Annotated in this window: 80 protein-coding genes, 1 tRNA gene and 2 riboswitches (1 of these 83 cut by a window edge); of the genes, 56 read left to right on the forward strand and 25 right to left on the reverse strand. The window is 74.0% G+C overall.

What is annotated here, in order from left to right; genetic code table 11:
• The 3 genes from BMY40_RS18320 to BMY40_RS18330 all read left to right on the forward strand — a co-directional run.
• Positions 1-1,358 carry the 3' portion of a serine/threonine-protein kinase gene (locus BMY40_RS18320; protein WP_093661071.1) on the forward strand. Its footprint begins 10 nt before the window's first position, so only the last 1,358 of its 1,368 coding nucleotides appear in the window; its start codon lies off the left edge, out of view; its stop codon occupies positions 1,356-1,358.
• Positions 1,359-1,597: 239 nt separating this feature from the next.
• On the forward strand, positions 1,598-2,581 hold the full coding sequence (locus BMY40_RS18325; RefSeq protein ID WP_093660910.1) for a glycosyltransferase family 2 protein: 984 nt from the start codon (positions 1,598-1,600) through the stop codon (positions 2,579-2,581).
• A 1-nt stretch (position 2,582) separates the two neighbouring features.
• A complete protein-coding gene (locus BMY40_RS18330; protein ID WP_245770159.1) occupies positions 2,583-4,058 on the forward strand; it encodes an alpha-2,8-polysialyltransferase family protein in 1,476 nt (491 codons plus the stop codon).
• A 214-nt stretch (positions 4,059-4,272) separates the two neighbouring features.
• On the opposite strand, the gene BMY40_RS18335 is transcribed toward BMY40_RS18330, so the two are convergent.
• Positions 4,273-5,478 carry an acyltransferase gene (locus BMY40_RS18335; RefSeq protein ID WP_245770160.1) on the reverse strand — a complete coding sequence of 402 codons (1,206 nt, stop codon included), beginning with the start codon at positions 5,476-5,478 and terminating at the stop codon, positions 4,273-4,275.
• 272 nt (positions 5,479-5,750) lie between these two features.
• Between BMY40_RS18335 and BMY40_RS18340 the strand changes: the two genes are divergently transcribed.
• From BMY40_RS18340 to BMY40_RS18365, 6 genes are all read left to right on the forward strand, one after another.
• Entirely contained in the window at positions 5,751-6,401 is a 651-nt protein-coding gene (locus BMY40_RS18340) for a SurA N-terminal domain-containing protein (protein ID WP_093660914.1), read from the forward strand.
• Between the two features lie 136 nt (positions 6,402-6,537).
• Complete coding sequence (locus BMY40_RS18345) at positions 6,538-7,953, forward strand: hypothetical protein (protein ID WP_245770161.1); 1,416 nt, start codon at positions 6,538-6,540, stop codon at positions 7,951-7,953.
• Positions 7,950-10,247, forward strand: a complete 2,298-nt coding sequence (locus BMY40_RS18350; RefSeq protein ID WP_093660916.1) for a polysaccharide pyruvyl transferase family protein — start codon at positions 7,950-7,952, stop codon at positions 10,245-10,247. Before BMY40_RS18345 ends, BMY40_RS18350 begins: the two co-directional genes overlap by 4 nt.
• A 27-nt stretch (positions 10,248-10,274) precedes the next feature.
• Positions 10,275-11,330 (forward strand): nucleoside triphosphate pyrophosphohydrolase, encoded by a 1,056-nt coding sequence (locus BMY40_RS18355; RefSeq protein ID WP_093660918.1) that lies wholly within the window; start codon positions 10,275-10,277, stop codon positions 11,328-11,330.
• A gap of 42 nt (positions 11,331-11,372) precedes the next feature.
• Positions 11,373-11,735, forward strand: a complete 363-nt coding sequence (locus tag BMY40_RS18360) for a DUF6479 family protein (protein ID WP_093660920.1) — start codon at positions 11,373-11,375, stop codon at positions 11,733-11,735.
• A gap of 81 nt (positions 11,736-11,816) precedes the next feature.
• Positions 11,817-12,545, forward strand: a complete 729-nt coding sequence (locus BMY40_RS18365; protein WP_093660922.1) for a lysoplasmalogenase — start codon at positions 11,817-11,819, stop codon at positions 12,543-12,545.
• Between the two features lie 166 nt (positions 12,546-12,711).
• Here the strand turns inward: BMY40_RS18365 and BMY40_RS18370 are convergent, their stop codons facing one another.
• Entirely contained in the window at positions 12,712-13,119 is a 408-nt protein-coding gene (locus tag BMY40_RS18370) for a DUF4190 domain-containing protein (RefSeq protein WP_093660924.1), read from the reverse strand.
• Between the two features lie 494 nt (positions 13,120-13,613).
• On the opposite strand from BMY40_RS18370, the gene BMY40_RS18375 reads away from it, so the two are divergent.
• From BMY40_RS18375 to BMY40_RS18415, 9 genes are all read left to right on the forward strand, one after another.
• A complete protein-coding gene (locus BMY40_RS18375) occupies positions 13,614-15,620 on the forward strand; it encodes a M48 family metalloprotease (RefSeq protein WP_093660926.1) in 2,007 nt (668 codons plus the stop codon).
• A gap of 116 nt (positions 15,621-15,736) precedes the next feature.
• Positions 15,737-17,185 carry an MFS transporter gene (locus BMY40_RS18380; protein WP_425443138.1) on the forward strand — a complete coding sequence of 483 codons (1,449 nt, stop codon included), beginning with the start codon at positions 15,737-15,739 and terminating at the stop codon, positions 17,183-17,185.
• Between the two features lie 99 nt (positions 17,186-17,284).
• Entirely contained in the window at positions 17,285-18,586 is a 1,302-nt protein-coding gene (locus tag BMY40_RS18385; RefSeq protein WP_093661079.1) for a cytochrome P450 family protein, read from the forward strand.
• A gap of 195 nt (positions 18,587-18,781) precedes the next feature.
• A complete protein-coding gene (locus BMY40_RS28975; RefSeq protein WP_281250793.1) occupies positions 18,782-19,726 on the forward strand; it encodes a transglycosylase family protein in 945 nt (314 codons plus the stop codon).
• Positions 19,727-19,961: 235 nt separating this feature from the next.
• Positions 19,962-20,132, forward strand: a riboswitch (cyclic di-AMP (ydaO/yuaA leader).
• 6 nt (positions 20,133-20,138) lie between these two features.
• Positions 20,139-20,864: a LysM peptidoglycan-binding domain-containing protein gene (locus tag BMY40_RS18395; protein ID WP_093660930.1), complete on the forward strand. Its 726-nt coding sequence runs from the start codon at positions 20,139-20,141 to the stop codon at positions 20,862-20,864.
• A gap of 263 nt (positions 20,865-21,127) precedes the next feature.
• Positions 21,128-22,417 (forward strand): phosphopyruvate hydratase, encoded by a 1,290-nt coding sequence (gene eno, locus BMY40_RS18400; RefSeq protein ID WP_093660932.1) that lies wholly within the window; start codon positions 21,128-21,130, stop codon positions 22,415-22,417.
• Between the two features lie 199 nt (positions 22,418-22,616).
• The gene (locus BMY40_RS18405; protein WP_177214053.1) at positions 22,617-23,135 is read left to right on the forward strand and encodes an FtsB family cell division protein; all 519 of its coding nucleotides are present in this window, start codon (positions 22,617-22,619) and stop codon (positions 23,133-23,135) included.
• Between the two features lie 82 nt (positions 23,136-23,217).
• Entirely contained in the window at positions 23,218-23,766 is a 549-nt protein-coding gene (locus BMY40_RS18410; protein ID WP_093660934.1) for a DUF501 domain-containing protein, read from the forward strand.
• Positions 23,763-24,752, forward strand: a complete 990-nt coding sequence (locus BMY40_RS18415) for a Ppx/GppA phosphatase family protein (protein ID WP_093660936.1) — start codon at positions 23,763-23,765, stop codon at positions 24,750-24,752. The genes BMY40_RS18410 and BMY40_RS18415 overlap by 4 nt, the downstream gene beginning before the upstream one ends.
• A 77-nt stretch (positions 24,753-24,829) precedes the next feature.
• Here BMY40_RS18415 and BMY40_RS18420 read toward each other — a convergent pair whose 3' ends face one another.
• Both BMY40_RS18420 and BMY40_RS18425 read right to left on the reverse strand, forming a co-directional pair.
• Positions 24,830-25,099 (reverse strand): type II toxin-antitoxin system RelE family toxin, encoded by a 270-nt coding sequence (locus tag BMY40_RS18420; RefSeq protein ID WP_093660938.1) that lies wholly within the window; start codon positions 25,097-25,099, stop codon positions 24,830-24,832.
• Positions 25,096-25,368, reverse strand: a complete 273-nt coding sequence (locus tag BMY40_RS18425) for a type II toxin-antitoxin system Phd/YefM family antitoxin (protein WP_093661082.1) — start codon at positions 25,366-25,368, stop codon at positions 25,096-25,098. Before BMY40_RS18425 ends, BMY40_RS18420 begins: the two co-directional genes overlap by 4 nt.
• 680 nt (positions 25,369-26,048) lie before the next feature.
• Between BMY40_RS18425 and BMY40_RS18430 the strand changes: the two genes are divergently transcribed.
• A complete protein-coding gene (locus BMY40_RS18430; protein WP_093660940.1) occupies positions 26,049-27,431 on the forward strand; it encodes an NAD(P)/FAD-dependent oxidoreductase in 1,383 nt (460 codons plus the stop codon).
• Between the two features lie 313 nt (positions 27,432-27,744).
• Here BMY40_RS18430 and BMY40_RS18435 read toward each other — a convergent pair whose 3' ends face one another.
• Both BMY40_RS18435 and BMY40_RS18440 read right to left on the reverse strand, forming a co-directional pair.
• Positions 27,745-30,279 (reverse strand): ABC transporter permease, encoded by a 2,535-nt coding sequence (locus BMY40_RS18435; protein WP_093660942.1) that lies wholly within the window; start codon positions 30,277-30,279, stop codon positions 27,745-27,747.
• Positions 30,280-30,349: 70 nt separating this feature from the next.
• Positions 30,350-31,141 (reverse strand): ABC transporter ATP-binding protein, encoded by a 792-nt coding sequence (locus BMY40_RS18440; protein WP_093660944.1) that lies wholly within the window; start codon positions 31,139-31,141, stop codon positions 30,350-30,352.
• Positions 31,142-31,516: 375 nt separating this feature from the next.
• Here BMY40_RS18440 and BMY40_RS18445 point away from each other — a divergent pair.
• From BMY40_RS18445 to BMY40_RS18460, 4 genes are all read left to right on the forward strand, one after another.
• Positions 31,517-31,598 (forward strand) — tRNA-Leu (locus BMY40_RS18445).
• 442 nt (positions 31,599-32,040) lie between these two features.
• Positions 32,041-32,847 (forward strand): ABC transporter substrate-binding protein, encoded by an 807-nt coding sequence (locus BMY40_RS18450; RefSeq protein ID WP_093660946.1) that lies wholly within the window; start codon positions 32,041-32,043, stop codon positions 32,845-32,847.
• A 260-nt stretch (positions 32,848-33,107) separates the two neighbouring features.
• The gene (locus BMY40_RS18455; protein ID WP_093660948.1) at positions 33,108-33,974 is read left to right on the forward strand and encodes a Bax inhibitor-1/YccA family protein; all 867 of its coding nucleotides are present in this window, start codon (positions 33,108-33,110) and stop codon (positions 33,972-33,974) included.
• Between the two features lie 190 nt (positions 33,975-34,164).
• A complete protein-coding gene (locus BMY40_RS18460) occupies positions 34,165-34,509 on the forward strand; it encodes a hypothetical protein (protein ID WP_177214054.1) in 345 nt (114 codons plus the stop codon).
• Here the strand turns inward: BMY40_RS18460 and BMY40_RS18465 are convergent.
• The 3 genes from BMY40_RS18465 to BMY40_RS18475 form a co-directional block, all read right to left on the reverse strand.
• Complete coding sequence (locus BMY40_RS18465; RefSeq protein WP_093660950.1) at positions 34,493-35,524, reverse strand: hypothetical protein; 1,032 nt, start codon at positions 35,522-35,524, stop codon at positions 34,493-34,495. The genes BMY40_RS18460 and BMY40_RS18465 overlap by 17 nt on opposite strands.
• A 309-nt stretch (positions 35,525-35,833) precedes the next feature.
• A complete protein-coding gene (locus BMY40_RS18470; protein ID WP_093660952.1) occupies positions 35,834-37,054 on the reverse strand; it encodes an acetyl-CoA C-acetyltransferase in 1,221 nt (406 codons plus the stop codon).
• Between the two features lie 273 nt (positions 37,055-37,327).
• Positions 37,328-38,473: an SGNH/GDSL hydrolase family protein gene (locus tag BMY40_RS18475; protein ID WP_093660954.1), complete on the reverse strand. Its 1,146-nt coding sequence runs from the start codon at positions 38,471-38,473 to the stop codon at positions 37,328-37,330.
• A 215-nt stretch (positions 38,474-38,688) separates the two neighbouring features.
• Here BMY40_RS18475 and BMY40_RS18480 point away from each other — a divergent pair, with 215 nt between their 5' ends.
• The 3 genes from BMY40_RS18480 to BMY40_RS18490 all read left to right on the forward strand — a co-directional run bounded on the left by BMY40_RS18480 (position 38,689) and on the right by BMY40_RS18490 (position 42,270).
• Positions 38,689-40,098, forward strand: a complete 1,410-nt coding sequence (locus BMY40_RS18480; RefSeq protein WP_093660956.1) for a cystathionine beta-synthase — start codon at positions 38,689-38,691, stop codon at positions 40,096-40,098.
• Between the two features lie 426 nt (positions 40,099-40,524).
• Positions 40,525-41,451, forward strand: coding sequence for a MurR/RpiR family transcriptional regulator (locus BMY40_RS18485; protein WP_093660958.1), 927 nt, complete (start codon positions 40,525-40,527; stop codon positions 41,449-41,451).
• A gap of 192 nt (positions 41,452-41,643) precedes the next feature.
• The gene (locus tag BMY40_RS18490; RefSeq protein ID WP_093660960.1) at positions 41,644-42,270 is read left to right on the forward strand and encodes a hypothetical protein; all 627 of its coding nucleotides are present in this window, start codon (positions 41,644-41,646) and stop codon (positions 42,268-42,270) included.
• Here the strand turns inward: BMY40_RS18490 and BMY40_RS18495 are convergent.
• Positions 42,251-43,750: a type III PLP-dependent enzyme domain-containing protein gene (locus tag BMY40_RS18495; RefSeq protein ID WP_093660962.1), complete on the reverse strand. Its 1,500-nt coding sequence runs from the start codon at positions 43,748-43,750 to the stop codon at positions 42,251-42,253. The two genes, BMY40_RS18490 and BMY40_RS18495, sit on opposite strands and share 20 nt — an antisense overlap.
• 111 nt (positions 43,751-43,861) lie before the next feature.
• On the opposite strand from BMY40_RS18495, the gene hutU reads away from it, so the two are divergent.
• From hutU to hutI, 4 genes are read left to right on the forward strand one after another with little or no spacing between them, the layout of a single operon-like run.
• The gene (gene hutU, locus BMY40_RS18500) at positions 43,862-45,589 is read left to right on the forward strand and encodes a urocanate hydratase (protein WP_093660964.1); all 1,728 of its coding nucleotides are present in this window, start codon (positions 43,862-43,864) and stop codon (positions 45,587-45,589) included.
• Positions 45,590-45,612: 23 nt separating this feature from the next.
• Positions 45,613-46,857: an allantoate amidohydrolase gene (locus tag BMY40_RS18505; protein ID WP_093661087.1), complete on the forward strand. Its 1,245-nt coding sequence runs from the start codon at positions 45,613-45,615 to the stop codon at positions 46,855-46,857.
• Positions 46,858-46,904: 47 nt separating this feature from the next.
• A complete protein-coding gene (locus BMY40_RS18510; RefSeq protein ID WP_093661088.1) occupies positions 46,905-48,275 on the forward strand; it encodes a formimidoylglutamate deiminase in 1,371 nt (456 codons plus the stop codon).
• On the forward strand, positions 48,275-49,486 hold the full coding sequence (hutI, locus tag BMY40_RS18515; RefSeq protein ID WP_093660966.1) for an imidazolonepropionase: 1,212 nt from the start codon (positions 48,275-48,277) through the stop codon (positions 49,484-49,486). The genes BMY40_RS18510 and hutI overlap by 1 nt, the downstream gene beginning before the upstream one ends.
• A 179-nt stretch (positions 49,487-49,665) precedes the next feature.
• Here hutI and BMY40_RS18520 read toward each other — a convergent pair whose 3' ends face one another.
• The gene (locus tag BMY40_RS18520) at positions 49,666-50,580 is read right to left on the reverse strand and encodes an RNA polymerase sigma factor SigF (RefSeq protein WP_093660968.1); all 915 of its coding nucleotides are present in this window, start codon (positions 50,578-50,580) and stop codon (positions 49,666-49,668) included.
• A 256-nt stretch (positions 50,581-50,836) separates the two neighbouring features.
• Between BMY40_RS18520 and BMY40_RS18525 the strand changes: the two genes are divergently transcribed.
• The 3 genes from BMY40_RS18525 to BMY40_RS18535 all read left to right on the forward strand — a co-directional run bounded on the left by BMY40_RS18525 (position 50,837) and on the right by BMY40_RS18535 (position 52,898).
• Positions 50,837-51,220, forward strand: a complete 384-nt coding sequence (locus BMY40_RS18525) for an STAS domain-containing protein (protein WP_093661090.1) — start codon at positions 50,837-50,839, stop codon at positions 51,218-51,220.
• Between the two features lie 242 nt (positions 51,221-51,462).
• Positions 51,463-51,978, forward strand: coding sequence for an ATP-binding protein (locus tag BMY40_RS18530; protein ID WP_093660970.1), 516 nt, complete (start codon positions 51,463-51,465; stop codon positions 51,976-51,978).
• A 134-nt stretch (positions 51,979-52,112) separates the two neighbouring features.
• Positions 52,113-52,898 (forward strand): hypothetical protein, encoded by a 786-nt coding sequence (locus BMY40_RS18535; protein ID WP_093660972.1) that lies wholly within the window; start codon positions 52,113-52,115, stop codon positions 52,896-52,898.
• 106 nt (positions 52,899-53,004) lie between these two features.
• Here the strand turns inward: BMY40_RS18535 and BMY40_RS18540 are convergent, their stop codons facing one another.
• Positions 53,005-54,504, reverse strand: coding sequence for a peptide MFS transporter (locus tag BMY40_RS18540; protein ID WP_093660974.1), 1,500 nt, complete (start codon positions 54,502-54,504; stop codon positions 53,005-53,007).
• A 415-nt stretch (positions 54,505-54,919) separates the two neighbouring features.
• Between BMY40_RS18540 and BMY40_RS18545 the strand changes: the two genes are divergently transcribed.
• Together BMY40_RS18545 and BMY40_RS18550 are read left to right on the forward strand one after the other, a co-directional pair.
• Positions 54,920-55,597, forward strand: coding sequence for a response regulator transcription factor (locus BMY40_RS18545; protein ID WP_093660976.1), 678 nt, complete (start codon positions 54,920-54,922; stop codon positions 55,595-55,597).
• A gap of 144 nt (positions 55,598-55,741) precedes the next feature.
• Complete coding sequence (locus BMY40_RS18550; RefSeq protein WP_093660978.1) at positions 55,742-57,124, forward strand: ATP-binding protein; 1,383 nt, start codon at positions 55,742-55,744, stop codon at positions 57,122-57,124.
• Here BMY40_RS18550 and BMY40_RS18555 read toward each other — a convergent pair.
• Positions 57,050-57,592 carry a GtrA family protein gene (locus BMY40_RS18555; protein ID WP_093660980.1) on the reverse strand — a complete coding sequence of 181 codons (543 nt, stop codon included), beginning with the start codon at positions 57,590-57,592 and terminating at the stop codon, positions 57,050-57,052. The two genes, BMY40_RS18550 and BMY40_RS18555, sit on opposite strands and share 75 nt — an antisense overlap.
• Before the next feature lie 132 nt (positions 57,593-57,724).
• On the opposite strand from BMY40_RS18555, the gene BMY40_RS18560 reads away from it, so the two are divergent.
• From BMY40_RS18560 to BMY40_RS18575, 4 genes are all read left to right on the forward strand, one after another.
• Positions 57,725-58,891 (forward strand): 5-(carboxyamino)imidazole ribonucleotide synthase, encoded by a 1,167-nt coding sequence (locus BMY40_RS18560; RefSeq protein WP_093660982.1) that lies wholly within the window; start codon positions 57,725-57,727, stop codon positions 58,889-58,891.
• Positions 58,888-59,439, forward strand: a complete 552-nt coding sequence (purE, locus tag BMY40_RS18565) for a 5-(carboxyamino)imidazole ribonucleotide mutase (protein WP_093660984.1) — start codon at positions 58,888-58,890, stop codon at positions 59,437-59,439. Before BMY40_RS18560 ends, purE begins: the two co-directional genes overlap by 4 nt.
• A gap of 1 nt (position 59,440) precedes the next feature.
• Positions 59,441-60,637 carry a dipeptidase gene (locus BMY40_RS18570; protein WP_093660986.1) on the forward strand — a complete coding sequence of 399 codons (1,197 nt, stop codon included), beginning with the start codon at positions 59,441-59,443 and terminating at the stop codon, positions 60,635-60,637.
• A gap of 319 nt (positions 60,638-60,956) precedes the next feature.
• Positions 60,957-61,131: riboswitch (cyclic di-AMP (ydaO/yuaA leader) on the forward strand.
• 4 nt (positions 61,132-61,135) lie between these two features.
• The gene (locus BMY40_RS18575) at positions 61,136-62,440 is read left to right on the forward strand and encodes a transglycosylase family protein (RefSeq protein WP_093660988.1); all 1,305 of its coding nucleotides are present in this window, start codon (positions 61,136-61,138) and stop codon (positions 62,438-62,440) included.
• Positions 62,441-62,591: 151 nt separating this feature from the next.
• Here BMY40_RS18575 and BMY40_RS18580 read toward each other — a convergent pair whose 3' ends face one another.
• Entirely contained in the window at positions 62,592-62,972 is a 381-nt protein-coding gene (locus tag BMY40_RS18580) for a VOC family protein (RefSeq protein WP_093660990.1), read from the reverse strand.
• Between the two features lie 135 nt (positions 62,973-63,107).
• Here BMY40_RS18580 and BMY40_RS18585 point away from each other — a divergent pair, with 135 nt between their 5' ends.
• Positions 63,108-63,671 carry a CGNR zinc finger domain-containing protein gene (locus BMY40_RS18585; RefSeq protein ID WP_245770162.1) on the forward strand — a complete coding sequence of 188 codons (564 nt, stop codon included), beginning with the start codon at positions 63,108-63,110 and terminating at the stop codon, positions 63,669-63,671.
• Between the two features lie 52 nt (positions 63,672-63,723).
• On the opposite strand, the gene BMY40_RS18590 is transcribed toward BMY40_RS18585, so the two are convergent.
• The gene (locus BMY40_RS18590; protein WP_093660994.1) at positions 63,724-65,064 is read right to left on the reverse strand and encodes a UDP-glucose dehydrogenase family protein; all 1,341 of its coding nucleotides are present in this window, start codon (positions 65,062-65,064) and stop codon (positions 63,724-63,726) included.
• A gap of 189 nt (positions 65,065-65,253) precedes the next feature.
• On the opposite strand from BMY40_RS18590, the gene BMY40_RS18595 reads away from it, so the two are divergent.
• A complete protein-coding gene (locus tag BMY40_RS18595; RefSeq protein ID WP_093660996.1) occupies positions 65,254-66,432 on the forward strand; it encodes an acyl-CoA dehydrogenase in 1,179 nt (392 codons plus the stop codon).
• Between the two features lie 255 nt (positions 66,433-66,687).
• Here BMY40_RS18595 and BMY40_RS18600 read toward each other — a convergent pair whose 3' ends face one another.
• Positions 66,688-67,887: an LCP family protein gene (locus tag BMY40_RS18600; protein WP_245770163.1), complete on the reverse strand. Its 1,200-nt coding sequence runs from the start codon at positions 67,885-67,887 to the stop codon at positions 66,688-66,690.
• 171 nt (positions 67,888-68,058) lie between these two features.
• On the opposite strand from BMY40_RS18600, the gene BMY40_RS18605 reads away from it, so the two are divergent.
• Positions 68,059-68,610 carry an acyl-CoA thioesterase gene (locus BMY40_RS18605; RefSeq protein WP_093661000.1) on the forward strand — a complete coding sequence of 184 codons (552 nt, stop codon included), beginning with the start codon at positions 68,059-68,061 and terminating at the stop codon, positions 68,608-68,610.
• A 64-nt stretch (positions 68,611-68,674) separates the two neighbouring features.
• On the opposite strand, the gene BMY40_RS18610 is transcribed toward BMY40_RS18605, so the two are convergent.
• Positions 68,675-70,267, reverse strand: a complete 1,593-nt coding sequence (locus tag BMY40_RS18610) for an LCP family protein (RefSeq protein ID WP_093661002.1) — start codon at positions 70,265-70,267, stop codon at positions 68,675-68,677.
• Between the two features lie 147 nt (positions 70,268-70,414).
• Here BMY40_RS18610 and BMY40_RS18615 point away from each other — a divergent pair, with 147 nt between their 5' ends.
• Entirely contained in the window at positions 70,415-71,458 is a 1,044-nt protein-coding gene (locus BMY40_RS18615) for a glycosyltransferase family 2 protein (protein WP_281250794.1), read from the forward strand.
• A gap of 103 nt (positions 71,459-71,561) precedes the next feature.
• Here BMY40_RS18615 and BMY40_RS18620 read toward each other — a convergent pair whose 3' ends face one another.
• The 4 genes from BMY40_RS18620 to BMY40_RS18635 form a co-directional block, all read right to left on the reverse strand.
• Entirely contained in the window at positions 71,562-73,277 is a 1,716-nt protein-coding gene (locus BMY40_RS18620; protein ID WP_425443139.1) for an LCP family protein, read from the reverse strand.
• Between the two features lie 50 nt (positions 73,278-73,327).
• Positions 73,328-75,172 (reverse strand): LCP family protein, encoded by a 1,845-nt coding sequence (locus BMY40_RS18625; protein WP_093661006.1) that lies wholly within the window; start codon positions 75,170-75,172, stop codon positions 73,328-73,330.
• Between the two features lie 242 nt (positions 75,173-75,414).
• A complete protein-coding gene (locus tag BMY40_RS18630; protein WP_245770164.1) occupies positions 75,415-76,647 on the reverse strand; it encodes an LCP family protein in 1,233 nt (410 codons plus the stop codon).
• 193 nt (positions 76,648-76,840) lie between these two features.
• Entirely contained in the window at positions 76,841-77,623 is a 783-nt protein-coding gene (locus tag BMY40_RS18635; protein ID WP_093661010.1) for a TIGR03089 family protein, read from the reverse strand.
• A gap of 136 nt (positions 77,624-77,759) precedes the next feature.
• Here BMY40_RS18635 and BMY40_RS18640 point away from each other — a divergent pair, with 136 nt between their 5' ends.
• From BMY40_RS18640 to BMY40_RS18650, 3 genes are all read left to right on the forward strand, one after another.
• Complete coding sequence (locus BMY40_RS18640) at positions 77,760-79,172, forward strand: peptidoglycan recognition protein family protein (protein ID WP_093661012.1); 1,413 nt, start codon at positions 77,760-77,762, stop codon at positions 79,170-79,172.
• A gap of 134 nt (positions 79,173-79,306) precedes the next feature.
• The gene (gene manB / locus BMY40_RS18645; protein ID WP_093661014.1) at positions 79,307-80,389 is read left to right on the forward strand and encodes a mannose-1-phosphate guanylyltransferase; all 1,083 of its coding nucleotides are present in this window, start codon (positions 79,307-79,309) and stop codon (positions 80,387-80,389) included.
• Between the two features lie 16 nt (positions 80,390-80,405).
• Complete coding sequence (locus BMY40_RS18650) at positions 80,406-81,371, forward strand: DNA-3-methyladenine glycosylase family protein (protein WP_093661016.1); 966 nt, start codon at positions 80,406-80,408, stop codon at positions 81,369-81,371.
• Positions 81,372-81,393: 22 nt separating this feature from the next.
• Here BMY40_RS18650 and BMY40_RS18655 read toward each other — a convergent pair whose 3' ends face one another.
• Genes BMY40_RS18655 through BMY40_RS18665 form a run of 3 tightly spaced genes read right to left on the reverse strand, consistent with a single transcriptional unit; the run spans position 81,394 to position 84,295 of the window.
• Positions 81,394-82,770, reverse strand: a complete 1,377-nt coding sequence (locus BMY40_RS18655; protein WP_093661018.1) for a coenzyme F420-0:L-glutamate ligase — start codon at positions 82,768-82,770, stop codon at positions 81,394-81,396.
• On the reverse strand, positions 82,767-83,729 hold the full coding sequence (gene cofD, locus BMY40_RS18660) for a 2-phospho-L-lactate transferase (RefSeq protein WP_093661020.1): 963 nt from the start codon (positions 83,727-83,729) through the stop codon (positions 82,767-82,769). The genes BMY40_RS18655 and cofD overlap by 4 nt, the downstream gene beginning before the upstream one ends.
• A gap of 44 nt (positions 83,730-83,773) precedes the next feature.
• Positions 83,774-84,295 (reverse strand): cysteine dioxygenase, encoded by a 522-nt coding sequence (locus tag BMY40_RS18665; protein WP_093661022.1) that lies wholly within the window; start codon positions 84,293-84,295, stop codon positions 83,774-83,776.
• Between the two features lie 790 nt (positions 84,296-85,085).
• Here BMY40_RS18665 and BMY40_RS18675 point away from each other — a divergent pair.
• From BMY40_RS18675 to BMY40_RS18685, 3 genes are all read left to right on the forward strand, one after another.
• Complete coding sequence (locus BMY40_RS18675; protein ID WP_003950432.1) at positions 85,086-85,349, forward strand: WhiB family transcriptional regulator; 264 nt, start codon at positions 85,086-85,088, stop codon at positions 85,347-85,349.
• A 347-nt stretch (positions 85,350-85,696) separates the two neighbouring features.
• Complete coding sequence (locus BMY40_RS18680; protein ID WP_093661024.1) at positions 85,697-89,380, forward strand: glycosyltransferase; 3,684 nt, start codon at positions 85,697-85,699, stop codon at positions 89,378-89,380.
• Complete coding sequence (locus BMY40_RS18685) at positions 89,377-90,915, forward strand: DUF5719 family protein (protein ID WP_093661026.1); 1,539 nt, start codon at positions 89,377-89,379, stop codon at positions 90,913-90,915. Before BMY40_RS18680 ends, BMY40_RS18685 begins: the two co-directional genes overlap by 4 nt.
• Positions 90,916-90,978: 63 nt before the next feature.
• Here the strand turns inward: BMY40_RS18685 and BMY40_RS18690 are convergent, their stop codons facing one another.
• Positions 90,979-91,443 carry a metallopeptidase family protein gene (locus tag BMY40_RS18690; protein WP_093661028.1) on the reverse strand — a complete coding sequence of 155 codons (465 nt, stop codon included), beginning with the start codon at positions 91,441-91,443 and terminating at the stop codon, positions 90,979-90,981.
• Positions 91,444-91,886: 443 nt separating this feature from the next.
• Between BMY40_RS18690 and BMY40_RS18695 the strand changes: the two genes are divergently transcribed.
• From BMY40_RS18695 to BMY40_RS18725, 7 genes are all read left to right on the forward strand, one after another.
• Positions 91,887-92,282 (forward strand): DUF3499 domain-containing protein, encoded by a 396-nt coding sequence (locus BMY40_RS18695; RefSeq protein ID WP_237880924.1) that lies wholly within the window; start codon positions 91,887-91,889, stop codon positions 92,280-92,282.
• Positions 92,283-92,332: 50 nt separating this feature from the next.
• On the forward strand, positions 92,333-93,691 hold the full coding sequence (locus BMY40_RS18700) for a phosphomannomutase/phosphoglucomutase (protein ID WP_093661031.1): 1,359 nt from the start codon (positions 92,333-92,335) through the stop codon (positions 93,689-93,691).
• Positions 93,692-93,875: 184 nt separating this feature from the next.
• Positions 93,876-94,046, forward strand: a complete 171-nt coding sequence (locus BMY40_RS18705; protein ID WP_093661033.1) for a Trm112 family protein — start codon at positions 93,876-93,878, stop codon at positions 94,044-94,046.
• A gap of 34 nt (positions 94,047-94,080) precedes the next feature.
• Positions 94,081-95,253, forward strand: coding sequence for an SIS domain-containing protein (locus BMY40_RS18710; RefSeq protein WP_093661035.1), 1,173 nt, complete (start codon positions 94,081-94,083; stop codon positions 95,251-95,253).
• Positions 95,254-95,423: 170 nt separating this feature from the next.
• The gene (manA, locus tag BMY40_RS18715; RefSeq protein ID WP_093661037.1) at positions 95,424-96,635 is read left to right on the forward strand and encodes a mannose-6-phosphate isomerase, class I; all 1,212 of its coding nucleotides are present in this window, start codon (positions 95,424-95,426) and stop codon (positions 96,633-96,635) included.
• A 156-nt stretch (positions 96,636-96,791) separates the two neighbouring features.
• Positions 96,792-97,736: a cation diffusion facilitator family transporter gene (locus tag BMY40_RS18720; RefSeq protein ID WP_093661039.1), complete on the forward strand. Its 945-nt coding sequence runs from the start codon at positions 96,792-96,794 to the stop codon at positions 97,734-97,736.
• Positions 97,737-98,141: 405 nt separating this feature from the next.
• Positions 98,142-98,933: adenosylhomocysteinase (locus BMY40_RS18725; RefSeq protein ID WP_093661041.1), on the forward strand; the 792-nt coding region annotated here is incomplete at its 3' end.

Genomic DNA, 98,933 nt, shown 5'->3' on the forward strand with positions numbered 1-98,933 from the left:
GCCTGATCTCCGGCCGTTACGAGCTGACCGAGCCGCTGGGCCGGGGTGCCATGGGTCAGGTCTGGGGCGGCCACGACCTCGGCCTCGGCGGCCGCCGGATCGCCGTGAAGCTGATGCACTCCGGGCAGGTCGCCTCCCTGTCCGGCGGTACGGACCCCGAGGAGCTTCGCGAGCGCTTCGAGCGCGAGTGCCGCGTCACCGCCCAGATCGACCACCCCGGCCTGGTCTCCGTCCACGACGCGGGCCGGGACGGCGACGAGCTGTACCTGGTGATGCAGCGGCTGGAGGGCAGCGACCTGCGCGACCACCTCGCCGAGCGGGAGCCCTACCCGCCGCAGTGGGCCGTGGCCGTCGTCGCCCAGATGTGCTCGGCCCTGGCGGTGGTGCACGCCGTCGGCATCGTCCACCGCGACCTCAAGCCCGGCAACGTCATCGTGCGGCCCGACGGCCGGGTGGTCATCCTCGACCTCGGCATCGCGGCCGTGCGGTCCGCCGGGGACACCACCCGGCTGACCCGCACCGGCTCCCTCATCGGCACCCCCGTCTACATGGCGCCCGAGCAGGCCATGGGCGGCAGCCCCGTCGGCCCCCGCGCCGACCTGTACGCGCTGGGCGTGCTGCTGTACGAACTCCTCACCGGCCAGGTCCCCTTCGACGCCCCGGAGCCGACCGGGCTGCTGTACAAGAAGCTCCACCACACGCCCCCGCGGGTGCGCGAGCTGCGCCCGGAGGCGCCAGCCGAGCTGGACGCGCTGGTGTGGCGGCTGCTGGACAAGGAGCCCGCGGGGCGCCCCGAGGACGCCCACGAGGTGTACGCCGCCCTCGCGCCGCTGCTGCCCCGGCCCGGACAGGGCGGCCCCGCCCTGCCGCTGGACCCCACCCGCCCGTTCCGCGAGCCCATGGCCCCCTGGCCGCCGCGCGGTCGGGCGCCGGGTCCGGCCACGGACCCGGGTCCGGGCCCGGCGCCCACGGTGGTCGTACGGCCCGCCGCGTTCCCGCCCGGCCCCGGTGCCGGGTCCCCGCCCGGCTTCGGGCCGCCCCCGCCGCCGGCCGATCTGAGCACCACCCTGGAGGAGGTCCGCACCCTGCTCTCCTCCGGCCACTACACGCGCGTCGCGGACCTCCTAGGCCACGCCCTCCCGGCCGCCGTCGCCGAGCACGGGGCGCACTCGCCCGTCGTCCGCACCCTGCGCAAGCAGTACGCGGCGGTGCTGCTGGACACCGGCCAGTACGCGCGGGCGCTGCCGGAGATCAGCCGGCTCGCCCAGGAGTACACCGCCGAACGCGGCCCGCACGACCCGGTGGTGGTCCAGCTTCGCCAGGACGAGGCGCTGTGCCTGGAGCGGCTCGGCCGCTGACCGGCCGCTGACCGGGCACCTGCCGGGGGCCTGCCGGAACCGTCCCGGCGGCCTTCCCGACGGCCCTTCGGACGGCCCTTCGGAAGGTCATCCACCGATCGTACGTTCAGAGTTCACCCGGGTGTCCCCTCGACGGCATCCGGCGTGACCGGCGTGTGGCTAGCCTCGCCCTGCGGGGCCGGCAGCCGTGGACGGTGGGGGTCCGGCCCGCCGCCCTGTCCGCAGCGTCTGGAAACCACGTGCCGAAGCTCTCAGTGATCGTCCCCTTCCACAACGTCCAGGAGTACGCGCAGGACACCCTGCGCAGCCTCGCGGCCAACGCGCGGCCGGGGACGGAGTTCATCCTGGTCGACGACTGCTCCACGGACGCCACCGCGGAGATCCTCGACCGGGCCGTGACCGGTCTGCCGCGCGCCCGGCTGTTGCGGCACGAGGAGAACCGGGGGATCGCCCAGGCCCGCAACACCGGCATCGAGGCCGCCGAGGGCGAGTACCTGACCTTCCTCGACGGCGACGACTGGTACGCGCCCGGATACCTGCGCGACCTGCTCCACGCCGTCGAGGAGCTGGACTGCGACTTCGTGCGCACCGACCACGTGCAGTCCACCGGCCGCGACCGGGTCGTCAAGCGGGCCCCGGCGCGGCGGCGGGACGCGGTGCTGAGCACGCGGGACGCCATCGCGCCGGCCGAGATGGAGACGATGGTGGACTACCCCTTCGTCTGGGCCGGGATCTACCGCCGCCGCCTGTTCGAGACCGGCGGTGACGGCCTGGGCATGCGGTTCACCACCCACCTGCGAACCGCCGAGGACCGCGTCTTCATGTGGCAGCTCCATCTGCGGGCGAAGACGTTCGCGACGGTCGGCCTGCTCGGCGTCTTCTACCGGCGCGGGGTCACCACCTCGCTGACCCAGATCCGCGACGCCCGGCAACTGGACTTCATACCGGCCCACGACCTGATCCTGGCCGAGGTCGCCGCCGACCGCGAGGCCGAGCGCTTCCTGCCCAAGATCGTGCGGACCTACTGCGCCATGCTCGCCTTCCACGCGGCGAACGCCCACCGCTACGAGCCCGCGGCCGCGCGGCGGCTGAAGCACGAGTCGGCGGCGGCGCTGCGCCGGATGCCGGGCGAGGTGCTGGAGCGGACCCTGACGTCGATGGACCACGAGCGCGCCAGGACGCTGCGGCGGCTGCTGGGCGGCACGGCACGGAAGGCGGCCTGACATGGCTGACACCACGGGCAACACGGGAGCCAGGGGACCCATCGGCATCGGGGACACCTCCGGGAGCGGCGCGGGCGCGCGCACCCGCGTCCAGGTCTTCGAGGTCTCCACCCTCTACGGCGCCGCCACGCTCGCCGCCGCCCTGGACGCGGGCCTGTTCGGGCCGTGGCACCGGACGCTGCGCGTCCTGCTGGTCTCCAACAACGCCGAGGTGCCCGAGACCGCCTCCCGGCTGGACGGCATGCGCGGCTGGCACCGGCTGACCGCCCGCTTCGACCGGGTGGTCGACTGGAACGACGCCATCCGCCCCCACCACCCCAGCACCTGGAGCCCGGCGGGCAACGACTGCCCGCTGTGGGAGCGGATGTTCCGCGCGAGCTGGGACCTGGGCGACGGGCCGATGGACCTCGTCGTGGAGTCCGTGCACGTCAGCCCGGCGAAGGCGCTGGCCGCGATCTTCGCGAGCGCCTCCGTCCACGTCTACGCCGACGGCCTGATGAGCTACGGCCCCACCCGCGAGAAACTGCCGCAAACCCTGGCCTGCCGCATCCAGCGGCTGCTCCACCTCGATCTGGTGCCCGGCCTGACACCCCTGCTGCTGACCGAGTACGGGGTGCCGTCCGAGCTGGTGCCGAACGAGGTCTTCCGCTCCGTCCTGGACGAGCTCGACGACGCCGCCGGGGACGACGGCCTGGACGCTGAACTCGACCCGGACGGCGAGGGCCTGCCCACCGCCGTACTGCTGGGCCAGTACCTGGCGGCGCTGGGCATCCTCACCGTGGACGAGGAGGAGGCGCTGCACGAGCGGATGCTGCGCGGCGCGGCCGCGGCCGGGCACCGCGCGGTCCTCTTCAAGCCCCACCCCACCGCGCCCGCCCGCTACTCCAGGGTGCTGGACAAGGCCGCCGCGGACACCGGCGTACGGCTGGTGGTGCCCGAGCGGCCGATGCTGGCCGAGACCGTCTTCCGGCGGTGCCACCCGAAGCTGGTCGTGGGCTGCTTCTCCACCGCGCTGCTCACCGCCTCCGCCCTGTACGGCGTGCCCGTCGCCCGGGTGGGCACCGGGCCGCTGCTGGACCGGCTGACGCCGTACCAGAACAGCAACCGCGTCCCGCTGACCCTCGTAGACGCCCTCGTGCCCGATCTGGAGGCCCCGGGCGCGGGAGAGGGGGCGCGCGGCGAGGTGGTCACCGAGTCCGGGGAGGCGGTGCGGCGGGCCGAGCCGCTGGTGCGGGCCGTCGGGTACTGCATGCAGGCCGAGCGCTACCCCGCCCTGCGCGCCGAGGCCGAGGCGTGGCTGACCGCCCACCTGGACGACACCACGGCCCGCTACTTCAAGCGGCGCCGTCTGACCGCGCTCGGCCTGCCCGGCGGGCTCACGCCCGGCCTGGTGCGCCGTCTGCCGGGCAGCGACCACGCGCTGCGCGCCGCGCGCCGGGTCAAGCGGGCGGCGACCGCCCGCGCCCGCGGGAAGTGAGCGGGCCCGGCACCCGGAGCACATGAGCCGGGCCGGGGCCGTGGTCCGGCACCGGCCCGGCCCCGTGCTGCCGTGAGCCTCGCCCGAAGCGCGCCCGGACCGCACCCGAACAGGACCGCGAACCACGCGCTGCGAGCCGGCACGGGGCCGGGCCGGAACCCGCCGGGGCTCCGGCCCGGCCCCGTGGACCCGTGCCCACGTGGACCCGTGCCGGCTAGCCCAGATACCTGCGGAGCCCCAGCCGCCCCCACAGCAGGCTCGCGCCGAACGACACCGCGACCGTGGCGGCCAGCAGCGCCACGAACAGCGGCCCCGCCACCGCACCCGGCACATCCGCGGAGACCAGCGGCTCCACGATCGCCGAGATCACCATCACATGCACCATGTAGGCGCCCAGCGAGGCTCCCGCCAGCTTCGACAGCAGCGGGACCCAGCGCTCCGGCACCCGCACCCGGGTCACCATGAGCAGCACGCAGCCGGTCATCACGGCGACCAGGAGGTGTGCGTTGGGGATCACGTAGTGGACGCGGGTGTGGTACCAGAGCACCCCGGCCGCCGTCAGCGCCATCGGCACCGCCCACACCCACCGGCGTCCCGCCAGGCGGCCCAGGGCCCCGGCCGGCAGGGCGAACAGCATCGCGCCGCCCAGCGCGTACGCCACCTGGTAGACACCGAAGCCCCAGCCGAAGCGCGGCAGGTCCCAGCCGGTCCACCGCTCCAGGTCCCCCATGAGGGAGGGCGCCGACGCGAGCACCAGCAGCACCGCGCCCAGGCCCCACGGCCGCTTCCCGGCCCGTACGAGCACCACGAAGGCCAGGGCGGCGATCAGCGGGATGTAGGCGTACATGAACCACAGGTGGTACGCGGGCCGCACCGACCCGAACACGGCCTCCAGCGCGAGCCGCGACACCGGCCCGTCGTTGGTGCCCCACGCCCGGCCCCACAGCAGGTAGAGGGCCGTCCAGACGAACAGCGGCACCGAGTTGCGCACGATCCGTTGCCACATGCGGCGGCTGTCGCGCGGCGGTGCGCCGACCAGCACCGCCCACCCGGCGATGGCGAAGTACATCGGCACCGCGAACGGGTTGAGCGCCTCAACGATGTGCCCGGTCCAGTAGGCGCCGGGCCCGTTCGCCTCCTGCCGCTCGACCGCGGCGATGAACACGCCGCCGATGTGGCCCAGTATCACCGCGACCGAGCAGACCAGCCGCATCAGGTCGATGTCGTGCCGGTGCTCGCGGGGCGCGGACGCGGACGCGGGCGCCGGCGCGGAGACGGGGGCGGGAGCGGAGGAGGACGGGTGGGCGGCGGGCGCCGGGACTCCGTGGAGGGGCGCGTTCCGCGCGAGGTCGCTCTGCCCGGAGCCCGCACCGGCGTCGGGGCCGCGCTCCGGGGTCTGCACGGCTGTTTCGTTGGACACGGAGGCCACTCTCGGGCACCCGGGTGTACGGAATGGTAACGACGGGCGAACACTGCCGGAGCCGCCCCCGCCCCGCCCCGGGCCGCCGCCCGTCCCGGAGCCGGGCGGGCGGCGCATCCCCGCGGCCGTCGGCTCGTTTGCCGAAACAGTGCCGAAACGGTGGTGGGAGTCACGCCGACTGCCTAGCATCGATCATCGCCGGGACGGCATTGCACAGGTGTTCCCCAGCACCGTCCACACCACCCGTTCCACAGCCGCACTCAGGAGGCTCAATGTTCCGCCGCAGGACCTCGCTCTCCCTCTCAGCCGCGGTGGCGGTGCTCGTCGCGGCGCCGCTGCTGACCGCGTGCGGCAGCGAAGCCCACCCGGGCGCGGCGGCCGTCGTCGGCGGTGAGCGGATCACGATGGGGCAGGTGCAGTCGCAGGTGCGGGCCGTACGGGCCGCGCAGAACGAGTCGGACCGCAGCGCCGAACTGATCAGGAACACCGAGCAGCTCACCCGCGGCACGGTCAGCTCCCTGGTCTTCGAGCGGGTGCTGGAGCGGGCCGCCGAGGACGCCGGGGTGACGGTCAACCGCGGTGAGATCCAGCGGGCGCGCGAGGAGGCCGAGCGCAACGTGGGCGGCCCCGAGGAACTGGAGGCGATGATGCTCCAGCAGCGGGCCGTGGCACCCGACGAGATCGACCGGGCGGTGCGCTCCCAGCTGCTGGTCCAGAAGCTGGCGGAGAAGCTGGGCGCCAACCTCCAGACCCCGCAGGGCCAGCAGGAGATCACACAGGCGCTGGCGGAGGCCTCCGAGGAGCTGGACGTGACCGTCAACCCGCGCTTCGGCGCCTGGGACGACAAGCAGATCACCCTGGCCGACACCAAGGAGCCGTGGATCAGGAACGTCTCCAACCCGGACCCGCAGCAGCCCGCCTGACGGCCGGTCCCCGGCCCGGCCCGCCGGTCCTCGCCGACGGTTCCGCCACTGTTCACCCGGAAGCCGACGCGGCGTCACACACGCCGCGCGGCGGTCGGGCACTGTTCGGCCTCCCGCCGCCGAACAGTGGAGAGACATGAGGACGAAGAGGCCCGGTGCCGCGCCGCGGGCGTGGCCGGGGATCCCGCTCCTGCGGCCGGGCGCCGCGCGCGAGGCCGAGGCGCGCGCCGCGCTCACCGGATGCGTCCGCGCCTGCGCGGACCGGCTCGCCGAACTCACCGGGCCGTCCACCGGGCCGGGCGGGCGGCCGGACGCGGGGCGCACCCGCCTGGTCGCCGCGCTCGGCGCCCTGATCGCCGCGCACACCGTCCGCGGCGCGGCCGCCGGGCGCTCCTCCGGCCCGGTCGTGGACAAGGAGTCCTTCGACGCCCTGCTGCGCGCCGGTGACGCGGCCCTCGACGCGGCGGGGTGCCCGGCGGGGGAGACGGCCGGGCACCCCGCGGCGGACGCCCGCGACCTCCGGCTCGCCCTCCTCCTGGCCGACGCCGCCCTGACCGTCCGCCGCAACTCCAGGGCCGCCTGGCTGCTGCGCGCCCGCGCCCTGGAGGGAATGGGACGCGGCGCCGAGGCCGCCGAGGCGTACGAGCGCCACCTGGCCCTGTCCGAGCCCGGCCCGGGCACCCGTGCCGCCGCCGCCCGCCTGGCCGCGCTCACCGAGCGGCGGGAGTGCCTGGCCGGCGCCCTGCGGCTGTTCCCCGCCGACGACTGCCCCGAGGCCCGCGCCTTCGCCGAGGCGGCCGGAGGCGGCCTGCCGGCGTCCGAGGTCCGCGCCGCCTTCACCGCCTACATGGACCACCGCCTGCGCGAGCGCGGCGCGGCCGACCCCGCCGTAAGGGACCTCGCCGCGCTGTACGCCGCGTACTGCCGGCTGGCCGAGCGGGACCGGATGCCCGACCCCCTCCTCGGCGGCGGGAGCGGCAGGGGCGAGGGCGGGGGCGACGGGGAGCCGCTCGCGGTCGGCGACCTGCGCAACGCCGTGGCGGGCCGGACGGTGTGCCTGGTGGCGAACACCCCGCGGCTCGCCGACCACGTGCCGGACGCCGGGATCGACGCCTACGACCTCGTCGTCCGCTGCGACGCCTTCCCCCTGGACGTTCCCGGCGCGGGGGAGCGCACCGACATCCACGCCCTCTCCCACCGCACCACCGCGCGCCTGGACCACCGGGTCGGCATCCGGCTGGTGTTCGGCGATCCGGCCGAGGAGTGGCTGCGCGCGGTACGGCGGCTGGTCCCCGGTGCGCAGCGCCGCGTCGGCGACGCCTCGCTCCGCCACCCGGTGACCGATCCGGCGCTGATCGGCGAGAGCGCCGCGGACCCCGGCCCGACCACCGCCTTCACGATGCTGCGGCTGCTGGACTTCCTGGGCGTCTGCCAGGCCGTGGACCTGATCGGCTTCGACCTGCCGGGCCCCGGCCGGCTGCGCCCCGCCGAACGCGCCTGGGCCGAGGCCCGGGCCGAGGACAGCACCACGACGAGGATCTCCCTGCGATGACCGCCGCCCCCGCGCCCCCGCCCGCCGCCGGTACCGAAGCAGGCACCGCCGCCGCTGCCGACGCCACCGACACCGCCGCCCTGACCGGCAGGCGCCGTATCGCCTTCGCCTGCCACGCCGACGAGGACACCCTCCCCGGCCTGCTGACCCTGCTGCGCAGCCTGGCGCTGACCAACCCCCGCGTCTGCGAGGACTTCCTCCTCCTCCACCCCGGGCTGCCCGACTCCGCCCTGGACGCCGCCCGGCGCCTGCACCCCCGGATCACCGCACGCGAGACGCGGCACGGGCGCTGGGAGGTACTGCGGGCGCACGGGTACGACACCGTGATCGTGCTGGGCCCGGACATGGTGGTGCTGGGCGACATCGGCCCCCTCCTGCGGCTGCGCCACGGCGTGGGCGCGGTCCCGCAGCTGCCCATGCCCTCCGGCGAGCCCCGCGTGCAGGCGGACGAGGGCCTGCTGGTCCTCCAGCGGGAGTGGCTCGCCGACTCCACCCGCGCCCGGCTGGCCGGCGACGGCGTACCCGGGTGCGTCGTGCCCCTCGACGGCCGCCACGACTTCCCCGTCCGGCGCCTGCACGGCGGCCTGCCCGTCCCCGAGGGAACGGTGATCCTGCGGTTCGGCGGCGCGGAAGGCACCGGCACCGGACACGGGGAGGGGCACGGCCCCGCCGAGCGCGCCCGCGCCCGCTACGAGATGGCCGACGACGACTTCCGCACCGCCTACTGCTCCCTCCCCGGCCCCAAACACCCCGCCCTCCTCACCCATCTCGCCCGCCCCCTGCTGGAGCGCGGCGCCACCGTCGACCTGGCCCGCGCGCTCGCCCTCGTCCACACCGAGGAGGGCCGCTACCGCGAGGCCGTCGAGGTGCTGCTGTCGGTCACCCCCAGGGCCGACCAGCCGCGCTTCCACGAGACGCTGGGCAGCGCGCTGATGGCCGAGTCCCGCCATGCCGAGGCCGAGACCCATCTGCTGCTGGCCACCGCCTCGCCCGCGGTCGCGCCGAAGGCGTTCAGCCGGCTGGCGCGGCTGGCGTGGCTGCGCGGCGACGACGACGCGGCCCGCGCGTACGCCCGCGAGGGGCTCGACGCCGAGCCCGTCAACCGCACCTGCCGCGACCTGGCCCTGCTGCCGGGCGAGCCCGCCCCCGACGTCCCCGGCGACGGGCAGCTCGCGCACGTGGCGCTGTTCGCCTCCGGCCAGGAGAACGCGGGCGACAAGGTGCTCCCCGAGGCCGTACGGCTGTGCTTCGGCGCCGACACCGGACCGCGCCGCTGGCTGCCGGTGCCGGTACACCGCCTCTTCGACGAGGTGGCCCTGGAGCGCGTGAACGCCCGCCGCGCCCTGGTCGTCGGCGGCGGCGGACTCTTCCTCCCCGACACCTGGCCCAACGGCAACAGCGCCTGGCAGTGGAACGTCCCCGACGCGATGCTGGAGCGGATCACCGTGCCGCTGGCGGTCCTCGCGGTCGGCTACAACGTCTTCGACGGCCAGGCGTACCGCCGCACCCGGTTCACCGAGAGCCTGCGGACCCTGGTGGAGAAGTCGGCGTTCTTCGGCCTGCGCAACCACGGCTCGGTCGAACGCGTCCGGGCGCTGCTGCCCCCCTCCCTGCGCGAGAAGGTGCGCTACCAGCCGTGCCCCACCACCGTGCTGCGCAGGCTCTCGCCCGGCTGGACCGACCCCGTGCGGCGCGACGACACCGTGCTGCTCAACTGCGCGTACGACCGCGCGGGCCTGCGATTCGGCCACGACTACGGCCACTTCCTGGCCGAGACGGCCGCCGCGGTGCGCGAACTGGGCAAGCGCGCGGAGGTGCGGTACGCGCCCCACACGCCCGCCGACGAGCGCTTCGTGCACGACCTGCGCCGGGAGCACGGCATCGCGCTGCCCGTCGAACCGCTCTACGACCTGCCTAACGCCGAGATCTACGAGCGCTTCCGCCGCACCCGCCTGGTCATCGGGATGCGCGGGCACGCCGGGATGATCCCCTTCGGCTGCGGCACCCCGGTCCTCAGCCTGATCTCGCACCCCAAGCTGGCGTACTTCCTGGCCGACATCGACCGCCCCGAGTGGGGGCTGTCCGTGCACGACCGGGACCTGGGCGCGAAGCTGGCCGAGCGGGCCGCGGCGCTGCTGGACGACCACGACGCGGCGGTGGCCGACGTCCTGGGGCGGCAGCGGCTGCTGTGGGAGACCACCCGCGCCAACCTCGCCGAGCTGGAGCGGTGCCTGGGCGTCCCCGTGGAGGCCGCCGGCCTCGCCGACCCCGGCCCGCCGGCCCCCGCACGGTGACCGGCGCCGATCGGTTACGTTCGGGGCGTGAACCCCTCCAGCGCCGCACCCGCCCCGGCCACCGGCCGCATCGTCCTGCTCACCACCAGCCACCGCGTCGCGCCCGGACTGCTGTCCTGGCCCGCCTGGCAGGCGCTGCGCACGGCCGACCGCGTCCTGTGCCCGGACCCCGGCCACCCGCAGCTGCCGTACGTCCGGGAGGCGGGCGTCGAGGTGGAGATCGCCCGGCCCACCGCCCGTGAGCTGGTGGACGCCTGCACGGGCGCGGACGGAGCCGGCGGCGCCCGGGAGGCGGGCGGCGGGCGGACGGTGGTGGTCCTCGCCGGCGCCGAGGGCGAACCGCGCCTGACCGACGGCCTGGCCCGCCTGGCCGGCTCCGGCCGCGAGGCGATGCCCGAACTGGAGCTGCTGCCCGGCTCCTACGACCTGCCCGGCGCCCGCCTGCTGGACCTGGTGCAGGTCATGGACCGCATCCGCGCCGAGTGCCCCTGGAGCGGCACCCGCACCAGCGAGGACCTGGTGAAGTACGGCATCGAGGAGGCGTACGAGCTGGTCGAGGCCATCGAGGAGGGCGACCGCGAGGCCCTGCGCGAGGAGCTGGGCGACGTGCTGCTCCAGGTGGTCTTCCACGCCCGCATCGCCCAGGACGACCCCGACGAGCCGTTCTCCGTCGACGACGTGGCGGCCGCGATCGTGGAGAAGCTGGTGCACCGCCACCCCCACGTCTTCGGCGACGAGACCGCGAGCACGCCGGAGGAGGTCAAGGCCCACTGGCTGCGCACCAAGGCGGTCGAGAAGCGGCGCGAGTCGGTCACCGAGGGCATCCCGCTGGGCCAGCCCGCCCTCGCCCTGGCGGCGAAGCTGGCGGGCCGGGCCCGCACCGCGGGCGTCGACGCCCTCCCGGCGGGCGAGGGCGTCGGCTACGAGCTGCTGGCCCTGGCCGCCCGGGCCGAGGCCGAGGGCACCGACCCCGAGACGGCCCTGCGGGCGGCGGCCCGCACCTACCGGGACGCCATACGGGCGGCCGAGAGCGCCCTCAGGGCGGGCACAGCGGCCCCGGGAGCCGGAGACCGGCAGGAGTGACCCGGGCCGAGTGACCGGGCCGCACGGGGGTACGCGAAGGCCATGAACGGCATCTACGCAGCGGATCACATCCCACTGGCCGCTTCCGATCTGACGATCGGCATCGGCCCCCTCATCGCGGGAATCGTGGTGGCGACCCTGCTGGTCCTGGCCGTGGTGTACGGGCTGCGCCTGCTCAAGCGCGGCGACGAGGGGGTCTCCACCCCGACCGAGTGCCCGGACGAGCCGATCGTCTACGAGGACGGCGTCCGCGACGACGAGGCGCTGCCCCGCGACGGCAGGCGCCGGCTCCCGCACGAGCTCCAGGAGCACGAGGACACCCACCCCGCCGACCCGAACAAGCGCCCCACCTGGAGCCCCGGCAGCAGCGGCGGCTTCGGCTCCGGCGGTCCCGGCCACACCTGATCCGGCCGCACCCGGTCCGGTCGGCGCCCGGCCCGGCCGGACCGTTGATGCGTGCCGGGAGGGCCGACAGACTGTGCCCTCATGACCACCCCTGTGACGATCCTCGCGACGGCCCTGGAGCGCGGCGCGTGCCGCACCCGCCGTGCGGCGGCCCGGCTCGCCCGCCCCGACGGGCACGGCCGGGGCGCGCTGGCCGCCTTCGGCGCGCTCGCGGCGGCCGACCTGCTGGCCACCGCCCGGCGCCCGCGCGGCGCCGCCCGCGCGGGCAAGCCGCTGCTGATGCCGTCGCTGGCCGCCCACGTGCTGCGCCGCCGCGAGACGGCGGACGCCCCCGTACCGGGGACCCTGCTGGCCGGGCTGGCCTGCGCCACGGCCGGTGACACCGCGCTGCTCGCGGACGAGTACGAGCCCGCCTTCCTCCTGGGCATGGCCGCGTTCCTGGGCACCCAGGTCAGCTACACGGCCGGCTACCTGCGCCGGGGCGCGCTGACGGGACTGCGCCGCCGCCCCTGGATCGCGGCCGCCGGCCTGGCCGGCTGGGCCGCGGCCAACGCCGCCGTCGCCCCGGGGCTGGACAAGAGGCTGCGCGCGCCGGTGGCGGGCTACAGCCTCGCCCTGACGGCCATGGCCGTCACCGCCCTGGGCACCGGCGCCCGCGCGGGCACGGGAGCACTGGCCTTCCTCGGCTCGGACCTGCTGATCGGCCTCCGGGCCGCCGGGCACGTCTTCCCCGGCCAGGAGGTGGCGATCATGGCGGGCTACCTCTTCGGCCAGTACCTGATCACCACCGGCTGGCCCGTCACGCCGTGATCCGGGTGCTTGCGCCGTCGGCGGGTGCGCTCCCGCCCGGTCGTCGTTCGCCACGGCGGTCCGGGCGGGCCGCCGCAGCCGTCCCTGAGACGTACGCGGTCCCTGCCGCCTCCCCGGGAGGCGGCAGGGACCACGCCGTGCCTCGCGTGCCGTGCGCGCGCCCGGCTCAGCGCTGCTCGAGCTCCTCGCGGAAGTCCACCGCGCACTGCTCGCGCTCGGAGACGCTGTCGGCGTTCCGTACGCACTCCTCGTAGCTGCCGAACTCGTCGGAGTTCAGGAAGGAGACCCCGGCGGCGATGACGGCGACGGACGCCACCAGTGCGATGGCGCCCGCGATGGCGCCGATCAGGGCCATCGCGCCGTTGGTCGCCTCGCCCTTCTTGACGCGGCGGTAGCCGATGACGCCCAGCACGATGGCCGTGATGCCCAGCAGCACACCGCCGATGAGGGTCCAGAACAGCAGCAGGCCGATCACGCCGACCACGAGGGCGGCGATGCCCAGCCCGTTGCGGGGCGGCCGCCCGGCCGGTCCCGGAGTGCCGGGGTAGTCCTGCGGTGAGGAGTACGAAGCCACTGCGGCGTCCTTTCGGTCGGATGGGCGGGAGACGGGCGGGCCCTGTCCCACCGCCGGTTTCCCACTGCTGTGCCCGTGCCCGGACGGGGTGCCGGCACGGAGACCCGCTTTTCCCGTACGGACAAGGGCGCGCCAACGCCCTTTTGCGTAGAGGGTGCTGGTTCGGTAGCCCGGCTTCCCGCCCCTGTGCGCCGCAAACAGCCGGCCCGCCATCGGTGGGGGAGAGCCCGCACGGGCGGTGCGCGGGGGGCTGTTTCAGGACGATTCCGCGCGACGGTGGCACGCCGTCGGCGGGAGCGGGCCGGACACCGGGCGCGCAGGTGGCCGGAGCCCCGCCCGGGAACCACGGCTCCGGCGGCCCGCGCCGCCGATGGCGCGCTTCCGGCTTCCGCCGCGCCGCCGGTGGGGACGATGACAGCGAGGGCCGTGCGACGGCGGGCCGTACGGGAGGACCGTGCGGGGGCGGCCGTGCGGGGAAGGGGGGACGGACGGGGATGCGGGCGACGCTGGGGGCCTGGGCGCGGACCGCGCTGGCACTCGTTCTGCTGGGGGGCTTCTACGCGGTGTCGTGGGCACTGGTGCTGGGCTACGCCGCGCTGTCGGCCGGTGTGCTGTGGGTGCTGCTGGTCGACGGCACCCGCATGACCTCGCCGGCACCGCTGTACGCCGTCGCCTTCGGTCTGCCGGCCGTGCTGGCGGTGCTGCGCGGACTGTTCTCCGGCGGGCGGGCCCCGGCCGCCGGCGAGGGCCGGGCGGTCACCCGGCGGCAGGCCCCGGAGCTGTGGGAGACGGTCACCGGCCTGGCGCGTGCGGCCGGCGCGCCCGAGCCGACCGAGATCCGGCTGACGCTGGAGGCCAACGCCTCCGTCAGCGAGGACACCCGTTTCGGCGCCGGGGTGACCGCCCGGCGCATGGAGATCGGCGTACCGCTGCTGGCGGGGCTGAGCGGGGACGAGCTGCGGGCGGTCCTCTGCCACGAGCTGGGCCACTACGCGCGCCGGGACACCCGGTTCGCGGCCACCGCCTACCGGGGCTCGGCCGCCCTGCACACGGCGCGCACCGGCATCGCCGAGGCGGCTGGGGGCAACGCCCTGGTGGCGGGCTACTCGGGTCTCCAGGGCTGGGTCCTGGGGGTGTACGCATGGCTGTTCGACGCCGTCACCTTCGGCGTGCGGCGGCGCCAGGAGTTCCGGGCGGACGCGGCCGCGGCGGCCGTCGTGGGACGGGAGGCCACGGCGTCGGCCCTGACCGCCGTCCACGCCGTCGGCGCGGCCTGGGCCGACTACCGGGCCCGGCTGCTGGACCCCATGGTCGGGCGCGGGCTGACGCCCGACGACCCGCTGCGCCCCTTCGCCGAGATGCTGGCCGATCCCGGTTACGCCCGGGCGCTCGGGGAGTGGCGGAGCAGGATGCCGGAGCCGCCCCGTTCCCGGCTGGACTCCCACCCGCCGCTGAGCCGCCGCCTGGCCGCCCTCGCCCACGACCGGGGCTCCCTCGCCCATGAACAGCCCGCCCCGTCCGCTCCGGAGGCAGGACGGGTGGCGGAGGCGTACGCCCGGCTCCCCGACGGGGTGTGGGGCTCCCTGCTGCGCCCGCTCCTGCCGCCGTCGGGGCCCCGCAGGCTCGGGCAGCCGTGGCAGGAGTGGCTGGACGACGCGGCCGAGGCGCAGATGGTGCAGGCCGTCGAGGACCTGCGCGGTCCCCTCGACCTGCTCTCCCGGCCGGACGCCCCGCCGGAGCCCACCGTGGACGCCGTCCTGGGGCTGCTGGAGTCCGGGCGCGGCGCCGAGCTGGCCGAGGCGATGCACGACACGGGCTGGGGCACGGACCAGTGGGGCCTGCCCGGATCGCCGGAGCAGGCGCTCGAGACCCTGGTGGGCCAGGGGCTCACGGGCGCCGGACGGGCGGGGTGGAGCCTGCGCTGGACGGCGCCCAGCGCCCTGGTCGTCTACGACGACGAGGCCCGGGAGGCGGTGGAGCTGGCGCGGTCGGCGGCGGCCGACCCCGGCACCGCCTCCCTGCTGCGCACCCGTCTCGTCCTGTGCGGCGTCAACACCGCGGCGCCGCTGGACCGCACCGGCCCGATGGCCCGCCCGCCCGGCGGGGCCGCCCCCGCCGCCGGAACCGGCGCCGACGAGCCCGGCAGGCGGAACGGCAGGCGGAACGGCAGTGTGGCGGGGCTGGCTGCCGCGGTGGCGGTCACGGCGGTGTTCACCTGGAACCTGGTCACCGGCGACGACGTGACGGAGCGGCCCTCCAGACCCGGCACACCGGTCAATCCCCTCTCCACGCCCCCCTCCCCGTACCGGCCGCACCCGCGGCCGCCGCTCCCGACCGGTGTGCCGCCGGTCCCCGTGCCCCTTCCGTCGGTGACGGCGGTGGAGTGCGGGCCGGGGGAGATCCGCCTGGCGGGCGACTGCGTGCCGATCGGCGACCTCGTCGCCACCCCGGACCCCGTCGTCACACCGGACCCCGGCGCCGCGCTCCGGTCGCCGCGGTGAGCGGGCCGCCGGGCTCGCACGGAAGGAGCCGGGACCGGGGCCGGAACCGAGGCCGGGACCGAGGCCGGAACCGGAGTCGCCCGGTCCGGCCGGGCGGCCGGTGGCGGATCCCTAGCATGGGTGCCATGGTCAAGCGTCCGGCCGAGGCCGGGGAAACCCAGGGGACACCCGTGCCGGCTCCGGCCCGGGCGCCGTGGCTGGTCGTGCTCGCCGCGTGCGCGGGGCAGTTCCTCGTCGTGCTCGACGTCTCGGTCGTCAACGTGGCGCTGCCGTCCATGCGCAACGGGCTGCGGATGGACGCCGAGCAGCTCCAGTGGGTGGTCAACACCTACACGCTGACCTTCGCCGGGTTCATGCTGCTCGGCGGGCGGGCCGGCGACCTCTTCGGGCGCAAGCGCGTGTTCCTGGCCGGGCTCGGCCTGTTCACCGCCGCCAGCCTCGCCGGGGGTCTCGCGCAGGAGTCCTGGCAACTGCTGGCCGCGCGAGCCGTGCAGGGGACGGGGGCCGCCGTCCTCGCCCCGTCCACCCTGACCCTGCTCACCACCTCCGTCCCGGAGGGGCCGGCCCGCGCCCGGGCCATCGGCACCTGGACGGCGGTGGGCGCCGGGGGCGGCGCGGCGGGCGGGTTCGTCGGCGGTGTGCTCACCGAGGCGCTGTCCTGGCGCTGGGTGCTGCTGGTCAACGTGCCCATCGGCGTGCTCGTGCTGCTCGCGGTGGCGCTCCGGCTGTCGGCGGACCATCCGGCCGGAGGCGCCCGCCGCCTCGACGTGCCCGGCGCGGTGCTGGTCACCGGCGGTCTCGGCGCGGTGGCCTACGGCATCGTGCAGACGGAGGCGGCCGGCTGGGCGGAGCCGGCCACGCTCGTGCCCCTGCTGGGCGGCCTGGCGCTGCTGGGGGTGTTCGTCGCGGTCGAGTCCAGGGCCGGGGCGCCGCTGATGCCGCTGCGCCTGTTCCGGCTGCCGTCGGTGTCGGCCGCCAACGCCGCGATGTTCGTGTGCGGCGCGGCGCTGGTCTCCTCCTGGTACTTCATGTCGCTGTACATGCAGAACGTGCTGCTCTACACGCCCCTCCAGGCGGGCCTGGGGTTCCTGCCGCACTCGCTCAGCGTCGTCGCCGGTTCCAAGCTCGCGCCCCGGCTGATGCACCGGATCGGGGCCCGTAACACCGCGCTGACGGGCGTGGCCCTGGCGGCGTGCGGCTTCCTGTGGTTCAGCTCGGTCATGGCCGCCGGCGGCGGCTACGCGGCCACGGTGATGGGGCCGGGGATAACCACGATGCTCGGCACCGGACTCCTGGCCACCCCGCTGGCCTCCCTGGCCACCTCCGGCGCCCCGCACCGGGACGCGGGCGTGGTCTCGGCGATGGTGAACACCTCCCGCACCATGGGCGGCTCCCTGGGGCTGGCGGTGCTCTCCACCGTCGCGGCCTCCCGGATCACCGGCGAAGCCCCGGACGCCCTCGCCCCCGGTTACGCCCTGGCCTTCCGCACCGGTGCGGTGGTCCTGGGGTGCTGTCTGCTGCTGGTCGCGCTGACGCTGCCGGGGGAGGGCCGCCGCGTCCGGTGAGGCGGCGGGCGGCCGGGCCCCCTCCGCCGGGCGTACGGGGGCCGCGTTAGCGTCGGAGGCGTGGACCACGAGAACGCCGGCGCCGACCGCACCCCGCCCATGCCCGCCGTACCGCCCGCTTCTCACCCACCCGCTCCTGCCGCTCCTCACCCACCCGCTCCTGCCGCTCCTCACCCACCCGCCCTGTTCTCGCACGAGTTCGCCACCGACCCCTATCCCGCGTACGCCTGGCTGCGCGAGCACGCGCCCGTGCACCGCACCGTGCTGCCCAGCGGGGTGGAGGCGTGGCTGGTGACGCGGTACGCGGACGCGCGCGAGACGCTGGCCGACCCGCGGCTGAGCAAGAACCCCGTCCACCACAGCGAGGCCGCGCACGGCAAGGGGAAGGTGGGGATCCCGGGCGAGCGCAGCGCCAACCTGATGACGCACCTGCTCAACATCGACCCGCCCGACCACACCCGGCTGCGGCGGCTGGTGTCCAAGGCGTTCACCCCGCGCCGGGTGGCGGCCTTCGAACCGCGCGTACGGGAGCTGGCCGACCGGCTCATCGACGGCTTCGCGGCGCGCGGCAGCGCCGACCTCATCCACGAGTTCGCGTTCCCACTGCCGATCTACGCCATCTGCGACATGCTCGGCGTCCCGGCCGAGGACCAGGACGACTTCCGCGACTGGGCGGGCATGATGCTGCGTCACGGCGGCGGCCCGCGCGGCGGGGTGGGCCGGGCGGTGAAGCGGATGCGCGCGTACCTGGCCGACCTGATCCACCGCAAGCGCGGCGACCTGGGCGACGACCTGATCTCCGGCCTGATCCGGGCGAGCGACCACGGCGAGCACCTGACGGAGAACGAGGCCGCGGCGATGGCGTTCATCCTGCTGTTCGCCGGTTTCGAGACCACCGTCAACCTCATCGGCAACGGCACCTACGCGCTGCTGCGCCACCCAGGGCAGCGGCGGATGTTCCAGGAGGCGTCGGCGGCGGGCGACACCGGGCTGCTGCAGACGGCGGTGGAGGAACTGCTGCGCTACGACGGGCCGGTGGAGCTGGCGACCTGGCGGTTCGCCACCGAGCCGATGGAGATCGGCGGACAGCGGATCGCCACCGGCGACCCGGTGCTGGTGGTGCTGGCCGCCGCCGACCGCGACCCGTCGAGGTTCGCCGATCCGGACACCCTGGACCTCACGCGCGGTGACAATCCTCACCTCGGATACGGCCACGGCATCCACTACTGCCTGGGGGCGCCGCTGGCGCGGCTGGAGGGGCGGATCGCTCTCACGGCCCTGCTGGGACGCCTCCCCGACCTGCGGCTCGCGGCGGAACCTGCCGATTTGCGCTGGCGGGGCGGCCTCATCATGCGAGGGCTGCGCGAACTGCCGGTGGAGTTCGAGCCGGTGCGCGGGTGACGCACAGTCATGTACGTGATCTGTGCGTGATCTGCGAGACACTGACTTGTGATGATCGGCCCGGTGACGCTACGTTCAGCCGTCAACCGCTCGACCTTGTCGTCTGTCCACGCACGAGAGGCTCCACACATGCTTTCCGGGAACGGTAGACACCGCCGCCCCCGCCAGGCTCCCGCCATCTTCGTCACGGCAGGAGTGACCGGCGCGGGATTCGCCATCCCCCTGCTCGGGGCGGCGGGCGCGCAGGCGGCAGACCTCGACACCTGGGACCGGGTCGCGCAGTGCGAGAGCGGCGGCCTGTGGAGCGCCGACACCGGCAACGGCTACTACGGCGGCCTCCAGCTCACCCAGGAGATCTGGGAGCAGTACGGCGGTACGTCGTACGCCAAGCGCCCCGACCTCGCCAGCCGCAGCCAGCAGATCGCGGTGGCCGAGAAGATCCTCGCCGACCAGGGGCCGGAGGCCTGGCCCTCGTGCGGCGTCAACGCCGGGCTGCGCCACGACACCACCGGCGAGGCCCCGGCCATCGACCCGGGCAACCTCCTGCCGGAGGAGGACGCGCGGGACGGCGGGAGCGGCGGGGGCCTCCTGGACGGCGTCCTGCCGGGCGGTGACGCGGCGGAGGAGGAATCCCCGGCCGCCGGTGAGGGCGAGGACGGCTCCGGCCGCGCGAAGGACGGCGCCGAGGACGAGCGGAAGGCCCCGAAGGACGGCGGTACGGAGGACGGCGCCCGGGACGAGGGCGCGAAGGGCGGCGGCACGGAGGACGGCGCCGAGGGTGACGGTGCGAAGGACGGCGCCCGCGCCGAGGCGGGGGAGGGCGCCGGAAAGCACCGCGGCGAGCGCGACCCGCGCGAACTGGAGCTGGAACGCGGGGCGGAGAGCCGGGCGCCGGAGGGCCGGGAGGCCGCCGAGCGCTCCGCCCGCGCCGAGCGCCCCGCGCTGGCGGGCACCGTGAGCGGTCTGGGCGCCCGCGGGACGGACGAGGGCTATCTCGTGCGCCCCGGGGACTCGCTCGTGACGATCGCCCAGGAGCACGGCGTGCCGGGCGGCTGGAGCGGGCTGTACGAGAGCAACAAGGACGTCGTGGGCGAGGATCCGGACCTGATCCTGCCGGGACAGGAGCTCACTCTCGGATGAGTGCGGACGGCCCTGCGGGATGACCCTCCCGGGCGACTGCGGCGTGTCGTTCCTGTCCGGCCTAATGCTCCTCACCTGACCTGCGGGTTCCATCCGTGCGGGCGTCAGAAAGGGTGAATCGCCGGTTTCTGACATGCTTTGAGGCGTATGCCCCGGTGTGCTTACCGTCGTGTCGCTCGCACCGCGAGTGCCACCGACCGCAGCGCCGAATCCTGCCGGCGGCCGGTGGGCAGTCGTCGCGTCAGCGCCGATGGCAGGAGCGGGGGAACCAGGTAGGCGCCGCCCAGGACCGCACGGTCCGAAGCGGCTTGGGGTGAAGTCGCCCGGGGCTCCGCGCCCCGGACGGCCGGGCTTGCTCACTGCCCGAACCCGACAGCTCACCTCGCAGGCGTCGGTGAGATAAGGGACGTCCATGCTGTTCACCGGCAAGGGGCACGACAGCCGCACCGCCAGAGCCGTCCGCGCGGCCGCGCTGACGGGCGCCGCGGGCGCCGCCATCGCCGTTCCGGTGGCGGGCGCGCCGGGCGCCTCGGCCGCCTCCGTCGACACCTGGGAGCGGGTGGCCCAGTGCGAGTCCGGCGGCGACTGGTCCATCAACACCGGCAACGGCTACTACGGCGGACTGCAGTTCTCCCAGTCCAGCTGGGAGGCCGCCGGCGGCACCCGGTACGCGCCGCGCGCCGACCTGGCCACCAGGGAGCAGCAGATCGCCGTGGCCGAGCGGCTGCTGGCCATGCAGGGGCCGCGGGCCTGGGCCTGCGCCGAGAAGGGCGGCCTCACCGCCGACGGGCCCGCGGCCGAGGTGGACCCGGGCGGCGGCCGTTCCGTCGGCCCCGGCACCGGGCGGACGTACTCCGAGTCGCAGAACCGCTCCCGCCCGCAGTCGCAGAACCAGTCGCAGAAGCAGTCCCAGGAGCAGTCGCAGGAGCAGTCCCGTTCGCTGTCGCAGGGCGCCTCCGAGCGGGCGGACGGCCACCGGGACGGCGCCGAGTCCGGCTACACGGTCAAGTCCGGCGACACGCTGCGCGCCATCGCCGCCGCCCACGGCACCACCTGGCAGCAGATCCACCAGGACAACGCCGACGTCATCGGTGACGACCCCAACCTGATCTTCCCCGGCCAGCAGCTCCGGGTCTGATCCCCTGCTGTGCCCGCCCCGGCGCCGCTCCCGTCACCCGGCGGCGCCACCCCGGTGCGGTGTGTCACCTCCCTTGGCGGAGGGCGCGCCGCACCGGGTTTATTCAATTTGGAAACAAAATGCTCTCGCCCTCTCTGAGCTGCGATTTCACCCTCCGTTCCGCCGTATGGCACGGGCTGTCGGCGAGGTGGCGTGCGCGGGCCGGATAGGCTCAGGGCACTGAGACCCGACACACACGCCCGACACACACGAAGGAGACCCTCGTGCCGTCCATCGACGTCGTAGTGGCCCGCGAGATCCTCGACTCGCGAGGCAACCCCACGGTCGAGGTCGAGGTCGGCCTCGACGACGGCAGCACCGGCCGTGCAGCCGTTCCGTCCGGCGCCTCCACGGGCGCCTTCGAGGCCCTTGAGCTGCGTGACGGAGACAAGAGCCGCTACGGCGGCAAGGGCGTCGAGAAGGCCGTCCTCGCCGTCATCGAGCAGATCGGCCCGGAGCTGGTGGGATACGACGCCACCGAGCAGCGCCTGATCGACCAGGCGATGTTCGACCTGGACGCCACCCCGGACAAGTCCTCCCTCGGCGCCAACGCCATCCTCGGCGTCTCGCTGGCCGTCGCCCACGCCGCCTCCGAGGCGTCCGACCTGCCGCTGTTCCGCTACCTCGGCGGTCCGAACGCGCACCTGCTGCCGGTGCCGATGATGAACATCCTCAACGGCGGATCGCACGCCGACTCCAACGTGGACATCCAGGAGTTCATGATCGCGCCGATCGGCGCCGAGTCCTTCTCCGAGGCCCTGCGCTGGGGCACCGAGGTCTACCACACCCTCAAGAAGGTGCTGAAGGAGCGCAACCTCTCCACCGGGCTGGGCGACGAGGGCGGCTTCGCCCCCAACCTCGGCTCCAACCGCGAGGCGCTCGACCTCATCCTGGAGGCGATCAAGCAGGCCGGCTACACCCCCGGCCAGGACGTCGCCCTCGCCCTGGACGTCGCCGCCTCCGAGTTCCACAAGGACGGCCGTTACGTCTTCGAGGGCCAGGAGCGCACCGCCGCCCAGATGACCGACTACTACGCCGAGCTGGCCGAGGCGTACCCGCTGGTCTCCATCGAGGACCCGCTGTTCGAGGACGACTGGGACGGCTGGAAGACCATCACCGAGCGCCTGGGCGACAAGGTCCAGCTCGTCGGTGACGACCTGTTCGTCACCAACCCCGAGCGCCTGGCCCGCGGCATCGAGGAGGGCGCCGCCAACGCCCTGCTGGTCAAGGTCAACCAGATCGGCTCCCTGACCGAGACGCTGGACGCCGTCGAGCTGGCCCAGCGCAACGGCTTCAAGTGCATGATGTCCCACCGCTCCGGCGAGACCGAGGACGTCACCATCGCCGACCTGGCCGTCGCCACCAACTGCGGCCAGATCAAGACCGGCGCCCCGGCCCGCTCCGAGCGCGTCGCCAAGTACAACCAGCTGCTGCGCATCGAGGAGATCCTCGACGACGCCGCGGTGTACGCCGGACGCTCGGCGTTCCCGCGGTTCCGCTCCGCGGACCGGTGAGCACAGCCGCTCCGCGGACCGGTGAGCACGGCCGGTCCGCGGACCGGTGAGCACGGCCGCCGGAAGCGGCCCCGCCGTCACCGCGTCCCCGCCGCCGTCCCGTACGGTGGCGGGGACGCGGCGGCATGCGGCGGTACACGGTGACACGCGGCGGCACACCGCGACGGCACGGCGACGACAGGGCAGCAGGGGAGGCGAGGTGGCCGCGGAACGGGACAGGTTCTCCACCGCGACCAGGCTCAGGGCGCTGGGCACACAGGCGGCCGAGCGCGTCTACCGCGCCCAGAACCGCCGGATGCGCGCCCCCCGCCGCAGTCGGCTGACCGGCCGCGCCGCACTGCTCGTCCTGGTCCTGTGCTCGCTCGTGGTCGCCCTGGCCTACCCCATGCGGCAGTACGTCTCGCAGCGCGCGGAGATCGAGGAGCAGCGGCGCCTGGTCGAGGAACTGCGCGGCCGGGTCGAGGAGAAGCGCGATCTGAAGGCCCGCTGGAAGGACCCGGCCTACGTGGAGCGGATGATCCGCGAGCACCTGCTCTACGTGCGCCCCGGCGAGACCGGCTACATCCTCCCGCGCGGCACGGCCGGCCGTACCGGCGAGGGCGCCTCCCGCTCCCGCCGCACCGCCGAGCCCGGCCCCGCCGAACAGGCCTGGTACCGGCACCTGTGGGACGGGGTGGACGCGGCGGACGCCTCCGGCGCCGCCGGGCAGCGCCCCTGAGCGGTCCGGAAGCGGCCCGGACCCCGACCGCCCCGCCGGGCCCCCGCGCCCGGCCCCGACACCCCTGAGGCATCCTGGCCACATGGAAACGCCCCCGCCCCGTACCGAGCCCACCGCGCCGACCGAAGCCGACGTCGAGGCATTCCAGCAGCAGCTCGGCCGCCCGCCGCGCGGTCTGCGCGCCATCGCGCACCGCTGCCCCTGCGGGCAGCCCGACGTGGTGGAGACCGCGCCGCGGCTGGAGGACGGCACGCCCTTCCCGACCACGTACTACCTCACCTGCCCGCGCGCGGCCTCCGCGATCGGCACCCTGGAGGCCGAGGGCGTGATGAAGGAGATGACCGAGCGGCTGCGCACCGACCCGGAGCTGGCCGCCGCGTACCGCCGGGCGCACGAGGACTACATCGCGCGCCGCGACGCCATCGAGGTGCTGGAGGGCTTCCCCAGCGCGGGCGGGATGCCCGACCGCGTCAAGTGCCTGCACGTCCTGGTCGCCCACTCGCTGGTCGCGGGCCCGGGCGTCAACCCGCTGGGCGACGAGGCGATCGCCATGCTCCCGGAGTGGTGGCGCAAGGGGCCGTGCGTGAGCGCGGCCGGGGACGGCGAGGACAGCGGGGAGGGTGCGCGGTGACGGAGACGGCGAACAGTACGACGGCCGGCGCGACGGTCAGGGTCGCGGCCATCGACTGCGGCACGAACTCCATCCGCCTGCTCGTCGCCGACATCGACCCGGCCACCGGCGAACTGACCGACCTCGACCGCCGGATGACCATCGTCCGCCTCGGCCAGGGCGTGGACCGCACCGGGCGGCTGGCCCCCGAGGCGCTGGAGCGCACCTTCGCGGCCTGCCGTGAGTACGCCGAGGTGATCCGCGGACACGGCGTCACCCCCGGGCGCACCCGCTTCATCGCCACCTCCGCCTCGCGCGACGCCGGGAACCGGGACGACTTCGTGCGCGGCGTCGTGAACATCCTGGGCGTCGAGCCCGAGGTGATCACCGGCGACCAGGAGGCCGCGTTCTCCTTCACCGGCGCCACCAGGGAGCTGGCGGGCGCCGAGCACCTGCCGGGGCCGTACCTGGTGGTGGACATCGGCGGCGGCTCCACGGAGTTCGTGGTCGGCGAGGACGGGGTGCGGGCCGCCCGCAGCGTGGACGTCGGCTGCGTCCGGCTGACCGAGCGCCATCTGCTGCGCGACGGCACGATCACCGACCCTCCCTCGAAGGCGCAGATCGCCGCGATGAGGGCGGACGCCGAGGCCGCTCTGGACCTGGTGGAGGAGACCGTCCCGCTGGCCGGGGCGCGGACGCTGGTGGGGCTGGCCGGCTCGGTCACCACCGTCGCCGCCGTCGCGCTGGGACTGTCCGAGTACGACCCGTCGGCCATCCACCACTCCCGGATCGGCGCGGAGGAGGTCGCGGAGGTCACCGCGCGCCTGCTGGCCGCCACCCACGACGAGCGCGCCGCCATCCCCGTGATGCACCCGGGCCGGGTGGACGTGATCGGCGCGGGCGCCCTGGTCCTCCAGACGGTCATGGAGCGCACCGGGGCCGAGGAGGTCGTGGTCAGCGAGCACGACATCCTCGACGGCATCGCCCACTCCTGCGCCACGCGCTGACCCGGGGCCCGGGGCCCGGGCCCCGGTGACGCGGCCGGGGCCTTCGGGGCCGCGACGGTCCCGAGGAGCCCCGGCTCTCACGGATTCCGGTAGACGTCGCGCCGGTTGCCCACCTTCACGACGAGAACGACGAGTTCACCTTCGTCAACCTGGTAGGCGATCCGGTAGCTGCCGACCCGGAGCCGGTAGAGCCCGGACGGGCCGGCGAGTTTCTTGACGTCGGCGTCCTCGCGGTACGGGTCGTCGCCGAGCGCGGTCAGCGCGGTCAGAATGCGCATGGCGTCGGGCCGGCTGATGGCCCGGAGCTGCCGCTGTGCCGCCGTAGTGAACCGGAACGCGTACTTCACGCCGCATCTTCACCGTGCTCGGTGAAGAGGTCCGCCAGCAGTTCGGCCATCGTCACAGTAGGGCCGCCCTCGGCCAGGACCGCTTCTGCCTCTCGGGCCAGCATCACGTCGGCCGCCTCCTCCAGTGCCTCGAAGTCGGAGATCGGCACCACGGCCGCCACTGGAGTGCCGTTGCGCGTGATCACCGTCGGAGTGCCCTGCTCGGCCCGGTCGATGTGGTCCGCGAGATGAGCGCGGGCGTCCCGTACGGTCACGGTGTTTTCGGTCATGAGAAAAGTGTACACGCTTATGTGTACACCTGGGTGGTTCGGTGGCGGACTCGCGCGCCCACGGCCCGCGCGGGGGCGGTCGGTTCCGGGCCAGACCTTCGTCCGGCGCGGCCTGGAGGGCCGCCGGCCCACCCGGACCCCGGACTCGGCGCCGACGAGGGTGCACGCCCGGCTCTCGCCGGGCAGGGCGCACCCCGCGGCCAGCAGGATCGGCAGCAGTGCGAGACGGCGCGCCAGGTCCCCTCCCCGTCGGTGGAAACACCATGTCAGACGCGCGGGGCCGGTGGCGCCGGCCGCTCCCGCGCATCCCCGCGAAGGCGCGATCGGGGCGTCGCGGAAGACCCCGCCGGGAAAGTTCGTGAACTTCTTCACAAGGAAAAGCGCGCGAGCAGGCGATGTTACCTGTCGGTAGTGGCGAATCCGGGTCTCCGTGACCCGGAAGGGACGGTTCCGGGGGTGTCGGAACATCGGGTCCCTCCGGGGCGGCGGCGGTTCCGCCCGGTCCCACCGGAGAGCGATTGCGCAGCTCACAGGGGGTGTTAAACGTGCCGTGAGATGCGCCGGTTCCCGGTTCCGGGTGTGGTTCCGGTCACGGGTCGGCGGAGTGTAGCAGAAGAGGGTGAGGTGCTTGTGAAGACCCTCACGAGGGTCCCCCCTGACGGCAGTGGATACTCGAAGGCATGAGCACCACGGAGCGTCCGCGAATCCTCGTAGTGGGTGGCGGGTACGTCGGTCTGTACGCAGCGCGCCGCATCCTGAAGAAGATGCGGTACGGCGAGGCGACCGTCACCGTCGTCGACCCGCGCTCGTACATGACGTACCAGCCCTTCCTGCCGGAGGCAGCCGCCGGGTCCATCTCCCCGCGCCACGTCGTCGTCCCGCTGCGGCGCGTGCTCCCCAAGGCGGAGGTCCTCACCGGCCGCGTCACCAACATCGACCAGGACCGCAAGGTCGCCGTGATCTCGCCGCTGGTCGGCGAGTCCTACGAGCTGCCCTTCGACTACCTGGTGGTCGCGCTCGGCGCGGTCTCCCGCACCTTCCCGATCCCCGGCCTGGCCGAGAACGGCATCGGCATGAAGGGCATCGAGGAGGCCATCGGCCTGCGCAACCACGTCCTGGAGCAGCTCGACAAGGCCGACTCCACGAACGACGAGGCCGTCCGCCGCCGGGCGCTGACCTTCGTCTTCGTCGGCGGTGGCTTCGCCGGAGCCGAGACCATCGGCGAGGTCGAGGACATGGCGCGCGACGCGGCCAAGTACTACACGAACGTCCGCCGCGAGGACATGCGCTTCATCCTCGTCGACGCCGCGGACAAGATCCTCCCCGAGGTCGGTCCCGAACTCGGCAAGTGGGGTCTGGAGCACCTCCAGAAGCGCGGCGTGGAGGTCTACCTGTCCACGTCCATGGAGTCCTGCGTCGACGGCCACGTGGTGCTCAAGAACGGCCTCGAGGTGGACTCCGACACCATCGTGTGGACCGCCGGCGTCAAGCCGAACCCGGCGCTGGCCCGCTTCGGCCTGCCGCTGGGCCCGCGCGGCCACGTGGACACCGAGGCGACGCTCCAGGTCAAGGGCTCCGACTACATCTGGGCCGCGGGCGACAACGCCCAGGTCCCGGACCTCGTCGGCCGCGACGCGGGCAACGAGAACGCCTGGTGCCCGCCGAACGCCCAGCACGCGCTGCGCCAGGCCAAGGTGCTCGGCGACAACGTGGTGTCGGGCATGCGGGGCTTCCCGCAGACCGAGTACCGCCACGCCAACAAGGGCGCGGTGGCCGGTCTCGGCCTCCACAAGGGCGTCGCGATGATCGCCCTGGGCAAGCGGGTCAAGCTGAAGCTCAAGGGCCGGCTCGCCTGGTACATGCACCGCGGCTACCACGGCCTGGCGGTGCCGACCTGGAACCGCAAGATCCGGGTCTTCGCCGACTGGACGCTCGCGATGTTCCTCAAGCGCGAGGTCGTCTCCCTCGGCGCCGTGGAGAACCCGCGCGAGGAGTTCTACGAGGCCGCCGCCCCGGTCTCGGCCGCCGCTCGGGAGTCCCGGCCCAAGGCCAAGGCCTCCTGACCGGACGCCGGACGCCTGGCACCGGCGCACGCGGCACACCGCAGGGGCGCCCGCCCCCTCCCGCACACGGAGGGGCCGGGCGCCCCTCGGCTTTCCCGCCCCCGCGCGGGTGTCCGTACGGGGGGCGCGGCGGCCCCCGTACGGCGCGTGCTCCGTACGGCTACCCGACCACCCGGACCACCGGGCCCGGGGAACCGTCGCATCCGCGGGCCGGCCCGGGGACCGGTCCCGCGCATGCGGAAAGGGCCCGGACCGCCGAGCGGTCCGGGCCCCGGGGTCCCGCGCGGTGCGCCGCCGCGCGGCGGCGCACCTGTCACTCGGTCTTGATGGACTCCAGCATGTCCATCCGCGCGGCCCGCCGCGCCGGCCACAGCGCGGCCAGCACGCCCACCAGCGCCGCCAGCGCCAGGAAGACGCCCATCCGCTCCCAGGGCAGCACCAGTTCGTAGGTGGGCAGCGACGCCGAGATCAGCTCCCCGGCCGCCCATCCGAAGAAGACGCCCAGGCCGACGCCGAGCACCCCGCCGAACAGCGAGATCACCAGCGACTCCAGCCGGACCATCCGCTTGGTGCCGCGCCTGTCCAGGCCGATCGCCCGCAGCATCCCGATCTCCTGCGACCGCTCGAAGACCGACATGGCCAGGGTGTTTACCACCCCGAGCACCGCGACCACCACGGCCATGGCCAGCAGCCCGTAGAGCATGTTCAGCATCAGCGTGATCATCTGGGCGACGGACTCCGAGACGTCCTCCTCGTCCTGGACGAGAACGGCCGGGTTGTTGCCGAGGGCGTCCTCCAGGGCGGACTTCGCCGACTCGCTCGCGCCGCCCTCGGTGGCCACCAGCACCTGCATGCTGGTGACCTTCTCCAGATGCGGGTCCAGGACGGCGGTGTCGAGCATGATGCCGGTCATCATCTCGTTGTCCCGGTACACGCCCCCGACGGTCAGCTCGCCGCGCTCGCCGTCCTCGTAGACCACCTCGAAGGTCGAGCCGGTCTTCCAGCCGTGCCCCCGCGCGGTGTCGGCGTCCACGATGACGCTCTCGCCGCCCAGGCCCGCGAACGAGCCCTCGGTGAAGTCGAGTTCGGCCAGCTTGCCGAAGCCCTCGCCGTTGACGCCGGTGAGGAACTCGTACTCGTCGCCGATGCGGGAGAGGGAGTTGCGCATCGGGCTGAGGGCCGTGACCTCGTCCTGCTCGGCCAGCGTCCGCTCGATCTCCGGCGACAGCGGCCTGTAGTTGGCCATCGAGACCACGTAGTCGGCCTTGAGCGCCTCCGTGGCCATCTTGTCGACGCCCTTCTGGACGCTGCTCGCTATCACGGTCAGGCCCGTGATCAGCGTGAGGCCGATCATCAGCGCCGCGGCGGTGGCGGCGGTGCGGCGCGGGTTGCGCACGGCGTTGAGACGCGCCAGCTTCCCCGACACACCGGCCACGCGCATCACGGGCGAGGCCAGGGCTATCACCGGGCGCGACAGCAGCGGCGTCAGCACGAACACGCCGATCACCAGCAGGCCGGCGCCCGCGCCCATCGGCACCTTGCCGTCGTCCATGCCGGTGGCGGCCAGCACCAGCACGGCCCCGGCGCCGGCCAGGACCGCGCCGATGGTGTTGCGCACGACCAGGCCGCGGACGGTGGCGGGTGCGTGCACGCTGTTCATCGCGGCGACCGGCGGCACCTTCGCGGCGCGGCGGGCGGGCAGCCAGGCCGCGGCCACGGTGACCGCGATGCCGACGACCAGCGAGGCGACGACCGCGGCCGGGGTGACCACCAGCGGGCCGTCCGGCACGGTGGCGCCGAGCGAGCCCATCAGCGAGCGCAGTCCGGCGCCGATCCCGATGCCCGCCAGCAGGCCGATCCCCGCGGCGACCGCGCCGACGACCACGGCCTCAACCAGCACCGAGCGGGTCACCTGGCGGCGGCTCGCGCCGACCGCGCGCAGCAGCGCCAGTTCCTTCGTGCGCTGGGCGACCAGCATGGTGAAGGTGTTGGCGATGATGAAGACGCCGACGAAGAGCGAGATCCCGGCGAACACCAGCAGCCCGGTGCGCATGCCCTCCATCTCCGCCTCGATCATCCTCGCCTGGTCGTCGGCGAGCGTCTGCCCGGTGACCGCCTCGGCCTGCTCGGGCAGGATCTTCTCGACGCTCTTCCTCAACTCCCCCTGGCCCACGCCCTCGGAGGCAGTCAGGACGATCTCGCTGTACATGCCGGGCTGTGAGAACAGCTCCTGGGCGGTGGCGGTGTCGAACAGCACCAGGGTGCCGCCGGCGGCGACGTTGCCGTCGTCGGTGTCGAAGACGCCGGTGACCTTCTCCTCGCGGACCGGGCCGCTGACGGACAGCCGTACGGTGTCGCCGACCCCGTAGCCGGTGCGCCCGGCGGTCGCGGAGTCCAGCGCGATCTCGCCGGCGCGCTGCGGGGCGCGGCCCTCGCGCAGGTCGTAGCGCGGGTCCTCGCCCGACCCGTCCGGGCCGGTGTCGTAGTTGCCGCCCTGGGTCGACCAGCCCTCGCCGACCAGCCTGCCGTCCTTGCCGGCGAGGGCGGCGAAGCCGGAGACGGCTCCGGTGGCGTGCTCGACGCCCGGCAGCTCCCGCGTCCGCTCCAGCAGTTCGCGGGGGAGGTCGGAGGGGCCGCCGGGGTCGGTCTCGTCGCTGGAGAAGTCGGGGCGGACGGCGACGTCGACGGCCTCGAAGCCCTTGGCGGAGCTCCTCGCGAAGGCCTCGGAGAGGGTGGCGGTGAAGACCAGGGTGCCGGCGACGAACGCCACGCCGAGCATGACGGCGAGCGTGGTCATCAGCAGTCTGGCCTTGTGCGCGAGCACGTTGCGCAGGGCGGTACGGAACATGGGGTCTCGTGATCCTGGGATAGGTGTGGCGGCGCTGCGGGCGGGGGCGTTCCGGGCGGGGACCGGCCGGTCAGCTGGTGCGGCCCCGGGCGTCGAACGCCTTCATGCGGTCGAGGACGCTCTCGGCGGTGGGGTCGGCCATGTCGTCGACGATCCGGCCGTCGGCGAGGAAGACGACCCGGTCCGCGTACGAGGCGGCCACCGGGTCGTGGGTCACCATGACCACGGTCTGGCCCAGCTCCCGCACCGAGTTGCGCAGGAAGCCCAGCACCTCCGCACCCGCACGCGAGTCGAGGTTGCCGGTCGGCTCGTCACCGAAGATGATCTCCGGCCGGGCGGCCAGGGCGCGGGCGACGGCCACGCGCTGCTGCTGGCCGCCGGAGAGCTGGTTGGGACGGTGCCCCAGCCGGCCCGACAGGCCGACCGTCTCCACCACGCGGTCCAGCCACTCCCGTTCGGGCTTGCGGCCCGCGATGTCCATCGGCAGCGTGATGTTCTCCAGCGCCGTCAGGGTGGGCAGCAGGTTGAACGCCTGGAAGATGAAACCGATCTTGTCCCGGCGCAGTCGGGTCAGCTTCTTCTCCTTCAGGGAGGACAGCTCGGTCTCACCTATCCAGGCCGAGCCGGAGGAGAAGGAGTCCAGACCGGCCATGCAGTGCATCAGCGTGGACTTGCCCGAGCCCGACGGGCCCATGATCGCGGTGAACGCCCCCCGCCGGAAGTCCACGGTGACGGAGTCCAGGGCCACCACCTTCGTCTCGCCCTGGCCGTAGACCTTGGTCAGGTCCACGGCGCGGGCGGCCGCGGCGCCGGCGGGGGCGGAGGGCTCGGAGCGGGTGTCGGGCGGGGTGCTGGTGGTCACGGGAAGGGGCTCCTGTCACAGCGGCTTGACGGGGACCCCTCCATCGTCCGTGCGAAACCGGCCACCGGCGTCCACCCCCGAACCGGTCTCGGAGGGAGTCTTCGGGGGGACCGGAGCGGTCCGGGTCATCCCTGAGGAGGAGAGGGCACCCTGATGCCTTCCCGTGGCTGGGCAGCGACTTTCCGTCATTCCTGGCGGCGGTGCGGGGGCGCGTGATCCTCTTTGAAGAGGGGCGTGCGCCGCTGATGCTGCATCAGTTGCCAATAAAATCAGACAACCTGGGGCCGGAAGCCCGTTGTCCGTACGAGCGCCGCCGATAGGCTCGTTGAGCGTCCAGGGGAGGGCCGTAGCCAGCCGTGCGGTCCATGAGCCGGTGCCCGGATGGTGGAATGCAGACACGACGAGCTTAAACCTCGTTGGCCTACAGGCCGTGCCGGTTCGAATCCGGCTCCGGGCACACCGGACTCCTTGCGGCCCCCCTCGCAGGGGCGCCGCCGGCACCATTCGCTGTCCCGGCCCAGGGGCGATCCGCTGCCGACGCCTACCGGCGGGCAGCGCGCTTCGACGCGTTGCCGGTGACAGTGCGGGCGAGCCTGATGCGGTGAAGGCGCCTCGCCCGGGTTTCGGGAGCGGGGCGCCCTCGTCGTGGCCCGGGCGAATCGGTTACGGGTGAACTGCCGGGAGCGGGTCCGCTCTTCGAGGCCGGCCGCAGCGGTGACGCCGCGGGCGGACCGCACACCGCCGAGAAGGCCCGGGGGCCGGCCCCCGGGCGTCACAGGCCGCCTCCACGTGCCCCTGCCCGGCTCCCGTGCCGCCGGGAGAGTGACGGCCAGTGCCCGCCCCGGTCTTCCCGCCGTTGTCAGGGAGTACGCGCGCAGTCCAGCACGGAGGACACGGAGATGCGGGAGCCGAGTGGAGGGCAGGCCCTGACGGTGGGCGTGGTGGCGGCACGTTCCGGGCGGCTGGCGAACCCGGGGGACCCGCTGGCGTTCGCCGTGTCCCTGCTGGAGCCGGAGCTGACCCGGATCCGCAACGGCTCGCGGGAGTACCCGGTGCGCCTGGTGGGCCGGGACAGCCGTTCCACCGCCGACGGCGCGCGGCAGGCGGTGCGCGAGCCGGTGCGGGACGAGGGGGCGCGGATCGTCCTCACGCTCGCCGGCACGGAGGTGCTGCCGGCCGCCGCCGACGCCTGCGAGGAGGCGGGTGTGCCCTGCGTGTCGAGCACCTTTCCGTGGCAGGTCTACTACTACGGGCGCGGCGCGCGGGAGAGCACGCCGTTCCGCTGGACGTACCACTTCTGCTGGGGGCTGGACGACATCGCCGAGGTCTTCGCGGATCTGTGGGAGCAGGCCGGCGGTTCCGGGCGGCCCGTGGGGTGCCTGTGGAACGACGGTCCGCAGGGGACGTGGTCGCGGCACGCGGAGCGGGGTTTCGCCCCGGCCGCCCGCGCACGCGGGCACCGGCTGGTGGACCCGGCCGGCTACACCGAACCGGCGGCGGTCGCCGCGGCGGTCGGCCGGACCCGCCTGGAGACCGTCGCCGGGCCGCTGGACTGGACGGCCGGGCCCGTGCCGAACGTCGCCACCGTGCGGCTGGCGGGCGGGCAGTGGCAGCAGGGCGCCCGCCACGACTACGAGTTGGCGGCCGTGTCCAACCGGCATGTCGAGGGATTGCCCGTCGACGCCGATCTGGTGCCTCTGCGGTGATCAGCCGGGGCGCCGTGCCGTCGCCCCCGGGCGGTCGTGGGCGGCCCGGTTCCGCCGCCCGTGCGAGGCCCGGACGCAGGAGGTCGGACAGGGGCCGGGACAGGCGTACGGCGCCTCCTGGCGGGGCATCACAGGCGCGACGGCGGGTACCGGAACAATCACGACTCCTTCCGTCGTTCTTGCAAGTGCACTACCGTGCGGTCTTTGCTAAAGCATTACCCTTGAGGAAGGGCCGCGCGGTGCGGCCATGGAGGAGTGAGATGAGGAGCAGTAACCCGGTCTTCTCGCGACGGGGATTCAGCCGAGACAACGGCTACGCCGGTTTCAACGCCACGCAGCAGCCGCAGGCCGGGAACCCGTACGCCGCCAACCCGTACGCGACCGGCCCCCAGCCCACCAACCCCTACGCCCAGCAGCCCCAGACGGCCGGCCAGCAGGGCTTCCCGCCGGCCGCCCCGCCGCAGGCCGGCCGGATGACGATGGACGACGTCGTCGCCCGTACGTCGATGACGGTGGGCCTGGTCGTCGCCATGGCGGCTGTGGCGTGGATCACGGACCTGTCGCTCGGCCTGGCCCTGGGCGCGATGCTGATCGCGCTGGTCCTGGGTCTGGTGCAGTCCTTCAAGCGCAAGGCGTCGCCCCCGCTGATCCTGGCCTACGCCGCCTTCGAGGGCCTGTTCCTCGGGGCCATCAGCAACTACGTCGACAGCTACATCGCTAACGGGGCGGCGATGCAGGCGGTGCTGGGCACCATGGCGGTCTTCGCCGCCGTGCTGTTCATGTACAAGGCCCGCATCATCCGCGTCACGCAGCGCTTCTACCGCTTCGTGATGGCCGCGGCCATCGGCTTCATCCTGCTGATGGGCATCAACCTGCTGTTCGCCGTCTTCGGCGGCGGTGACGGCCTCGGCTTCCGCAGCGGCGGCCTGGGCATCCTGTTCGGCGTCATCGGCATCGTGCTCGGTGCCGCCTTCCTCGCCCTGGACTTCAAGCAGGTCGAGGACGGCGTCGCCTACGGCGCCCCCCGCGAGGAGTCCTGGCTGGCCGCCTTCGGTCTGACCCTGACCCTGGTCTGGATCTACCTGGAGTTCCTGCGGCTGATCGCCATCCTGCAGAGCAGCGACTGATCCGGCTGTCCGGACCCCGGCCCCGGGCCGGGGTCCGGACAGGGATCCTTGAGGAGCCCCGGGGCGCGAACGCGCCCCGGGGCTCCTCACGTCCGTCCCGCGTCCGTCCCCCGTCCGCCCTGTCCGTCCTGTGCGTCCTGCGCGCTCCGCCCGTTGGCGGCGGGGCGCACAGGACGCATAGGGTTGCGCCGTGCTCGACGTGACCCCCCTGCTGACCGCCGTGGACCGCTTCGCCGACCGGCTGCGGGCCATGCCGCAGAGCGCCCTGGCCCGGGGGGCGGCGGCCGAGGGGCTCGGACTGGCCAGGGAGTTGGCCGACCGCGCCCAGCGCCTGGAGTCCCCCGGCCGCGCCCCGCACGAGCTGCCCGACGCGGGCCTCTTCGCCGTCGGGGACCAACTCGCGGTGGCCGGGCACGATCTGGCGGAGGCGCTGCGGGAGGCCGGCGAGCGGGCCGGGGCCGGGCCCCGGGAGCTGGCCGAGGCCGTGGCGCTGGTGGAGGCCGCCGAGTCCGCGGCGCTCAGAGCGAGACGATGACCCGGTCGGCCAGGACGTAGACGCTCTCCCCGCCGCACGCGAAGGTGAGGGCGTACGAGCCGGAGACGCCCGAGCCGCCCAGCAGCACCGGCTCGACGCCCTCGCGCACCGCGGCGGCGAGCCGCTCGGCGGTCTCGCGGTGCCCCGGCGTCATGCAGACGGTGGTGCCGTCGGCGAAGACGTAGACGTCCAGCGTGCCCAGCGGGCCGGGCCGTACGTCGGCCAGCGGCGTGCGGCGCTCGGCCAGTTCCGCCAGCCGCAGGCGGGTGGACTCGTGGTCGCTGGCGGTCCCGGTGGCGCCGTCGGACTCCTCGGTGCCGTCGGAGCCCCCGGACTCCTCCAGGTCGTCGGGACCGGTCGCGGGCCCGGGGACGACGGGATCGCCGTTCAGGTCGTAGCCGGGGTGCGAGGGGTGGCGGCGGCGGGCCGCGGCCAGCTCCGCGGAGTCGGCGCCGGGTCCCTTCCCCCCGGCTGTGTGCCCGGAGTGCCCGGAGTTCCCGGGGTTGCCGGACTCCCCGGCGTCCTCGGAACCGGGCGCGGCGGGCCGCCGGACGTTCGCCCCGGACCCGGCCCCCTCCCGGTCCGTCTGGCGCGGTACGAAGGCCTCGCCCTCGTGCGTACCGCCGTCCAGGGCGCGTTCCAGCAGGGCGTCGAGCAGGGCCGGATCGAGGTCGGCGCCCTCGTACTCCGCGCCGCGCCCCTCCGGCAGGAGGCCCTCGGCCCGGTTGTCGCGGGCCTCCTGGGCGGCCCAGAAGGCGCGGGCCTCGGCCAGCTCGCGCTCGCGCTCCTCGGCGAGGGCGGCGGCGACGGCGGACCGGATCTCCTCGGCGTCCGGGGACGTACGCGCCGGGGGAACGGAGGCGCGCGCCAGGGTCCCGCGCGCCTCGGCCGCGGCGAGCTGCACCCGCAGCTCGGTGAGCCGGCGGCGCAGGCCCAGGGCGGTGTGCAGGGCGGCGCCGCCCAGCGCCACGGCGACGGCGGCGGCCAGCAGCAGGATGAGGGATATGGCGCTCACTGACGTACTCCCGGTTGGAACTCCGATCCCTGAATTCCTATCGCAGCCGGAGGGGAATCTCCTGTCGAGCGGTGCGCCGGGCACCGCCAAAAGGGCGTGCGCGGACCTCCGTGCGGACCAATGGAACCCCTGTGAGCAGGGAAGACGGCGAGCCCCCAGGACATAGATCACATCCTGGGGGCTCTTCGGTCTCACCGGTGCATCGACGGCGCGCCGACGGTGGTTCAGATCACATCGTGCGCCGGTCCGGTGTGACACGGACCACGCGGCGGCGGGGCCGCGACCGGGGCCCGTACGTCCGGGGCCGGTTCAGCTCAGGCGCTCGATGACCATGGCCATGCCCTGGCCGCCGCCGACGCACATCGTCTCCAGACCGAACTGCTTGTCGTGCCACTGGAGGGAGTTGATCAGCGTGGTGGTGATGCGGGCGCCGGTCATGCCGAAGGGGTGGCCGACGGCGATGGCGCCGCCGTTGACGTTGAGCTTGTCCACGTCGATGCCGAGGTCCCGGTAGGAGGGGATCACCTGGGCGGCGAACGCCTCGTTGATCTCCACCAGGTCGATGTCGTCGATGGTCATGCCGGCCAGCTTCAGCGCCCTCCTCGACGCCTCGACCGGACCCAGGCCCATGATCTCGGGGGACAGGCCGGAGACGCCGGTGGAGACGATCCGGGCCAGCGGGGTGATGCCCAGCTCGCGCGCCTTGGTGTCGGACATGATCACCAGCGCGGCGGCGCCGTCGTTGAGCGGGCAGCAGTTGCCCGCGGTGACCAGGCCGTCGGGGCGGAAGACGGGCTTGAGGCCCTGCACGCCCTCCAGGGTCACGCCCGCGCGCGGGCCGTCGTCCTTGGAGACGACCGTGCCGTCGGGCAGCGTGACCGGGGTGATCTCGCGCTCCCAGAAGCCGGCGGCGATGGCCTTCTCGGCGAGGTTCTGCGAGCGCACGCCGAACTCGTCCATGTCCTGCCGGGTGACGCCCTTGAGGCGGGCGAGGTTCTCGGCGGTCTGGCCCATGGCGATGTAGACGTCGGGCAGCTCGCCGTCCTCGCGCGGGTCGTGCCAGCCCTCGCCGCCGTTCTCGGCGCGGGCCGCGGTGCGCGCCTCGGCGTCGGCGAAGACCGGGTTGTGGGTGCCGGGCATGCCGTCGGAGGTGCCGTTGACCGAGCGGGAGACCGTCTCGACGCCGGCCGAGACGAACACGTCGCCCTCGCCCGCCTTGATGGCGTGCATGGCCATGCGGGTGGTCTGCAGCGAGGACGAGCAGTAGCGGGTGACGGTGCAGCCCGGCAGGTGGTCCATCCCCATCTGGACGGCGACGACGCGGCCGAGGTTGTGGCCCTGCTCGCCGCCGGGCAGGCCGCAGCCCAGCATCAGGTCGTCGATCTCGGTCGGGTCCAGCTGCGGCACCTTGTCCAGCGCGGCCTTGACGATGCCGGCGGTCAGGTCGTCCGGGCGGACGTCTTTGAGCGAGCCCTTGAAGGCGCGTCCGATCGGCGAACGGGCTGCTGAGACGATCACGGCTTCGGGCATCACGGCTCCAGGGAACGAGGGCGGAGGGCTGTGGATGCTTGGAAACTACCGTTCCGTAAGGCGGCGGTCACGACTCGCCACGTGTGATCCGGGCCTCTTTTCTAAGCGCTTGCTCAGCTCCGCCCGTTCGCCGTGCCACCTCGGACCGCCCGGGGCCGTCCCGGACCGCGTCCTGTGCCGCTCGGGGCCGCATGGGCCGTACGGCAGGGCGCGTGGGCGGGATCCGCCGGGCGCGGACCGTACGGCCCGCGCCCGGCGGATCCCACCTGGTCCTCAGCGGAGCGGCGTCCGGACGTCCCCGCCTCCGGCGCCCGCGGGCTCGGGCGTCCCGGGCCGTTCGGCCACCGCGATCACACCGGCCGCCGGCAGCCGCCTGCGGCGGCGGCGCCTCAGCAGCGCCAGGGGGCCGCGCGTCCCCGAGACCTCCGTACCGCCCTCCCCGGCCGCCGCGGCCGCCGCGGCCTCGACGGGGAGGGCCTCCTCGGCGGGAAGGATCCCCGCGCGGCACGCGGCGCCGGGGTCATCGGCGTAACCGGGGGCGCCGGGACGCTCGTCTTCCTCGGGCCACAGGCCCAGTGCGGCGCAGAGCGTGGGCAGGAAGGCCATGGCGGCGGTCGCGTAGCCCTCCGCCGAAGGGTGGTAGTTGTCGGGGCCGAACAGTTCGCGCGGGTTCGCCTCGAACTCCGGGCCGAGCAGATCGCCCAGCGAGACGGTCCGGCCGCCCCGCTCCACCACCGCGACCGTCTGGGCCGCCGCGAGCCGGCGGCTCATCCGGCGGGCCAGCCAGCGCAGCGGCTGGGCGACCGGCTCGACCGTGCCCAGGTCCGGGCAGGTGCCCACCACCACCTCGGACCCGGCCGCCCGCAGCCGCGCCACCGCGTCCGAGAGCAGCCGCACCGAGACGGCGGGCGGTACGCGGTGGGTGACGTCGTTCGCGCCGATCATGACGACGCACACGTCGGGAGCGCCGTCGCCGTCGATGCCGCCGTTCTCCAGCAGCCGCGACACCTGGCGGTCCAGGTCGTCCGAGCACGCCCCCGACAGCGCCACGTTGCGCAGCCGCACCGGACGCTCCGCCACCGCGGCCAGACCCGCGGCAAGCAGCGCGCCCGGGGTCTGCCTCGGCCGGTGGACGCCCTGCCCGGCGGCGGTGGAGTCGCCGAGCAGCGCCAGCCGCAGCGGTGTGGCCTGCGCGCCCGGCCCGAGGGCGGCGACGGCCGTGCCGTACACCCCGTCCGCCACCGGCGGCACGTCGTCCGAGCCGCCCACCCGGCGCCGCGCCAGCCGCACCTCGGCCATCAGCAGGCCGACGGCCGCCCCGCCGAGCAGCCCGGCCCCTCCGCCGCCGTACGCCGCGGCGGTCGCGATCCTGCGCGCCACTCTCGCCCCGGACACCGGTCCGGGCACAGCCCTCGCCATCGGGCCCTCCGTTCCGCCGCGCCCCCGCAGCCTCCTCGCGCCCCGTGCGCGCGCCCCGTAGGCTCGGCGCGCGGTCCGTGCGGCACCCGCACGTCACTATGGGTGTCATGCCCAGTACAGGGCGCTGCGCAACGCGCGTCAACGGGACTCCGGCGTCCCCCTAGGCTGGCTGTACGGGCAGGCGACGGCGACTGCCCCCGAGTGCGGAGAACCAGGTGCAGTATCACGATTCGATGATCGAGCTTGTCGGCAACACCCCGCTGGTCAAGCTGAACAACGTGGCGGCGGGGATCCGGGCCACCGTTCTGGCCAAGGTCGAGTACTTCAACCCGGGCGGCTCGGTGAAGGACCGGATCGCGGTCCGGATGATCGAGGCCGCCGAACGCTCCGGCGAGCTGAAGCCGGGCGGCGTCATCGTCGAGCCCACCTCCGGCAACACCGGGGTGGGGCTGGCGATCGTGGCCCAGCAGAAGGGCTACCGCTGCATCTTCGTCTGCCCGGACAAGGTGTCCACGGACAAGATCAACACACTGCGAGCGTACGGCGCCGAGGTCGTGGTCTGCCCCACCGCGGTCGACCCCGAGCACCCCGACTCCTACTACAACGTCTCCGACCGGCTGGTGCGCGAGACGCCGGGCGCGTGGAAGCCGGACCAGTACAGCAATCCGAACAACCCGCTCTCCCACTACGAGACCACCGGTCCCGAGCTGTGGGAGCAGACGGACGGCAGGATCACCCACTTCGTGGCCGGCATCGGCACCGGCGGCACCATCAGCGGCATCGGCCGCTACCTCAAGGAGGTCTCCGGCGGGAAGGTGCGGATCGTCGGCGCCGACCCGGAGGGCTCGGTGTACTCCGGCGGCTCGGGGCGCCCCTATCTGGTGGAGGGCGTCGGCGAGGACTTCTGGCCCAGCGCCTACGACCCCGAGGTGACGGACGAGATCGTCGCCGTCTCCGACAAGGACTCCTTCCGGATGACGCGGCGGCTGGCCCGCGAGGAGGGCCTGCTGGTCGGCGGCTCCTGCGGCATGGCCGTGGTCGCGGCGCTGCGCGTGGCCGAGCGCCTCGGGGAGGACGACACGGTCGTCGTCCTGCTGCCGGACGGCGGGCGCGGCTACCTCTCGAAGATCTTCAACGACGAGTGGATGGCGGACTACGGCTTCCTGGAGGAGGGCGAGCCCACCCAGGCCCGCGTCGGCGACGTACTGCGCCGCAAGGAGGGCGGGCTGCCCTCGCTGGTCCACATGCACCCCGAGGAGACGGTCGGCGAGGCCGTCGAGGTGCTGCGCGAGTACGGCGTCTCGCAGATGCCCGTGGTCAAGCCCGGCGCCGGGCACCCGGACGTGATGGCGGCCGAGGTCGTCGGCTCGATCGTCGAACGCGACCTGCTGGACGCGCTGTTCACCGGACGCGCGAAGCTGGAGGACCCGCTGGAGGCCCACATGAGCGCACCGCTGCCGCAGGTCGGCTCGGGCGAGCCGGTCGCCGACCTGATGGCGGTGCTGGAGGGGGCCGACGCGGCGATCGTGCTGGTGGAGGGCAAGCCGACCGGGGTGGTCAGCCGCCAGGACCTGCTGGCCTTCCTCACCCGGAGCAGCGCGGCCGGAAGCGGCGGGACGGAGTAGGTACCAGGCCGTCACGGCCCGGAAAAACGCGCTTAACACCCGTCGGGCACTGTGGTGTCCAACGGCGCGGAGGACCACGGAGCGGCTCCCGGACTCCTCCCGGCGCCCGGGACGCGGGCCCGACCCGGCCACGCGTCCTCGCGGGGACCGCCGTCGTCCCGCCCCTGGTGTCCGCACCGGGGTGCGGCGGTCCCCGCGCGACTCCTCCGCGCGACTCCTCCGCGCGACTCCTCCGCGCGACTCCTCCGCGCGGGCCCCGCGCGCAGGGCACGCGAGCCCTCGGCGCAGCCCTCTCGCGCGGCGGGCGTGCGCGCCCGTCTCGCGGGCCGGTCCGGTCCCGCCCCACCGTCCCCGGCCCGGCCCGGGCTCTCCGCATGTGCGCGTCCCGGCGGGCCGGGCCGATACTGGCCGATACTGAATAGGCTTATGCGGAGCAGGAAGGTCCTGAAGAGGGCCGGCGGGGCGGAGGGGCAGGTGGGCACGGTGAGCGGTGCGGGCGCGCGGCTGCTGAGGATGTTCGAGGGGCACCGGCTGACCCCCACCCAGCGGCGGATCGCCCACTGCATGGTGCGGCGCGCGGACGACGCACCGTTCCTGTCCAGCGTGGAGCTGGCGGAGCTGGCCGGTGTCAGCCAGCCGTCGGTGACCCGCTTCGCCGTGGCACTGGGCTTCGACGGCTATCCGGCGCTGCGCAGACATCTGCGCGAAGCCCTACCCGTGCCCTCGGAGGGCGGTGCTTCCGGTGCGGGAGCGGGCGGGGCGGACGGCGGCGGCATGGCGGGCAACGCGTACCAGCAGGCCGTGCACGCCGAGATCGAGAACCTGCGGCAGCTGGCCGCGCAACTGGCCGACCCCGCCCCCGTCGCCGAGGCCGGGAGCCTGCTGGCCGCCTCCCGCCCGCTGCCCGTCCTGGGGCTGCGGGCCGCCGCCGCGCAGGCCCGCGGCTTCGCGTACTTCGCCGCCAAGGTGCACCCGGACGTACGGTTGCTGGACGAGGGCGGCTCGATGCTGGACGACCGCCTCGACGCCGCGGTGCGGGCCGGGGCGAGCGCGCTGCTGTGCTTCGCGCTGCCGCGCCACCCGCGCGAGACGGTGGCGGCGCTGGAGCGCGCCCGGGAGGCCGGGCTGCGGATCGTCACCGTCGCCGACAGCGTCTTCGCGCCCGTCGCCCGCCCGGGCGACCTGCTGCTGCCCGCCGCCGTCGGGACCGCGCTGTCCTTCGACACCGCCTGCTCGCCCATGATGCTGGGACGGGTGCTGCTGGAGGCGATGTGCGACGAACTGCCCGACGCGCAGGCCCGGCTGGAGGACTTCGACGCGCGCGCCGCCCGACGGGGGCTGTTCGCAGACTGACCGGCGCGGCCGGGCGCCGTACGCCGGATGCCGGACGGGATCCGGGCGGGCGCCGGGCGGGATCAGCCGTTCTCTCAGGCGAATCTCATCATCCCTCAGTACGCTTTCGCACCGAGCGAGCCGTCACGCGGTGACACGGTGGCGGCACACGGCCGAACGGAGACCGTACCGAAGGGAACGAGGAGGGCTGCCGTGGGACGGGGAGCGTACGCGCTGGCGAGGGTCGCGGTGTACACGCGGACGGCGGGCACCGCACTGTGGTGGACCGGAGTGGCGGCCGCGGGCGCCGGCCTGGCCGTACCGGGACTGACCGGGCGGCGCATCGGGATCCTGGGCGGGGCCGCGCTCCTCCTCGTGGCGGCCGTGGCGGCCTTCCTGGCGCGCCGCCGCCGCTGCGCCGGACTGATCAAGGCGTCGACCGCGGCGGGCAAGTGGGTGGTGCTCCACGACCGCGCGGTGACCGTGCGCGCCTGGCTGCGCAGGCGCCGCTGGTGGCTGGCCGCCGCCTTCCTGTCCGCCGTGGCCTCGTCCCTGGCCGCCCCGGCCGCCGGCGGCATGCTGCTGGCCGGGGCCGGCGCGGGCCTGTGGGCCAAGGCGGTGTGGCTGGGCCGCTGGGAGCGGCGCAACGAGAAGCTGCTGTGGGTGCGCCCGGAGTGGGCGGACGGGCGCAGCCCGTCCCGCAAGGACGTGCGCGGCTGGATGACCACCGGCCCGCTGGCCGGGGACGCCGCGCCGGGCGGCGCCCGCCGCCGGTCCCCGGCGCCGGGCGCGGCCCGGGAGCGCCGCCCCCGGGCGCGGGTCACGGCCGCGGCGCGGTGAGCGCGTCGCGCTGAGCCCCGCCGGACGCGGCGACGAGCTCGTCGAGCGTCTGGGGCGGACGTACGGTCGCGAAGCACACGCCGTCGCTGCCGCCGCCGTCCGCCCCGTCCGCCGCGGCGCTCGCGGCGTCCCCGAGGGTGAAGCCGTACACGCCCGGCCTGGGCAGGCTGTTGTAGTCGAACGGGGTGGAGAAGTAGTACGCCCCCGTGTCCAGCAGCGCCACCAGGTCGCCGGACGCCAGTTCCGGCAGTTCCCGGCCGCGCGCCACGAGGTCGCCGGCGAAGCAGCAGGGCCCGGCGATGTCCTGCACCACGGGCGCGCCCCGCTTGGGCCGGCCCAGCCCGTCGTAGGCGGCGACCCGCAGCGGCCACGCCTCGGGTGCGAAGACCGTCCGCACGGCGACCTGGGCGCCCGCGTGGGTGACCGCTATCGCGCGGCCCCCGGAGCTCTTGGCGTACTCCACCCGGGCCAGCACCAGCCCGGACTTGGCCAGCACCGACCGTCCGAACTCGGTGACCAGCCCGTAGCGCCCGTCGAACAGACCGGGGACGGTGTCGCGCAGCAGCCGGGCGTACTCGGCGAAGGTCGGGGAGACCTCCTCGGAGTCGAAGTTGACCGGGAGGCCGCCGCCGATGTCGAGCGTGTCGATCCGCCGTTCCCCGGCGGCCCGGTTGATCTCCTCGGCCAGTTCGTAGGTGGCGGCCACGCCCGCGGCCATCTTCTCCAGCGGCATGCCCTGGGAGCCGACGTGGCAGTGCAGCCGGGTGATCCAGGGGCGCTCCGCGCAGGCGCGTACGACGAACTCGCGCGCCCCCTCGTCCTGGAGGGCGAACCCGAACTTCGAGGTGGCCGTCGCGGTGCTCATCGCGCCGATGCTGCCGCCGCCGAGCTGCGGGTTGACGCGCAGGCCGACAGGCGAGGCGGACCGGCCGCCGGGGAGGGAGGGCAGGGCGCCGGGGGCCATCAGGGCGTCCAGGCGCTCCAGCTCCTGGCGGTTGTCCGCGTTGAGCGCGACGCCCAGCTCCAGGGCCTCGCGCAGTTCGCCGGCGGTCTTGGCGGGGGAGTCCAGGACGATGCGCTCCGGTCCGACCCCGGCTGCCCGGGCCAGGGCCAGCTCGCCGGGGCTGGCGACCTCGCAGCCCAGCCCGCAGTCGGCGAGCAGCCGCAGCACGGGGACCAGGGAGGAGGCCTTCACCGCGAAGGAGTGCAGCACGGGCTGTCCGGGGGCGGTCACCTCGTCGAAGGCGGCGTGCAGGGCCGCGGCCGTCTCCCGTACGGACGCCACGTCCAGCAGGGCCGCGACCGGGTGCTCGTCGGAGAGCAGCCCGCGGGCGACGGCCGCCCGTACGGCGGCGTCGCGGCGGGCCACGGCCGCGGCGGCCCGCGGGCTCGCGGAGGTCCCGGAGGCGCCTGGGACTTCGGGGGACTCCGAGGCCCTGGGGGACTCCGGCGGAACGGCGGCATGGTGCGTGTAAGCCATGCACACAAGACAAACACGGCCGGAGCAGGCGGACGACACCACCCGTTGACTAGTTCTATTCAGCGAATAGAGTTGATGTAGTAACCAATTCAATTCCGGAGGCAGGGGACCATGGCAGACCTCTCAGAGCCCTCAGGGCCGCGAACCGTACGGGCCCCGCGCGGCTCCGGGCTGACCGCCCGGGGCTGGCAGCAGGAGGCCGCCCTGCGGATGCTGCGGAACAACCTCGACCCCGAGGTCGCCGAGCATCCCGAGAAGCTCGTCGTCTACGGCGGCACCGGCAAGGCCGCCCGCGACTGGCGCTCCTTCGACGCCATGGTCCGCACCCTCACCACCCTGGGACCGGACGAGACGATGCTCGTCCAGTCGGGCCGCCCGGTCGGCGTGCTGACCACCCACGAGTGGGCGCCGCGCGTGCTGATCGCCAACTCCAACCTGGTGGGCGACTGGGCCAACTGGGAGGAGTTCCGCCGCCTGGAGGCGCTCGGGCTCACCATGTACGGCCAGATGACGGCCGGCTCGTGGATCTACATCGGCACCCAGGGCATCCTCCAGGGCACCTACGAGACCTTCGCCGCCGTCGCCGCCAAGCGCTTCGGCGGCTCGCTGGCCGGGACGATCACCCTCACCGCCGGACTCGGCGGCATGGGCGGCGCCCAGCCGCTGGCGGTCACCATGAACGGCGGCGTCGTCATCTGCGTCGACTGCGACCCGCGGGCCATCGAGCGCCGCATCGGGCACCGCTACCTCGACGTGCGCGCCGAATCCCTCGACCACGCCCTGCGGCTCGCCACCGAGGCCCGCGACGCCCGGCGCCCGCTGTCGATCGGGGTGCTGGGCAACGCCGCCGACGCGGTGCCGCGCCTGCTGGCCATGGGCGCGCCGGTCGACATCGTCACCGACCAGACCTCCGCCCACGATCCGCTGGCCTACCTGCCGCTGGGTGTCGACTTCGCGGACATGGCCTCCTACGCCGCCGAGAAGCCCGCCGACTTCACCGCGCGGGCACGGGAGTCGATGGCCCGCCACGTGGAGGCGATGGTCGGCTTCCAGGACGCCGGCGCCGAGGTCTTCGACTACGGCAACTCCATCCGCGGAGAAGCGCAACTTGCCGGATACGACAGGGCGTTCGCCTTCCCCGGCTTCGTACCCGCCTACATCCGGCCGCTGTTCTGCGAGGGCAGGGGCCCCTTCCGCTGGGCCGCGCTCTCGGGCGACCCCGCGGACATCGCCGCCACCGACCGCGCCGTACTCGACCTCTTCCCCGAGAACGAGTCCCTGGCCCGCTGGATCCGGATGGCCGGGGAGCGGGTGCACTTCCAGGGCCTGCCCGCCCGCATCTGCTGGCTCGGCTACGGGGAGCGCGACCGGGCCGGGGAGCGCTTCAACGACATGGTGGCCTCCGGCGAGATCTCCGCCCCCCTGGCCATCGGCCGCGACCACCTGGACTGCGGCTCGGTGGCCTCGCCGTACCGCGAGACCGAGGCCATGCTCGACGGCTCCGACGCCATCGCCGACTGGCCGCTGCTCAACGCCATGGTCAACGTGGCGTCCGGCGCCTCCTGGGTCTCCATCCACCACGGCGGCGGCGTCGGGATGGGGCGCTCGATCCACGCCGGGCAGGTCACCGTCGCCGACGGCACGCCGCTGGCCGGGGAGAAGATCCGCCGGGTGCTCACCAACGACCCGGGCACGGGCGTCATCCGCCATGTGGACGCCGGGTACGAGCGCGCGGAGGAGGTCGCCGCGGAGCGCGGGGTGCGCGTCCCGATGCGCGAGGGCGGCGAGGACGGCGCGGGCGGCGGCGAACCCGGCGGCGGATCCGGGAGCGCCCGGTGAGGCCGGGCGCCTCCTTCCACGAGATGTGGCGGGAGCTGCTGCCCGTCGGACGGTCGGCGGCCACCGGCGGCTACCGGCGCCACGCCTGGACCGGCGCGGACGCCGAGTGCCGGGCGTGGTTCCGCGAGCAGGCCGAGGCACGCGGACTGGCGTACGAGACGGACCGCAACGGCAACCAGTGGGCCTGGCTGGAAGGCTCCGACGGGACTGCCAGGGCTGCCGGGGACGCCGTGGTGACCGGCTCGCACCTGGACTCCGTGCCCGACGGCGGCGCCTTCGACGGGCCGCTGGGCGTGGTGTCGGCCTTCGCCGCCCTCGACGAGCTGCACGGCAGGGGTGTACGCCCGGCCCGGCCGCTGGCGGTGGTCAACTTCGCCGACGAGGAGGGCGCCCGCTTCGGCCTCGCCTGCGTCGGCTCCCGGCTGGCCGCCGGACAGCTCACCGCCGAGCAGGCCCGGGAGCTGCGCGACGACTCCGGCGTCTCGCTGCCGCAGGCCATGGAGCGCGCCGGGCACGACCCCGACGCCATCGGGCCCGACCCCGAACGGCTCGCCCGTATCGGCGCGTTCGTCGAGCTCCACATCGAGCAGGGCCGCAACCTCGCCGCGGAGGGGGCCCTCGCCGCGGACGGCGCGGACGGCGCGCCCGCCGGCGGGCGCGCGGTGGGCGTCGCCTCCGCGATCTGGCCGCACGGCCGCTGGCGGTTCGACTTCCACGGCGAGGCCAACCACGCCGGGACCACCCGTCTGGAGGACCGCCGCGACCCGATGCTCACCTACGCCAACACCGTTCTGGCCGCCCGGAAGAAGGCCCGGCTGGCCGGGGCGCTGGCCACCTTCGGCAAGGTCGCCGTCGAGCCGAACGGCGTCAACGCCATCGCCTCCCTGGTGCGTGGCTGGCTGGACTCCCGCGCGCCCGACGAGGAGACCCTGGCCGCCGTCGTCGCCGAGATCGAGCGCTCGGCCGCCGAGCGCGGCGTGCGCGACGGGGTGCGGGTGGCCGTCACCCGGGAGTCCGCCACGCCCGTGGTGGAGTTCGCCCACGGACTGCGCGACCGCATCGCGGCCCGGCTCGGCGGCGCGCCGGTGCTGCCCACCGGCGCGGGGCACGACGCGGGCATCCTCTCCGCCGAGATCCCCACTGCCATGCTCTTCGTGCGCAACCCCACCGGCGTATCGCACTCGCCCGCGGAGTCGGCCGAGGAGGACGACTGCGTCGCCGGGGTGCGGGCACTGGCCGACGTGCTGGAGGACCTGGCGTGCCCGTGACCCCCCGCTCCCCGGCCCCCGGCCCGTCGGCCCCCGAGCCACCGGCCATCTGTTCACCGTCCCCCGGGTCCGCGTACTGGGCCGAGTACGCCTGGATCGGCGGCACCGTCGAGCCCGGCACGGTGATCGAGACGGCCGGCGGCCGGATCACCGCCGTACGCACCGGGGTGCCCGCCCCGCCGCCCGGCACCGAGCCGCTGCGCGGCCTGACCGTCCCCGGCCTGGCCAACGCGCACTCCCACGCCTTCCACCGAGCCCTGCGCGGCACCGTGCAGATCGGCTCCGGCACGTTCTGGACGTGGCGGCAGGTGATGTACTCCGTCGCCGACCGCCTCACCCCCGAGAGCTACTTCGCCCTGGCCCGGGCCGTCTACGCCGAGATGGCGCTGGCCGGCATCACGGCCGTCGGCGAGTTCCACTACCTGCACCACGCCCCCGGCGGCACCCCCTACGAGGACCCCAACGCCATGGGGCACGCCCTGATGGCGGCCGCCGGCGAAGCCGGCGTCCGCATCACCCTCCTCGACACCTGCTACCTGGCCTCCGGCCTCCTCTCCGCCCGCCGGGGCGGCGCCCCGGACCGCCACCAGCTCCGCTTCGGCGACGGCAGCGCCGCCGCCTGGGCCGAGCGGGCCGCGGCCCTGCGGCCGCCGGGCGACCACGCCCGCGTGGGCGCCGCGATCCACTCGGTGCGCGCCGTGCCCGCCGCCGAACTGGGCGCCGTCGCCGACTGGGCCCGGGAACGGGACGCTCCCCTGCACGTCCACCTCTCCGAGCAGCCCGCCGAGAACGACGCCTGCCTGGCCGTCCACGGCCGCACCCCCACCCGGCTGCTGGCCGACCACGGCGTGCTCGGCCCCCGCACCACCGCCGTCCACGCCACCCACCTCACCGACGCCGACATCGCCCTCCTGGGCGACTCCGGCACCCGGGTGTGCATGTGCCCCACCACCGAACGCGATCTCGCCGACGGCATCGGCCCGGCCGCCGCCCTGATGCGGGCGGGCTCGCCGCTGTGCCTGGGCAGCGACAGCCACGCCGTGATCGACCTGCTGGAGGAGGCCCGCGCCATGGAACTGGACGAGCGGCTGCGCACCCGCGCCCGCGGCCACTGGACGGCGTCCCAACTGCTGCGCTCCGCAACGGAGTTCGGTCAGGCGGCGATCGGCTGGCCGGAGGCGGGACGGCTGGAGGCAGGCCGGCTCGCCGACTTCGCCACCGTAGCCCTGGACACGGTGCGCACCGCCGGGCCGCCGCCCCGGCTGGGGGCGGAGACGGCCGTGTTCGCCGCCACCGCGGCGGACGTACGCCACACGGTCGTCGGTGGTCGCCATGTGGTGCGCGACGGGGTACACCGGAGCGTGCCGGACGTCCCCGCGGCCCTGGCGGAAGCCATCCAGCAAGGAGCAGCCCGCTGATGAGCACCCCGACCACCCCCCTCGACACCACCACCAGCACCCTCGTCACCCGCATCGCCGCCCTGGTCACCAACGACCACCACTCCTCCGAAGCCGCCGAGGACACCCCGCTCGGCCTTATCCGGGACGCGGCCGTCGTCATCGAGGGCGACCGCATCGCCTGGGTCGGTGCGGAAAGTGAGGCACCCGCCACCGACAGTCGCGTCGACGCGGGCGGCCGGGCGATGATCCCCGGCTTCGTCGACTCCCACTCCCATCTGCTCTTCGGCGGCGACCGCACCGAGGAGTTCGGCGCGCGCATGTCCGGCCGCCCCTACTCCGCCGGCGGCATCCGCACCACCGTCGAGGCCACCCGCCGGACCACCGACGAGCAGCTCGCCGCGAACCTGGCCCGCCACGTCCGGGAGGCGCTGCGGCAGGGCACCACCACCCTGGAGACCAAGTCCGGCTACGGCCTCACCACCGAGGACGAGGCGCGCGCCCTGCGCATCGCCGACGACCACGTGGACGAGGTCACCTACCTCGGCGCCCATGTGGTGCCCCCGGAGTACGCCGGTGACCCGGACGGCTACGTGGACCTCGTCACCGGCCCCATGCTGGCCGCCTGCGCCCGCTACGCCCGCTGGGTGGACGTCTTCTGCGAGCGGGGTGCCTTCGACGGCGACCAGGCCCGCGCCGTCCTCACCGCCGGGATCGCCCACGGCCTGGTCCCGCGCGTCCACGCGGGCCAGCTCGGACCCGGGCCCGGCGTGCGGCTCGCCGTGGAGCTGGACGCCGCCTCCGCCGACCACTGCACCCACCTCACGGACGCCGATGTGGACGCCCTCGCCGGCAGCCGCACGGTCGCCACGCTGCTGCCCGGCTGCGAGTTCTCCACCCGCTCGCCCTACCCCGACGCCCGGCGCCTGCTGGACGCCGGCGTCACCGTCGCGCTGTCCACCGACTGCAACCCGGGATCGTCGTACACCAGCTCCATGCCCTTCTGCGTCGCGGTCGCCGTCCGTGAGATGGGCATGACGCCCGACGAGGCGGTCTGGTCCGCGACCGCGGGCGGCGCCGCGGCCCTGCGCCGCATCGACATCGGCCGGATCACCCCCGGCGCCCGCGCCGATCTGGTGCTCCTGGACGCGCCCTCGCACGTCCACCTGGCCTACCGGCCCGGCGTACCGCTGGTCGCGGCGGTCTGGCAGCGCGGTACGCGCGTGCTGTGAGCGGGCGGTCCGCGCCGTCGGCGGGCCCGCACGCCGAGGGGCCCGTACGGGGATGTGATCCCCGTACGGGGCCCCGGAGGTCCCTCGAAGGTCAAGGGCGGGTCAAAGACCGAAAGAGTGATTCCTGTCGCCCATAAGGGTGATGGAACGGGGCACCCGTCAGGTCGGACGGGAGTGGCTCACTCCTCGACCAGCAGCCCCTTGCGGAGCCTGCCCAGCGTCCGCGAGAGCAGCCGGGACACGTGCATCTGGGAGATGCCCAGTTCCTCGCCGATCTCGGACTGGGTCATGTTCGCCACGAAGCGGAGGGAGAGGATTCTGCGATCACGCGGCGAGAGTTCGGCGATCAGCGGCTTGAGGGACTCCACGTACTCGATTCCCTCCAGCCCGTGGTCCTCGTAGCCGATGCGGTCGGCGAGCGCGCCCTCGGTCTCGTCCTCGTCGGGCTGGGCGTCGAGGGAGCTGGCGGTGTACGCGTTGCTCGCGGCCATGCCCTCGACCACCTCCTCCCGGCTCAGACCCAGACGGTCGGCCAGTTCGCCGACGGTCGGGGAGCGGTCGAGCTGCTGGGCGAGCTCGTCACCGGCCTTGGCCAGGTCCAGACGGAGTTCCTGGAGACGCCTGGGAACGCGGACGGACCAGGACGTGTCGCGGAAGAAGCGCTTGATCTCGCCCACGATCGTCGGCATGGCGAAGGTCGGGAACTCGACTCCGCGGCCGATCTCGAACCGGTCGATCGCCTTGATCAGGCCGATGGTGCCGACCTGGACGATGTCCTCCATCGGCTCGCTGCGGGAACGGAACCGGGCGGCGGCGAACTTCACCAGCGCGAGGTTCAGCTCGACCAGGGTGTTGCGGACGTACGCGTACTCGTGCGTGCCCTCCCGCAGCGTCTCCAGACGCTCGAAGAGGGTCTTGGAAAGGGCTCGCGCGTCCAGCGGCCCCACCTCGTCGTACGGCGGGATGTCGGGCAGGCCGAGCAGACCGGACAGGCTCTCCGCCTGCTCCGGGCCGACCTCCGGGAACCCGCTCCCGAACTGCTCGGGCGGGACGACCGACGACGTGATGGGCGATCCGTCGAGCCGGGGTGACATGGTGCCTCCATCGTTATCGGCATATGGCTGCCGAAGCCGTTCCTGCACTACGGGGTGCGGCGCCTCCAAGCCGACGTGTTTTAGTGGTCCCTCCTACGCCTACCTGCTCCCGAGGGAGGATGGCAAGTGCTGGTTGCCCGAATATGCCCCAATGTGCTGGTTGCGCGGCTACCGGTTGCGGCTGTAAGGGCGTAGGGTTCGAACGTCCATCTCCGGACGGCAGTGATCGGTTACTGGGAATGTTGAAGGGGTGTACATGGACCGCGGGGTGCCCGGCAGCACCAGCCACCGGGGTCGACTGACGGTCGACGTACAGCGCCACGGCGCGAGCCTGGTGGTGACGCCTGACGGCGAACTCGACCACCACACCGCCGATCTGCTGCGAGAACCGCTGGAGCGCTCGCTGGAGGACGGCGAGAAGCTGCTCGTCGTGGACTGCTCGAAGCTGGAGTTCTGCGACTCCACCGGGCTCAACGTCCTCCTGGGCGCCAGGCTGAAGGCCGAGGCGGCCGGAGGCGGGATCCATCTGGCCGGAATGCGCCCGGTCGTCGCGAGGGTGTTCGAGATCACAGGGGCCGACGGCGTGTTCGCCCTGCACGAGAGCCTGGCCGACGCACTGAAGGAGACCGCGCAGTCCTGATGGCGCGGCTCCGGCGGTTCGGTCCCGGTGGCGCGGTCCCCGGCGTGTGGGCGGGCCGACCGTGCCGACCGCCCGCGTACCGGCCCGTGACCAGAGTGTTACGCCGGAGCGCGATTCCGTCCCGACAGATGGGTGTTCTCCCGCCCCCGCAGGGCAGGAGACTCCCTGAAATCCCTCCGAAACAGTTGTTCGCAGACCAGGCGAAGACCGACGAACTGGTCAACCGGTGAGGTGAAGCACTGATGAGCACCACCCGGCCGCAACCGGCGGGCGACCGCGGCCCGGAGCCGGAGGGCACCGCCGCGACCGCAGCCGCACCGGTCGGTCAGGTGCGCGAGATGCGCCAGGTACGACGGCTGCGGCTCATGGGGGCGAGCGGTGCGGTCCCCCGTGCTCGTGACTTCACCCGTCAGGCGCTTCACGACTGGGGTTGGCTGCCCGCGGCCGGCCCCGAGCAGCGCGCCGCCGCCGAAGACGCCCTGCTCGTGGTCTCCGAGCTGGTGACGAACGCCTGCCTGCACGCCGACGGGCCCGAAGAGGTGCGCATAGGCTGCGGCCCCAAACTGCTGAGGATCGAGGTGGCCGACCGCGGCGCCGGCCTCCCCTCGCCCCGTACCCCGCACCGCCCCGGGCGGCCCGGCGGGCACGGCATGTTCATCGTCCAGCGGCTCTGCCTGGACTGGGGCGTGGTGCGCCATCCGGACGGTACGGCCGGGAAGACGGTCTGGGCCGAACTGGCCGGGCCGGACGCGGACTGAGGGTCCGGCCGTCCCCACCCGCCGGCCTCTCCGGAAGTACGATCCCCACCGCCGGGTCCCGCTCGGGACTCGGCGCACTCGTGTCCGGGCACGCCCGGCGGAGTGCGGACCGCGAACGACCAGGGGTGGGGCACATGGACGGGACGGCGGCTGCCGTACGGAGACGGATCGGCCTGCCGGCCGCGGCGCTCGCGCTGGTGCTGGCGGCGACGGCCTGCGGCGGTGACGGCGGTGGCGGGGGCGGCTCCCGGGAAGCCGGCGGAGCAGGACCCTCCCCGTCCTCCGCGGCGGAGGAGGCGGACGGGTCCGCCGCGAGTGAGGCAGGGCGCGAACGCCTGGAGGCCGCCGCCTTCGAGGCGGGCGGCACGGCGGCCTCCTACCAGGTCTCCCCGGACACGGAGGAGCCGTTGTGGGACCTGATGGAGTACCGCGCCGACCGTGCCGAGTGCCAGCCGCTGGTCAGCCTGGCCGCGGGGGCCGTCGACGACGATCCCGTGGCCGAGGTGCACCGGGATGTGGAGCTGGACGACCTCGGCGAGGGCCCCACGGGCCGGAGCGTCGCGGTGCAGCTGCGCTCCTACGGGCCGGGCGGGGCGGCCAGGGTGCTCTCGGCGCTGCGGAGGGCGGGCACCGAGTGCGCCGGCGGCTTCACGGAGGAGCGGGTGCTGGCGAAGGCCGTCTACCGCTCCGTCGAGCCGGTCGGTGCGCCCGAGGTGGGCGACGAGGCCGTGGCGTACCGGCTGCGGATCGGCGATGTGAAGGACGAGGAGCTGGTCCTGACCGAGTATCTGACGGTGGTCCGCTCGGGCTCGACCACGCTCTCCTTCCGTCTGGAGGCGCTCTCCCTCGACGACCCGGGCCCGGTGCCGGACGACCTGGTGCTGGCCCAGTGGAAGGCGTTCGAGGAGGCCGGGGCCTGACCCCGCCCCGGCCCGATCCGCGCGCAGAGCCGGCGAGCCGGGTCCCGGTCCTGCCACAGGACCGGGACCCGGCTCGCTCCGTACGGTGCGCCGGGCTCCGGGAGCGTTACCTCACGCCGCCCATCAGTGCCCGGATCCGCTTGCCCGCCGTCATGAAGGCGAAGCCCGCGGCCACGGCGACCAGACCCCACATGGTGTAGTACGCCGCGTCGCCCATCGGCTCGTTGAGCTGGGTCGCCCAGCCGTTGAGGGCGTTGCCGGTGGCGGTGGCGAGGAACCACAGGCCCATGATCTGGCCGACGAACTGCTTCGGGGCCAGCTTCGTCGACAGCGACAGGCCCACCGGGGACAGGCACAGCTCGCCGAGGGTCTGCAGCAGGTAGACGCTCAGCAGCCAGAAGACGGTGACCTTGCCGGTCTCGCTGTTCGCCGCGGCGGCGCCCGCCAGGCCCATCAGGCCGAAGGAACCGCCGATGAGGAGCATCGCCAGGGCGAACTTCATCGGGGCGCTGGGCTCGCTGTCGCGCTTGGCCAGCCACACCCACAGGGTCGCGAAGGCCGGCGCCAGGATGATGATCATGACCGGGTTGACCGACTGGAACCAGGAGGCCGGGAACTCCCAGCCGCCGATCATGCGGTCGGTGTCGTTGTTCGCGAAGATCGTCAGCAGCGAACCGGACTGGTCGTAGATCATCCAGAACAGCACGGCGGTGACGAAGAACCACACGAACGCCTTGACGCGCGGGCGGTCCTGCTCGGTCAGCTCCGGGTTCCGGTACATCGAGGCGAAGTACAGGACGGGGACGACGACGCCGAGGACGGCCAGGAAGTTGACGATGTGCTCGATGTCGTACGTGCCCAGCGCCAGGTCCACCAGCAGCGCCGCGACGGCCAGACCGGTCCACAGCGCGACCTTGCGCAGCACCGAGCGCTTCTCCTCGGGAGTGGCCGGGGTGCCGGGGTGGCGGCCCACGTCGCCGAGGTGGCGGCCGCCCAGGACGTACTGGACCACGGCCAGCGTCATGCCGACGCCGGCGACGGCGAAGCCCAGGTGCCAGTCGACGTTCTCGCCGAGGTAGCCGACCACCAGCGGCGCGAACATGGCGCCGATGTTGATCGACATGTAGAAGATCGTGAATCCGGCGTCGCGGCGGGCGCTGGACTGGCCCTCGTAGAGGCCGCCGACCATCGCGGAGATGTTCGGCTTGAGCAGGCCGGTGCCGACCGCGATCAGGCCGAGTCCGACGAAGAACGCCACGTCGGACGGGATCGCCAGCGTGTAGTGGCCCAGCGCGATGACGATGCCGCCGACCAGGACCGCCTTGCGGGCGCCCCACAGGCGGTCGGCGACCCAGCCGCCGGGCATGGCGGCCATGTAGACGACGGCGTTGTAGACGCCGTAGATCGCCGCGGCGAGGGCCTCACGGCCCGCGAGGGGGCCTTCGAGTACGCCCGCGATCAGGTAGAGGACGAGGATGGCGCGCATTCCGTACCAGGAGAAGCGCTCCCACATCTCCGTCATGAAGAGTGTGGCCAGACCGCGGGGGTGGCCGAAGAAGGTCTTGCCGGTGGTACCGGCGGAGTCCTTCGTCAGGCTGGACGCCATGGTGGTGGTTCCTTGCTCGGTCAGGACGCGCGCGATGTGGTGCGCACGCGCCCGGGGCGGGTGGTCGGCTCCGGCTTCGCGCCCCCGTGCGCGCGTGCCCGTTCCCGGCCGACGGTTCCTGCGGCGCCGCCGCGCGTCCGGACCCTGCGGGTCGCGGACGGGCCGGCTTCCGGGACGGCCCCTGCGTACGGGTGTGTACGGGAGCTCCTCGACGGCGGGCCCCGGCGCCTGACCGCGCCGGAGGCAGCCGGTCCCGGACGGCGCCTCGGTCAGGGTACGCCACCGTCCACCGCGCACCCCGCGACCGGCGGGCGGCGAGAGGCGCATGTCACACGCCCTTCCGGGAACCGGACGGGCACCGCCCGGTTCCCCGCGGGCCTGCGGGGGCCGCCGCCGCGAGGTCTACCATCGGGCCATGACCCGAGTACTGCTCGCCGAGGATGACGCCTCCATCTCGGAGCCGCTGGCCCGAGCCCTGCGCCGCGAAGGGTACGAGGTCGAGGTGCGCGAGGACGGCCCCGGCGCGCTCGACGCAGGCCAGCACGGCGACATCGACCTGGTCGTGCTCGACCTCGGTCTGCCCGGCATGGACGGACTGGAGGTCTGCCGCCGGCTGCGCAACGAGGGGCACACCTTCCCCGTCCTGGTGCTGACCGCGCGCGCCGACGAGGTGGACACCGTCGTCGGCCTGGACGCCGGCGCCGACGACTACGTCACCAAGCCGTTCCGGCTGGCCGAGCTGCTCGCCCGGGTGCGGGCCCTGCTGCGGCGGGGCGCCGTCGAGCCCGCGCAGCCCGCCGCCACCCACGGTGTGCGCATCGACGTCGAGTCGCACCGGGCGTGGATGGGGGACGAGGAGCTCCAGCTCACGGCGAAGGAGTTCGACCTGCTGCGGGTGCTGGTGCGCGACGCCGGCCGCGTCGTCACCCGCGACCAGCTGATGCGGGAGGTCTGGGACACCACCTGGTGGTCGTCGACGAAGACCCTCGACATGCACATCTCCTGGCTGCGCAAGAAGCTCGGCGACGACGCGGCCAACCCCCGCTACATCGCCACGGTGCGCGGCGTCGGCTTCCGCTTCGAGAAGGACTGACGGCCGCCGGGTCCCGCAAGGGTCCGCACCGGCCCGCCGGAGAGCACCGCGGGCCCCCGAAGACCCCGAGAAGACACCCGAGAACCCCCGAAGACCGCAAGACCGCCGAAGACCACCGCAAGACCCCGAAGGGCCGGCGCCGCCATGCGCAGACGTCTGATCAACTCCACGCTGGCCGTGGTCCTCGTCGTGATCGCGGTCTTCGGGGTCTCCCTGGTGATCGTCGAGACCCGCACCATCGAGGAGAGCGCCCACGAGAGCGTCCGCTCCGACGCCGCGCGGCTGGTCTCGGTCGTCGAGAGCCGCCTGGTCGCCGAGGAGAGCGTGACCGCCGCCTCCATGCGCTCCCAGGTCCCCCAGGACCGCCACGTCCGCATCGAGCTGCCCGGGCAGCCCCCCATCGAGCTGGGCGAGCGCCCCGGCGAGGGGGCCATCGAGGGCCGGGCCGCCGAGCCGGGCGGCGTCACCGTCACCGTCAGGCAGGACGACGACCGGGTCCGCGAGGAGGTGGGCCGGACCCTGCTGATCATCCTGGCGGTGGCGCTGCTGGCGGTGATAGCGGCGGTGCTGCTGGCCGTACAGCAGGCCCGCCGCGTCGCGGCCCCCCTCACCGACCTCGCCGAGACCGCCGAGCGCCTCGGCTCCGGCGATCCCCGCCCGCGCCACCGGCGCTACGGCGTCCCCGAGCTGGACCGGGTGGCGGACGTGCTGGACGCCAGCGCCGAGCGGATCGCCAGGATGCTCACCGCCGAGCGGCGGCTGGCCGCGGACGCCTCCCACCAGCTCCGCACCCCCCTGACCGCGCTGTCCATGCGGCTGGAGGAGATCGTCGCGGCGGCCGACGCCATCGAGGCCGCCGCCAACGGCACCGCCGACACCATCGGCACCACTGGCAACAGGGACACCGGAAGCACCGCCGGGACCACCGGGACCGCCGGGACCACCGGGACAGCCGCCACCGACAGGGCGGCCGCCTCCACCATCCGGGAGGAGGCGCTGGTCGGACTCGCACAGGTGGAGCGGCTGACCGACGTGGTGCAGCGGCTGCTGACGAACTCGCGCGACCCCCGCTCGGGCTCCGCCGTGGGCTTCGACCTGGACGAGGTGGTCAAGCAGCAGATCGAGGAGTGGCGCCCGGCGTACCGCAAGGCGGGCCGGGCCATCGTCCGCTCCGGCCGCCAGGGACTGCGGGCGGTGGGCACACCGGGGGCGGTGGCCCAGGTGCTGGCCACGCTCATCGAGAACGCGCTGATGCACGGTGGCGGCGCGGTCGCGCTGCGTACCCGGATCGCCGGGAACCAGGTGGTGGTCGAGGTGACGGACGAGGGGCCGGGCGTCGATCCGGAGCTGGGGGCGCGGGTGTTCGAGCGCACGGTCAGCGGGCGCAACTCCACGGGCCTGGGGCTGGCCGTCGCCCGCGACCTGGCGGAGGCCGACGGGGGACGCCTGGAGCTACTTCAGCAGCGCCCGCCGGTCTTCGCTCTCTTCCTCAGCCGCGAGGCCGACGATCCGCCGGCGGGGAATTGAAGCGGCCCGCGCACCGGATTCCCCGCGCGCCCGCGAAGCCCCGCGGAAGACCCAGGTGCGGTACGCCCAGAAGCGGAAGACCGTGGCGATGCCGAGGCCGACGAAGTTCTTGGCGACGTTGTCGGCCAGCGGCGAGGTGAGGCCCAGGCCGTAGTGCGAGATGGCCAGCGCACCGTTCTCGATCACCAGGCCGACGCCGCTGAACAGCATGAACAGGCCGGCCTCGCGGTGCATCCGGCTCTTGTCGGTGTGCCGGTAGGTCCAGTAGCGGTTGCCCAGGTAGTTGGTCCCGATGGCGACCGCGGTCGCCATCACTCCCGAGCGCACCGGCGCCAGGCCCAGGCCGTGGATGCAGAGGTTGAAGACGGCCACGTTGACGAGGAAGCCGAAGGCCCCCACCGTGCCGAACTTGGCCAGCTCGCGCCGTAGCCGCAGCAGCCTGGAGCGCAGTGCGCGCCGTTCACCCATAGTGACCCACTCGCCCCGTTCTCTCGGCTCTCGCGCGGCCCCGCGGGGCCCGCCGTCGCGTCCTGGTCCGCCATGCTAGTCACGGCCCCGTACCGCGCCGGGTACCCGCCGTCCGGCCGATAGGCTACGGACGTGACATTTCCTGTGATCGGCATGGTCGGCGGCGGACAGCTCGCGCGGATGACGCACGAGGCGGGCATCCCCCTCGGCATCAGGTTCAGGCTGCTCAGCGACACTCCCCAGGACTCCGCGGCCCAGGTGGTCCGCGACGTCGTCGTCGGCGACTACCGCGATCTGGACACCCTGCGCGACTTCGCCCGCGGCTGCGACGTGATCACGTTCGACCACGAGCACGTGCCCACCGAGCACCTGCGCGTCCTGGAGGCGGAGGGCATCCCGGTGCGACCCGGGCCCGACGCGCTGGTGCACGCGCAGGACAAGGGCGTGATGCGGGCGCGGCTGAGCGAGATCGGCATTCCCTGTCCCCGGCACCGGATCGTGGCGGACCCGGCCGACGTCACGCGGTTCGCGGGGGAAGGAGCCGCGGGGGAGGGAGCCGCGCGGGAGGAGGGCTGGCCGGTCGTCCTCAAGACCGTCCGCGGCGGCTACGACGGCAAGGGCGTGTGGGTGGTGTCCTCCGAGGCCGAGGCCGCCGAGCCGTTCCGGGCGGGCGTGCCGGTGCTGGCCGAGGAGAAGGTGGACTACGTCCGCGAGCTGGCGGCCAACGTGGTGCGCTCCCCGCACGGCCAGGCCGTGGCCTACCCGGTGGTGGAGTCGATCCAGGTGGACGGCGTGTGCGACACGGTGATCGCCCCGGCCCCCGGCCTGTCGCCGGAGCTGTCGGCCCACGCCCAGGAGACGGCGCTGACGATCGCGAAGGAGCTGGGTGTGACCGGGCACCTGGCGGTGGAGCTGTTCGAGACCCGCGACGGCCGCGTCCTGGTCAACGAGCTGGCCATGCGCCCGCACAACAGCGGCCACTGGACCCAGGACGGCGCGGTCACCTCCCAGTTCGCCAACCACCTGCGGGCCGTGCTCGACCTGCCGCTGGGCGACCCGCGCCCCCGCGCGCCCTGGACGGTGATGGCCAACGTGCTCGGCGGCGACTACCCCGACATGTACCAGGGTTATCTGCACTGCATGGCCCGCGACCCGCGGCTGAAGATCCACATGTACGGCAAGGACGTGAAGCCCGGCCGCAAGGTCGGCCACGTCAACACCTACGGCGACGACCTGGCGGACGTACGCGAGCGCGCCGCCCACGCCGCCGCCTATCTGCGAGGGACCATCACCGAATGAGCAACGCCCCCAGCCCCGCATCCGCCCCCGTCGTGGGGATCGTCATGGGATCCGACTCGGACTGGCCCGTCATGGAGGCCGCGGCCGAGGCCCTGGACGAGTTCGAGGTCCCCTACGAGGTCGACGTCGTCTCCGCCCACCGCATGCCGCACGAGATGATCGCCTACGGCGACGAGGCGGCCGGACGCGGGCTGAAGGCGGTCATCGCCGGCGCCGGGGGAGCGGCCCACCTGCCGGGCATGCTCGCCTCCGTCACGCCGCTGCCGGTGATCGGCGTCCCCGTGCCGCTGCGGCACCTGGACGGCATGGACTCCCTGCTGTCCATCGTCCAGATGCCCGCCGGGGTCCCGGTCGCCACGGTCTCGGTCGGCGGCGCGCGCAACGCGGGCCTGCTGGCGGTCCGCATCCTGGCGGCCCACGACGAGGAGCTGCGCGAGCGCATGGAGCGGTTCCAGGCGGAGCTGAAGGACCAGGCGAGGGAGAAGGGCCGGCGGCTGCGGGGCAAGGTCGCCGCGGGCGGCGCCGGTTTCGGCTTCGGGGGCAGGTGAGATGGGTCACTCCGCCGAGCTGCTGGCGCGGGCCAGGGAGCTGCTGGAGGCCCATCCCGTCGCCGACGGCCACAACGACCTGCCGTGGGCGCTGCGCGAGCAGGTGGCGTACGACCTGGACCGGCGCGACATCGCCGGGGACCAGTCGGCCCATCTGCACACCGACATCCCGCGGTTGCGCGCGGGCGGGGTGGGGGCGCAGTTCTGGTCGGTCTACGTGCGCACCGACCTGACCGGCGACGCCGCCGTCAGCGCCTGTCTGGAGCAGATCGACGTGGTGCGGCGGCTGGCCGACCGCCATCCGGCCGACCTCAGGCTCGCCTTCACCGCCGACGACATGGAGGCGGCCCGCGCCGAGGGCCGCATCGCCTCCCTGATGGGCGCCGAGGGCGGCCACTCCATCAACAACTCCCTGGCCACACTGCGCGCCCTGTACCGGCTGGGTGTGCGCTACATGACACTCACCCACAACGACACCATCGACTGGGCGGACTCGGCCACCGACACCCCGCGCCACGACGGCCTGACCCGCTTCGGCGAGGAGGTCGTGCGGGAGATGAACCGGCTGGGGATGCTGGTGGACCTCTCCCATGTGGCGCCCGCCACCATGCGCGACGCCCTGCGCGTGACGACGGCGCCGGTGGTCTTCTCGCACTCCTCGGCCCGCGCGGTGTGCGACCACCCGCGCAACATCCCCGACGACGTGCTGGAGCGGCTTCCGGTCAACGGCGGTGTGGCGATGGCCACATTCGTGCCGAAGTTCGTGCTGCCCGCCGCCGTCGCCTGGACCGAGGCCGCCGACGAGAACATGCGCGCCCACGGCCTTCACCCCCTGGACGGCAGCGAGAGGGGCCTGGCGGTCCAGCGCGCGTACGAGGAGGCCAACCCGCGCCCGGTCGCCACGGCGGCGACGGTCGCCGACCACCTGGACCACATGCGCGAGGTCGCGGGCATCGACCACATCGGCATCGGCGGCGACTTCGACGGCACGGCCTTCACCCCGTCCGATCTGAGTGATGTGTCCGGATATCCGCATCTGGTGGCCGAGTTGCTGGACCGTCGCTGGTCCGAGGCCGACCTCGCCAAGCTCACCTGGAAGAACGCGGTGCGCGTGCTGCGCGACGCGGAGGCGGTCGCCCGCCACGAGCGGACCAGGCGCGGCCCGTCGATCGCCACCATCGGGCAGCTCGACGGATAGCTCCTTGACCTCCTCGTGATTCAACTCACGAGCCGGCCCTCCCCGGTACGTCGCTCTGCGTGCCGGAGGAGGGCCTTCTGCGTCATCATGCCTGGCAGTGGGAAAAAGTGACAACGCGTCAGAGCCGGGTTCCGCCACTCTTCGGGAAGTGAACGCAGCAGACGGTGACGATCTGACGATCATCAAAGCCTTCGAAACGGGCGTCCTGTGACCCATCGGCTTGTATCGGCGGAAACGATGTGTCTACCGTTCTGGCCGTGCCGTACGAATGTGCGGCGGCCCGCTGTCGAACGCCGAATCCTGTCAACGGCGGCGGGCTGGACCATCCACACCACCCGATGACAGGAGCGGGGGACCCAAGGTAAGTCGCCGTCCCGGGCCATACGGGACGGCTTGGGGTGAAGCCATGCCGCGCCACGCGCCGCGGCACACATGGCCGGGCAACTCCAGCCCGAACCCGACAGCTCACCTCGCAGGCGTAGGAGAAGGAGCACACCTATGTCCGCACGCGGACGTCACCGTCGTATGCGCAACAGCCGTCTCACCCGCCTGTCGCTCGCCATCTCCGTGAGCGGCGCCGGCATGGCCCTTCCCCTGATGGCCGCCGGCGGAGCCAACGCCGCCTCCGTCGAGACCTGGGACAAGGTCGCCCAGTGCGAGAGCACGGGCAACTGGAGCATCAACACCGGCAACGGCTTCTACGGCGGCCTGCAGTTCACGCAGAGCACCTGGGCCGCCTTCGGTGGTACCCAGTACGCGCCGCGCGCCGACCTCGCCACCAAGGACCAGCAGATCGCCGTCGCCGAGAAGGTGCTGGCGGGGCAGGGCCCGGGCGCCTGGCCCGTGTGCTCGGTCAAGGCCGGCCTGACCAAGGGCGGTCCCGCCCCGGCCGTCTCCCCCGACGGCCAGAGCAACCCCACCGAGCAGAAGGAGCAGGCCCCGGCCGCTCCGAAGGCCGAGGCCAAGCCCGAGGTCAAGGCTGAGGCCAAGCCCGAGGCCGAGCCGAAGCAGCAGAAGAGCCAGGCCGCGCCGCAGCGCGCGGACCGCGGCGAGCGCGCCCACGGCCACAGCCACGACCACGGCACCGGCGAGGGCACCTCCTACGAGGTCGTCGGCGGCGACACCCTCTTCAAGATCGCCGCCGCCCAGGACGTCCAGGGCGGCTGGGAGCGCATCTACGAGGACAACCGCCAGGTCATCGGCGACAACCCGAACCTGATCTTCCCGGGTCAGGAGCTCACCCTGGGCGGCGCCGCCACCCAGCAGAAGGCCGCGGCCAAGCCCGAGGCCAAGCCGGCCCCGAAGGCCGAGAAGACCGAGAAGGCAGCCCCCAAGGCCGAGAAGGCCGAGGCCGTGCAGCAGTCGGCCGAGCGTGCCGACCGCAGCGACCGCGGTGCGGTCACCGGCTACACCGCCCCGGTGAACGCCGCTCCGTCCGGCTCCTACAAGGCCTCCGGTGCCCGTTGGTCCAACGGCCACACCGGTGAGGACTTCGCCGCCGCCTCCGGCACCCCGGTGAAGGCCGTCACCAGCGGCACCGTGGTCTCCGCCGGCTGGGGCGGGGCCTACGGCAACCAGGTCGTCATCCGCCACAGCGACGGCCGGTACAGCCAGTACGGCCACCTGTCCTCGCTGTCGGTCAGCGCCGGCCAGACGGTCAACACCGGCCAGCAGATCGGCGCCGTCGGCTCCACCGGCAACAGCACCGGTCCGCACCTGCACTTCGAGATCCGTACCGCACCCGGTTACGGCTCGGACATCGACCCGCTGGCCTACCTGCGGGCCAACGGCGTCAGCATCTGAGGGTCCTGACCCCCTCCGGCCCGGTCCCCGAGTCCGGAGCCGGTCGGGAGGCGGGCGGGGCAGGGGTGTGCGAACACCCCCGCCCCGCCCGCCTCTTCTTCGTTCCCTCACCCCGGCGCCCTGCCCCACCGGGCCCTCGCGGGCGGCCGGTTCACTCCACGCAGAGGCAGAAGGGGTGTCCGGCCGGGTCCCGGTAGACGCGGAAGTCGCGCTCGCCCCCGTCGCCCTGGAGGAGTTCGGCCCCCAGTTCCAGCGCCTCCCGCTCGGCCGCGTCCAACTCCTCGCGGGGCACGTAGAAGTCGAGGTGGAACTGCTGCGAACGCTCGGCGCTCGGCCACTGCGGCGGCACGTACCCGCGCGCCTCCTGGAAGGCGAACGTCCGGCCCTTCAGGGCGCCCGAGTCGAACGTCACCTCCACCCACCTGCCCTCGCCCTCGACCTTCCCGCCCAGCATCCGTGCGTAGAAGTCGGCGAGCTTCCCCGGTTCCGGGCAGTCCAGTACGACGACGTCCCGCAGCGTGGTGATGGCCATGGTGCTCTTCCCTCCTGTGCCGTGGATCACTTCCCCGTCACCCGCTCTGTTACCTGTTTACGGCTTCAAGCGGTAACGAGTTACCCCATGATGGCGTTCTGTCGGTAACGGGGCAAGGCCGGTAACGTGGCAGGTGTGGAACGACCCGAGGAGCGGGATCCCACGCCGCCGGGACTCCGCCTGGTGAGGGATCTGATCAACACCCTGGACGTGGAGACGGACGCCGACGCCCTCGCCACCGCGGACGGCCTCGCAGCGCTCGTGCACGAACACGGGTTGACCGGACCGCCACCGGCCAAACGGGACCTTCCGGATGTCATCCGGCTGCGCGAGGGCCTGCGCGCCGCATGCCTGGCCCACACCGGCGCGCGCATGCCGAAGGAGACGGCGGACCGGCTGGCCGCGCTGCTGGAGGACGCGCCTCTGGTCCTCACCCTGGACGAGGATGGCGCGGCGGCGCTCCGCCCCGCCGGGGCGCGCACCGCGGCGGCGGCGCTCACCGCGGCCGTGGCCGCCGCCGTCTTCGCCGCGGCGGCCGACGGCACCTGGTCCCGCCTGAAGGTGTGCGAGGCGCACGACTGCCGCTGGGCGTACTACGACAGGAGCCCGGCAGGCCGCAGGCGCTGGTGCACCATGGCCGTCTGCGGCAGCCGGGCGAAGATGCGGACGTACCGCGCACGGCGGTCGTCCGGGGACTGAGCCGCCCCCGGCGGGCTCCCGCAGCCGGAAGCCCGCAGGCGGGGAGCGGGCCCTACGCCGTCGGCCGGCCCAGCGCGCGGAAGGACCAGCCCGCCTTGCGCCACAGGGCCGGATCGAGGGTGTTGCGGCCGTCCAGGATGCGCTTGTGCGCCACGGCCTGGCCCAGCGCCTCCGGGTCGAGCTCCCTGAACTCGCGCCACTCCGTCAGGTGCAGCACCACGTCCGCCCCCCGCACCGCCTCCGGCACGCTGTCCGCGTAGCCCAGGGTGGGGAAGACCCGCCGGGCGTTCTCCATGCCCTTGGGGTCGTAGACCGTCACCTGCCCGCCCTGCAGGTGGATCTGGCCCGCGACGTTCAGCGCCGGCGAGTCCCGTACGTCGTCGGAGTCCGGCTTGAAGGTCGCCCCCAGCACCGCCACGCGCTGCCCCAGGAACGTGCCGCCGACCGTCTCGCGGGCCAGCTCCACCATGTGGGAGCGGCGGCGCATGTTGATCGAGTCCACCTCGCGCAGGAACGTCAGCGCCTGGTCGGCGCCCAGCTCGCCCGCCCGCGCCATGAACGCACGGATGTCCTTGGGCAGGCAGCCGCCGCCGAAACCGATCCCGGCGCGCAGGAACTTCCGCCCGATCCGGTCGTCGTACCCGATGGCCTCCGCCAGCTTCACCACGTCGCCGCCGGCCGCCTCGCAGACCTCGGCCATGGCGTTGATGAACGAGATCTTGGTGGCCAGGAAGGAGTTCGCGGCGGTCTTCACCAGCTCCGCCGTCGGGAAGTCGGCGACGACGAACGGCGAGCCCTCGGCCACCGGCTTCGCGTACACCTCGCGCAGCAGCTCCTCCGCGCGCGCCGAGCGCACCCCCACCACGATGCGGTCCGGGCGCAGGGTGTCCTCCACGGCGAAGCCCTCGCGCAGGAACTCCGGATTCCACGCCAGCTCCACCGCGTCGCCCGCCGGGGCCAGCTCCGCCAGCCGCCTCGCCAGCCGGTCCGCGCTGCCCACCGGCACCGTGGACTTGCCCACCACCAGGGCGGGCCGCGTCAAGTGTGGGGCCAGGGAGTCCAGCGCGCCGTCCACGTAGGACATGTCGCACGCGTACTCGCCCTGCTTCTGGGGGGTGTTCACACAGATGAAGTGGACGTCCCCGAACGCGCCCACCTCCTCCCAGGAGGCGGTGAAGCGCAGCCGTCCGGTCGAGCCCGCAATCCCTGCGACATGGCGGCGCAGCAGCTCCTCCAGCCCGGGCTCGTACATCGGGGCCCGCCCCTCGGCCAGGGCCTCGATCTTCTCCGGCACCACATCCAGGCCCAGCACCTCGAAGCCCAGCTCGGCCATGGCGGCGGCGTGCGTCGCGCCGAGGTAACCGGTGCCGATCACGGTGATTCTGAGGGCCATGGACTGCTCCTGGGACGCGGGCGAGGTGCTGCCCGTGAGCATATCCGGCCGCTGCCGGGGCGGGCGGGGGCCGAGGGGGAGCCCGCCGGGCCGGTGTCGGCAAACTCATGTATCCGTGGAGACGGGGGACCACTAGAATTGTGTTACTTAACGGTAGTTAGCAGCAGCGCACCCAGGGAGTGAGACACCGTGGCGGGATCGACCGACTTCGACCTCTACCGTCCGTCGGAGGAGCACGAGATGCTCCGCGAATCGGTGCGCTCGCTCGCCGAGGCGAAGATCGCGCCCTTCGCGGCCGAGGTGGACGAGCAGGGCCGCTTCCCGCAGGAGGCCCTGGACGCGCTGGTCGCCAACGACCTGCACGCCGTCCACGTACCCGAGTCCTACGGCGGCGCGGGCGCCGACGCGCTCGCCACCGTCATCGTGATCGAGGAGGTCGCCCGCGTCTGCGCCTCGTCCTCCCTGATCCCGGCCGTCAACAAGCTCGGCTCCCTCCCGGTGGTCCTGTCCGGCTCCGAGGAGCTGAAGAGCAAGTACCTCGCCCCGCTGGCCAAGGGCGACGCGATGTTCTCCTACTGCCTCTCCGAGCCGGAGGCCGGCTCGGACGCCGCGGGCATGAAGACCCGCGCCGTGCGCGACGGGGACACCTACGTCCTCAACGGGGTCAAGCGCTGGATCACCAACGCCGGCGTCAGCGAGTACTACACCGTGATGGCCGTCACCGACCCCGAGAAGCGCTCCAAGGGCATCTCGGCCTTCGTGGTGGAGAAGGGCGACGAGGGCGTCTCCTTCGGCGCCCCGGAGAAGAAGCTCGGCATCAAGGGCTCCCCGACCCGCGAGGTCTACTTCGACAACGTCCGCATCCCCGCCGACCGCATGATCGGCGAGGAGGGCACCGGCTTCGCCACCGCGATGAAGACCCTGGACCACACCCGCATCACCATCGCGGCCCAGGCCCTCGGCATCGCCCAGGGCGCGCTGGACTACGCCAAGGGCTACGTCGCCGAGCGCAAGCAGTTCGGCAAGCCGATCGGCGACTTCCAGGGCGTGCAGTTCATGCTCGCCGACATGGCGATGAAGCTGGAGGCCGCCCGCCAGCTCACCTACGCCGCCGCCGCCCGCTCCGAGCGCGTCACCCTCGGCGCCGACGGCAAGGCGGAGGACCTGACCTTCTACGGCGCCGCCGCCAAGTGCTACGCCTCCGACGCCGCCATGGAGATCACCACGGACGCCGTCCAGCTCCTCGGCGGCTACGGCTACACCCGCGACTACCCGGTCGAGCGCATGATGCGCGATGCCAAGATCACCCAGATCTACGAGGGCACCAACCAGGTCCAGCGCATCGTGATGGCCCGCAACCTGCCGTAAGACGCCGTTCCCACCGCACGGAACCGCACCGCACGGAACCGCACCGCACGGCACAGCACGGAACCGCACCGCAGTACGGCCGCGGCTCAGGGGGCACCCCTTCGGGGGTGCCCCTGTCGTTTCCCCCACCGCTCCCGCCCCTCCCGGGCCCGGGAGCCTTCCGGACCAGGGAACGCGTGTGGGCCCCGGACCGGGCGGTCCGGGGCCCACACGTTCACATGGCCATGGTGGCGGTGTTCCCCGCGCGGGCGGGTTTCAGTCGGCCCTGACCGTGACCTTCTCGCCGTTCTTCAGCTGCCCGACGAGCTGCTTGACCCTGGTCATGTCCCACTTGAGCGAGCCCTGCGGTGCGGAGCCCGCTATCGGCATGTTCATCGAGGTGCCCTCGCCGCCCGAGACGCCCTTCATGGCCCAGAACATCGAGGCGAGGTCGAACAGGCCCATGTCCTCGTCCACGATCAGGGTGTCCAGACCCGCGCCCAGCGTCGGGTAGAGCCTGAAGGGGTTGATGATCGTGGAGGGGGTGGCGGCCTGGTTCGCCAGGGCGGAGAGGAACTTCTGCTGGTTCTTGGTGCGTTCCAGGTCGCTGCCGGCCTCGTAGCGGTTGCGGACGAAGGCCAGGGCCTGGGCGCCGTCGAGGGTCTGGCGGCCCTTCTTGAAGTCGGCGCCGGAGTTCTTGTCCTTGATGTCGCGGGGGATGTCCATCTCCACGCCGCCCAGGGCGTCCACGATGGAGGCGAAGCCGCCGAAGCCGATCTCCGCGTAGTGGTCTATGTGCAGACCGGTGTTGTACTCGACGGTGCGGACCAGCAGGGTGGCGCCGTCCATGGAGTAGGCGGCGTTGAGCTTGCGCGCGCCGGGGGAGGGGAAGGTCTTGCCGCTCTCGGAGCCCTTGAACTCCGGGATGGTGACCCAGGAGTCGCGGGGCAGGGAGATCATCGTGTTCCCCTCGGGGCCCACATGCAGGATGATCATGGAGTCGGTGCGCTTGCCCTCCGCCGAACCGGTGCGGAGTTTCTTCCTGTCCTCGTCCGACAGGCCTTCGCGGCTGTCGGAGCCGACTATGAGGTACGTGGTGCCCTCGCCCTTCTCGGGCCGGTCCATGACCGTACTCAGGTCGACCTCCCGGCGCAGCTTGGAGTCGGCCCAGAAGTACGTGCCGACCGACCACACCAACAGCACGACGAGCAGTGTGACGAGCCCCGTCTTGAACCGGCGGCCCCAGTCCGGCGCCGGTCTCGCACCGCCGTGGCCGGGTGCGGCGGGCTCGCCCGGTCCGCCGCCCGCGTAACCCGAACCGGCGTAGACCTGGCCCGTGTTGTAGCCGGAGTCGTAGCTCGCGTGGCCGCCGTAACCGTAGCCGCCGCCGGGGTCGTTGCCGGGTCCGGTCGTCGGTACGGCGCGGTTGGGAACCGGGCGCGGGCCGACGCCGCCGCTGTTGGGCCAGTCAGTCATGGGAGGCAGTGTGCCCCCTCGGACCGGGCGCGCCATAGACAGGGGGGCGGAACAGAAGCGCGGCTGTTGCAGAGCTGATGCATTGCGGGGGCGGGCGGGTCCGGCGGGGAGCGCACGGGATCACACCGGGCCACCCGGTTCCGCCCGGGACGGGCCGCTTAGGGTGGAAGCATGACCACTCAGGCCCAGGCCACCCAGCACGAACTGCCGGGCAAGCCCACAGCGGCGTCCCGCACCACCCTGTCCCACATCATGACGGGGAACGACACCAACCTCCTCGGCACCGTCCACGGCGGTGTGATCATGAAACTGGTCGACGACGCGGCGGGCGCGGTCGCCGGCCGGCACTCGGGAGGCCCGGCGGTCACGGCGTCGATGGACGAGATGGTCTTCCTGGAGCCGGTCCGGGTGGGCGATCTGGTGCATGTGAAGGCCCAGGTGAACTGGACCGGCCGGTCCTCGATGGAGGTCGGCGTGCGGGTGCTGGCCGAGCGCTGGAACGAGTCCACGCCCGCCACCCAGGTCGCCTCCGCCTACCTGGTGTTCACCGCGGTCGACGAGAACGGCCGGCCCAGGCCCGTACCGCCGGTGGTCCCCGAGTCCGAGCGCGACAAGCGGCGATGGCAGGAGGCGCAGATCCGGCGTACGCACCGGCTCGCCAGGCGCCGCGCCATCAAGGAGCTGCGCGACCGGCGGGCGGCCGAGGGCATGACGGAGGACTGAGGGCCGCCGCCCCGGGCCCGCCGGCGCGTACGGACACGCCGGCGCCTACGGCCCGGCCCCGCGGTCACGGGCAGACGACCTCGTCGCCCGTGACCGCCTTCCCGCCGGTGCCCCCGCCCTCCGGGCGCGCGGACTCCTCCGCGTCCTCCGCCTCCGGCGCCGGGCTCGCGGAGGACTCGGGGGCGTGGCGCACCCGCAGCACCCCGCGGTGGTCGGTGCCCAGCACGACCTCCATCACCCGCCCCTGCCCCTTGACCTCCTCCAGCTCCGCGCCGGGCAGCGCGGCGGCCAGGGCGCGCGCCGAGCGGTCCCATTCGGGGTCGTGGCGGATGACCGTCCGCCGTACGTCCTGCCTCTTCGCGCCGCGCGGGGTGCCGGTGGTGTCGAAACCGGTGGCGCGCAGCTCGCGGTCCACTCGCGCACCGAGGGCGGCGACCGGTGTGCCGTTCTCGATCTGCACCCGGATCTTCCCCGGGTCCACCCGGACCGGGAGCGGGCCGGACGGACGCGGCGCGCTCCGCCGCTCCGCCGCGCCGGGCTCCTCGTCCAGGTTCTTGCCGTCGTGCCCGGCCGCTTGTCCCGTGCCGCGCCCCGTGCCCGCCGCGGTGCCGGACGACAGGGGCCGGTCCTGGCGCAGCGCCGCGAACAGCTTCCCGGCCTTCTCCTCGTCCCAGGTCACGGTCGAGCCGATGCCGGGCACGCTGTGGTCGGGGTCGTCCAGGGGCACCGAGACGAACTCGGAGGACGCCACCGTGAAGCCGCGCATCGCCCGTCCCAGGGTCAGCAGTTCGCGGGCGCCGAAGTCCCGGTCGGCGCGCACCGATCCCAGGAGCGCCGAGGCGACCCGGTTGAGCCGGGCGGGGTTCGTCAGCACCTCGCTCCCGGTCACCTCGTCGATCACGGAGGCCAGGAAGCGCTGCTGGCGTTTGATGCGGCCGAGGTCGCCCTCGGCGTCGACGTGCCGGGCGCGGACGTACTGCAGGGCCCGGCCGCCGTCGAGCCGGGTGGTGCCGGCCGGCAGGTCGAGGCCGCTGCGGCTGTCGGTCAGCGGCCGGGTGGTGCACACCGGGACGCCGCCCAGGGCGTCGACGGTCCGCATGAAACTGGTGAAGTCGACCTCCAGGTAGTGATCGACGCGCACCCCCGTCATCTTCTCGACCGTGCGTACGGTCAGGTGCGGGCCGCCCAGCGTGTAGGCGGCGTTGATCTTCCCGGTGCGGCCGGTGCGGAGCTCGCCGGTCGCGGGATCGGTGTGCTCGGGGAACTCGGTGTACGAGTCGCGGGGGATGCTCACCACGCTGGCCCGGTCGCGGTCGGCGGACAGGTGCACCAGCATGAGCGTGTCGGTGCAGTTGCACGGGGTCCCGCCCAGGGAGTACCGCCGCCGCTCCTCCTCGGTGACGGTGTCGCGCCCGTCGGTGCCGACGACCAGGAAGTTGAGGCCGTCGCCGTTCTGGGGGCGGTGGCTGAGCCCGTGGAAGGGGTCCACCCGCTTCAGCCGGCCGTCCAGCCCGGAGACCAGCGCGTGGCCGATGCCGCCGGCCATGAGCACCATCACCGAGACGGCGGTGACCGCCCGTGCGCCCCAGCGGGACAGACCCCGCCGCTTCGGCCGGGGACGGGCGTGGCGACCGCGCTGACGGGACCGTGCGGGCATCGGGGAAGCACCTCCGTGGCGGTGGGGGCCAGGAAGCGGCCAACATAGGCCCATACGATCTACGGACCGCCGGTCCCACGCCGCCCGCCGTCCGCGGCCACCCGGCTGCCGTGCGAGCGGGTCACCCGATCGCGGTACCGTGACCCGGTGAGCTCTCCTGTCGAACCCACCTCCCCGGCCGCGGCGCCGCCCGCGGTCTCCGTGATCATGCCGGTGCTCAACGAGGAGCGGTATCTGCGCAGCTCGGTGCGGCACATCCTGGAGCAGGACTACGCCGGCGAGCTGGAGGTCGTGATCGCGCTCGGTCCCTCCGAGGACCGCACCGACTCCATCGCCGCCGAGCTGGTCCGCGAGGACCCGAGGGTGCGCACCGTGCCCAACCCCACCGGCCGCACCCCCGCTGGTCTCAACGCGGCCATCGCCGCCTCCCGCCACCCGGTCGTGGTGCGGGTGGACGGGCACGGGATGCTCTCGCCGAACTACATCGCCACCGCCGTGCGGTTGCTGGAGGAGACCGGCGCGGCCAACGTCGGCGGCATCATGCACGCCGAGGGCGAGAACGACTGGGAGAAGGCCGTGGCCGCCGCCATGACCTCCAGGATCGGGGTCGGCAACGCGGCCTTCCACACCGGCGGCCGGGCGGGCGAGGCCGAGACGGTCTACCTGGGCGTCTTCCGCCGCGAGGTGCTGGAGCGGCAGGGCGGTTACAACGAGGAGTTCATCCGGGCACAGGACTGGGAGCTGAACTTCCGCATCCGCCAGGACGGCGGGCTGATCTGGTTCTCGCCGGAGCTGCTGGTCTCCTACCGCCCCCGGCCGAACGTCCGCGCACTGGCCAAGCAGTACCGCAACTACGGCCGCTGGCGGCACGTGGTGGCCCGCTACCACTCGGGCTCGATCAACCTGCGCTACCTGGCGCCGCCGGCGGCCGTGCTCGCCGTCGGAGCGGGCCTGGTGGCGGGCGCGCTGGTCACACCGTGGGCCCTGGTCGTCCCCGGCGGCTACCTGGCGGCCATCACCGCGGGATCGGTCCCGGCGGGGAAGGGGCTGCCGTTCGGGGCGCGGGTGCGCATCCCGCTGGCGCTGGCCACCATGCACATGTCCTGGGGCTGGGGCTTCCTGACGAGCCCTCGGAAACTGGCGGAGAAGGTGAAGGCCGCCCGCCGGGAGCCGGTGACGGCCGGCGGCTGACCCGGCTTCCCCGCGGGCCGCGCCCCGGAGCCCCCGGAGGACGGGGGTTCCGGGGCGCGGCCCGTCCCGGCTCCGGCCCCGGCCGCTTCGCCGGGGCGCCGGATCACCAGGTGTGGGCGGGGTTGACGTTCATGCACTTCTCCTCGTCGCCGTTGAGGGCGTTCGCGCTCTCGGGGGCGCCGCGCTCGTCGTCCTCCTCGGCCTCGGGCTGCCCGGGGTAGGCGTTCCCCTCCCGCCAGTCGGCGCCGATCACCAGGGTGACCTGCTCGACTCCGGCGGACTGGCGCACGGACCGCTCGGGCACGCCCAGGGCCTCGGCCACGGCCAGGGCGTCACCGTGCAGGTCCTCGCTCGGGTACGACACGGTGGTGTCGGCCTGCGGCGCCTCCTCCGGGTCGGTCCCGGCCTGGGCGAAGCCCAGCCGCCGCAGCTCCTCGGCGATGACCCCGGCACGGCCGTTGACGGGGCCGAGGGTGACGGTGCGGGTGCCGTTGCGGACATCCACCGGGATCTCGCCGGCCGGAGCGGCGGGGTCGGAGGTCTTCTTCGGCTTCTTCGGCTTCTCGTCCCTGCCGTCGAGGGCGATGTCGTCCCGGATGAGGGAGAAGACCTTCTCGGCGTCGCCGGGCTTGGGCACCACGTAGCTGCCGCCGTCGGAGTACTCCCACGGCATGGTGACCATGGTGATCCGCTCGGTGGGGACCTGCTTGAGCTCGTTGGCCAGGTCGTAGAGGTCCTTGACGCCCTCGATGCCCTCGTCGACGGTGAGCGCCTTGGTCGCGGCCTCGGCGAGCGACCTGAGCTTGCCCGGGTCGGTGAGCTTGGTGCCCGCCTTGAGCTGGCGCACCATCGAGTTCATGTACATGTGCTGGGCCCGGGCCCGGCCGATGTCGCTGCCGTCCCCGAAACCGTGCCGGGTGCGCAGCCACTGGAGGGCCTTCTCGCCGCGGACGACGGTCTCGCCCGCCTCCAGGCGCAGGCCGGACCTCCTGTCGTGGACGTTGGCGTCCACGCAGACCGGGACACCCCCCACCGCGTCGGCCATGTCCACCACGCCCGCGAAGTCGATCATCATGAAGTGGTCGACGGGGATGCCGGTCAGCTCCATCCAGGTGGCGACCGTGCAGCCCGGCCCGCCGTGCTGGAGGCTGGAGTTGATCTTGTCGGTGGTCTGCGGGTGCTGCGAACCGTCCTCGGGGTCGGTGCACTCGGGGATGGTCACCTTGGTGTCCCGGGGGATGCTGAGCACCGAGATGCTGTCGCGGTCGGCCGAGAGGTGCAGCAGCATCTGGACGTCGGCGAGCGGCTTGCGCCCCACATCGCCGCGGGAGCCGCCGAGTTCGAGGTTCCGCTCGGAGTTACGGCTGTCGGAGCCCAGCAGCAGGATGTTGAGGGGGGTGCGGCCCTCCGCGTTCTGCCGGTGCTTCAACTGGTTGTCGCCGAGGGTGAGGGGCTTCTTGGTGAGGTTGCCGTTGAGGTGCTCGTAGTAGAGGTAACCGGCGCCCGCCGTGCCGAGCACCAGTACGGAGAGGGAGAGCGCCGTCCAGCGAAGCACCCGCCCGCCGCGGCCCGTCCGCCGCTTCGGGCCGTCGGCGCGGCGGCCTCCGCCGGGCGCGGGCGCCGCGCCCCCGGTGCCGCCTGCCCTGCCCTCCTCGCTCTTCCCGGGCTGCACGGACTTCCCGGACTTCCCGGACTCCACGGACGCCTCCGGTTCCCCGGACTCGCCCGGCTCGTCGTACATGCTGTCGTTCCAGCCGAAGTCCTCCGGCCGGGGGGCGCGTTCGTGTGCGCCCCTCCCCCCTGTGGTGCGCTGCCCCAACGGGCCCTCTCCCTACGACTCGGCCCGTGCGCGGAAGCGGCGCGCGGGAATCACTTGGCGCATATCTTCTTGTCGGCTTCCACGTTCCCGAGGTTCTCCGGAGCCTTCGCCGGGGCGGCGATGGGGATGCCGGCGCCCTTGAAGTCGGCGCCCAGCGTCAGGGTCATCGGTGCGAGCGGTTCGGCGTCCTCGGTGCCCTGCTTCAGGGCGGAAGCGGGCAGGCCCATGAGGTCCGCGAGCTTGCGGGCCTGGTCGGCCTGGTTGGGCCCGTACTCCAGTGTCGTCCTGTCGAGCTGCTCGGGCGCGTTGCCGCCGTTGCTGGACTTCAGCACGTTCTGGGTGTTCTGCAGCCAGGTGAGCGTCGTCTGCGCGGCTCCGGCGATCTCCCCGCCGTTGAGGACCTCCACGCGCACGTCGGAGGCCGCGGCCCGCTCGCCCTTGAGCAGCGCCTCCTGCTCCTTCTTGGCCTTGTCCTTGGCGGCCTTCTCCTTCTCCTTCACCTCGGTGAAGGAGACGTCCTCCCGCAGCATCGCGAAGACCTGCGGGGCCTTGGTGGGGTCGGGCACGACCGTGGCCTTGATCCTCTCCGCGGGATTGTCGATCACCGGGAGCGTCAGGAAGGAGATGTTCTCGGTCTTGATGCTGCTGAGCTCCTTGCCCAGGTCGCTCAGCTTCTTGATGGTGCCTATGCCGGTGTCGACGGTGAGCGCCTTGGTGGCCGCGTCCGCCAGGTCCCACAGTTTGCCCGGGTCGGTGAGGGTGTCGTTCGACTTGAACTGGCGGATCATCGAACTCAGGAACTGCTGCTGGACCTTGATGCGGTCCAGGTCGCCGCTGTTTCCGAAGCTCTTGCGGGTGCGGACGAAGGCCAGGGCCTGCTCGCCCTCGACGACGCTCTCGCCGGCGGGGAGCTTCAGCTTGGAGTCGGGGTCGTCGACCGGTTTCTCCAGGCAGACCGGGACACCGCCGACCGCGGTGGTCAGCGTCTTGACGGCGTTGAAGTCCGCCATCATGAAGTGGTGGATGTCCAGCCCCGTCAGTTCGCTGACGGTGCGCATGGTGCAGCCCGGGTCCCGGCCCGCCTGGCCGAGGCTGGTGTTGAACCGGACGTCCTGCTCACCCGGGACGACCTTGGTACTGCCGTCCGCCTGCTTGGTCGGGCAGTCGGGGATGTCGGTCTTCAGGTCCCGGGGGATGCTCATCACGGTCGCGTTGGTGCGGTCCGCCGAGACGTGGAAGAGGAACGTGGTGTCGGCGTGGCCGGGGCTGTTCTTGTCGCCGTAGCCCTCGTTGCCCTTGCCGGTGCGCTTGTCGGTGCCGATCAGCAGGATGTTGAGCGGGCCGTCGCTGCCGAAGCCGCCCTCGGCGGCGTCACCGACGTCGACGGTGTCGATGTTGCCGTTGAAGTGCTCGTAGGCCAGGTAGGCGGCGACCGCGGTACCGGTGACCAGGAAGGCCGTCACGCCTCCCGTCCACAGCAGCGCCCTCTTCTTCGCGGACTTCTTCGGCCTGGCCTTGCGCCGGGACGCCGCCCGGCCGCCCGCGGCCTGGCGTGCGGCCGCGCGTCCGCCCGCCGCCTGGCGCGCCGCCGCCCGTCCGGCCGGCTTCCCGCCGTCCGCCGCGCCGGCTCCCGCACCGTCCCTGGCGCCGTCCTCGGCCGTACCGCCGTCCTCCGGACGCCTTCTGCGCTGCCGGGGCACCTCGCCGCGCGGCGGGGCCGACCGGCGGCCGGCGCGGGACGCGGGCCCACCGGACGGCGAGGACGGGCGCGGAGAGGGGGACGGTCGCGCAGCGGGGGCCGTCGGTCGCAGCTTGTAGTCACCCGTCTCCGGGTCGAACACCCACTGGTCTGCGGGATCGATGTCCCCCGCCCGCCCACGGCTTTGCGCGTCCACGGTTGCCTGAATCCTCCGTCGTGCCACGCAGCGCCTTCCCTGTCAGGCATCAAGGCGCTCGGTCGGTCTCCAGTGGTGCGCAGCGGCCATGGGCGAGCGCACCGGATTGCTCACACTATCTGCCGCGGCCCGTTGTCAAGCACCCCCGCAGGCAGGTTACTTTCTTCCTCAAACAGACATTCCATTCCAATCCCCAGGGGTAATCCCTGTGCTGTTTCTCTCTCGCTCCCCCGCGTCCGCGCTCATCCGCACAGGCTCCCGGCGGACGGCGAACCGGTGGGCGGAGTGCTCGGTTCCCGCGCTCCGGCCCCTGGGGCGGACGCGGGGATCCCGGCCCCGGCGGACGGCGCGGCGGACGGTGTGCTGGAGGGCGTGGTGGAGGGCTCCGCGGAGGAGTCCCCGGAAGGCTGCCCGCCGGGTTCCCCGCCGTCCTCCGCCGGCACCGGCCGGTCGTCGCGCAGCGCCGCGAACAGCAGGTCCGCGTCCGGCTGCACCAACTCGTCGCGGTTGGGGTCGTAGGTGTACGGCTGCCGGGGCACGGTCATGAACCGCACCCGGTCCTGGGGTATGTCGCGGACGCCGCTCACCAGGTCGTAGAGCTCGGAGAGGGAGTCCAGCCCGGGATCGGCCGTGAGCGACGACGTCACCGCGTCCAGCACCCGGTAGAGCTCGGCCGGGTCGGTCAGGAGCCCGTCGTCGCGCACCTGGCGCAGCAGGGTGGAGAGGAACTCCTGCTGCCGCTCCATCCGCTGGGTGTCGCTGCCGTCGCCGATGCCCTTGCGGGCGCGTACGTAGCCGAGGGCCTGTTCGCCGTCGAGCCTCTGGGGCCCGGCGTCCAGGACGAGGTGCGCCTCGGGGTCGTTCACGGGCTCCGCCAGGCACACCTCGACGCCGCCGACCGCGTCCACCAGGTTCTCGAAACCGGTGAAGTCCACGATCAGGTGGTGGTCCACGCGGATGCCGGTCAGGTTCTCGACCGTGCGGATCGTGCAGGCCGCCCCGCCCCTCTCGTAGGCCCAGTTGAACTGCGCGAACAGGGGCCGGGTGGCCGTGCCGTCCGGCCCGGAGCACTCGGGTATGTCCACCATCAGGTCACGCGGTATCGACACCCCGGTGGCGCTGGAGCGGTCGGCCGACAGGTGGAGCAGGATGGTGGTGTCGGAGCGCTGGGTGCCGCTGTCCCGCCCGTACCTGCCGTTGTCGCCGCTGCGGTCGTCGGAACCGATGAGCAGGATGTTCTTCGCCTTGTGCACGACGGCCGCGGGGCGCTCCCGGTCGAAGCGCCGCAACTGGTCGGCGGCCTCCACGTCGGTGCGGATGTTGCCGTCGAGCCTGTTGTAGAGGAACCAGGCCGCGCCGCCCGCCGCGAGTACGGCGAGCGACGCGCCCAGCGCGGCCCAGCGCAGCCACCGGCGGCGTGGCCGGGGCGGAGGGTGGGGGAGGCCGGTCTGCTGCGCGTCCTCGGGTTCGGTCACGTATGCGTTCATCCCTCAGCGGTCGGCGGCGGGTGCGCGGACAGCCGTGCGGTCGCCGGTCTTCTGTACAGACACACGGGAGGGGTCCGTGGTTGTACCGGCGGGAGAGAAAACACCCGCGCGACCGGAGACCGGGAGGATGTGTTCGGTTGTGGGATGAATGCCGGGGCGGGGCGGGTCCGTCGACGGTGGGTCAGTCGGCCGTGTGGGTGATGCGCTCACTCCGCACGCGCTCCTCCAGCCCCGCCGCGTCCAGGCGGTCCAGGTGGCGGCAGAGCACGACCGAGCCCCCGGCGGCCAGGGGGGCGAACAGCCCGGCGCAGACCCCCTCCCAGGTGCCGTACGGCAGCCCCGACAGCAGTCGTGCGCCGGGGCCCAGCCCCCGCGTTCCGGCGTCGGCGCGGGCGCGTTCGACGACCTGTGCCCCGGTCAGCTCCTCGCCGCCGACGACCAGCGCGGGCGCGTCCGGGTCGACGGGGGAGAAGGGGGCGAAGTGGTCGCCCTGGCCCGGCACCTCGACGGCGTAGTCGGTGAAGCCCTCGGGCGGCCGGGGGAAGCGGCCGCCCAGGGGGCGCAGGCTGAGCGCGATGCGCTCGCCGGTGCAGGCGCGGGCCGCCTCCAGGGTGTCCGGGCCGCTGACGACGAGGTCGGCGGCCGCGGCGAGGGAGGAGGCCGAGCCGGTGTCGGTGGTGTCGGCGGGCAGTTCGGCGACGACTCCGGTGGAGGAGCAGGCCAGCAGCCAGACCGCGGTCTGCCAGTGTGCGGGCAGCAGCAGCGCGAGGCGGTCGCCGGGCTCGGCGGACAGTTCGCCCTGCAGGAGGTTGGCCGTCTTCGCCACCCAATTGGCGAGGGTGGCGACGGAGAGTTCGACGCGCTCGCCGGTGGCGTCGTCGTAGAAGGTCACCAGCGGGCGGGCGGCGTCCGCGGCGAGCGCGGATCGCAGCAGGTCGGCAGGGGTGCGATCGGTGGTGTTCATCGGCGCCAGGGTACGCGGGCCGCCGCCCGGGGGCGCCGGGACGGGACGCCTCCGGCGTCCGGTGAGGACGACTCAGGGCGACCGGGCGTCAGCTCCCCGTTAGACAGCCATATCCCCTGTGTCCAATATCGGATTTATGCGTGCATTCATTGCGTCATCGATCGGCGTCGCGTGCGCAGCGGCCGCGGTGCTGCCGCTGACCGCGCCCGACGGCCTGGCGAACAGCGCCTCCGCGGCCCCCGCACCCGCTCCCGGATCCGTGGCGGCCCCCCGGCTGCCGGGCAGCACCCAGTCGCTGCCGCTCGTACCCCTCACCCCGCCGCCCACGACCGCCCCGCCCGGCTCCTCCGACTCCGTGTCCCTCGGCCTCCCGGCCCGCGAGGTCGAACCCTTCGCGCTGCTCGGCGTGGTCTGGGACGACCCGGAGGAGGAACTGCACGGCCGGATCCAGGTGCGCACCAGGTCCGCGGCCACCGGAAAGTGGTCGTCCTGGCAGGAGTTGGAGGCCCACGCGGACCGGCCCGACCCCGACTCGGCCGAGTCCCGCGGCGACAAGGTGCGCGGAGCCACGGCACCGCTGTGGGTCGGCGACTCCAACGGAGTACAGGCCCGCGTCCTGCCGGAGGAGCCGGAGGCTCCGGAAGCGGACGCCTCCGGAGCGCACCGGCTGCCGGAGGGGCTGCGCCTGGACCTGGTCCACCCCGGCGACGACCCCGCCGCCGAGACCGGGAAGAACCCCGCCGGTGAGGCGAACTCCGCGCTCGCCCCGCCCGGAGCCCTGGAGATCCCGGCCCTGGACCGGCAGGGAACCCGCGAGGACCTGCTCGCGGTGCGTGCCCCCGGCCAGACCGGCCAGACCGGCCAGGACAGCCGGGACAGCCAGGACAGCCAGGACGGCCAGGCAGGTGCGGCCGATCGGACTGGCCAGTTGAGGGCCGTGGCCGACGCCCCCATCGGCCCCCGGCCCGGCATCGTCACCCGCAGGGGGTGGGGAGCCGACGAGCGGCTGCGCGGACCGTTCCTCTACACCAGAACGGTCAAGGTCGCCTTCGTCCACCACACGGCGATGAGCAACAACTACTCGTGCGGCCAGTCCGCCGCCATCATCCGGGGCATCTACCGCTACCACGTCCAGAGCAACGGCTGGCGGGACGTCGGCTACAACTTCTTCGTCGACAAGTGCGGAAAGATCTACGAGGGCCGCGCCGGCGGTGTGGCCAACCCGGTGATGGGCGCCCACACCTACGGCTTCAACCACGACAGCACCGGCATCGCGGTCCTCGGCTCGTACAGCAGCACCAACCCCTCCGGGGCCGCGGTGAACGCCGTCTCCAAGCTCGTCGCCTGGAAACTGGGCCTGCACGGCGTCGACCCGCGCGGCACCGCCTCCATGAAGTCCGGCGGCGGCAAGTACCGCAAGGGGGCCACGGTCAGGCTCCGCACCGTCTCCGGGCACCGGGACGGTTACGTCACCAACTGCCCGGGCAACCGGCTCTACGCCAAGCTGGGCACCATCCGGGCCACCGCGGCCCGGCTGCAGGGCAGGTAGGACCGGCCCCGCCGTACGCGCCGCCGGCGCAGTCCCGGGCCGGCGGCCTGCCGCGCCGGGGACCGTGCCGGCCGGGCCGCCTACACTGGCCCGGCCACCAGGCACGGTCCCCAGCAGGAAGCAGAGAAGAACCGGTGACAGAAGCGATCCTCCTCGTCGGGGGCAGGGGAACCCGGCTGCGGCCGCTGACGGTCCACACCCCCAAGCCCATGGTCCCGGCGGCGGGAGTCCCCTTCCTCACCCACCAGTTGGCCCGTGCCCGCGCGGCCGGGGTCGAGCACGTCGTACTCGCCACCTCCTACCTGGCCGAGGTCTTCGAGCCGTACTTCGGCGACGGTTCGGGCCTGGGGCTCCACCTGGAGTACGTCACCGAGGAGGAGCCGCTGGGCACCGGCGGGGCCATCCGCAACGTCGCCTCCCGGCTCCACTCCGGCCCCGGCGACCCGGTGCTGGTCTTCAACGGCGACATCCTCACCGGCCTCGACATCCGCGCCCTGGTGGAGACCCACACCTCCTCCGGCGCCGACGTCTCCCTCCATCTGACGAAGGTGGCGGACCCGCGCGCCTTCGGCCTGGTCCCCACCGACGCCGACGGCCGGGTCACCGCCTTCCTGGAGAAGCCGCAGACCCCCGAGGAAATCGTCACCGACCAGATCAACGCGGGCGCGTACGTCTTCGACCGGTCCGTGATCGACGCCATCCCCGCCGACCGCCCGGTCTCCGTCGAGCGCGAGACCTTCCCCGGGCTGCTCGCCAAAGGCGCCCATCTGCAGGGCATGGTCGACTCGACCTACTGGCTCGACCTGGGCACCCCGCAGGCCTTCGTCCGCGGTTCGGCCGATCTGGTGCTCGGCCACGCACCCTCCCCGGCCGTGCCCGGCCCCCGCGGTGAGCGGCTGGTGCTGGACGGCGCGGAGGTGGCCCCCGGCGCCAGACTGACCGGCGGTACGGCGGTCGGCGCGGGCGCGGTGATCGGCGAGGGGGCCCGGGTGCACGGCAGCACGGTGCTGGACGGCGCGGTCGTCGGGCCGGGCGCCGTGGTGCGCGACTCGCTCGTCGGCACGGGGGCGCGCATAGGGGCGCGTACGGTGTTGGAGGGCGCGGTCATCGGAGACGGTGCGGTCGTCGGCGAGGACAACGAACTGCGCGACGGCATCCGGGTGTGGTGCGGCGCCCGCCTGGAGGCGGGCTCGGTCCGCTTCTCGTCCGACTGCTGACCCGGAGCGCCGAACCGTGACCGACCCCGGCTCCGAAGCCGCCTCCGGCTCCGCCCCCGCCGTCCGCCGCTGGGCCCCGCCCCAGCCGTTCGGACCGCACGACCTGCGCCGCAATCTGCGGGTGCTCCAGCGCGGCCCGTACGACCCCGCCTACCGGGCGGTCGGCGGCGCGGTCTGGCGGGCCACCCGAACCCCCCTGGGTCCGGCCACGCTGTGCGTCGCGCCGGACGCGGGCGCGGGCGAGGTGGTGGCCGAGGCGTGGGGGCCGGGCGCCGAGTGGGTCCTCGACCGCCTCCCGGCGCTGCTCGGCGCGGACGACGACCCGTCGGCCTTCGTCCCCCGCCACCGGCTCGTGGCCGAGGCGCACCGCCGCCATCCCGGGCTGCGCCTGGTGCGCACCGGACTGGTGCTGGAGTCGCTGATCCCCTCGATCCTGGAGCAGAAGGTCACCACGGACGAGGCGTACCGCGCCTGGCGGCTGCTGCTGCGCCGGTACGGCGAGCCCGCGCCGGGCCCGCCCGGCCGGCTTCCCGAGCGGATGCACGTGATGCCCGGGCCGCGCACCTGGGCGCTGATCCCCTCCTGGGAGTGGCACCGGGCCGGGGTGGACGACAAGCGCTCCTCGACGATCCTGCGCGCGGTGGCGCGCGCCCGGCGCATGGAGGAGGCCGCGCGCATGGACCCGGCCGCGGCGGTGACCCGGCTGACGGCGATCCCCGGCATCGGCCCCTGGACGGCGGCCGAGACGCTCCAGCGCACCAACGGCGCGGCGGACGCGGTGACGGTCGGCGACCTGCACCTGCCGGGGATCGTGGTCTACGCCCTTACCGGCGCACGCGACGGTGACGACGCGCGGATGCTGGAACTGCTCGCCCCCTACGCGGGCCAGCGCCACCGCGCGACCCGGCTGATCCTGGCCACCGGCCGCACCCCGCCCCGCCGCGCGCCGCGCTTCCCGCGGGGCGACATCGCACGCCTCTGACGCGGAGCGGCGGGGCCCCGCGTCAGCGGACGACCGCGAAGTCCCCGGCCGGCCGCGGCGGGCGCGCCTTCGGCGGGGCCGCGGCCCGGCCCACGGCCACCGCGCCCATCGGGTCCCAGTCGCCGGGCAGGTCCAGCACCTCGCGCACCACGTCGCGGCAGAACATGGTGGACGACACCCACGCCGACCCCAGCCCCTCGCCCGCCAGGGCCACCAGCAGGTTCTGCACCCCGGCCCCGGCCGCGACCACGAACATCTCGCGCTCGGCGGCCGAGCGCCGCGCGTCCGGATAGTCGTGCGCCCCCTCGGTCACCAGGCAGGGCACCACCAGATACGGCGCGTTCCGCAGTACGTCCCCGCGCCGGATCCGCTTCGCGATGCTCTCCTCGCTCTTCCCGTCCGCGCGCAGGTCGGCGATCCACGCCTCCCGCATGGCGTCCAGCAGCCGGGTGCGCGAGGCGGCCGACTCCAGCAGGACGAAGCGCCACGGCGTCGTGTGGTGCGGCGCCGGGGCCGTGACCGCCGCGGCCACCGCCCGCCGCACCGCCGCGCCGTCCACCGGCTCGCCGGTGAACTCCCGAACGGTGCGCCGCAGCGTCACCGCCTCCCGTACGGCCTCGGAGGCGCCCAGGCGGAACATGTCGTCGGCCGCCGCGCGGACCAGCGCCCGCGCCCCGGTGTCCCCGGTCCCGCCGCCGCTCTCCCCGCTCTCGCCGCCGGTCTCCCCGGGGGAGTCCCACAGCACGTGCTGCGGCAGGCCCCGCACCACCGCGACCGGCAGCCCGTCGGCCTTGCCCTTCACCAGCTCCCCGGCCCCGGCCAGTTCGTCGCCGACGGCCGTGACGGTCACGCCCAGCGGGTTGCCGTACATGTCCGTGCCGCCGCGCAGGTCCTCGAGGACCCGGACCCCGGCGGCGCCGATCGCGACATCGGTCTGCCCCACGCGCCACGGCCGCCCGAAGGTGTCGGTGACCACGACCCCGACCGTCACGCCCAGCAGCTCCCGCAGGCCCTCGCGGATCCGGCGCGCGGAGGCGTCAGGGTCCTCGGGCAGCAGCAGTACCGTCCCGGCGGGGGTGTTGGAGGCGTCCACCCCGGCCGCGGCCATCACGAAGCCGTGCCGGCTCTCGACGATCCGCGCCGGCCCGCGCCGGGCGACCACCCGTACGGTCTCGGCGTCGATCGCGGCCTCCCGGTCGGCGGCCTCGACCACCCGCCCCTCGGCCTTGCTGACGATCTTCGACGTCACCACCAGCACGTCGCCGTGGGCCAGGCCGGGCAGACCCGGGGCGGTGGCCGCGTCCGCGATCAGCTTCACCAGGTCGTCGCCCGGCCGTACCTCGGGTATCCCGGGCAGCGCCCACACCCGGTACGCCGGAAGCGGCTCGGCGCCGGTCACATCCGCACCTCCTCGGCGAGGCCGAGCGCCTCGCGCGCCATCCGGGCCGCGGCCCCGACGTCCGTCATCAGCAGCGGCACGGCCCGGCAGCGGATGCCCGCCGCCTCGACCTCGGCCACGGCGCCGGAGTCCGCGGTGTCCACCAGCCAGCCGTCCAGCAGTCCGGACCCGTAGTGCCCGGCCACCGCCGCGGCCGTGGTCTCCACACCGATGGCGGCCAGCATCCTGTCGGCCATCCCGCGCACCGGGGCGCCCCCGATGACGGGGGACAGGCCCACCACCGGCACCCCGGCGTCGGCGATCGCCTCGCGGATGCCGGGCACGGCGAGGATCGTGCCGATGCTGACCACGGGGTTGGACGGCGGGAAGAGGACCACGTCCGCCTCCGAGAGGGCCTCCAGCACGCCCGGAGCCGGCTTGGCCTGCTCGGCGCCCACCGGGATCACCGCCTGCGCGGGCACCGACGCCCGCAGCCGCACCCAGTACTCCTGGAAGTGCACGGCCTTGCGGCCGCCGTCCTCGGCCTCGATCACCACATGGGTCTCGACCCGGTCGTCGGTCATCGGCAGCAGCCGCACCCCCGGCCGCCAGCGCGCGCACAGCGCCTCGGTGACGGCGCTGAGCGGATAGCCCGCGCCGATCATCTGGGTGCGGACGATGTGGGTGGCGAAGTCGCGGTCGCCCAGGCCGAACCAGTCGGGGCCGACGCCGTACGCCGCCAGCTCCTCCTTCACGGTGAAGGTCTCGTCCGCGCGGCCCCAGCCCTGCTCCTCGTGGATGCCGCCCCCCAGGGTGTACATCACGGTGTCGAGGTCCGGGCAGACCTTGAGGCCGAAGAGGTGGATGTCGTCACCGGTGTTGCCGACGACCGTGACCTCGGCGTCGGGTGCGGCCTCCTTCAGTCCACGCAGGAAGCGGGCACCACCGATGCCCCCGGCCAGAACCACAATGCGCTGCATGCCGACAGTCTCTCAGTCCGGGGCCGCCCTGTCGGGGCGGGGCGTCAGCCCGGCAGCGGGCTGCGGGGCGCCCCCGCTTCCCCCTCCGCCGGGGCGCACGAGACGGCGTGCGGGGGGTGCATCGGCATCTCGGTGAGGCCGGGGAAGTAGACGTGCAGGCTGACGGCCGGCTCGAGGGCGTCGTTGACGACCTCGTGGACGTAGCCGGGTGCGAAGACCCGCTGCGCACCGGCGCCCAGTACGCGGTCCCCGCTCGCGGCCCGCTCGGTCAGCTCGCCGCCGAGGACGGTGAGGATCCCGGAGGAGGGGCCGTGGCCGTGCGGTCCGCTGCCCTGGCCCGGCACCCAGCTCAGCAGCCAGACCTCGTAGCCGGGCCCGGTGCGCAGCCGGTGGTACCAGCGGGTGGTGGCGTCGTACCGCACCAGCGGGGCCCACGAGGCGCGGTCGGCGGCGATCGTACGGGCCAGACCGGCGAAACCGGCGACGGTGGAGGGGTGTTCGGGGACGGGCGGCAGGAGGTGGGGGATGGCGAGCGGGTCGCCGGCGATCTGGACGTCGCTGTTCACGGTGGGGAGTTCCTCCGGGGCGGTCGGGGCGGAGAAGACGGGAGGGGCAGGAGAGGGCAGGAGAGGGCAGGGCCCTGGGAGAGGGGGCGCGGGGGCCGTGGAGGGGAGGCGCGGGAGGCGGAGGGTGACGGCGGAAGGGATGGCCTTCCACGCGGCCGGCCGCCGACGGCCATGGCGGCCCGGTACGCCTCGGGAACCTCAGAGCCTGGGGAGCCTCGGAACCTCGACCCAGGACCTCAACGGCGACAACAGCGACAGCAGGCCCGGGCAGCGCGAAGGGCCCCGCGGTGGCGGGCCGGGCTGAACGAGCGGATCGCTGGCATGACACCAAGGAGAACGGGTACCTCGTCTCGCTGTCAACCGGCCGTCAACCGGACGGCCCGTTTGGCAGCCGTGTTTCACCACTTCCGGTTGTCGGGGTCGGCGAAAGGTTTATGCGCGTCGGGAGCGGACAAGTGGCGCAACATCCGCACGCACAAACGTCGTTGTGGATCTGTGATCAGAGTGTGATCGGGATCGCTTCGGAGCGCGGAGGGCAACGCGGCCGGGGGCGGGCGCGTCCTTCCGGGCGGGAGGGTCGGTTGGGTGAGATGTCCGATCCGCCTGTCGTGGTTTGTGGTGATTTAAACACTTAATGCAAGGGTTTGGTTCCGCAGAGTGAATAACGGACCCAATAGCAGATCTCGGCTTGACTCGCGTGGATGTACACACTTGTAATTTCACTCGTGTCGTTCGGCCGGGATCGATAACGACAGCATCACGGGGACGTAAAGACAGACGAGGGGCGCGCATGACCGAGCTGTTCGAACAACTGCTGGTCGAAGAGGCGGACGAGGAGCTCGGCTGGCAGGAGCGCGCGTTGTGCGCCCAGACCGACCCCGAGTCCTTCTTCCCGGAGAAGGGCGGTTCCACCAGAGAGGCCAAGAAGGTCTGCCTCGCCTGCGAGGTCCGCTCCGAGTGCCTCGAGTACGCCCTCGCCAACGACGAGCGCTTCGGCATCTGGGGCGGCCTGTCGGAGCGCGAGCGCCGCCGCCTGAAGAAGGCGGCCGTCTGACGGACCGGCTTCGCCCGTCCCCGCCCTCCCGAACGTCCGCGCGACATCCCGGCCGTGCGGCCGCCTGGCGAAGCGTCAGACGACCGGCGGACGAAACGGCACAGGACACCGCACGGACCACAGAGCAACCCCGTCCGCCCCCGCGCACCGCGCGGGGGCGGACCGCTGCGCGGGCGCCGGTACCCAGGACCCCGGACGCCGGGACGCGTTCAGCCATTAGTGTGGGGGGCCGTCCACGACGCGGCCGCCGAGCGCACGGCACCCGCGTCCAGCACACTTCCAGCAGTCCGACGCAGCAGCCTTCCGGGGGGCGACCCCCGGACCCCGGCCGGAGGGCCCCTACCCCGATGTCCGTGCACAGCCACCCGGCGGCCCAGTACGAGGCGGCCACAGCAGCGTTCGTCTCCCCGCGGCCCGAAGCCGACCCCGGCGGGCCGCCGGAGTTCCCCAAGCACGTCGTCACCGCCGTGCTCGTCTCCCACGACGGCGAGCGCTGGCTGCCCGAAGTCCTGGCCGGGATCACCGGCCAGGAGCGGCCGGTGCAGGACGTGATCGCCGCCGACACCGGCAGCGCCGACGACTCCGCGCGGCTGGTCTCCGAGGCGATCGGCCCCGACCGCGTACTGCACCTCGCCCGCCGCACCGGCTTCGGCGCGGCGGTCGGCGAGGCGGCCCGCACCGCGCCCGTCCTCGGCCCCGACGACCTGGCGTACCTCAGGCGGCCCAGCGGCTGGGACCCGGTCACCCGGACCTGGCGCGACGACGCCTACGACATGCCCGAACTGCCCTACGGCGAACCCGTCCAGTGGCTGTGGCTGCTGCACGACGACTGCGCGCCCGCGCCGGACGCCCTCGCCGAACTGCTCCGCGTCGCCGACGCCGACGAGACGGCCGCCGTCGTCGGCCCCAAGCTGCGCAGCTGGTACAACCGCCGGCAGCTGCTGGAGATCGGCGTCTCCATCGCCGACAGCGGCCGCCGCTGGACCGGCCTGGACCGGCGGGAGCAGGACCAGGGCCAGTACGACCAGGTGCGGCAGGTGCTGTCCGTCTCCACCGCCGGCATGCTCATACGCCGCGACGTCTTCGAGCGGCTCGGCGGCTTCGACCGCTACCTGCCGCTGATGCGCGACGACGTGGACCTGTGCTGGCGGGTCCAGGCCGCCGGGTACCGGGTGCTCGTCGCGCCCGACGCCGTCGTCCGGCACGCCGAGGCCTCCTCCCGGGAGAGGCGGCCCATCGACTGCGTCGGGCGCTCGGTCGCCGGTCCGCACCGCGTGGACAAGGCGGGCGCGGTCTACACACTGCTCGTCAACACCCCCGGGAAGAAGCTGCCCTGGGTCCTGCTGCGGCTGGTCTTCGGCACCCTGCTGAGGATGCTCGCCTATCTGGTCGGCAAGGTGCCCGGACAGGCGCTCGACGAGTTCAGAGGGCTCATGGGCACCCTCCTGCGCCCCGAGCGCATCCTCGCCGCCCGGCGCAGGCGCGGCAGACCCGCGGTCGCGCACTCGGAGCTGCGCCCCCTCTTCCCGCCCCCGGGCGCGACCGTACGCGCCACCGCCGAGCAGGTGGCGGGCAGCCTCGCCCGGCGCTCCGACTCCGACGTCTCCTCCGGCGCGCGGCACGGCGCCGTCGAGACCGGGCCCGGCGACGACGACGCCGACTTCCTGGAGGTCGAGCAGTTCGCGCGGCTGAAGCGGATCGCCCGCAAGCCGGCGCCCGTGCTCTTCGCCGTGCTCCTCCTCGCCTCCCTGGTGGCCTGCCGCGACCTGCTGGGCGGCGGGGCGCTGGCCGGCGGCGCGCTGCTGCCCGCGCCCGGCTCCGCCGCCGACCTGTGGGCGCGCCACCTGGAGGTCTGGCAGCCGGTCGGCACCGGCGTCGCCGGGTCCGCACCGCCGTATCTGGCGGTCCTCGCCACGCTCGCCACCGTCTTCCTCGGCAGCACCGGCTTCACCCTCACCCTGCTGCTGGTCTGCTCGGTGCCGCTGGCGGGGCTCACCGCCTACTTCGCCTCCCGGCCGCTGGTCGGCTCCCGGCTGCTGCGCGCCTGGGGCGCGGTCGCCTACGCCTTCCTGCCCGCCGTCACCGGAGCCCTGGCGGGCGGCCGGCTCGGCACCGCCGTGCTCGCGATCGTCCTGCCGCTGATGGCCCGGGCCGCGGTCGCGGCCTCGGGGCTGCGGACGGCCGGGGACACCCGGCCGGGCTGGCGCCCCGTGTGGGCCCTGGCGCTGCTGCTCACCCTCACCACCGCCTTCACCCCCGTCGTCTGGCCGGTCACCGCCGTACTCGCGCTGGCCGTACTGGCCCTGCGGGTGCGGCAGCGCGCCCACGCGGCGGCCTACGCGGTCCGCACCGCCGTGCTGCTCGCGGTGCCGATGGTGCTGCTGGCGCCGTGGTCGGCGGGTCTGCTGACCAGCCCCTCGGCCTTCCTGCGCGAGGCGGGTCTGCCGTACGGCGAGGGCAGCGCCTCCGCCACCGGCCTGCTGACCCTCGACCCCGGCGGGCCCGGAACGGTGGGCGGGACGCTCTTCGCGGGTGTGGTGCTCGCCGCCCTCGCCGCGCTGCTGCGCTCCGAGCGGCGCACCGCGATCCTGGCCGCCTGGACCACCGCCCTGGCCGGTCTGCTCTTCGCCGCGCTCACCGGCGGATCCGGCTGGGCCGGGCCCGCGACCCTCGTCTACGGGCTGGGCCTGCTGGCCGCGGCCGTGCTCGGCGCCGAGGGCGCGCGCGGCCGGGTCGCGGCCCAGAGCTTCGGCTGGCGGCAGCCGGTCGCGGCCCTCATCGGCCTCGCGGCCGCCGTGGCGCCCCTGGTGGCCGCCGCCGTCTGGATGGCGGGCGGCGCCGACGGGCCGCTGTCGCGGCGCAGCCCGGTGCAGGTCCCGGCGTTCGTCGCCGAGGAGAGCGGCACCCGGGACCGGCCGCGCACCCTCGTCCTGGACGGCGAGACCGGCGCCGGGAACGCCGGGAGCAGCACGTCCTCCGCGGCGGCCCGGGTCTCGTACACCCTCGTCCGCGGTTCCGGCGCCCGGCTGGGCGACGGCGACACGGCCCGCGAGGCCGGGGGCGACCGGCGGCTGGACGAGATCGTCGGCAACCTGGTCGCGGGTTCCGGCGCCGACCAGGCCGAGCAGCTCAGCGGCTACGCCGTCCGCTACGTCCTGGTGCGCGACGGCGCGCCCCGCGAGATGAGCGGGGTGCTGGACGCGACACCGGGCCTGTCCCGGCTCAGCCAGGAGGACGGCAGCGCGCTGTGGCGGGTGGACGCCCAGGTCGCCCGGATCACCATCGTCCCCCCGGAGGGGAAGGGCGGCGCGGCGGCCGAGCCGGTGACCGTGGCGGCCGGGCCGGTCGAGGCGCGCACCGGCGTCCCCGCCGGACCCGCCGGGCGGGTGCTGCGGATCGCCGACGCCGCCGACCCCGGCTGGCGGGCCACGCTGGACGGGCGCCCGCTCAAGCCCGTCACCGTGGACGGCTGGGCGCAGGGTTTCGAACTGCCCGCGGAGGGCGGCCGGCTGGAGCTGGTCCACGAGACCCCCGCGGCGCACACCGCATGGGTGTGGGTGCAGGGCTTCCTGATGCTGGTGGTGCTGGTCATGGCGCTGCCGGGGCGCCGCCGCGAGATCGACGACGACCTGCCCGAGGCGGCCGAGGCGGTACCGGCCCAGCCGGTGGAGGGCGAGGGCCGGCGGGCCCGCAGGCTGCGCGCGGCGCAGGAGGCGGCGGACGGCCCGCCGCCGACCGAACCCGAACCGGAACCCGAACCGGCACCGGCACCCGGCCCCCAGTCCCCGTACGCGCCGCAGCAGCAGGGCTGGGACGGCTGGGACGGACAGCGGTACGCCGGCCAGGGCGACCCGTACGCACAGCAGGGCGGGCAGCCCCGGCCCCCGTACGACGGCGGCGCCTACGACGGCACTTACGGTGGCGCCCACGGCGGCGAGACCTACGGCGACGGCACGACGTACGGTGGCGCCTACGGCGGCGAGACCTACGGCGACGGCACGACGTACGGCGACAGGAGCGACCGCGCATGAACCGCACCATCCACTCCCTGATCGGCGTGGTCGCCGCGCTGGCCGCCGTCACCGGCGTCGCGTCGCTGACCACTCCCTCCGGCGAGCCCGCCGCCGGCCCCGCCGCCGCCCGGCTCCCCGTGGAACGCTCCACGCTGGTGTGCCCGCAGCCGGCCTCCTCCGAGGTGGGCGAGACCACGTACACGGCCTACACGCCCGAGGGCGGGGCCGAGCGGAAGGGGACCGAGGGCAGCGGGGCCGGGCTGCTGCCGGCCGGGAGCACCCTGGAAGGCGGCGGCAGCGGCGGCGAGGACGGGAAGAAGGCCGACGAGCCCGACCCCGTCGTCCCCCTGGAGAAGCCCGGCGTCCCGGTCACCGCCGAGGCGGACAGCAGCGGCTCGCCCGCGCTGACCGGTTCGGCCGACGGAAGCCTCGCCCCCGGCTGGACGGTCCAGCAGACCACCCTCGTCACCGCGGGCACCGGCCGCGGGCTGCTGGGCGTCTCCTGCACGGTGCCCGGCACCGAGTTCTGGTTCCCCGGCGCGAGCACGGCGAAGTCGCGCCACGACTACATCCACCTCACCAACCCCGACGACGCCCCGGCAGTGGTCGACCTGGAGCTGTACGGCAAGGACGGCTCGGTGAAGACCGAGAGCGGCGAGGGCCTCAACGTCCCCGGCCGCTCCACGGTGCCCGTGCTGCTCTCCACCCTCTCGCGGGAGCCGGTCACCAACGTGGTCCTGCACGTGGTGGCGCGCAGCGGCCGGATCGGGGCCCAGGTGCAGTCACTCGACGAGAAGCTCGGCGGCGACTGGCTGCCGGCCTCCGCCGACTCCCGGGGCTCCCTGGTCCTGCCCGGCATCCCGGCCGACGCCACCGCCGTACGCCTGGTCGTCTTCGCGCCCGGTGAGAAGGACGCGGACCTCAAGGTGCGGCTGGCCACCCCCACCGGCGCCATCACCCCCGCGGGCCAGGAGACCCTCCACGTCAGGAGCGGTACGACCACCGCCGTGGACCTCGGCGACGTGACCAGGGGCGAACCGGGTTCGCTGATCCTCTCCCCGGCCGAGGACGGCGGCGGCGGTACCCGGGTCGTGGCGGCGCTGCGCGTGCTGCGCGGCGAGGGAGCGCGGCAGGAGACGGCGTTCATCCCCGCCACCGAGCCCGTCCGGGAGCGGGCGTCCGCGGCCGGAAGCGACGCCGGGGCGGAGAACGGCGAGGACGGCGGTACGGTCCTGTCGCTGGTGGCACCGGAGAAGGCCGCGAAGGTGCGGGTGACGGCGTCGGCGGGCAGCGGTGGCGGCGAACCGGTCAGCAAGACGTTCGACCTCAAGGCCGGCACCACGACGGCCGTCGACGATCTGCGGCCGGAGGGGGCGAAGGGGCGCTACGCGCTCACCGTCGAACGGCTGTCGGGCGGGACGGTGTACGCGGCCCGGACGCTGTCGCTGGTGGACGACGGCATCCCGATGTTCACCGTGCAGACGCTCCCGGACGACCGGGGGACGGTGGCGGTGCCGCGGGCCGGGCAGGACCTGTCGGTGCTCGTCGACTGAGCGGGCGTACGGCGGGCCGGGCCCGGCGGGCGTCCCGAGGACGCCCGCCGGGCCCGGCCCGTCTCAGTCCTGCCCGTAGCGCGGGTCGATCGACTCCGGGGCCAGTCCGAGGAGTTCGGCGACCTGCTCGACGACCACCTCGTGGACGAGCAGCGCCCGGTCGTCGCGCGTCCTGGCGCGCAGCTCGATGGGCCGCCGGTAGACGACGATGCGGTCGGGGCGACCGTCCCGCGCGGCCGCGTACCGGCCGAGCGGCACGCTGTCCGGGCCGTCGAGCCAGCCGTCGACCCAGCCGCCCCCCGGCGCGGCGGGCGGTACCTCCTGCACCACGAACTCCACCCCGGACAGCTGCGGCCACTGTCTCTCCAGCCGGTCCGCGGAGTCGCGCACCAGGTCGTCGAAGACGTCGGCGCGGCTCATGGCGAGCGGCACCTGGGGCGGCGCGATGGGGCCGCGCATGCCGCGTCCATGGCGATCCCGGCGACGCGGTCGCGGATCGGGCCGGCGGGGCGGTACGGGGTTGCTCATCACCTTGAGAGTAGCCGCCCGGAGGAGGCCTGGGAGCAGGGATGACGCGGCCCGGCCGTCCCGTGCCGCCGTCCCACGGCGCCGTACAACGGCCCCGCGCCGTCGCACAGCGGCCCCGCGCCGTCCCGCGCGCCGTTCCACGCTCCCCGGAGCACGGGACGGCGTCCACCACCGGTTGTCGGAGAGCGACCGGTTCCGTTTTTCCGCGGTGCCGTTTCGGACAACTCCCCGATCGATGATCGCTCCTCGATGACGGAATCCGAACGAAGGGGTAACGGTGCCTATGTCCGGCTTCCGCCCCGCCGCCAACCGGACTTTTCCGGCCCGTGCCAGGTCAGCCGGTCCGCCGCCGCGGCGCGGGAACCCGGCGGGCCGGCACGACACAACAGGGTGACCTCCCGGAGAGTCGTCGCGGCCCGCTCAAGAGTGCGGTACCGTCCAACATCGTGAGCCCTGTACGTCGCTGTTCGCGCACCGCGTGCGGCCGCCCTGCCGTGGCGACGCTGACGTACGTCTACGCGGACTCGACGGCCGTCCTCGGCCCCCTCGCGACCTATGCCGAGCCCCACTGCTACGACCTGTGCTCGGAGCACTCGGAGCGGCTGACCGCCCCGCGCGGCTGGGAGGTCGTCCGCCTCGCCGTGGACGCGGGCCCCGCCCGTCCCAGCGGCGACGACCTCGAAGCCCTGGCCAACGCCGTCCGCGAGGCCGCCCGCACCCCGCAGCGCAGGAAGCCCGCCCCCACCGAGCAGCCCGGCTCCGGCGGCGTGCGCGAGACGGATCTGATGGAGGTGGCTCGACGTGGCCACCTGCGGGTACTGCGTTCCCCCGAGAACTGATCGCCCCGTTACATTTGGGGCGTCGCCAGATACTCCAGAAGGGGTGGACCGTGCCTGACCTGTCACACATCGTGAAGGCGTACGACGTACGTGGTGTGGTGCCCGACCAGTGGGACGAACCCCTCGCCGAGCTGTTCGGCGCGGCGTTCGCGACGGTCACGGGCGCGAGCGCGATCGTGGTCGGACACGACATGCGCCCCTCCTCGCCGGGCCTGTCGCGGGCCTTCGCCCGGGGCGCCGCCGCCCGCGGCGCCGACGTCACCGAGATCGGCCTGTGCTCCACCGACCAGCTCTACTTCGCCAGCGGCCGACTCGACCTGCCCGGCGCGATGTTCACCGCCAGCCACAACCCCGCCCGGTACAACGGCATCAAGATGTGCCGGGCCGGCGCCGCCCCCGTCGGCCAGGACACCGGCCTGGCCGACATCCGCGCACTGGTGGAGGAGTGGGCCGCCGACGGGGCTCCCGAACCGGTGGAGAAGCCGGGGACGATCACGCAGCGGGACGTGCTGGCCGACTACGCCGCCCATCTGCGCTCACTGGTCGACCTCACCGGCATCCGCCCGCTGAAGGCCGTCGTCGACGCGGGCAACGGCATGGGCGGCCACACCGTCCCCACCGTCCTCGACGGCCTGCCGGTCGAGCTGGACGCGATGTACTTCGAACTCGACGGCACCTTCCCCAACCACGAGGCCAACCCGCTGGATCCGGCCAACATCGTCGACCTCCAGGCCCGGGTGCGGGAGACCGGCGCCGACATCGGCCTGGCCTTCGACGGCGACGCCGACCGGTGCTTCGTCGTGGACGAGCGGGGCGAGCCCGTCCCGCCCTCGGCGATCACCGCCCTGGTCGCGGAGCGCGAGCTGGCCAAGCACCCCGGCTCCACCGTGATCCACAACTGCATCACCTCCTGGTCCGTCCCCGAGGTCGTCAAGGAGGCGGGCGGCACCCCGGTGCGCACCCGGGTGGGCCACTCCTTCATCAAGGAGGAGATGGCGCGCACCGGCGCGGTCTTCGGCGGCGAGCACTCGGCGCACTACTACTTCCGCGACTTCTGGAACGCCGACACCGGCATGCTCGCCGCCCTCCACGTCCTGGCCGCGCTCGGCGGACAGCAGGGCACCCTGTCGGAACTGGTCGCCCGCTACGCCCGCTACGCGGCCTCCGGCGAGATCAACAGCACCGTCGACGACCAGGCGGGACGCGCCGCCGCGGTGAGGGCCGCCTACGAGGGCCGTGAGGGCGTGACGCTGGACGAGCTGGACGGCCTGACGGTCACGGCGTCCGACTGGTGGTTCAACCTCCGCCCCTCCAACACCGAGCCGCTGCTGCGCCTGAACGTCGAGGCGCGCGACGCGGAGACGGCCGCCCGGGTCCGCGACGAGGTGCTGGCGATCGTCCGCGCCTGACGGGCCGGACCGGCGAGCACCGCACGGCGGCGCCGGGACCGGCCACCGGTCCCGGCGCCGCCCCGCCGCCCGTCACGGCACCGTGCCGCGGCACCCGCCGACGGAGAGCGGTCTCCCGGCGGTACGCTGACCGCACGACAGCACCACGGAACAGCACCGCATCCGCTCCGAAGGGACGCACCCCATGCCGCTCGAAGCCGGTCTCCTGGAGATCCTCGCCTGCCCGGCGTGCCACTCCCCCCTCCGCGAGGAGGGCGACGAACTGGTCTGCGACGGCAGCGAGTGCAAGCTGGCGTACCCCGTCCGGGACGGCATCCCCGTCCTCCTCGTCGACGAGGCACGCCGTCCCGCCTGAGCACGACCGCCCCCGGCGACCGGAGAGGCCGCACATGCTGGACGAGACCCTGCTCGACGCCCCCGACGCCCTGGCCGGAGCCGACACCCGCGGCCTGCTGCGCGGAGCCGCCGCCTCCGGCGCCCGCGCCCGTACGGCCCTGCGGCACGCCACCGAGGCGGGACTGACCGAACTGCGTCCCGACGGCCGCCCCCGCACCATCCTCGTCGCGGGCACCGGACCGGCCGTCTCCTGCGTCGCCGACCTCCTCGCGGCCTTCGGCAACGGGGCCGTCCCCGTCATGCTGCTCCACCCCGCGGGCTCCCTCCCCGACCCCGGCGCGCTGCGCTGGACGCTGCCGGGCTGGGCCGGCCCGCTGGACCTGCTGCTGCTCGCCACCCCGGACGGCCACGAGGGCGGCCTGACCGCGCTCGCCGAGCAGGCGTACCGCCGGGGCTGCACCGTCGTCTCCGTCAGCCCCGCCCCCGCCCCGCTGGCCGAGGCGACCATCCAGGCCCGCGGCCTGGCCGTACCGCTGGCCGAGGCACCCGGGGAGCACTACGAGGGCCCCGACCCGCGCGACGCCTACGAGCGGCAGACCCCGGCCCCGCCCGCCGCCCCCGGCGTCCTGTGGGCGCTGCTCACCCCGCTCCTCGCCCTGGCCGACCGGCTCGGCCTGGCCGCCGCCGGCCCAGAGGAGCTCGCCGCGCTCGCCGACCGTCTCGACCGGGTCGCCGAGCGATGCGGCCCCGCCGCCGCCACCTACGGCAACCCCGCCAAGACCCTGGCCGCGGAACTCTCCGACGCGCTGCCACTGCTGTGGAGCGAGGGCACCATCGCGACCGCCGCCGCCCGCCACTTCGCCACCACCCTCACCTCGCTCGTCGGCCGCCCGGCGCTGGCCGCCCTCCTGCCGGAGGCGCTCACCACACACGGCGCCCTGCTGACCGGCTCCTTCGCGGGCGCGGAGGACACCGACGACTTCTTCCGGGACAGGGTGGAGGAGCCCGAGACGATGCGCGCCCGGATCGTCCTGCTGCGCGAGGGCCCCCCGGCGGCCCACTCCGCCGCCGTCGCCGCCCGCGACCTGGCGTACGGGCACGGCACCCCGGTCAGCGAACTGGAGCCGGCCGAGGGCAGCACCCCCCTGGAGGCCACCGCCGAACTGCTGGCCACCGTGGACTTCGCCGCCGTCTACCTCGCGCTCGCCGGCGGCGAGCGGCGCTGACAGGGACGCCCGGCCCGGGCGCCGGGTTCGCGGGGCGCCGGGCCGGGGACCTGAGGGCCAAGGCACCCGAGCGCCGGAGCAGTTCAGAGCCGTCAAACGCCGTCAAGCGCCGTCAGAGCCCGGACGACGAGGTCCGGGCCCGGAACAAGGACCCAAGGACACCACCCCGCATGGACCTCCTCACCAACACCGTGCGCCCCTACGCCTGGGGCTCCACCACCGCCATCCCCGAACTGCTGGGCACCGAGCCCACCGGCGAACCGCAGGCCGAGATGTGGATGGGAGCCCATCCCGGCGCACCGTCGCGGATCGACCGCGCGGGAGGCGCGACGTCCCTGTCGGAGGCGATCGCGGCCGACCCCGAGGGCGAGCTGGGCCCGGCGGTCGTCGAGGCGTTCGGACCGCGGCTGCCGTTCCTGTTCAAGGTGCTGGCGGCCGCCTCCCCGCTCTCCCTCCAGGTGCACCCCGACCTCGTCCAGGCCAGGGAGGGCTTCGCCGACGAGGAGGAGCGCGGCGTCCCGGCCGATGCCCCGCACCGCAACTACAAGGACGCCAACCACAAGCCCGAACTCATCTGCGCCCTCACCCCCTTCACCGGCCTGTGCGGCTTCCGCCGCCCCGCCGAGACCGCCGACCTGCTGGAGGCCCTGGACGTCGGCGGCCTCAAGCCCTACGCGGACATCCTGCGCGCCCGGCCCGAGGACGAGGCGCTGGGCGAGGTGCTGACCGCCGTACTCTCCGCGGACCGGGAGGCGATGGCCGAGACCGTCGACGGGGCGGCCGCGGCGGCACGGCGACTGGCCGCCGGGGAAGGGCCGTACGCCCGGGAGTACGCCGCCTACGCCGGCATCGCCGGCCACTACCCCGGCGATCCGGGCGTCCTGGCCGCGATGCTGCTCAACGTCGTGCGCCTGGAGCCCGGCGACGCCCTCTACCTCGGCGCCGGCGTCCCGCACGCCTACCTCGGCGGCCTGGGCGTGGAGCTGATGGCCAACTCCGACAACGTGCTGCGCTGCGGCCTGACCCCCAAGCACGTGGACGTCCCCGAACTGCTGCGCGTCGTCCGCTTCGAGCCGACGGAGCCGGAGGTGCTGCGGCCGCGCACCACCTCCGGGGGCGAGGATGTGTACGCGGCGCCCGTCGACGAGTTCCGGCTCTCCCGGTACGTTCTGGCACCCGGCTCCGAGCCGCACGACCTGGACGACCGCACACCGCAGATCCTGCTGTGCACGGACGGGGAGATCACCCTGCGGGAGGTGACCGGAGGCGGCGGAGGCGGCGAACTCGTCCTCGCCCGGGGCCGGTCGGCCTTCGTACGGGCGGGCGAGCGTGTGGCGGTCTCCGGCAGCGGTACGCTCTTCCGCGCGACCGTGGCCGTATGACCGCGGTGTGACCGCACCACCGCACCACACACTGCCGCGCCGCGAGTACCGGTGCCCGGCAGGGGAACGAGCCCCGCACCGGCTCCCTCCCCGGACCCGGACCCGGACCTCGACCCGGAACAAGCCCTGCCGTCTTCCCAGGAGAGTCAGCCTTCCATGAGCGCATCAGGCGGAACCAAGGCGATCGTCGCGGCGCTGGCCGCCAACCTGTCCATCGCCGCGGCCAAGTTCGTGGCGTTCGCCTTCAGCGGCTCCTCGTCGATGCTCGCGGAGGGCGTCCACTCCGTCGCCGACTCGGGCAACCAGGCGCTGCTGCTGCTCGGCCACAAGAAGGCGAAGAAGAAGGCGAGCGAGGAGCACCCCTTCGGATACGGGCGCGAGCGCTACATCTACTCCTTCCTCGTGGCCATCGTCCTGTTCTCGGTCGGCGGCCTCTTCGCCCTCTACGAGGGCTACGAGAAGATCAGGCACCCGCACGAACTGTCGCACTGGTACTGGCCGGTGGGAGTCCTGGTCTTCGCGATCATCGCCGAGATCTTCTCCTTCCGCACCGCGATCAGGGAGTCCAACGCGATCCGCGGCACGCAGTCGTGGACGGCGTTCGTCAGGCGGGCCAAGGCGCCCGAGCTGCCGGTCGTGCTCCTGGAGGACCTCGGCGCCCTGGTCGGCCTCATCCTGGCCCTGGGCGGCGTCGGCCTGGCGCTCCTGACCGGCGACCCGGTGTGGGACGGCATCGGCACCGTCTGCATCGGTGTGCTGCTCGTCCTCATCGCGATCGTCCTCGCGGTGGAGACCAAGTCGCTGCTGCTGGGCGAGTCGGCCGGTACGGAGGAGCTCGGGAAGATCCGGGCGGCGATCGTCGACGGTGAGCGGGTCACCCGGATCATCCACATGCGCACGCTCCACCTCGGCCCGGAGGAGCTGCTGGTCGCCGCCAAGGTCGCGGTGGAGAGCCACGAGTCGGCGGCCGAGGTGGCCCGGGCGATCGACGAGGCCGAGCACCGGATCCGCGCGGCGGTTCCGATCGCCCGCGTGATCTACCTGGAGCCGGACATATACCGGGCGGCCGAGACCGAGGAAGCCGCCGCCAAGGCGCTCTGAGCGGCGGCAGGCGGTACGGCGGCGCGACACGGCGAGCGGCCCGGGACGGACCACGTCCCGGGCCGCTCACCGTGTCACCGGCCGCACCCGCTCCGGTGACCGGAAACCCGCGGTCCCGCCCGGCGCCCGTGCCCTGTCCCGTCCGGGTGACGCGCCGAACGTGTAGCCTCGGAAAGGCACAGACGTCGCTGCTGATGGCGGTCGGGCGGCCACACGGGCCGGCCGAGGGAGAGAGGGCCTCCGACGGACTGCGCTGCGGTCAGGGGACACGTACGTTCTCATGGTGCGTACGGTGACGACGGCACACCACGGCGGACCGCCGGTGTGTCCGGGTCCCGCGTGCCCGTCCGCTGCCGCAGACCAGCCAGCCATGACACCTCGACCGATTCCGAGGAGCAGCTTCCGATGACGACGACCGACGCGCCCACCGGCGCATCGACCGACGCGACCGACACTTCGACCGGCACTTCGGCCGGCACCGCACCGGACTTCAAGGTGGCGGATCTGTCCCTGGCGGCGTTCGGCCGCAAGGAGATCACGCTGGCCGAGCACGAGATGCCCGGGCTGATGGCGATCCGGGAGGAGTACGCCGCCGCCCGGCCGCTGGCCGGGGCGCGGATCACCGGGTCGCTGCACATGACGGTGCAGACCGCGGTGCTGATCGAGACGCTGGTGGCGCTGGGGGCGCGGGTGCGCTGGGCCTCGTGCAACATCTTCTCCACCCAGGACCACGCCGCCGCGGCGGTCGCGGTGGGCCCGGACGGCACGCCGGAGGATCCGCGCGGGGTGCCGGTGTTCGCCTGGAAGGGCGAGAGTCTTCAGGAGTACTGGTGGTGCACCGAGCAGGCGCTGACCTGGCCGGACGCGCCCACCGGCGGGCCGAACATGATTCTGGACGACGGCGGGGACGCCACGCTGCTGGTGCACAAGGGCGTGGAGTACGAGAAGGCCGGAGCGGTGCCGGACGTCGCCACGGCCGAGTCCGAGGAGCACGCGGTGATCCTGGGCCTGCTGGCCCGCACCCTGGCCGAGCGGCCGGGCAAGTGGACGCAGCTGGCGTCGGAGATCCGCGGGGTGACCGAGGAGACCACCACCGGGGTGCACCGGCTGTACGAGATGCAGCGTGAGGGTGCCCTGCTCTTCCCGGCGATCAACGTCAACGACTCGGTGACCAAGTCGAAGTTCGACAACAAGTAC

The sequence above is a fragment of the Streptomyces radiopugnans genome, from assembly GCF_900110735.1.
GTDB classification, from domain to species: domain Bacteria; phylum Actinomycetota; class Actinomycetes; order Streptomycetales; family Streptomycetaceae; genus Streptomyces; species Streptomyces radiopugnans.

Bases quoted from the DNA above. Each gene is read 5' to 3' on its own strand.
- hutU (WP_093660964.1), top strand. From the start codon at position 43,862: ATGGCAGACCTCTCAGAGCCCTCAGGGCCGCGAACCGTACGGGCCCCG.
- cofD (WP_093661020.1), bottom strand. From the start codon at position 83,729: ATGCAGCGCATTGTGGTTCTGGCCGGGGGCATCGGTGGTGCCCGCTTC.
- BMY40_RS18485 (WP_093660958.1), top strand. From the start codon at position 40,525: ATGCGGAGCAGGAAGGTCCTGAAGAGGGCCGGCGGGGCGGAGGGGCAG.
- BMY40_RS18395 (WP_093660930.1), top strand. From the start codon at position 20,139: ATGCTGTTCACCGGCAAGGGGCACGACAGCCGCACCGCCAGAGCCGTC.
- BMY40_RS18685 (WP_093661026.1), top strand. From the start codon at position 89,377: ATGAACCGCACCATCCACTCCCTGATCGGCGTGGTCGCCGCGCTGGCC.
- BMY40_RS18375 (WP_093660926.1), top strand. From the start codon at position 13,614: ATGCGGGCGACGCTGGGGGCCTGGGCGCGGACCGCGCTGGCACTCGTT.
- BMY40_RS18520 (WP_093660968.1), bottom strand. From the start codon at position 50,580: ATGTCACCCCGGCTCGACGGATCGCCCATCACGTCGTCGGTCGTCCCG.
- BMY40_RS18330 (WP_245770159.1), top strand. From the start codon at position 2,583: ATGGCTGACACCACGGGCAACACGGGAGCCAGGGGACCCATCGGCATC.
- BMY40_RS18385 (WP_093661079.1), top strand. From the start codon at position 17,285: ATGCCCGCCGTACCGCCCGCTTCTCACCCACCCGCTCCTGCCGCTCCT.
- BMY40_RS18680 (WP_093661024.1), top strand. From the start codon at position 85,697: ATGTCCGTGCACAGCCACCCGGCGGCCCAGTACGAGGCGGCCACAGCA.
- BMY40_RS18455 (WP_093660948.1), top strand. From the start codon at position 33,108: ATGAGGAGCAGTAACCCGGTCTTCTCGCGACGGGGATTCAGCCGAGAC.
- manA (WP_093661037.1), top strand. From the start codon at position 95,424: ATGGACCTCCTCACCAACACCGTGCGCCCCTACGCCTGGGGCTCCACC.
- BMY40_RS18350 (WP_093660916.1), top strand. From the start codon at position 7,950: ATGACCGCCGCCCCCGCGCCCCCGCCCGCCGCCGGTACCGAAGCAGGC.
- BMY40_RS18360 (WP_093660920.1), top strand. From the start codon at position 11,373: ATGAACGGCATCTACGCAGCGGATCACATCCCACTGGCCGCTTCCGAT.
- BMY40_RS18635 (WP_093661010.1), bottom strand. From the start codon at position 77,623: ATGAACACCACCGATCGCACCCCTGCCGACCTGCTGCGATCCGCGCTC.
- BMY40_RS18410 (WP_093660934.1), top strand. From the start codon at position 23,218: ATGGAAACGCCCCCGCCCCGTACCGAGCCCACCGCGCCGACCGAAGCC.
- BMY40_RS18710 (WP_093661035.1), top strand. From the start codon at position 94,081: ATGCTGGACGAGACCCTGCTCGACGCCCCCGACGCCCTGGCCGGAGCC.
- BMY40_RS18505 (WP_093661087.1), top strand. From the start codon at position 45,613: ATGTGGCGGGAGCTGCTGCCCGTCGGACGGTCGGCGGCCACCGGCGGC.
- BMY40_RS18590 (WP_093660994.1), bottom strand. From the start codon at position 65,064: ATGGCCCTCAGAATCACCGTGATCGGCACCGGTTACCTCGGCGCGACG.
- hutI (WP_093660966.1), top strand. From the start codon at position 48,275: ATGAGCACCCCGACCACCCCCCTCGACACCACCACCAGCACCCTCGTC.
- BMY40_RS18470 (WP_093660952.1), bottom strand. From the start codon at position 37,054: ATGCCCGAAGCCGTGATCGTCTCAGCAGCCCGTTCGCCGATCGGACGC.
- BMY40_RS18675 (WP_003950432.1), top strand. From the start codon at position 85,086: ATGACCGAGCTGTTCGAACAACTGCTGGTCGAAGAGGCGGACGAGGAG.
- BMY40_RS18525 (WP_093661090.1), top strand. From the start codon at position 50,837: ATGGACCGCGGGGTGCCCGGCAGCACCAGCCACCGGGGTCGACTGACG.
- BMY40_RS18365 (WP_093660922.1), top strand. From the start codon at position 11,817: ATGACCACCCCTGTGACGATCCTCGCGACGGCCCTGGAGCGCGGCGCG.
- BMY40_RS18575 (WP_093660988.1), top strand. From the start codon at position 61,136: ATGTCCGCACGCGGACGTCACCGTCGTATGCGCAACAGCCGTCTCACC.
- BMY40_RS18475 (WP_093660954.1), bottom strand. From the start codon at position 38,473: ATGGCGAGGGCTGTGCCCGGACCGGTGTCCGGGGCGAGAGTGGCGCGC.
- BMY40_RS18435 (WP_093660942.1), bottom strand. From the start codon at position 30,279: ATGTTCCGTACCGCCCTGCGCAACGTGCTCGCGCACAAGGCCAGACTG.
- BMY40_RS18580 (WP_093660990.1), bottom strand. From the start codon at position 62,972: ATGGCCATCACCACGCTGCGGGACGTCGTCGTACTGGACTGCCCGGAA.
- BMY40_RS18610 (WP_093661002.1), bottom strand. From the start codon at position 70,267: ATGCCCGCACGGTCCCGTCAGCGCGGTCGCCACGCCCGTCCCCGGCCG.
- BMY40_RS18600 (WP_245770163.1), bottom strand. From the start codon at position 67,887: ATGACTGACTGGCCCAACAGCGGCGGCGTCGGCCCGCGCCCGGTTCCC.
- BMY40_RS18705 (WP_093661033.1), top strand. From the start codon at position 93,876: ATGCCGCTCGAAGCCGGTCTCCTGGAGATCCTCGCCTGCCCGGCGTGC.
- BMY40_RS18555 (WP_093660980.1), bottom strand. From the start codon at position 57,592: ATGGGTGAACGGCGCGCACTGCGCTCCAGGCTGCTGCGGCTACGGCGC.
- BMY40_RS18340 (WP_093660914.1), top strand. From the start codon at position 5,751: ATGTTCCGCCGCAGGACCTCGCTCTCCCTCTCAGCCGCGGTGGCGGTG.
- BMY40_RS18540 (WP_093660974.1), bottom strand. From the start codon at position 54,504: ATGGCGTCCAGCCTGACGAAGGACTCCGCCGGTACCACCGGCAAGACC.
- purE (WP_093660984.1), top strand. From the start codon at position 58,888: ATGAGCAACGCCCCCAGCCCCGCATCCGCCCCCGTCGTGGGGATCGTC.
- BMY40_RS18550 (WP_093660978.1), top strand. From the start codon at position 55,742: ATGCGCAGACGTCTGATCAACTCCACGCTGGCCGTGGTCCTCGTCGTG.
- BMY40_RS18605 (WP_093661000.1), top strand. From the start codon at position 68,059: ATGACCACTCAGGCCCAGGCCACCCAGCACGAACTGCCGGGCAAGCCC.
- BMY40_RS18530 (WP_093660970.1), top strand. From the start codon at position 51,463: ATGAGCACCACCCGGCCGCAACCGGCGGGCGACCGCGGCCCGGAGCCG.
- BMY40_RS18495 (WP_093660962.1), bottom strand. From the start codon at position 43,750: ATGGCTTACACGCACCATGCCGCCGTTCCGCCGGAGTCCCCCAGGGCC.
- BMY40_RS18535 (WP_093660972.1), top strand. From the start codon at position 52,113: ATGGACGGGACGGCGGCTGCCGTACGGAGACGGATCGGCCTGCCGGCC.
- BMY40_RS18425 (WP_093661082.1), bottom strand. From the start codon at position 25,368: ATGACCGAAAACACCGTGACCGTACGGGACGCCCGCGCTCATCTCGCG.
- BMY40_RS18640 (WP_093661012.1), top strand. From the start codon at position 77,760: ATGCGTGCATTCATTGCGTCATCGATCGGCGTCGCGTGCGCAGCGGCC.
- BMY40_RS18345 (WP_245770161.1), top strand. From the start codon at position 6,538: ATGAGGACGAAGAGGCCCGGTGCCGCGCCGCGGGCGTGGCCGGGGATC.
- BMY40_RS18450 (WP_093660946.1), top strand. From the start codon at position 32,041: ATGCGGGAGCCGAGTGGAGGGCAGGCCCTGACGGTGGGCGTGGTGGCG.
- BMY40_RS18430 (WP_093660940.1), top strand. From the start codon at position 26,049: ATGAGCACCACGGAGCGTCCGCGAATCCTCGTAGTGGGTGGCGGGTAC.
- BMY40_RS18545 (WP_093660976.1), top strand. From the start codon at position 54,920: ATGACCCGAGTACTGCTCGCCGAGGATGACGCCTCCATCTCGGAGCCG.
- BMY40_RS18690 (WP_093661028.1), bottom strand. From the start codon at position 91,443: ATGAGCAACCCCGTACCGCCCCGCCGGCCCGATCCGCGACCGCGTCGC.
- BMY40_RS18380 (WP_425443138.1), top strand. From the start codon at position 15,737: ATGGGTGCCATGGTCAAGCGTCCGGCCGAGGCCGGGGAAACCCAGGGG.
- BMY40_RS18720 (WP_093661039.1), top strand. From the start codon at position 96,792: ATGAGCGCATCAGGCGGAACCAAGGCGATCGTCGCGGCGCTGGCCGCC.
- BMY40_RS18570 (WP_093660986.1), top strand. From the start codon at position 59,441: ATGGGTCACTCCGCCGAGCTGCTGGCGCGGGCCAGGGAGCTGCTGGAG.